The 114409-nt window shown below is 64.0% G+C and carries 111 protein-coding genes (2 of these 111 running past the window's edge); 43 read left to right on the top strand and 68 right to left on the bottom strand.

The window, feature by feature from the left end; genetic code table 11:
• A protein-coding gene (locus N430_RS06825) for a 5-oxoprolinase subunit PxpA (RefSeq protein ID WP_110633925.1) crosses the window boundary here: on the bottom strand, positions 1-386 show its 5' portion. Its footprint begins 373 nt before the window's first position; the window shows 386 of its 759 coding nt (coding positions 1-386); it begins with the start codon at positions 384-386; its stop codon lies beyond the left edge, outside the window.
• 116 nt (positions 387-502) lie between these two features.
• Here N430_RS06825 and N430_RS06820 point away from each other — a divergent pair, with 116 nt between their 5' ends.
• A complete protein-coding gene (locus tag N430_RS06820; RefSeq protein WP_110633928.1) occupies positions 503-1420 on the top strand; it encodes a LysR family transcriptional regulator in 918 nt (305 codons plus the stop codon).
• A gap of 178 nt (positions 1421-1598) precedes the next feature.
• A complete protein-coding gene (yddG, locus tag N430_RS06815; RefSeq protein ID WP_110633931.1) occupies positions 1599-2495 on the top strand; it encodes an aromatic amino acid DMT transporter YddG in 897 nt (298 codons plus the stop codon).
• Between the two features lies 1 nt (position 2496).
• On the opposite strand, the gene N430_RS06810 is transcribed toward yddG, so the two are convergent.
• From N430_RS06810 to N430_RS06775, 8 genes are all read right to left on the bottom strand, one after another.
• On the bottom strand, positions 2497-3762 hold the full coding sequence (locus tag N430_RS06810; protein WP_110633934.1) for an OprD family porin: 1266 nt from the start codon (positions 3760-3762) through the stop codon (positions 2497-2499).
• Positions 3763-3841: 79 nt separating this feature from the next.
• Entirely contained in the window at positions 3842-5020 is a 1179-nt protein-coding gene (mhpT, locus tag N430_RS06805; protein WP_110633939.1) for a 3-(3-hydroxy-phenyl)propionate transporter MhpT, read from the bottom strand.
• Positions 5021-5105: 85 nt separating this feature from the next.
• Positions 5106-6116: a 4-hydroxy-2-oxovalerate aldolase gene (gene mhpE, locus N430_RS06800; protein ID WP_110633942.1), complete on the bottom strand. Its 1011-nt coding sequence runs from the start codon at positions 6114-6116 to the stop codon at positions 5106-5108.
• Positions 6113-7045, bottom strand: a complete 933-nt coding sequence (locus tag N430_RS06795; RefSeq protein WP_110633944.1) for an acetaldehyde dehydrogenase (acetylating) — start codon at positions 7043-7045, stop codon at positions 6113-6115. The genes mhpE and N430_RS06795 overlap by 4 nt, the downstream gene beginning before the upstream one ends.
• A gap of 11 nt (positions 7046-7056) precedes the next feature.
• A complete protein-coding gene (mhpD, locus tag N430_RS06790) occupies positions 7057-7851 on the bottom strand; it encodes a 2-keto-4-pentenoate hydratase (RefSeq protein WP_110633947.1) in 795 nt (264 codons plus the stop codon).
• A gap of 15 nt (positions 7852-7866) precedes the next feature.
• Complete coding sequence (locus N430_RS06785) at positions 7867-8730, bottom strand: alpha/beta fold hydrolase (protein WP_110633949.1); 864 nt, start codon at positions 8728-8730, stop codon at positions 7867-7869.
• 19 nt (positions 8731-8749) lie between these two features.
• Entirely contained in the window at positions 8750-9694 is a 945-nt protein-coding gene (gene mhpB / locus N430_RS06780; protein ID WP_110633952.1) for a 3-carboxyethylcatechol 2,3-dioxygenase, read from the bottom strand.
• A gap of 1 nt (position 9695) precedes the next feature.
• The gene (locus tag N430_RS06775) at positions 9696-11363 is read right to left on the bottom strand and encodes a bifunctional 3-(3-hydroxy-phenyl)propionate/3-hydroxycinnamic acid hydroxylase (protein WP_110633955.1); all 1668 of its coding nucleotides are present in this window, start codon (positions 11361-11363) and stop codon (positions 9696-9698) included.
• 316 nt (positions 11364-11679) lie between these two features.
• Here N430_RS06775 and N430_RS06770 point away from each other — a divergent pair, with 316 nt between their 5' ends.
• Positions 11680-12483, top strand: coding sequence for a DNA-binding transcriptional regulator (locus N430_RS06770; RefSeq protein WP_110633958.1), 804 nt, complete (start codon positions 11680-11682; stop codon positions 12481-12483).
• Between the two features lie 95 nt (positions 12484-12578).
• Here the strand turns inward: N430_RS06770 and N430_RS06765 are convergent, their stop codons facing one another.
• The 5 genes from N430_RS06765 to gtdA all read right to left on the bottom strand — a co-directional run bounded on the left by N430_RS06765 (position 12579) and on the right by gtdA (position 17670).
• Complete coding sequence (locus N430_RS06765) at positions 12579-13772, bottom strand: 3-hydroxybenzoate 6-monooxygenase (protein ID WP_110633961.1); 1194 nt, start codon at positions 13770-13772, stop codon at positions 12579-12581.
• Between the two features lie 37 nt (positions 13773-13809).
• Entirely contained in the window at positions 13810-14451 is a 642-nt protein-coding gene (gene maiA, locus N430_RS06760) for a maleylacetoacetate isomerase (protein WP_110633964.1), read from the bottom strand.
• A gap of 18 nt (positions 14452-14469) precedes the next feature.
• Complete coding sequence (locus N430_RS06755) at positions 14470-15816, bottom strand: aromatic acid/H+ symport family MFS transporter (RefSeq protein WP_110633968.1); 1347 nt, start codon at positions 15814-15816, stop codon at positions 14470-14472.
• Between the two features lie 82 nt (positions 15817-15898).
• On the bottom strand, positions 15899-16597 hold the full coding sequence (locus tag N430_RS06750) for a fumarylacetoacetate hydrolase family protein (RefSeq protein WP_110633972.1): 699 nt from the start codon (positions 16595-16597) through the stop codon (positions 15899-15901).
• 17 nt (positions 16598-16614) lie between these two features.
• Complete coding sequence (gene gtdA / locus N430_RS06745; RefSeq protein WP_110633975.1) at positions 16615-17670, bottom strand: gentisate 1,2-dioxygenase; 1056 nt, start codon at positions 17668-17670, stop codon at positions 16615-16617.
• Positions 17671-17810: 140 nt separating this feature from the next.
• On the opposite strand from gtdA, the gene N430_RS06740 reads away from it, so the two are divergent.
• From N430_RS06740 to N430_RS06715, 5 genes are all read left to right on the top strand, one after another.
• Positions 17811-18737, top strand: coding sequence for a LysR substrate-binding domain-containing protein (locus N430_RS06740; RefSeq protein ID WP_110633978.1), 927 nt, complete (start codon positions 17811-17813; stop codon positions 18735-18737).
• Between the two features lie 182 nt (positions 18738-18919).
• Positions 18920-20986, top strand: coding sequence for a maltose alpha-D-glucosyltransferase (treS, locus tag N430_RS06735; RefSeq protein ID WP_110633981.1), 2067 nt, complete (start codon positions 18920-18922; stop codon positions 20984-20986).
• Positions 20987-21076: 90 nt separating this feature from the next.
• Complete coding sequence (locus tag N430_RS06730; protein WP_110633985.1) at positions 21077-24061, top strand: autotransporter domain-containing protein; 2985 nt, start codon at positions 21077-21079, stop codon at positions 24059-24061.
• A 224-nt stretch (positions 24062-24285) separates the two neighbouring features.
• Positions 24286-24912: a riboflavin synthase subunit alpha gene (locus tag N430_RS06720; RefSeq protein WP_110633991.1), complete on the top strand. Its 627-nt coding sequence runs from the start codon at positions 24286-24288 to the stop codon at positions 24910-24912.
• 9 nt (positions 24913-24921) lie between these two features.
• On the top strand, positions 24922-25623 hold the full coding sequence (locus N430_RS06715) for a YoaK family protein (RefSeq protein ID WP_110633994.1): 702 nt from the start codon (positions 24922-24924) through the stop codon (positions 25621-25623).
• A 3-nt stretch (positions 25624-25626) separates the two neighbouring features.
• Here the strand turns inward: N430_RS06715 and proP are convergent, their stop codons facing one another.
• On the bottom strand, positions 25627-27129 hold the full coding sequence (gene proP, locus N430_RS06710; protein ID WP_110633997.1) for a glycine betaine/L-proline transporter ProP: 1503 nt from the start codon (positions 27127-27129) through the stop codon (positions 25627-25629).
• A 202-nt stretch (positions 27130-27331) separates the two neighbouring features.
• Between proP and N430_RS06705 the strand changes: the two genes are divergently transcribed.
• Both N430_RS06705 and N430_RS06700 read left to right on the top strand, forming a co-directional pair.
• Complete coding sequence (locus N430_RS06705; RefSeq protein ID WP_110634000.1) at positions 27332-28651, top strand: FAD-binding oxidoreductase; 1320 nt, start codon at positions 27332-27334, stop codon at positions 28649-28651.
• A gap of 64 nt (positions 28652-28715) precedes the next feature.
• Entirely contained in the window at positions 28716-30050 is a 1335-nt protein-coding gene (locus N430_RS06700; RefSeq protein WP_110634003.1) for an MFS transporter, read from the top strand.
• Positions 30051-30371: 321 nt separating this feature from the next.
• Here N430_RS06700 and hemB read toward each other — a convergent pair whose 3' ends face one another.
• From hemB to N430_RS06650, 7 genes are all read right to left on the bottom strand, one after another.
• Entirely contained in the window at positions 30372-31346 is a 975-nt protein-coding gene (gene hemB / locus N430_RS06685; protein ID WP_027916845.1) for a porphobilinogen synthase, read from the bottom strand.
• A 224-nt stretch (positions 31347-31570) separates the two neighbouring features.
• Positions 31571-32404 (bottom strand): ABC transporter substrate-binding protein, encoded by an 834-nt coding sequence (locus N430_RS06675; RefSeq protein ID WP_110634006.1) that lies wholly within the window; start codon positions 32402-32404, stop codon positions 31571-31573.
• A gap of 49 nt (positions 32405-32453) precedes the next feature.
• Entirely contained in the window at positions 32454-33122 is a 669-nt protein-coding gene (locus N430_RS06670) for an amino acid ABC transporter permease (protein WP_110634009.1), read from the bottom strand.
• Positions 33119-33760, bottom strand: a complete 642-nt coding sequence (locus N430_RS06665; protein WP_110634012.1) for an amino acid ABC transporter permease — start codon at positions 33758-33760, stop codon at positions 33119-33121. The genes N430_RS06670 and N430_RS06665 overlap by 4 nt, the downstream gene beginning before the upstream one ends.
• Positions 33760-34551, bottom strand: coding sequence for an amino acid ABC transporter ATP-binding protein (locus N430_RS06660; RefSeq protein WP_158288784.1), 792 nt, complete (start codon positions 34549-34551; stop codon positions 33760-33762). The genes N430_RS06665 and N430_RS06660 overlap by 1 nt, the downstream gene beginning before the upstream one ends.
• A gap of 24 nt (positions 34552-34575) precedes the next feature.
• Entirely contained in the window at positions 34576-35868 is a 1293-nt protein-coding gene (locus tag N430_RS06655; protein ID WP_110634019.1) for a Xaa-Pro peptidase family protein, read from the bottom strand.
• 104 nt (positions 35869-35972) lie between these two features.
• Positions 35973-38009, bottom strand: a complete 2037-nt coding sequence (locus N430_RS06650) for an NADH:flavin oxidoreductase (RefSeq protein WP_110634022.1) — start codon at positions 38007-38009, stop codon at positions 35973-35975.
• 126 nt (positions 38010-38135) lie between these two features.
• Here N430_RS06650 and N430_RS06645 point away from each other — a divergent pair, with 126 nt between their 5' ends.
• Positions 38136-38777, top strand: a complete 642-nt coding sequence (locus N430_RS06645) for a TetR/AcrR family transcriptional regulator (RefSeq protein ID WP_110634025.1) — start codon at positions 38136-38138, stop codon at positions 38775-38777.
• A gap of 112 nt (positions 38778-38889) precedes the next feature.
• Here N430_RS06645 and N430_RS06640 read toward each other — a convergent pair whose 3' ends face one another.
• From N430_RS06640 to N430_RS06630, 3 genes are all read right to left on the bottom strand, one after another.
• Entirely contained in the window at positions 38890-39648 is a 759-nt protein-coding gene (locus N430_RS06640) for a hypothetical protein (RefSeq protein ID WP_110634028.1), read from the bottom strand.
• Positions 39649-40127: 479 nt separating this feature from the next.
• Positions 40128-41021, bottom strand: coding sequence for a PA4780 family RIO1-like protein kinase (locus tag N430_RS06635; RefSeq protein WP_110634612.1), 894 nt, complete (start codon positions 41019-41021; stop codon positions 40128-40130).
• Between the two features lie 109 nt (positions 41022-41130).
• Positions 41131-42036 (bottom strand): LysR family transcriptional regulator, encoded by a 906-nt coding sequence (locus N430_RS06630; protein ID WP_110634031.1) that lies wholly within the window; start codon positions 42034-42036, stop codon positions 41131-41133.
• Positions 42037-42141: 105 nt separating this feature from the next.
• Here N430_RS06630 and N430_RS06625 point away from each other — a divergent pair, with 105 nt between their 5' ends.
• Both N430_RS06625 and N430_RS06620 read left to right on the top strand, forming a co-directional pair.
• On the top strand, positions 42142-43881 hold the full coding sequence (locus tag N430_RS06625) for an amidohydrolase (RefSeq protein ID WP_110634034.1): 1740 nt from the start codon (positions 42142-42144) through the stop codon (positions 43879-43881).
• 81 nt (positions 43882-43962) lie between these two features.
• A complete protein-coding gene (locus N430_RS06620) occupies positions 43963-44709 on the top strand; it encodes a TorF family putative porin (protein ID WP_110634615.1) in 747 nt (248 codons plus the stop codon).
• 4 nt (positions 44710-44713) lie between these two features.
• On the opposite strand, the gene N430_RS06615 is transcribed toward N430_RS06620, so the two are convergent.
• The 5 genes from N430_RS06615 to N430_RS06595 all read right to left on the bottom strand — a co-directional run bounded on the left by N430_RS06615 (position 44714) and on the right by N430_RS06595 (position 49588).
• Complete coding sequence (locus N430_RS06615; protein WP_110634037.1) at positions 44714-45145, bottom strand: multidrug/biocide efflux PACE transporter; 432 nt, start codon at positions 45143-45145, stop codon at positions 44714-44716.
• 181 nt (positions 45146-45326) lie between these two features.
• Positions 45327-46850 (bottom strand): histidine ammonia-lyase, encoded by a 1524-nt coding sequence (gene hutH, locus N430_RS06610; protein ID WP_110634039.1) that lies wholly within the window; start codon positions 46848-46850, stop codon positions 45327-45329.
• A 12-nt stretch (positions 46851-46862) separates the two neighbouring features.
• Positions 46863-47681, bottom strand: a complete 819-nt coding sequence (locus tag N430_RS06605; protein ID WP_371922764.1) for a glycine betaine/L-proline ABC transporter ATP-binding protein — start codon at positions 47679-47681, stop codon at positions 46863-46865.
• A gap of 11 nt (positions 47682-47692) precedes the next feature.
• Positions 47693-48544, bottom strand: a complete 852-nt coding sequence (locus tag N430_RS06600) for a proline/glycine betaine ABC transporter permease (RefSeq protein WP_103446979.1) — start codon at positions 48542-48544, stop codon at positions 47693-47695.
• Between the two features lie 75 nt (positions 48545-48619).
• Entirely contained in the window at positions 48620-49588 is a 969-nt protein-coding gene (locus tag N430_RS06595) for an ABC transporter substrate-binding protein (protein WP_110634045.1), read from the bottom strand.
• Between the two features lie 100 nt (positions 49589-49688).
• On the opposite strand from N430_RS06595, the gene N430_RS06590 reads away from it, so the two are divergent.
• The 3 genes from N430_RS06590 (at position 49689) to N430_RS06580 (ending at position 52150) form a co-directional block, all read left to right on the top strand.
• On the top strand, positions 49689-50603 hold the full coding sequence (locus tag N430_RS06590; RefSeq protein WP_110634048.1) for a LysR family transcriptional regulator: 915 nt from the start codon (positions 49689-49691) through the stop codon (positions 50601-50603).
• Between the two features lie 201 nt (positions 50604-50804).
• Positions 50805-51500, top strand: coding sequence for a 3-oxoacid CoA-transferase subunit A (locus N430_RS06585; protein ID WP_110634050.1), 696 nt, complete (start codon positions 50805-50807; stop codon positions 51498-51500).
• Positions 51501-51508: 8 nt separating this feature from the next.
• On the top strand, positions 51509-52150 hold the full coding sequence (locus tag N430_RS06580; protein ID WP_103446975.1) for a 3-oxoacid CoA-transferase subunit B: 642 nt from the start codon (positions 51509-51511) through the stop codon (positions 52148-52150).
• A 67-nt stretch (positions 52151-52217) separates the two neighbouring features.
• Here the strand turns inward: N430_RS06580 and N430_RS06575 are convergent, their stop codons facing one another.
• The 11 genes from N430_RS06575 to N430_RS06525 all read right to left on the bottom strand — a co-directional run bounded on the left by N430_RS06575 (position 52218) and on the right by N430_RS06525 (position 60737).
• On the bottom strand, positions 52218-52757 hold the full coding sequence (locus N430_RS06575; protein ID WP_110634618.1) for a cytochrome b: 540 nt from the start codon (positions 52755-52757) through the stop codon (positions 52218-52220).
• A 134-nt stretch (positions 52758-52891) separates the two neighbouring features.
• On the bottom strand, positions 52892-54256 hold the full coding sequence (locus tag N430_RS06570) for an ATP-binding protein (protein WP_110634053.1): 1365 nt from the start codon (positions 54254-54256) through the stop codon (positions 52892-52894).
• Entirely contained in the window at positions 54253-54915 is a 663-nt protein-coding gene (locus tag N430_RS06565) for a response regulator (RefSeq protein ID WP_110634056.1), read from the bottom strand. Before N430_RS06565 ends, N430_RS06570 begins: the two co-directional genes overlap by 4 nt.
• Before the next feature lie 2 nt (positions 54916-54917).
• Entirely contained in the window at positions 54918-55559 is a 642-nt protein-coding gene (locus N430_RS06560) for a hypothetical protein (protein ID WP_110634059.1), read from the bottom strand.
• On the bottom strand, positions 55556-56362 hold the full coding sequence (locus tag N430_RS06555) for an SDR family oxidoreductase (protein WP_060497652.1): 807 nt from the start codon (positions 56360-56362) through the stop codon (positions 55556-55558). The genes N430_RS06560 and N430_RS06555 overlap by 4 nt, the downstream gene beginning before the upstream one ends.
• On the bottom strand, positions 56349-57029 hold the full coding sequence (locus N430_RS06550) for a TenA family transcriptional regulator (protein ID WP_110634062.1): 681 nt from the start codon (positions 57027-57029) through the stop codon (positions 56349-56351). Before N430_RS06550 ends, N430_RS06555 begins: the two co-directional genes overlap by 14 nt.
• An 8-nt stretch (positions 57030-57037) precedes the next feature.
• Positions 57038-58507, bottom strand: a complete 1470-nt coding sequence (locus N430_RS06545) for an AMP-binding protein (protein ID WP_110634065.1) — start codon at positions 58505-58507, stop codon at positions 57038-57040.
• Positions 58497-59174 carry a thermostable hemolysin gene (locus N430_RS06540; RefSeq protein WP_110634068.1) on the bottom strand — a complete coding sequence of 226 codons (678 nt, stop codon included), beginning with the start codon at positions 59172-59174 and terminating at the stop codon, positions 58497-58499. The genes N430_RS06545 and N430_RS06540 overlap by 11 nt, the downstream gene beginning before the upstream one ends.
• A gap of 130 nt (positions 59175-59304) precedes the next feature.
• Positions 59305-59733, bottom strand: a complete 429-nt coding sequence (locus N430_RS06535) for a DUF6691 family protein (protein ID WP_110634071.1) — start codon at positions 59731-59733, stop codon at positions 59305-59307.
• 1 nt (position 59734) lies between these two features.
• A complete protein-coding gene (locus N430_RS06530; RefSeq protein ID WP_110634074.1) occupies positions 59735-60172 on the bottom strand; it encodes a YeeE/YedE family protein in 438 nt (145 codons plus the stop codon).
• Between the two features lie 73 nt (positions 60173-60245).
• Positions 60246-60737 (bottom strand): universal stress protein, encoded by a 492-nt coding sequence (locus tag N430_RS06525; RefSeq protein WP_256592098.1) that lies wholly within the window; start codon positions 60735-60737, stop codon positions 60246-60248.
• Between the two features lie 162 nt (positions 60738-60899).
• On the opposite strand from N430_RS06525, the gene N430_RS06520 reads away from it, so the two are divergent.
• The gene (locus N430_RS06520; protein WP_110634621.1) at positions 60900-61796 is read left to right on the top strand and encodes a universal stress protein; all 897 of its coding nucleotides are present in this window, start codon (positions 60900-60902) and stop codon (positions 61794-61796) included.
• 116 nt (positions 61797-61912) lie between these two features.
• Here the strand turns inward: N430_RS06520 and N430_RS06515 are convergent, their stop codons facing one another.
• Positions 61913-62167: an outer membrane lipoprotein OprI gene (locus N430_RS06515; protein ID WP_110634624.1), complete on the bottom strand. Its 255-nt coding sequence runs from the start codon at positions 62165-62167 to the stop codon at positions 61913-61915.
• Positions 62168-62319: 152 nt separating this feature from the next.
• Between N430_RS06515 and N430_RS06510 the strand changes: the two genes are divergently transcribed.
• The 4 genes from N430_RS06510 to N430_RS06495 all read left to right on the top strand — a co-directional run bounded on the left by N430_RS06510 (position 62320) and on the right by N430_RS06495 (position 65629).
• Positions 62320-62529, top strand: a complete 210-nt coding sequence (locus N430_RS06510) for a BON domain-containing protein (protein WP_110634077.1) — start codon at positions 62320-62322, stop codon at positions 62527-62529.
• A gap of 26 nt (positions 62530-62555) precedes the next feature.
• Positions 62556-64397: an ATP-dependent zinc metalloprotease FtsH gene (gene ftsH, locus N430_RS06505; protein ID WP_110634080.1), complete on the top strand. Its 1842-nt coding sequence runs from the start codon at positions 62556-62558 to the stop codon at positions 64395-64397.
• Positions 64398-64425: 28 nt separating this feature from the next.
• Complete coding sequence (locus tag N430_RS06500) at positions 64426-64851, top strand: potassium channel family protein (protein WP_110634083.1); 426 nt, start codon at positions 64426-64428, stop codon at positions 64849-64851.
• Positions 64852-65047: 196 nt separating this feature from the next.
• A complete protein-coding gene (locus N430_RS06495; RefSeq protein ID WP_110634086.1) occupies positions 65048-65629 on the top strand; it encodes a GNAT family N-acetyltransferase in 582 nt (193 codons plus the stop codon).
• 94 nt (positions 65630-65723) lie between these two features.
• Here N430_RS06495 and N430_RS06490 read toward each other — a convergent pair whose 3' ends face one another.
• The 3 genes from N430_RS06490 to N430_RS06480 are packed head-to-tail and all read right to left on the bottom strand — an operon-like array spanning position 65724 to position 68673.
• Positions 65724-66368: a hypothetical protein gene (locus tag N430_RS06490; RefSeq protein WP_256592097.1), complete on the bottom strand. Its 645-nt coding sequence runs from the start codon at positions 66366-66368 to the stop codon at positions 65724-65726.
• A 20-nt stretch (positions 66369-66388) separates the two neighbouring features.
• Complete coding sequence (locus N430_RS06485) at positions 66389-67756, bottom strand: MBL fold metallo-hydrolase RNA specificity domain-containing protein (protein WP_110634092.1); 1368 nt, start codon at positions 67754-67756, stop codon at positions 66389-66391.
• Between the two features lie 2 nt (positions 67757-67758).
• On the bottom strand, positions 67759-68673 hold the full coding sequence (locus tag N430_RS06480) for a universal stress protein (RefSeq protein WP_110634095.1): 915 nt from the start codon (positions 68671-68673) through the stop codon (positions 67759-67761).
• Between the two features lie 184 nt (positions 68674-68857).
• Here N430_RS06480 and N430_RS06475 point away from each other — a divergent pair, with 184 nt between their 5' ends.
• Positions 68858-69406 carry a GNAT family N-acetyltransferase gene (locus N430_RS06475; RefSeq protein WP_110634098.1) on the top strand — a complete coding sequence of 183 codons (549 nt, stop codon included), beginning with the start codon at positions 68858-68860 and terminating at the stop codon, positions 69404-69406.
• A gap of 29 nt (positions 69407-69435) precedes the next feature.
• Here the strand turns inward: N430_RS06475 and N430_RS06470 are convergent, their stop codons facing one another.
• On the bottom strand, positions 69436-70362 hold the full coding sequence (locus N430_RS06470) for a universal stress protein (RefSeq protein ID WP_110634100.1): 927 nt from the start codon (positions 70360-70362) through the stop codon (positions 69436-69438).
• A gap of 218 nt (positions 70363-70580) precedes the next feature.
• Between N430_RS06470 and N430_RS29680 the strand changes: the two genes are divergently transcribed.
• Together N430_RS29680 and N430_RS06460 are read left to right on the top strand one after the other, a co-directional pair.
• On the top strand, positions 70581-70712 hold the full coding sequence (locus N430_RS29680) for a hypothetical protein (protein ID WP_256592096.1): 132 nt from the start codon (positions 70581-70583) through the stop codon (positions 70710-70712).
• 2 nt (positions 70713-70714) lie between these two features.
• A complete protein-coding gene (locus N430_RS06460) occupies positions 70715-71512 on the top strand; it encodes a helix-turn-helix domain-containing protein (RefSeq protein ID WP_110634106.1) in 798 nt (265 codons plus the stop codon).
• 77 nt (positions 71513-71589) lie between these two features.
• Here the strand turns inward: N430_RS06460 and chrA are convergent, their stop codons facing one another.
• Positions 71590-72795, bottom strand: coding sequence for a chromate efflux transporter (chrA, locus tag N430_RS06455; RefSeq protein ID WP_110634627.1), 1206 nt, complete (start codon positions 72793-72795; stop codon positions 71590-71592).
• 59 nt (positions 72796-72854) lie between these two features.
• Here chrA and N430_RS29420 point away from each other — a divergent pair, with 59 nt between their 5' ends.
• The 3 genes from N430_RS29420 (at position 72855) to N430_RS06440 (ending at position 75496) form a co-directional block, all read left to right on the top strand.
• Positions 72855-73019 carry a hypothetical protein gene (locus tag N430_RS29420; RefSeq protein ID WP_158288778.1) on the top strand — a complete coding sequence of 55 codons (165 nt, stop codon included), beginning with the start codon at positions 72855-72857 and terminating at the stop codon, positions 73017-73019.
• Positions 73020-73053: 34 nt separating this feature from the next.
• On the top strand, positions 73054-74403 hold the full coding sequence (locus tag N430_RS06450; protein ID WP_110634109.1) for a D-serine ammonia-lyase: 1350 nt from the start codon (positions 73054-73056) through the stop codon (positions 74401-74403).
• Between the two features lie 238 nt (positions 74404-74641).
• Positions 74642-75496 carry a LysR family transcriptional regulator gene (locus N430_RS06440; protein ID WP_110634115.1) on the top strand — a complete coding sequence of 285 codons (855 nt, stop codon included), beginning with the start codon at positions 74642-74644 and terminating at the stop codon, positions 75494-75496.
• A 76-nt stretch (positions 75497-75572) separates the two neighbouring features.
• Here N430_RS06440 and N430_RS06435 read toward each other — a convergent pair whose 3' ends face one another.
• From N430_RS06435 to N430_RS06395, 9 genes are all read right to left on the bottom strand, one after another.
• Positions 75573-76925 (bottom strand): ATP-binding protein, encoded by a 1353-nt coding sequence (locus tag N430_RS06435; protein WP_110634118.1) that lies wholly within the window; start codon positions 76923-76925, stop codon positions 75573-75575.
• Positions 76901-77566: a response regulator gene (locus N430_RS06430; protein ID WP_110634120.1), complete on the bottom strand. Its 666-nt coding sequence runs from the start codon at positions 77564-77566 to the stop codon at positions 76901-76903. The genes N430_RS06435 and N430_RS06430 overlap by 25 nt, the downstream gene beginning before the upstream one ends.
• Positions 77567-77633: 67 nt before the next feature.
• Entirely contained in the window at positions 77634-78044 is a 411-nt protein-coding gene (locus N430_RS06425) for a hypothetical protein (protein WP_110634123.1), read from the bottom strand.
• A gap of 17 nt (positions 78045-78061) precedes the next feature.
• On the bottom strand, positions 78062-78826 hold the full coding sequence (locus N430_RS06420) for a hypothetical protein (RefSeq protein ID WP_110634127.1): 765 nt from the start codon (positions 78824-78826) through the stop codon (positions 78062-78064).
• Between the two features lie 228 nt (positions 78827-79054).
• Positions 79055-80296 carry a cytosine deaminase gene (gene codA, locus N430_RS06415; RefSeq protein WP_110634130.1) on the bottom strand — a complete coding sequence of 414 codons (1242 nt, stop codon included), beginning with the start codon at positions 80294-80296 and terminating at the stop codon, positions 79055-79057.
• Positions 80297-80300: 4 nt separating this feature from the next.
• Complete coding sequence (locus N430_RS06410) at positions 80301-81518, bottom strand: PucR family transcriptional regulator (RefSeq protein WP_110634132.1); 1218 nt, start codon at positions 81516-81518, stop codon at positions 80301-80303.
• The gene (gene codB, locus N430_RS06405) at positions 81515-82780 is read right to left on the bottom strand and encodes a cytosine permease (protein ID WP_110634135.1); all 1266 of its coding nucleotides are present in this window, start codon (positions 82778-82780) and stop codon (positions 81515-81517) included. The genes N430_RS06410 and codB overlap by 4 nt, the downstream gene beginning before the upstream one ends.
• Positions 82781-83028: 248 nt before the next feature.
• Entirely contained in the window at positions 83029-83925 is an 897-nt protein-coding gene (locus N430_RS06400; RefSeq protein ID WP_110634138.1) for a DUF2950 domain-containing protein, read from the bottom strand.
• On the bottom strand, positions 83922-85385 hold the full coding sequence (locus N430_RS06395) for a DUF3300 domain-containing protein (RefSeq protein ID WP_110634141.1): 1464 nt from the start codon (positions 85383-85385) through the stop codon (positions 83922-83924). The genes N430_RS06400 and N430_RS06395 overlap by 4 nt, the downstream gene beginning before the upstream one ends.
• A gap of 439 nt (positions 85386-85824) precedes the next feature.
• On the opposite strand from N430_RS06395, the gene N430_RS06390 reads away from it, so the two are divergent.
• The 5 genes from N430_RS06390 to N430_RS06370 all read left to right on the top strand — a co-directional run bounded on the left by N430_RS06390 (position 85825) and on the right by N430_RS06370 (position 91653).
• Positions 85825-89022 carry a T6SS effector BTH_I2691 family protein gene (locus N430_RS06390; protein WP_110634144.1) on the top strand — a complete coding sequence of 1066 codons (3198 nt, stop codon included), beginning with the start codon at positions 85825-85827 and terminating at the stop codon, positions 89020-89022.
• Positions 89022-89822: a DUF6708 domain-containing protein gene (locus N430_RS29675; protein ID WP_256592095.1), complete on the top strand. Its 801-nt coding sequence runs from the start codon at positions 89022-89024 to the stop codon at positions 89820-89822. Before N430_RS06390 ends, N430_RS29675 begins: the two co-directional genes overlap by 1 nt.
• 292 nt (positions 89823-90114) lie before the next feature.
• On the top strand, positions 90115-90366 hold the full coding sequence (locus N430_RS06380; protein ID WP_110634147.1) for a hypothetical protein: 252 nt from the start codon (positions 90115-90117) through the stop codon (positions 90364-90366).
• 78 nt (positions 90367-90444) lie between these two features.
• Positions 90445-90828 (top strand): VOC family protein, encoded by a 384-nt coding sequence (locus N430_RS06375; RefSeq protein ID WP_110634151.1) that lies wholly within the window; start codon positions 90445-90447, stop codon positions 90826-90828.
• 105 nt (positions 90829-90933) lie between these two features.
• On the top strand, positions 90934-91653 hold the full coding sequence (locus N430_RS06370) for a TorF family putative porin (RefSeq protein WP_110634154.1): 720 nt from the start codon (positions 90934-90936) through the stop codon (positions 91651-91653).
• Here the strand turns inward: N430_RS06370 and N430_RS06365 are convergent.
• The gene (locus tag N430_RS06365; RefSeq protein ID WP_110634157.1) at positions 91650-92528 is read right to left on the bottom strand and encodes a DMT family transporter; all 879 of its coding nucleotides are present in this window, start codon (positions 92526-92528) and stop codon (positions 91650-91652) included. The two genes, N430_RS06370 and N430_RS06365, sit on opposite strands and share 4 nt — an antisense overlap.
• Before the next feature lie 224 nt (positions 92529-92752).
• On the opposite strand from N430_RS06365, the gene N430_RS06360 reads away from it, so the two are divergent.
• Complete coding sequence (locus N430_RS06360; protein ID WP_110634160.1) at positions 92753-93394, top strand: cupin domain-containing protein; 642 nt, start codon at positions 92753-92755, stop codon at positions 93392-93394.
• A 146-nt stretch (positions 93395-93540) separates the two neighbouring features.
• On the opposite strand, the gene N430_RS06355 is transcribed toward N430_RS06360, so the two are convergent.
• Positions 93541-94137: a TetR/AcrR family transcriptional regulator gene (locus N430_RS06355; RefSeq protein ID WP_110634163.1), complete on the bottom strand. Its 597-nt coding sequence runs from the start codon at positions 94135-94137 to the stop codon at positions 93541-93543.
• An 88-nt stretch (positions 94138-94225) separates the two neighbouring features.
• Entirely contained in the window at positions 94226-95569 is a 1344-nt protein-coding gene (locus tag N430_RS06350) for an OprD family porin (RefSeq protein ID WP_110634166.1), read from the bottom strand.
• 281 nt (positions 95570-95850) lie between these two features.
• On the opposite strand from N430_RS06350, the gene N430_RS06345 reads away from it, so the two are divergent.
• Positions 95851-96501, top strand: coding sequence for a TIGR04211 family SH3 domain-containing protein (locus N430_RS06345; protein WP_110634169.1), 651 nt, complete (start codon positions 95851-95853; stop codon positions 96499-96501).
• 93 nt (positions 96502-96594) lie between these two features.
• On the opposite strand, the gene N430_RS06340 is transcribed toward N430_RS06345, so the two are convergent.
• A complete protein-coding gene (locus N430_RS06340; protein WP_110634172.1) occupies positions 96595-96867 on the bottom strand; it encodes a hypothetical protein in 273 nt (90 codons plus the stop codon).
• A 188-nt stretch (positions 96868-97055) separates the two neighbouring features.
• Positions 97056-97937: a LysR family transcriptional regulator gene (locus N430_RS06335; protein WP_110634175.1), complete on the bottom strand. Its 882-nt coding sequence runs from the start codon at positions 97935-97937 to the stop codon at positions 97056-97058.
• 115 nt (positions 97938-98052) lie between these two features.
• Here N430_RS06335 and argC point away from each other — a divergent pair, with 115 nt between their 5' ends.
• Positions 98053-98988, top strand: coding sequence for an N-acetyl-gamma-glutamyl-phosphate reductase (gene argC / locus N430_RS06330; RefSeq protein ID WP_110634178.1), 936 nt, complete (start codon positions 98053-98055; stop codon positions 98986-98988).
• A 73-nt stretch (positions 98989-99061) separates the two neighbouring features.
• Entirely contained in the window at positions 99062-99748 is a 687-nt protein-coding gene (locus N430_RS06325; RefSeq protein WP_110634181.1) for a GNAT family N-acetyltransferase, read from the top strand.
• Positions 99749-99866: 118 nt separating this feature from the next.
• On the opposite strand, the gene N430_RS06320 is transcribed toward N430_RS06325, so the two are convergent.
• From N430_RS06320 to N430_RS06300, 5 genes are read right to left on the bottom strand one after another with little or no spacing between them, the layout of a single operon-like run.
• Complete coding sequence (locus tag N430_RS06320) at positions 99867-100622, bottom strand: ABC transporter permease (protein WP_110634184.1); 756 nt, start codon at positions 100620-100622, stop codon at positions 99867-99869.
• The gene (locus tag N430_RS06315) at positions 100622-101827 is read right to left on the bottom strand and encodes an ABC transporter substrate-binding protein (RefSeq protein WP_110634187.1); all 1206 of its coding nucleotides are present in this window, start codon (positions 101825-101827) and stop codon (positions 100622-100624) included. Before N430_RS06315 ends, N430_RS06320 begins: the two co-directional genes overlap by 1 nt.
• The gene (locus tag N430_RS06310) at positions 101814-102635 is read right to left on the bottom strand and encodes an ABC transporter ATP-binding protein (protein WP_110634190.1); all 822 of its coding nucleotides are present in this window, start codon (positions 102633-102635) and stop codon (positions 101814-101816) included. The genes N430_RS06315 and N430_RS06310 overlap by 14 nt, the downstream gene beginning before the upstream one ends.
• Positions 102632-103696 (bottom strand): acyl-CoA dehydrogenase family protein, encoded by a 1065-nt coding sequence (locus tag N430_RS06305; RefSeq protein WP_110634193.1) that lies wholly within the window; start codon positions 103694-103696, stop codon positions 102632-102634. Before N430_RS06305 ends, N430_RS06310 begins: the two co-directional genes overlap by 4 nt.
• 48 nt (positions 103697-103744) lie before the next feature.
• Positions 103745-104305, bottom strand: coding sequence for a carboxymuconolactone decarboxylase family protein (locus N430_RS06300; protein ID WP_110634196.1), 561 nt, complete (start codon positions 104303-104305; stop codon positions 103745-103747).
• Positions 104306-104408: 103 nt separating this feature from the next.
• Here N430_RS06300 and N430_RS06295 point away from each other — a divergent pair, with 103 nt between their 5' ends.
• On the top strand, positions 104409-105314 hold the full coding sequence (locus tag N430_RS06295) for an AraC family transcriptional regulator (protein ID WP_110634199.1): 906 nt from the start codon (positions 104409-104411) through the stop codon (positions 105312-105314).
• A gap of 100 nt (positions 105315-105414) precedes the next feature.
• Here N430_RS06295 and N430_RS06285 read toward each other — a convergent pair whose 3' ends face one another.
• Entirely contained in the window at positions 105415-105954 is a 540-nt protein-coding gene (locus N430_RS06285; protein WP_110634202.1) for an Rrf2 family transcriptional regulator, read from the bottom strand.
• Between the two features lie 268 nt (positions 105955-106222).
• Between N430_RS06285 and N430_RS06280 the strand changes: the two genes are divergently transcribed.
• Together N430_RS06280 and N430_RS06275 are read left to right on the top strand one after the other, a co-directional pair.
• Positions 106223-107425, top strand: coding sequence for an NAD(P)/FAD-dependent oxidoreductase (locus tag N430_RS06280; protein ID WP_110634205.1), 1203 nt, complete (start codon positions 106223-106225; stop codon positions 107423-107425).
• A gap of 234 nt (positions 107426-107659) precedes the next feature.
• Complete coding sequence (locus N430_RS06275; protein WP_110634208.1) at positions 107660-109285, top strand: methyl-accepting chemotaxis protein; 1626 nt, start codon at positions 107660-107662, stop codon at positions 109283-109285.
• 137 nt (positions 109286-109422) lie between these two features.
• Here N430_RS06275 and N430_RS06270 read toward each other — a convergent pair whose 3' ends face one another.
• Positions 109423-110829, bottom strand: a complete 1407-nt coding sequence (locus N430_RS06270; RefSeq protein ID WP_110634211.1) for a cytosine permease — start codon at positions 110827-110829, stop codon at positions 109423-109425.
• Between the two features lie 317 nt (positions 110830-111146).
• Between N430_RS06270 and N430_RS06265 the strand changes: the two genes are divergently transcribed.
• The 4 genes from N430_RS06265 to N430_RS06245 form a co-directional block, all read left to right on the top strand.
• Positions 111147-111632, top strand: coding sequence for a flavin reductase family protein (locus N430_RS06265; RefSeq protein WP_054885122.1), 486 nt, complete (start codon positions 111147-111149; stop codon positions 111630-111632).
• A gap of 75 nt (positions 111633-111707) precedes the next feature.
• The gene (locus N430_RS06260; RefSeq protein WP_110634214.1) at positions 111708-112748 is read left to right on the top strand and encodes an LLM class flavin-dependent oxidoreductase; all 1041 of its coding nucleotides are present in this window, start codon (positions 111708-111710) and stop codon (positions 112746-112748) included.
• A 323-nt stretch (positions 112749-113071) separates the two neighbouring features.
• On the top strand, positions 113072-113668 hold the full coding sequence (locus tag N430_RS06250) for an amino acid synthesis family protein (RefSeq protein ID WP_003256068.1): 597 nt from the start codon (positions 113072-113074) through the stop codon (positions 113666-113668).
• Between the two features lie 68 nt (positions 113669-113736).
• Positions 113737-114409: the 5' portion of an alpha/beta fold hydrolase gene (locus N430_RS06245; protein ID WP_110634217.1), read on the top strand. It continues 161 nt past the right edge of the window; 673 of the gene's 834 nt are visible here — the first part of the coding sequence; the start codon lies at positions 113737-113739; the stop codon falls past the right edge of the window.

Genomic DNA, 114409 nt, shown 5'->3' with positions numbered 1-114409 from the left:
CGCGCGGCCTCTTCGTCTCGGGCCAGGTGCATGTACAGCGCGCCGTGGGGCTTGATGTGCTGCAGCCGGACGCCCTGCGCCCAGGCAATCTCGCGCAGCGCACCGAGCTGGTAGAGGATGTCGTCGACCAGTTCCTGGGCCGGGGCGTTGATGTGGCGGCGGCCGAAGCCGACCAGGTCGCGGAAACCGGGGTGAGCCCCCACGCCCACGCCCAGCGCCTTGGCCCGCTCGACGGTGCGGCGCATGGTGCCGGGGTCGCCGGCATGAAAGCCAGTGGCGATGTTGGCCGAGCTGATGAAGGCCATCAGTTCGTGGTCGACGCCATCGCCGATGGTCCAGGGGCCGAAGCCCTCGCCCATGTCAGAGTTGAAATCCACTGCGCGCATCGCTGTTCTCCTGGCTTGTGACGGCATGCAAGCCACGTTAGATTCTCCCAACCCCCTTGGGAAGATCTATAAACAGATAGGGTGTCTTCTGAAAATCAGATACCCAGGAGCCCACTGTGTCACTGACCCTGCGCCAGGTTCGCTATTTTGTCGCCACCGCCGAGATCGGCCAGATCTCCCAGGCGGCGATTCACCTCAATATTTCCCAGTCGGCGGTGACCACCGCGATCAAGGAGCTGGAGGCGATGCTGGGGGTGCTGCTGTTCCAGCGCTCGGCCCAGGGCATGAGCCTGACCGAAGCCGGCCGGCACTTCCTCAACCGTGCCTATGTGATCCTGCGCAGCGTCGACGATGCCCTGAACAGCCCACTGCCAGACGTGCGCGCCAGCGGCCTGCTGCGCCTGGCGGCGAGCTACACGGTGATCGGCTACTTCCTGCCGCACCACTTGCAGCGCCTGGAGCACTGGCACCCGGACGTGACCCTGGAAGTGCATGAACAGGAGCGCAGCGCCATCGAGCAGGGGCTGCTGGAAGGCCGTTTCGACATGGCAGTGGTGCTCACCGCCAACCTCACCCACCCCGATATCTTCTCGGAAACCCTGTTCAACTCCGAGCGCCGGCTGTGGCTGCCCGGCCATCATCCGCTGTGCGAACGTTCGGCGGTGAGCCTGGCCGACGTGGCCCGGGAGCCGTACATCCTGCTCACCGTGGACGAAGCCGAACAGAGCGCCATGCGTTACTGGCAGCAAGCCGGGCAACGGCCGAACGTGCGCGTACGCACCAGCTCGGTGGAGGCCGTGCGCAGCATGGTCGCGAACGGCAGCGGCGTGGCGATCCTTTCCGACCTGGTGCACCGCCCCTGGTCGCTGGAAGGCAAGCGCATCGAAACGGTGACCATCACCGACCCGGTGACACCGATGAGCGTCGGCCTCGCCTGGCACCGCGAGCGCGCCTTCAGCCCGGCGATGCAGGCGCTGCGCACCTACTTCCACGATGCCTTCCTGGCACCTCAGCAACTCTCGGCCCGGCGCTAATACGCAAATCCCTGTAGGAGCGGCCTTGTGTCGCGAAAGGGCCGCAGAGCGGCCCCGGCAATTCATGCGGCGAAGCTGAAATCCTGGGGACGCTTCGCCTCCCTTTCGCGACTCAAGGCCGCTCCTACAAGCGCTCGGTGTTAGACTCGCCGGCCTTTTTTCAGATTGAGAGCCTGCAATGCGCATCACCAGCGGCCCTGCCGCCACCGCCTGCGGTCTGGCGGCGATCCTGCTGTGGAGCACGGCCAGCGGCCTGATTCGCAGTGTCAGCGAATACTTCGGGCCGATCGGCGGCGCTGCGCTGATCTACACCCTCGGCGCCACCCTGCTGGTGCTGCTGCTCGGCCGCCCTCGCCTGCGCCATGCCTCGCGGTTCTACCTGATCACCGGCTCCACGCTGTTCGTCGCCTATGAAGTCTGCCTGTGCCTGGCCTTGGGCTTTGCCGTCAGCCGTACCCAGGCCATCCAGCTGGGCGTGGTCAACTACCTGTGGCCGAGCCTGACGGTACTGCTGGCGATCTTCATGAACCGCCAGCCGGCGCGCTGGATCATCGTGCCCGGCACTGCGGTCGCCCTGCTGGGGATTCTCTGGGTGGTGAGCACCGATGGCCTGTCGCTGGACAGCATCGCCAGCAACGTCGCCTCCAACCCGTTGAGCTACAGCCTGGCCGCCGCCTGCGCGATCACCTTCGCGCTGTACTGCAACATCACCCGGCGCTATGCCAACGGGCAGAGCCATGTGGTGCTGTTCTTCCTGCTGACGGCGGCGGTGCTGTGGGTGAAGTACTGGATAAGCAGCGAAACGCTGCCGCCCTTCTCGCTGCGCCACAGCCTGGAGCTACTGGCTGCAGCGGTGGGCATGGCTGGCGGCTATGCCTTGTGGAACATTGGCATCCTGCGTGGCAACCTGACCTTGCTGGCGACCGCTTCCTATTCGGCGCCAGTGTTGTCGTCGGCCTTTGCCGCCGCCTGGCTCGGCGCGCACCTGGGGCTGCAGTTCTGGCAAGGTGCGTTGCTGGTGACGGTCGGCTCGCTGCTGTGCTGGCAGGCGACCCGCCAGCGCGCAGCTGGCTGACTCACCAGAGCCTGACGGTGTAGTCCAGGTTCACCCGCAATTCGTTGTCATCGCGGTGAGTCGCCCCCGCCGTGAAGTCATTGCGATACCAGGCATGGCGCAAGCGCAGCGTCACGCCTTTGAACGTACCCTGCTGCACAGCATACGACAGCTCGACATCCTTCTCGCTCTCGCTCAGCCCACTGCCGCCAAACTGCGTCAGCTCGATGTTGTCGCCGCGCACATAGCGCAGCATGCCCTTGAGCCCCGGCATACCGAACGGAGCGAAGTCCTGGTCGAACTTCACCTGCCAGCTGCGTTCCCTGGGGTTGAGGAACTCCGAGCTGAGCGTGCCCTCGGTGATCACCAGCGGCTCGGTGCCGTACAGGTAGGGCATGGCGGTGTCGCCATCCAGGCGCATGTAGCCCACGCCCAGGCTGTGGCTGGCCCAGGCGTAGGTCAGCATCAGCGCGGTGTTGCGGTTGTCGACCTGGCCGGCCTTGGCAGCGCCGTCCTCACCGGCGACGAACAGGCGGAAATCGCTCTTCAGGCGCCCCGCGCCGACCGCGCGGTCGTCGACGAAGCCGAAGTAGTCCTTGCGGTACAGCTGGTCCAGCTCGGCATGGTAGTAGCGCAAGGTCAGCGCGTCCGACCAGGCATAGTCACCGCCAAGGAAGGTGAAACGGTCGGAGGTGGCGGCGCCGTTGAAGCGGCCATTGGGCGCGCCGATGCTCATCTTCTGGTAGTCGGTGGAGTCGCGCAGGTTGATGCGGTCGAGCCAGCCGGCGTGCAGGCTGAAGCGGTCGATGTCGGTGGAGCGCAGGTAGGCGCCACGGAAGGTCTGCGGCAACAGCCGGGTCGGGCTGGCGAAGGCAATTGGCAGGAAGGTGCTGATGGTGCCGCCTTGCAGCTCGGTGTGCGAGATGCGCATCTTGCCGGTCAGGCCCAGTTCGGAATAGTCATCGGCGGGTTCACGGGTGGTCCGGTCGAACGGCAGCAGGCCGGTGCCGGCGCGGTCGGGCGAGGAATCGAACTTCACCCCGAGCATGCCCTTGGCGTCCAGGCCGAAGCCGACCGGCCCCTCGCTGAACCCGGAGCTGACATTGAGGATGAAACCCTGGGCCCACTCGCGGGCGGCGGCCTGTGGCGTGGTGCCCAGGTAGTTGCGGTCGAAGTAGTAGTTGCGCAGCACCAGCTCGGCGTGGCTGTCTTCGACGAAGCCGGCGGCATGGGCAGTGCTGCTGCAGAGCAGGCCAACGGCCAGGCAGGTTTTCGGGGCCTTGTGCATGGTCAGGTTACTTTCTTGTAGTTGTAGGAAGCCCTGCCGCAGGCGCAGCAGGGAGCACGCAAGATCGAACAATCCGAGGTCAGGCGGGGCGGCGGCCGATCAGGCGGAACAGCGCCAGCGCGGCAATCACCACACCCGGCGCCGAGGCCAGCAGCACGCCGGCGGAACCGGCGCCAAGGGCGAGCATCTGGCCCGCCACCAGCGGCCCGCTCATCGCCCCCAGGCGCCCGACGGCGACGGCCGCGCCGACGCCGGTGGCGCGTACGCGCACGGGGTAGAAATGCGGCGCCAGGGCATACAGCACACCCTGGCCACCGGTGGCGAAGAAGCCCGCACAGAAGCCGGCGACCAGCATGCCGGTCAGCTCGTTGGCCAACCCCAGGCCGGCCAGCGCGGCCAGAATGCCGAGGTAAACCAGCGCCGCCGTGGCCCAGGCTGGCAGGCGTTCGAGCAGCAGGCCAAGGGCCAGGGTGCCGATGGCGGCGCCGATCTGCAGGGCGAACATCACCCAGCTGGCGTCATGGCTGCTGAAGCCCTGCCCGACCAGCAGGCTCGGCAGCCAGTTGATCAGGATGTACACCACCATCAAGGTGAAGAAGTAGCTCAGCCACAGCAGCCAGGTCGCGCCCTGTCCAAACAGCTCGCGGCGCAGGTTCGGCGTGGCTTCGGCAGTGGCACGGAACTGGTTGGACTCGGGCAGGTAGCGCAGCAGCAACGGCAGGATCAGCAGCGGCCCGGCACCGCCGACATGGAATACCCGCTGCCAGTCGCCGCTGTAGCCGGCAATGCCGATACCCGCGGCCAGCGCCGCGCCAAGGGGCACGCCGCAGTACATCAGGCTTACGGCACTGCCGCGCAGGCGCTCACCGGCGGCCTCGGAGGTGAGCGCGATGAGGTTGGGCAGTGCCGCGCCCAGGCCCACACCCGTCAGCAGGCGCGCCATCAACAGGCTGGGCAGGCTCCAGGCGTGGGCAGTGGCCAGGGAGAACACGCCGAACAGCGCGACCGAGGCGATCAGCACCCGCTTGCGGCCAAAACGGTCGGCCAGCCAGCCGCCGACCAAGGCGCCAGGCAGCAGACCGAGGATACCGGCGCTGAACACCCAACCCATTTGCAGCTTGCCCAGTGCGAAGGCGCTGGCCATGCCCGGGGCGGCGATGCCGGCGGCTTGCAGGTCGAGGCCTTCGAGCAGCGCGACGAGGAAACACAGGCCGATGGTGATCGATACACGCGACGTGTCGATTGCAGGAGAAGTCATGGGATTACCCGTCTTGTTTTTGTATTGGGGTCGAGAGGGGGGCGCTGTGCGCCCCATTCGCGAGACAAGCCCGCTCCTACAGGGGTCAGCGCTTGAGCAGGTCCAGCGCCACATCGACGATCATGTCTTCCTGGCCGCCGACCATGCGCCGCTTGCCCAGTTCGACGAGGATGTCCACCGCCTTGATGCCATAGCGGGCAGCGGCCACTTCGGCATGGCGCAGGAAGCTCGAGTAGACCCCGGCATAGCCCAGGGCCAGGGTTTCCCGGTCGACCCGTACCGGGCGGTCCTGCAGCGGCCGCACCAGGTCGTCGGCGGCGTCCATCAGCGCGTACAGGTCAGTGCCGTGGTGCCAGCCCAGCTTGTCGGCGGCGGCGATGAACACTTCCAGCGGCGCGTTGCCCGCGCCTGCCCCCATGCCGGCGAGGCTGGCGTCGATGCGGTCGCAGCCCTCCTCCACCGCGGCGATGGAGTTGGCCACGCCGAGGCTGAGGTTGTGGTGGGCGTGGATGCCGGTCTCGGTCGCCGGGTCGAGCACCGTCTTGACCGCCCGGAAGCGCGCACGGATGTCGTCCATGTTCATCGCCCCGCCCGAGTCCACCACATAGATGCAGGTAGCGCCGTAGCCCTCCATCAGCTTCGCCTGCTGCGCCAGCCCTTCGGGCGTCTGCATGTGGCTCATCATCAGGAAGCCGACGGTGTCCATGCCCAGCCCACGGGCATATTCGATGTGCTGGCGCGAGACGTCCGCCTCGGTGCAGTGGGTGGCCACGCGGACGATGCGGGCACCGGCGTCGTAGGCGTTCTTCAGGTCATGGAGGGTGCCGATCCCTGGCAGCAGCAGCGTGGCGATTTTGGCGTGGCTCACCGCGTCGGCCGCTGCTTCGATCCATTCGAGGTCGGTGTGGGCACCGAAACCGTAGTTGAAACTGGAGCCCTGCAGGCCATCGCCATGGGCCACTTCGATCGAGTCGACCTTGGCCCGGTCGAGGGCGCCGGCGATGGCGCGCACGTCGTCCAGCGAATACTGATGGCGGATGGCGTGCATGCCATCGCGCAGGGTCACGTCACTGATATAGAGCTTTTTACCGTTCATGCCGGGGCTCCCATCGCCAGGGCCATGCGCTCGGCGGTGGCCAGCGCGGCGGAGGTCATGATGTCGAGGTTGCCGGCGTAGGCCGGCAGGTAGTGGGCGGCGCCTTCGACTTCGAGGAACACCGAGGTCTTGAGGCCGCTGAAGGTCCCCTGCCCTGGCAGCTTCAAGTCGCGCACCTGTTCGAACTGCACCTGCTGCTTGAGCCGGTAGCCCGGCACGTAGGCCTGCACCGCAGCGGCCATTTCTTCGATGCTCGCCGCCACCTGCTGCGGGTCGGCGGCTTCGCTGAGCACGTAGACGGTGTCGCGCATCATCAGCGGCGGTTCGGCCGGGTTCATGATGATGATCGCCTTGCCCTTGGCCGCACCGCCGATCACTTCGATGGCCTTGCTGGTGGTCTCGGTGAATTCGTCGATGTTGGCGCGGGTGCCGGGGCCGGCGGATTTGCTGGCGATCGAGGCGACGATCTCGGCGTAGTGCACCTTGGCCACCCGCGACACCGCTGCGACGATGGGGATGGTCGCCTGGCCACCGCAGGTGACCATGTTGACGTTGGTCGCCTGCAAGTGCTGCTCCAGGTTGACCACCGGCACGCAGTACGGGCCGATGGCGGCCGGGGTCAGGTCGATCATGCGCAGGTCGGCCTTGTGTTGGCGCAGGAAGGCGTCGTTCTTCACGTGGGCACCGGCGCTGGTGGCGTCGAAGACGAAATCGATGTCCTTGAACACCGGCAGGCGGGTCAGGCCCTCCACCCCTTCGTGGGTGGTGGCCACGCCCAGGCGGGCGGCGCGGGCCAGGCCGTCGGAGGCCGGGTCGATGCCGACCATCGCGGCCATCTCCAGGTGCTTGGCGTTGCGCAGGATCTTGATCATCAGGTCGGTGCCGATGTTGCCGGAACCGATGATGGCGGCTTTGCGTTTGTGGCTCATGGAGGTCTCCGTCATTCGCCGCTGAAGGTCACGCCGACGCGGCCCAGGCCGTCGATCTCGGCTTCGAAATGGTCGCCCGGCGCCACCGCCACCATCGGCCCGAGGGCACCGGTGAGGATGATGTCGCCCGCCCGCAGCGGTTCGCCCAGCCGGGCCATGGTGCGGGCCAGCCACACCGCAGCATTGAGCGGGTGGCCGAGGCATTCGGCGCCGCTGCCGCTGGACACCAGCTCGCCGTTGCGGGTCATGCGCATGGCCGCGCCGCGCAGGTCGAGGCCGTGCAGCTGGCGGGCCGGGCCGCCGAGCACGAAGCAGCCGCTGGAGGCGTTGTCGGCCACGGTGTCGGCAAAGCGGATGTTCCAGCCCTGGATGCGGCTGCCGACGACTTCCAGTGCCGGCAAGGCATAGGCCGTGGCGCCGATCACATCGGCGAAGGTGGTCTGGGCACTGGGCAGGTCATGGGCCAGTACCAGGGCGATCTCGGCCTCGATCTTTGGCTGCATCACGCTCGCAAAAGGCACGGCTTCGTTGTCGCCGTAGCACATGTCGGCGAACAGGCTGCCGAAGTCCGGCTGGTCGACACCCAGCTGGGCCTGCACCTTGGGGTTGGTCAGGCCGATCTTGCGCCCGACCAGGCGGCGGCCAGCGGCCAGGGCATGGGCCACGTTCAGGCGCTGGATGGCATAGGCGGCCTCGGAGTTTTCCGCGCCGATGGCGTCGCGCAGCGGGGCGATGGCTTCACCCTGCTGTTGCGCGCGCCGCAGGTCGGCGGCCAGGCGTTCGAGGGTTGGCGAATCGATGGTCATGGGGTGTACCTCAAATCAGTGCTGGAGAAAGTCCAGTACCAGGCGGTTGAAGGTGTCGGCGTGTTCCCACTGGGCCCAGTGGCCGCAGTTGTTGAACACGTGCAGTTCGGCGTCGGCGATGCCGGCGATCAGGCGCAGGCCGACGTCCATCGGCACGAAGCGGTCGTTGCGGCCCCAGATCACCAGGGTGCGGGCCTTGATCTCGCCCAGGCGTGCGCCGAAGTCGGGGAACTGCTTGGGGTTGGCGGCCAGGCTGGCGACGAAGTTGTCGAGGTGGTCGCGGCGGGCGAGCATGTTGTCCAGGCGGGTCTGGAACAGCGCCTCGGTGAGGTCGCTGGGGTCGTAGACGAAGACGTTCATCATCTTCTTCAGGTTGTCGATGGTCGGCTCGCGGTACAACGCGTTGATCAGCTTGATGCCCTCGGTGGGCATCGGCACGAACGGGCTGGCACCACCAGTGCCACCGCCCATCAGCACCAGTTTGCCGACCCGCTGCGGGTAGCGCAGGGCGAAGGCCACGGCGCTGTGGCCGCCCATGGAGTTGCCAAGGATGTGCACGCGCTCAAGGCCGAGCACATCGAGCAAGCCCTTGAGCGCGGTGGCGTTGAGGTCCGAGCGCGAACCACGGCAGACGATCGGGTCGCTCTTGCTCCAGCCGGGGCAGTCCAGCAGCACCACACGGTAGCCGGCGACCAGCAGCGGTTGGATGTTGCGGTTGAAGTTGGCCCAGCCACTGGCACCCGGGCCGGAGCCGTGCAGCATGACCACGGTCTCGGCGCCTTCGCCGAGGTCGTTGTAGTGCACCTGCAGGTCGAGTTCGCCTTCGCGGATATGGGCGAAACGGCTGCTGTCGGCTTCGTTGATGGCGATGCGGGTCATGAAGGGTGTCCTCCGTTGATCAGGTAAGGGAATGGGCGCTGAGCGAGCCGAAACCGGCGATCCATTCGGGGATCGGCCGGTAGTAGCGCGCGCTGGCCTGGTAGTCACCGAACGCGGCCAGCGCGGCAAAGGCGGCTACCCAGGTCTTGACCTCGTGGGTCGACTTGCCGGCCAGTGCCGACAGCTCGGCATTGGCCATGCCATCGAGTTCGGCAAAGCGGCGTTGCTCCAGCAGGTCGAGGAAGTGGTTGTCCCAGGCCGGGTTGAGCGGGTGCAGGCTGTGCTGGTCACGCACGAAACCTTCGGCCGCGCTGATCACCCGTTGCTGGCGGGCCTGGCGCTCGTTGGCCGGCAGGTCGCGGCCACTGCCCATCAGGCGGTCGGCCATGCGTGCATCGACATGGGCCAGTTCCGGTACCGGCGGCTGGTGCGACAAGCCACCGGAGCCGAGGAACAGCACGCGCTTGCCGGTACTGCGGGCGAAACGGCCGATGGCCTCGCCGAGCAGACGGGCACGGGCAAAGCTCGGCAGCGGTACCGCCACGCTGTTGATGAAGACCGGGATCACCGGTTTCTGCGCCAGGCCGCCAAGCAGCAACTCCAACGGCTGGGCAAAACCATGATCGACCTGCATGCGGTAGGACACGGCGGCGTCCACGCCCGCCTGCAGTACCGCATCGGCGCAGGCCTCGGCGATGTCACGCGGCACATCCAGCGGGCCGGCGGCACTGTTGAAATCGCCAATGGCAGTGGCGCCCATGCCAATACAGAAGGCCGGCATCACGTCGTAGAAAAAACCGTTGTAGTGGTCCGGGGCAAACAGGAACACCAGCTCCGGGTCGAACGCGGCGATGCGGGCGCGGGCTGCGGCGACCACCTCCTCCACTTCCGCCAGCACCGCTTGCGCCGGGTCGACGTAGCCCACCAGCGGGGTATGTGACAGGCAATGCACATAGGCGCTCATCTCAGGCCACCTTGGACGCCAACGGCGTCTGGCAGGGGACTTGAGGCGTGGCAGCCAGCGCCTGCAACAGCGCGTCGCTGGCCTGGCCGACGGTTTGCGGAATGGCCACCGCGCCGACGAAGCGGTCCGGGCGCAGCAGCGCAATGGACACCGGGTGGCGACCGAACCATTCCTTGAGGCGGCCACTGCAGTCGCCCACGCGAATCACCCCGTCCGGGACCTCGCGCCCAGCCTTGAGCTGCACCTGGGGCAGTACCTGGATGAAGCACGCACCCAATGCACGCCAGGCCTGCACCTGCTCGGCACTCAGACCCCACAGTGGGTTGTTGCCCCAGGCGATAAAGGCGAAGTTGCTGCCGATCACATCGTCCAGCAGGCGTGTCTCGCCCGCTTCGGTGACCACCTTGGGCTGGATGAACATGCGCCCGACCGGCGTGGCCTTGTTGTTCGGTTCCGCCACCAGTGCGCCCTTGGCGTATTGCGGCATGGGCTTGAAGCGCATTTCGAGGAAGTAGCGCTTGACCGCCGGCAGGTAGTTCAACGCCCACGACACGCCATCACGCAGGGTGCCCTGCCAGCGCTTGGGCGGCGCCAGCACATGGCCGGCGAGCACCGACAGGTCGATCATCGCCTTGGCATGGTCGCGCCGTTCCTGCTCGTAGGTGTCGAGCAGCGCCTCGCCGGCCAGGCCCTTGGCCACCAGCGCCAGCTTCCAGCCGAGGTTGCTGGCATCGCGCATGCCGCTGTTGTAACCCTGGCCCTGCCACACCGGCATGATGTGCGCGGCATCCCCGGCCAGCAGCACCCGCTTGACCCGGAACTGGCCCGCCAGGCGGGCGTTGTGGGTGTAGACGCGCTTGCGGATCAGCTCGACCCGGTCCGGGTCCGGCAGCACCTTGGCCAGCAGCTTGCGCAGGTTCTCCGGCTGGCTCAGCTGCGCCTCGGTCTCGCCGGGCATCACCATGAACTCGAAACGCCGCACGCCGTGGGGCAACGCGGCTGATACGTAGGGGCGCACCGGGTCGCAGCACAGGTACACGTTCGGCGTGCCCAGCGGGTCGTTGGCAATGTCGATGACGATCCACTGGTTGGGCGCGGTCTTGCCTTCGAAGGCAATATCCAGGGTGCGGCGGATCAGGCTGTTGCCGCCGTCACAAGCCACCAGGTAGCGGGCGCGCACCGTCTCCTGCCGCCCTTCGGGGCCGTTCATGCGCAGGCTGACGCCCTGCTGGTCCTGCTGGAATTCGACCACATCGCGGGAGAACAGCGTGCGCACATTGGCAAAGCGCGCCAGGCCCTGGTACAGCACCGCATCGACCTGCGGCTGGATGAAGGCATTGCGCCGCGACCAGCCGAACTCGTCGGTCATCGGCTGGATGTCGGCGAAGCAGCGGCCCTTGGGCGTCAGGAAGCGCATGGCGTGCCACGGCGTGGTGTGCGGCAGCACCTGCTCGACCAGGCCGAGGGCCTGCACGGTGCGCAGCGACTCGTCGTCGATGCCGATGGCGCGGGGGTAGTCGATCAGTTGGTCGAGCTTCTCGATCTGCAGCACCTGTACGCCGGCCTGGCCCAGGTAATTGGCGATCGCCAGCCCGACCGGGCCGGCACCGATGACCACCACATCAGCGCTGTAGTCGGCCTGAAAGTGATCTGGATGGGATGTATTCATTGTTGTAATCCTCGACACGGCCCGACGGCGCTCCCGGTATTTCCAGGCAAGCCGCTACCGCCCTCGCGCAGGCAGGCGCAAGGCAGTTGAATGGGCGTTTTGGCTGGTACGGGTATTAGCGGCGCGGCGCTACGCTTGGGTAAGGCAAGGCGCAGGCAACGGGTAAGGACGGCAGGCAGGCATGGCGCATGGTGTATTCCCCTGTCAGGGCATTTGTAGTTGTTGTGGCGAGTATAGGAATGCTGCGGATTGCCCTACAATGAAAAACCGCCCTGCTGTGCACTTAGTGCACATCATTGTTTTATAAGGATTTTTCGTGAACATCGACCGAGACTCCGAGTACAAGAGCGTGCGCGGGCTGAGCCGTGGCCTGGCCTTGCTCAATGCCCTCAACCGCCTGGACGGCGGCGCCAGCCCGACCCGCCTGGCTGAACTCACCGGCCTGCACCGCACCACTGTGCGGCGCCTACTGGAGACCCTGCAGGAGGACGGCTACGTGCGCCGCAGCGAGTCCGACGACAGCTTCCGCCTGGCCCTCAAGGTGCGTGAATTGAGCGAAGGGTTTCGCGATGAGCAGTGGATCAGCGCCACGGCGGCGCCGTTGCTCGCCGAGCTGTTGCAGGAAGTGGTGTGGCCGACCGACATCAGCACCCTGGATGTGGATGCCATGGTGGTGCGTGAAACCACCCACCGCTTCAGCCGGCTGTCGTTCCACCGCTCCATGGTCGGGCGCCGCCTGCCGCTGCTGGAGACGGCCACCGGGCAAGCCTACCTGGCGTTCTGCGACGACGCCGAACGCGAGCAGATCATCGCCCTGCTGGCCAGCCGTGAAGGGCCCGAATACCGCTTGGCGCGTGACCCGGTGACGCTCGACAACCTGCTGCGCAAGGTGCGCCACCGGGGCTATGCGGAGAATTTCATGGCCTGGAACCAGGAGGAGAAGATCGCCTCGATCGCCGTGCCGTTGCGCGCTGGCGGGCGGCTGCTGGGGTGCTTGAACCTGGTGTATGTGGCCAAGGCGATGAGTATCGAGCAGGCGGTGGTGAAGTACCTGCCGGCGCTGCAGCGGTTTGCCGGTCGGATTGACCAGCTGTTGAGTGAGAACTCGGTAGAGAGTTGATTGCAGGCTCGGCCTCTTCGCGGGCACGCCCGCTCCCACAAGGGTATGCATTACCTGTGGGAGCGGGCGTGCCCGCGAAGAGGCCGGGCCTGGAATCAGCGCTTCAGGCAGTTCTCGACATGCCAGCCATACAACCACTGCACCGCATCCTGGAACTGCTCCTGCGAGCGCCCCTCCCACAGCTGGTTGCGCACCAACCGCTCGACGCCCTTGGCATGGTACAGCCGGCCCATCTCCCGCGCCGACCACAGCACCCGCGCCGTGCGCGGAATGCGGATCGACTCGTAAAGGCGGAACGCCGCCTGCAGGTCGTGCTCGCAGGCCTTGACCGCCTGCCCCAGCACCACCGCATCCTCCAGCGCCATGCAGGCACCCTGGGCCAGGTACTGAGTCATCGGGTGGGCGGCGTCGCCCAGCAGGGTCGCACGGCCTTCGCCCCACTGCTCCACCGGGTCGCGGTCGGCGGTGGCCCAGCGGCGCCACGAGGTCGGGCGGTCAAGCATCTGCCGCGGGCGCTCATGGATGCCTTCGAAGTACGACAGCACCTCTTCCTTGCTGCCATCAGTCACGCCCCACTGCTCCTCGTTGCGGCTGTGGAAGGTCACCACCAGGTTGTACTGCTGGCCGCCGCGCAGCGGGTAATGCACCAAGTGGCAACGCGGGCCGGCCCACAGCATCGGGGCATTGACGCGCAGGTCCTCGGGCATGTTCTCGACGTCCACCACGGCGCGGTACACCACGTGGCCGGTGACGCGTGCCGGGTCGCCGACCATGCGCTCGCGGATCACCGACTTGACGCCGTCGCAGCCGATCACGGCATCGGCCTGGTAACGGTTGCCCTGGCTGTCGGTCAGGGTCACGCCGTGGTCGTCCATCTCCATGCCGGCGATGTGCGTGGAAGTCTGGAAGCGGATCAGCGGGTTCTCGCGCACCGCTTCGAGGATCGACAGGTGGATGTCGGCGCGGTGGATCACGCCATAGGGGTTGCCGAAGCGCTGGCGGAACCCTTCGCCCACTTCGATGCGCCCCACTTCGTGGGCATCGATGGCGTCCATCATGATCAGGTGGTCGGTGAACACCGAGCGGTTGCGCGCAGCGTTGCCCACGCCCAGGGCGTCCAGCGCCGCGTAGGCGTTGGGGCCGAGCTGGATGCCGGCACCGATCTCGCCGATGTGCTCGGCCTGCTCCAGCAGCAGCACCTGGATACCTTGCGCGGTCAGGGCCTGGGCAGCGGCGAGGCCGCCGATGCCACCACCGACGATGATGATTTTTTGTTGTCTGGCAGTCATGGTTCGGGTCTCCGTGCAGGTGCGGGGCCTGCGTTTCTTATTGAATGAAGTCGGGTTGGCGGCCGGGGGCGGCACGCTGGAAGGCCGGCTGGGCCTGGCAGTGCTCGTACACCGCCATCACCCGGGGGTAGGCCTGCAGGTCGCAGCCCACGCGCTCGGCATTGGCCACCTGCGGCACCAGGCAGCAATCGGCCAGGGTCGCCTGCGCGCCGAAGCAGTACGGGCCAGAGCCGTAGCGTTGCAGCAAGGCTTCGAGTGCGGCCAGGCCTTCGGCGACCCAGTAGGCGTACCAGCTGTCCTTGGCCTCGGCGCTGACCTTCAGCTCGCGCTGCAGGTAGCCGAGTACGCGCACGTTGTTCAGCGGGTGGATGTCGCAGGCGATCAGCTGCGCGACCTCCAGCACCCGCGCCCGCAGCAGGGGTTCGCTGGGCAGCAGTGGCGCCTGGGGGTAGAGCGCGTCGAGGTAGTCGATGATGGCCAGCGACTGGGTCAGGCTGACGCCATCGTCGCCTACCAGCACCGGCACGCCGGCGATCGGGCTCAGTTCGCGGTGCTGCGCCTGGCGCTGTTCGCCAGCACGCAGGTTGACGCCGTGGTAGTCCACCTCCAGGCCCTTGAGTGCCAGGGCGATGCGCACCCGGTACGAGGTGGAGCTGTTGAAGAAGCTGTAAAGCTGCATGGCAATGGTCCTGCTCGATCAGAGTGTGATGTGGGTATTGGCGGGCAGCGCGGCGGCCGGCCGCACGCCTTTGAAGAAAATCGCCGCCGCGGCCAGCACGGCCGGCAGCATCAGCACGCCGAACAGCGCTTCGAAGGACAGCCCGGCGTCCATCAGCCAGGCGCCGCCGAAGGTGCCGCACACCGAGCCGATGCGCCCTACCCCGTGCGCCCAACTGACGCCCGTGGCGCGGCTGCTGGTGGGGTAGAAGGCAGCGGCCAGGGCGTTGGCGCCGACCTGCGAGCCGCTGATGCAGAAGCCCATGCCGGCCACGCTCAGGCCCAGCAGCGCGTAGTTGCCATGGCACTGGCCGATGGCGAACAGGCAACCGGCGCCACCGAGCAAGGCCAGCACCAGCACCTGGTGAGAATCGAAGCGGTCCATGGCTGCGCCCAGGCACAGCGCACCGAGGGTGCCGCCGATCTGGAACAGCGCGCTGACCAGCGCCGCCTGGCTCAGGCTCAGGCCGGTGTCCCTGACCAGCAGCGGTAGCCAGTTGGTCATGCCGTAAATGATCAGCAGGCTCATGAAGAACGCCAGCCACAGTGCCAGGGTGCCGCGGCGCAGCGGTGCCGCGAGAATCTGCCGCACCGGCGAGTGACCTTCGGCCACCTCGTCGATGCGCAGGCCCTGGCAGCCCGCCGGCAGTGCACCGATGCGCTGCAGGATGGCCATCCCATCGCCCGGCCTGCTGCGTGCGAGGTAGCGTACCGACTCGGGCAACGCCAGCATCAGCACCGGCAGCAGTGCCAGCGGCAGCACGCCACCCAGGGCCAGCACGCTGCGCCAGCCGAACAGCGGCAACAGCTGCGCAGCCACCACCCCGCCCAAGGCCGAGCCGAGGGTGAAGCCGCAGAACATGCCGGTGACCATCAGCGAACGGCGCCGTTGCGGGCAGTATTCGGAGGTCAGGGTAATGGCATTGGGCATCGCCCCACCCAGGCCCAGGCCGGTGAGCAGGCGCAGCAGCGCCAGGCTTTGCAGGTCCTGGGCGAAGGCGGCGGCCAGGCTGAAGACGCCGAAACAGGCCACCGACCCCAGCAGCACGCGCTTGCGGCCGAAGCGGTCGGCCAGTGGCCCGGCCATGAACGCGCCCAGCATCAGGCCGATCAGCGCGGCGCCGAGCACCGGGCCGAGCTCGGCGGCGCCGATCTGCCAATGTTCACGCAGGGCGGGTGCGATGAAACCGATGGCGGCCGTGTCCAGGCCATCGATGGCCGTGACCAGGAAACACAGCAGCAGGATGCGCCACTGAACGCGGGCAACCGGCTGGCTGTCGATGATGGCTTGTACATCCACGGTGTTGTTTTTGTCGGTGGAAGACATGAGCGAAACCTCCGGGCCGGCGCACAGGCGCGGGCCACGTGTAAAACCGGGAGGAAGGGCCGACCGCGCCGGCCCAGGGCAATCAGATGACCCGCACGTGCAGCTCGCCCAGGCCATCCACGCCGCCGACCATCAGCTCGCCAGCGACCACCGGGCCGACGCCTTCAGGGGTGCCGGTCATGATCAGGTCACCGGGCTGCAGCTCGAAGAAGCGCGACAGGTAGGCGATGGTTTCCGGCACCGACCAGATCAGCTTGTCGATGTCGCTGCGCTGGCGGTCCTGGCCTTCGACCTGCAGCCACAGGCCGGCCTGTGTCGGGTGGCCAACCTGGCTGGCCGGGTACAGCGCGGCAATGGGCGCAGAGGCGTCGAAGGCCTTGCCGATTTCCCACGGGCGGCCCATTTCGCGCATCTTCATCTGCAGGTCGCGGCGGGTCATGTCCAGGCCTACGGCGTAGCCGAACACATGTTCGTCGGCCTGATCCAGCGGGATGTTGCGCCCGCCCTTGCCGATGGCGGCGACCAGCTCGATCTCGTAGTGGTAGTTGCTGGTTTCAGCCGGGTACGGCAGCTCCAGGGTCTGGCCGTCGGCCACCGGGACCACGGCATCGGCCGGCTTGCAGAAGAAGAACGGCGGCTCGCGGTCCGGGTCAAAGCCCATTTCGCGGGCGTGGGCGGCGTAGTTGCGGCCCACGCAGTACACCCGGCGCACCGGGAAGCGCTGGTCGCTGCCGGCAATCGGCAGGCTGGTGGTGGCGGCAGGTTCGAACAGGTAAGTCATGGCAGAGGCTCCTCGGATCAATGGTGTTCGCGGGCTTCGCGCAGCAGCCCGAGGGCCTCCTGCACCGGCCGGTCGGAATAGCTGAACAGCACGCACTCGTCGTCGGCCTGCAGGCTCAGCGGCGCCCAGCTCGGCACCACGAAGGTGTCCTTGGGCTCGAAGTGGAAGGCCTGCCCGCCGATGATGGCGCGGCCACGGCCCTCGACCACCGAGTACACGGTGGCGTCGGTGCAACGTGCGGTCTTGCCGACGAAGCCCCGTGGCAGCAGTTGCATGCAGGTGCCGATGGTCGGCATGGCCCAGCCGCCGGTGGCCGGGTTGACGTAGCGCAGCTTGACGCCGTCCCAGGCATCCACCTCGCCCTGGCGCTCAAGGGTGGCCAGCGCTTCGCGGGTGCGGGCGTAGGGGTAGCTGAAGATCGGCGACGTGCCGTCGTGCACTTCGTGCCGCACAGGCAGCATGTTGGCGCCATAGCGGGCCAGGCTGTTGCCCTCCGGGCGGCTGACCGGCTGCACGGCTTCGGGGTAGTTCTCGGCGAAACCGGCGCCGTAGAAACGCACGGTGGGGATGTCCAGGCCGTCGAGCCAGATCACCGGCTCACCGCCTTCGGCTTCGCTCGGGTTGCCGTGGTCGTGCCAGGTCCAGGACGGGGTGATGATGAAGTCGCCCGGGTGCATGGTGGTGCGCTCGCCATCCACGGCGGTATAGGCGCCCTTGCCTTCGACCACGAAGCGCAGCGCCGACTGGCTGTGGCGGTGGCTGGGGGCGATTTCGCCCGGCAGGATCAGTTGCAGGCCGGCGTACAGGCTCGGGGTGATCGAAGCCTGGCCACGGATGCCTGGGTTCTCCAGTACCAGCACCCGGCGCACGGCCTCTTCGGCGCTGATCAGTTGGCCGGCTTCCATCAGGTACGGGCGCACCTCGCTGAAGCGCCACAGTGCTGGAACGCAGGCGGTGGTGGGCTGGGTCGGCACCAAATTGTGCAGCTGCTCCCACAGCGGGAACAAAGCCTGTGTGTCGATGCGTTGATAGAACTCGGCGCGGGCTGTGCCGATGTTGTCGTTGTTATTCATCGCTTCACCTGTGGTGGGCTGTTAAGGGGCCATGGCAGTGGCAGCGCCCCCGTGTCGAGTCGATTAAACGCCCGCTCGACATACAAAAAAAATGATATTTTCGTATGAAGCCATACCATAAAGATGATGGGAGATTCGCCATGCACTGGACCCGCCGCCTGCGCCCACGCCACCTGCAGCTGCTGGTGACGCTGGCCGAAACCGGCAACCTCAGCGACACCGCACGGCAGGCTTACACCACCCAACCTGGGCTGTCGAAGTTCCTCAAGGAACTCGAAGAAGACGCCGGCGCCCTGCTCTTCGAGCGCCACGCCCGCGGCTTGCGGCCGACCGCCGAAGGCACGCTGCTGGTGAACCACGCGCGGCGCATCCTCAGTGAGATGGAACGGGCGCAGAGCAACCTGGACGCCCTGCGCGAAGGCAACACGCCGAACGTGGCCATCGGCACCTCACCGGCCTCGGCGCCGAGCCTGGTGCCGGATGCCATCCTGTACTTCCTGGAAAAACACCCGAAAGCGCACGTATCACTGCAGGAAAGCACGATGAACGTGCTGCTCGAACGCCTGCAACTGGGGCAGCTGGACGTGGTGGTCGGGCGTGTCGACAACTACCAGCCGAGCCAGGCGCTGCACAGCGAAATGCTGTTTCGCGAACCGATGCAGGTGGTTGCCCGCCCCGACCACCCGCTGGCCGAGCGCAAAGGCCTGAGCTGGGATGACCTGTACCAGTACGACTGGCTGCTGTGGCCCCCGGCCACGCCGATCCGCAACCGCCTCGATACCGCCTTGAGCAACGCCGGTCGCAAGCCGCTGCCATGCCGGATCGAATCGTCCTCGCTGATGGCCAACCTGTGGTTGATGCAGAACAGCGACATGCTGTCGGTGGCTTCAGGGCGGGTGGCCGAGCATTTTCATGGGCGCGGGCTGCTGCGCCGGCTGGACTTCGAGCTGGAGGCGGAAGGCTCGATTGGCATGTGCTGGCGCGATGAGCCGCATATCGAGGGGGCGGTGCTGGATTTGCTGGAGAGTTTGCGCGAGGCGGCCCGCTCGCCCATTCGCAAGCCATGATCGGTGTTGGCTTCTTCGCGGGCTTGCCCGCCCCCACAGGGATCTCACCAGCCTTGAGTTTCGTAGAGTACCTGTGGGAGCGGGCGTGCCCGCGAAGAAGCCACCGCTATTCTCAAGCCGAACGATCCGCCGGCAATGCCGTCATAACTTGGGCCGGTGCCGCCACGCAAAGAGGACGCGAAATGACCCAGCCCGACCCGTCATACCTCAAATGGCTCGAAGATCGTTCGATGCTCAAGGCCTCGCAGGAGCGCGCCAGGCTGTACTCCGGCCAGTCACGCCTGTGGCAGAACCCCTACGCCGAAGCCCAGCCACGCCGCGCCACCGAGATCGCCTCGGTATGGCTGACCGTCTACCCTGACGCGATCATCGCCCCCGAAGGCTGCTCGGTACTGTCGGCCCTCGGTCACGAAGCGCTGTGGAAGCGCCTGTCGGAAATCGGCGTACAGGGCATACACACCGGCCCGATCAAGCAATCGGGCGGTGTGCGCGGGCGTGACTTCACCCCCAGCATCGACGGCAACTTCGACCGCATCAGCTTCGACATCGACCCGCTCTACGGCAACGAGCAGGAGCTGGTGCAGATGAGCCGCATGGCCGCCGCGCACAATGCCGTGACCATCGACGACCTGATCCCCTCGCACACCGGCAAGGGCGCCGACTTCCGCCTGGCCGAGCTGGCCCACGGTGCCTACCCTGGGCTCTACCACATGGTCGAGATCCGCGAAGAGGACTGGCCGCTGCTGCCCGACGTGCCCGAGGGCCGCGATGCGGTCAACCTGGCGCCGGCGCTATGCGACGAGCTCAAGCTGCGCCACTACATCGTCGGCCAGCTGCAGCGGGTGATCTTCTTCGAGCCTGGGGTCAAGGAAACCGACTGGAGCGTCACCGCGCCGATCACCGGGGTCGATGGCAAGACCCGGCGCTGGGTGTACCTGCACTACTTCAAAGAGGGCCAGCCGTCACTGAACTGGCTCGACCCCAGCTTCGCCGCCCAGCAGATGATCATCGGCGACGCCCTTCACGCGCTCGACTGCCTGGGCGCCCGCGGCCTGCGCCTGGATGCCAACGGCTTTCTCGGTGTGGAAACCCGCGCCAGCGGCAGCGCATGGTCCGAGAGCCACCCGCTGTCGATCGTCGGCAACCAGCTGATCGGCGGCATGATTCGCAAGGCCGGCGGCTTCAGCTTCCAGGAGCTGAACCTGACCCTCGACGACATCGCGCAAATGTCCAAGGGCGGTGCCGACCTGTCCTACGACTTCATCACCCGCCCCGCCTACCAGCATGCCCTGCTGACCGGCGACACCGAGTTCCTGCGCCTGATGCTCAAGGAGATGCACGCCTTCGGCATCGACCCGGCTTCGTTGATCCACGCCCTGCAGAACCACGATGAACTGACCGTCGAGCTGGTGCACTTCTGGACCCTGCACGCCCACGACATGTACCTGTACAAGGGCCAGACCCTGCCCGGCGGCATTCTGCGCGAGCACATCCGCGAGGAAATCTACGAACGCCTGTCGGGTGAGCACGCACCGTACAACCTGCGCTTCGTCACCAACGGCATCGCCTGCACCACCGCCAGCCTGATCACCGCGGCGCTGGGCATTCGCGACCTGGAACAGATCAGCCCGGCGGACATCGCGCTGATCCAGAAGGTGCACCTGCTGCTGGTGATGTACAACGCCATGCAACCGGGCGTGGTCGCGCTGTCCGGCTGGGACCTGGTCGGCGCCTTGCCGCTGCCGGCCGAGGCGGTGGCCGAGCGCATGGTTGACGGTGACACCCGCTGGATCCACCGCGGCGGCTACGACCTGGCCGGGCTCGACCCGCAGGCCGAAACCTCGGTGCGCGGCATGCCCCGCGCCCGCTCGCTGTACGGCAGCCTCGACAGCCAGCTGGACAACCCTGAGTCGTTCGCCAGCCAGGTGAAGAAGCTGCTGGCCGTGCGCCAGGCCTATGGCATCGCCACCAGCCGCCAGGTGCTGGTGCCCGAGGTCAGCAGCCCGGGCCTGCTGGTGATGGTGCATGAACTGCCGGCCGGGCGCGGCATCCAGATCAGTGCCTTGAACTTCGGCCATGAGGTGATTGCCGAGGAGCTGCAATTGACCGGCTTTACCCCAGGGCCAGTGGTGGACATGATCAACGAGACAGTCGAAGGCGACCTGACCGAGGATGGCCGGCTGATGGTCAACCTGGACCCTTATGAAGCGCTGTGCCTGAGGATCGTCAACAGCAGCGGGCATGTCTGAGGCCGGTACAGGAACTCCCGGGTATTCAATAAAAGTGTAATATCGAATGGCCATATTGGGCGCCCCTGAACAAGCACTCATGGACGCCCAATGCATTTCACGCCCAATCGCCTGGCCCTGTGCGTCGCACTGGCCTGTGCCGCCTTCGCCCCCGCCGCCTTTGCCAAGGATTACCTGATCGACAGCGCCAGCACCGATACCCTGGAGCTGAAGAAGGCCGACACCCTCAAGGTAACCGCCAATGGCAGCATCGTGGCCAGCGACGACGACGGCGTGATCCTGCCCAAGCACACCAGCGGCGCCACCCTCACCGTCGATAACGCTGGCATCATCCGCTCCACCGATGGCCGTGGCATCGACACCAAGGACGAGGGCGAAGACCTCAGCCACTATGTGATCAACAACCAGGCTGGCGCGCTGATCCAGGGCACCAACGATGGCCTGCGTTTCCAGACCAACCCTGCAGCGGGTGGCAGCCTGAGCATCGTCAACGCCGGCACCATCGAGTCCACCGTCGAAGGCCAGGCCATCGACCTGGAAACCCTGAACAACCCGGCCTTCACCACCACCCTGGTGAACCAGGCCAGCGGCGTGATCCATTCGGTGGGCAACGATGCGATCAAGACCGGCTCCAACGCCACTATCACCAACTACGGGCTGATCTACACCGACACCGCGCCGCAGGACGAAAATGGCCTGGACCAGAAGTGGGATGGCATCAAGATCGGCACCTCCACCGGCGTCACCGTGTACAACTACGGCACCATCAGCGCCGACCGCCATGGCATCGACCTGAAAAGCGACGCCACCCTGTACAACTACGCCGGTGCCAGCGTCACCGGGCGCAACGGCTCGGGCTTTGGCTCCGACGGCAGCGGCACGGTGTACAACTGGGGCACCATTACTGGCGCCATCGCCGACGGCAAGATCAACGGTGACGGCGACGGGGTCGACATCGACAACATCGGCTATGTGTACAACGCCGGCACCATCCAGGGCCTGGGCGCCAAGGGCGTGGACAGCGGTGGCCGGCCCAACGGCAGCGAAGGCATCGCCATGGGTGGCGGCACCGTGATCAACACCAGCACCGGGGTGATCCGCAGTGTCGATAACGGCATCCTGGTCGACGACGGCGCCGAAGGCTCCGGTGTGGCCGCGACCCACATTACCAACGCCGGCCGCATCGAGGGCGAAAACGGTTTCGGCATCAAGCTGATCGGCGACTTCGCCGACACCGTGATCAACAGCGGCACCATCAGCGGCGGCAATGGCCTGGCCCTGAGCATGGGCGCGGGCAACGATAGCCTGGTGGTGGAGACCGGCGGTGTGTTCAACGGCCGGGTCGACGGTGGCGACGGCGTCGACAGCGTGACCCTGAACGGCACCGGCAGCTTCGGCAACAGCGCCAACTTCGAAACGCTCAACGTCAGCGGTGGTAGCTGGACGCTGACCAGCCTCGACGACTTCAGCCAGGGCGGCGTGGTGACCGCTGGCGCCACCTTGATCAACCAGGGCAGCATCCTCGGTGAGATGCTCATCGAACAGGGCGCTACCTATGCCGGTGGCGGTTCGGTCGGTGGCCTGCACGTGAACGGCACCCTGCTGACCAATACCGGCCTGGGCGTGGCGACAATCGCGGGTGACCTGAGCTTTGGCCAAGGCTCGACCCTGGTCTACGGCGTCAACGCCGATGGCAGCAGCGCCCCGCTCAGCGTCAGTGGTACGGCCAGCCTCGACGGCGCCACCCTGCGCGTGCAGCCCAGCGCCGGCGAATACCCATGGCAGAGCCACTACACCGTGCTGACCGCAGGCGCGGTCGATGGCCGCTTCGGCCAGGTCACCAGCGACTATGCCTTCCTCACCCCAACCCTGAGCTACAGCAGCACGTCGGTAGGCCTGGACTACACCCGCAACGACGTGGCCTTCGAGCACTACGCGCAGTCCGGCAATGGCGCAGGTGCCGCACGCAGCCTGGCCAGCCTCGGGCAGAACAGCAACCTGTACAACGCCGTGCTCGGCACCACCACGGCCGGGGCCGGCAGCGCCATCGAGCAACTGTCCGGCAGCAACACCGCCAACCTGGCGGCTGCGACGATGGCCGGCGCCAGCCAGGTCGGCAGCACCATGCTCGGCGCCATGCAGGCCATGGGCAGCTCGGGCGCCCTGCTGGTGGGCATGAACGACGAGGACGGCCCTGCCCTGGCCGCCACCGGCGTACCACGCGAAGCGCGCAACCTCAACGACCCGAACGCTCAAGGGCGGGTCTGGGCGCAGGCGCTGGGCAGCTACGGCAAGGTCGATGGCAGCCATGGCGCCAGCGCTTTGGAACAACGCACCGGCGGTGGCGTGCTGGGGGTGGACTGGGCGCTCGGCGGCGACTGGCGCCTGGGCGTGCTGGGTGGCTATTCGCGTACGCGCCTGGACAGCACCGGCCTGGACGGCACCGTGCGCAGCTGGCACGCCGGCGTGTACGCCCAGCACCAGAGCGGCCCGCTGGCCGTGCGCCTGGGAGCGGCCTACAGCAGCCATGACGGCGACAGCAAGCGTGACGTGGCCTTCAGCGGCTTCAACGAACGCCTCAAGGGTGATTACGATGCCGACAGCCAGCAGGCCTTCGTCGAGCTGGGCTATGCCATGGGCAGCGGCCGCCTGAGCACCGAGCCGTTCGCCAACCTCGGCTACCAGCGCTACCACCGTGACAGCTACCGCGAGCAAGGCGGTGACGCGGCGCTGGCGGTGGATGCCGATACCCAGGACAACTTCAGCAGCACCTTCGGCGTGCGCCTGGCGCACCTGGGGCAGCTGGACAACGGCATGAGCCTGACACCACGGGCGACCCTCGGCTGGCGCCACACCTATGGCAGCATCGATACCCGCACGCGCCAGGCGTTCATCGCCGGGGGTGACGCGTTCAGTGTCGAAGGCAGCGCGATCGACCGCGACAGTTTGCTGGTCGAGGCCGGGCTGGACCTGGGGTTGAGTGCGCGGCAGAGCATTGGTGTGGGGTATAGCGGGGAGCTGGGCAGCAACAGCCGTAACCATGCGGTTGTCGGGCAGTGGCAGTTGAAGTTCTGATTGGCTGCACGCGATCTCTGTAGGAGCGGCCTTGTGTCGCGAAAGGGCCGCAGAGCGGCCCCGGCAGTTTCAGCTGCGAAGCTGAAAACCTGGGGCCGCTGCGCGACCCTTTCGCGACACAAGGCCGCTCCTACAAAAGTCCGTGCTGCTTCGCCAGCCTTGCTTTTACTGCTCCACGGGCATAGCTTCCTGATGTTTTCCTATCTGTGCCCAGGAGCAACCCCATGTACACCGGCATCGTCCAGGCCGTCCGCCCTCTGCTTGATGTGACCACCTACCCGGGCCACAACCAGTTCACCATCGACCTCACCCCGGAACTGCTCGACGAGCTGAAGATTGGTGCCAGCGTCAGTGTCGAGGGCACCTGCCTGTCGGTTACCGAAATCGACGGCACCCAGGTGAAGTTCGACGCCATGACCGCCACCCTCGAACGCACCAACCTGCACAGCTTCAAGGCTGGCCAGGGGGTGAACATCGAGCGCTCGGCGAAAATGAACGCCGAAGTCGGCGGCCACCTGATGGCCGGCCACATCGCCACCACCGCCGAGGTGGTCGAACTGTCGATCAAGGACACCGGCGCCTTCATCACCTTCCGCATGCCCCCGCAATGGGGCAAGTACGTGTTCCCACGGGGCTTTATCGGGGTCAACGGCTGCAGCCTGACCGTCGCCGATGTCGAGGACAACGTGGTGACCATCAACCTGATCCCGGAAACCCTGCGCCAGACCACCTTCGCCCGCTACCAGGCCGGCGAGTTGCTGAACATCGAGGTGGACCACCAGACCATGGTGCTGGTGGACGTGGTGGAGCGCACGATCAAGAGCACCCTCGCCCGCGAAATGCCGCGCTAAGGCCCACCCATGCTGCCCAACGCCCTGCCCGCGCGCAGCGCCAGGCGCCTGCGCCTGCAAGTGCTGCGTGGCCGCGTCGGCCTTGGCCTGGTGGCCGGGTTGTCGGTGCTGGCCGGCATGACCGATGCCATCGGCCTGCTGGCGCTGGGCGATTTCGTCTCGTTCATGAGCGGCAACACCACGCGCCTGGCCGTGGCCATCAGTGAGGCAGACCTGGCCATGGTGCTGCGCCTGAGCGGCGCCGTACTCGGCTTCGTCGCCGGTAACGCGCTAGGCGTGCTGCTGGCCCGGGGTTTCCGGCGCCGGGCCTGGCCAGTGTTGCTGGTGGTCGCGGCACTGCTTGCCTGCGCCGCGTTGTGGCCGTTTGCAGCGACGTTCCCGGCGCTGCTGGCCGCCACCCTGGCCATGGGCATGATCAATGCGGTGGTGGAGCAGGTGAACGGCCTGCCCATCGGCCTGACCTACGTCACCGGCGCCCTGTCGCGCTTCGGCCGCGGCCTGGGCCGCTGGTTGCTGGGCGAGCGGCGTAACGGTTGGCGGGTGCAGCTGGTGCCCTGGGCCGGCATGCTGCTGGGCGCCGCCCTCGGTGCCTGGCTGCAACAGCACCTGGGGTTGCAGGCGATGGCTGGCAGTGCTGCGCTGGCCTGCCTGCTGGCGCTGGTGTCGCGGTTCATTCCACGGTCGTGGCAGCGCGGCTACATGCCGCGCTGAGCCTCAGTCGATGCGCGGGTGCTGCTGTGCCAGCAGTTGACGCTTGGCCTCGAGCTCGGCGATCTGCGCGTCGATGTCTTCGATCTTCTGCTCGATGTTGTCGTGGTGCTCTTGCAGCAGTTCGCGCGCTTCTTCGATGTCCGACGCCGCGGGTGCTGCCCCCCGTAGCGGCTTGTTGGCGGTTTCCTTCATGGTCAGGCCGGTGACCAGGCCGATCAGGGCAATCACCATCAGGTAATACGCCGGCATGTACAGGTTGCCGCTGCTTTCCACCAGCCAGGCGGCGAGGGTCGGGGTCAGGCCGGCGATCAGTACCGAGATGTTGAAGGCGCTGGCCAGGGCGCTGTAGCGGATGTGCGTGGGGAACATCGCCGGCAAGGTCGAGGCCATCACGCCGATGAAGAAGTTCAGCAGCACGGCGATGATCAGCAGGCCGGCGAAGATCAGCCCGAGCGCGCCGCTGTTGATCAGCATGAACGCCGGAATGGCCAGCGCGAACAGCCCGACGCTGCCGACCACGATGAACGGGCGGCGGCCGTACTTGTCGCTCAGCAGGCCGATGATCGGTTGCACGAACAGCATGCCGACCATGATCGCGATGATGATCAGCACGCCGTGGTCTTCGCTGTAGTGCAGGTTGTGGGACAGGTAGCTGGGCATGTAGGTGAGCAGCATGTAGTAGGTGACGTTGGTGGCGATCACCACGCCGATACAGGTCACCAGGCTGCGCCAGTGCTGGGTCGCAACCTCCTTGAACGACACCTTCGGCCCCGAAGCCAGGCCCTCGCGGTCACCCTGTTCGAGCTTGTCCACGTGCTGCTGGAACGCAGGGGTTTCCTCCAGCGCATGGCGCAGGTAGAGGCCGATGATACCCAGCGGCAAGGCCAGGAAGAACGGCAGGCGCCAGCCCCATTCGAGGAACTTCTCTTCGCCAACGACGGTGTTGATCAGCACCACCACACCCGCCCCCAGCACGAAGCCGGCAATCGAGCCGAAGTCCAGCCAGCTGCCGAGGAAGCCGCGCTTGCGGTCCGGGGCGTACTCGGCGACGAAGATCGATGCCCCGGTGTACTCCCCGCCCACCGAGAAGCCCTGGGCCATCTTCGCCAGCAATAGGAGGATCGGTGCCCAGATGCCGATCGAGGCATAGGACGGTATCAAGCCGATGGCGAAGGTGCTCAGCGACATGATCACGATGGTCGCGGCGAGGATCTTCTGCCGCCCGAAGCGGTCGCCCAGGGCGCCGAAGAACAGCCCGCCCAGCGGGCGGATCAGGAACGGCACCGAGAAGGTGGCCAGCGCCGCGATCATCTGCACGCTGGGGTCGGCGTTGGGGAAGAACACCTTGCCCAGGGCGAAGGCGACGAAGCCGTACACGCCGAAGTCGAACCACTCCATGGCGTTACCCAGTGCGGCGGCAGTGATCGCCTTACGCATCTTGGCGTCGTCGACGATGGTGATGTCCTTGAGGCCGATCGGCTGGACGCTTTGCTTGCGAGATTTCATGCCCGTTTCCCTGTCGCTGAAGGCTCTAAGGGATCAGATACAACGGGACGCTAAATAATTCAGCACTGACTGTTTTTTTCTCGACATGAAGAATCGACAGCCGGAAAAGCGAATAGTAGACAATTTGTATTATGTAGATAGACAATGACAAAATGTCGCACGCGGCATGCACGCGAGCCTGATCGTTAACCGGAGTATAAAAATGCAAAAAGTCACTTCGCTGCCTGGCGACGACGCCCGTCCGGGCTGGTACCACACCAGCCCCAAGCGTCAGCCACGTCCGGGCCATTCGGGTCGCAAGGAAGCGCGCTGGACCATCGTCGGCGCCGGCCTGACCGGTCTGGCAGCGGCGCGCCAGATGGCGTTGAACTTCCCCAATGAAGAGATCGTGCTGGTCGAGGCCCAGGAAGTCGGCTTCGGCTCTGCGGGCCGCAACGCCGGTTTCGCCATCGATGTGCCCCACGACATCGGGGCCAAGGACTACATCGGCGATGTCACTACCGCGACCAGGATCCTGCGCCTGAACACCCTTGGCCAGGATTACCTGCGCGACATCGTCGAGCGCAACGGCATCGACTGCCAGATGTCCGACTCCGGCAAGTACCAGGCGGCTGTCGGCGCCAAGGGGATCGCCATCCTCGAGGCCTACCGCAGCGGCCTGGAGAAGATCGGCTGCAGCTCCACCCTGATCGACGAGCAGGACCTGCCCGCGCACATCGGCACCTCGTACTACAAGAAGGCCCTGCACATCCCCGGCACCCTGCTGCTGCAGCCCTCGGCACTGGTCAAGGGCCTGGCCGACCACCTGCCGGCCAACGTCACCCTGTACGAAAACACCGCGATCACCTCGATCGACCAGGGCGAGCGCATCACCCTGGTGCATGCGCACGGCAGCATCGTCACCGACAAGCTGATCCTGGCCAACAACGGCTTCGCCTCGGCCTTCGGCTTCCTCAAGGGCCGCCTGCTGCCGACCTTCCTCTACGCCAGCCTCAGCCGCCAGCTGAGCGAGGAAGAACAGGCCCGCCTGGGCGGCCAGCCGGTGTGGGGGGTGATCCCGGCACACCCGTTCGGCAGCACCGTACGGCGCACCGCCGACAACCGCATCCTGATCCGCAACAGCTTCAACTTCTACCCGGACGGCCGCCCGCGTGCCAACGCGCTGCAGCGCCACCTGCCAACCCACCGCAAGTCGTTCGAGCGGCGCTTCCCGATGCTCGGCAACGTCGAGTTCGAATACTCCTGGAGCGGCGCCATCTGCCTGTCGGAAAACCACGAAGGCTTCTTCGGCCAGCTGGCTCCGAACGTTTACGGTGCACTGTGCTGCAACGGCCTGGGCATCACCCGTGGCACCGCCACCGGCAAGCTGCTGGCCGACTGGCTGGTGGGCGAGCGCAACGAGCACATCGACTTCCTGCTGTCCTCGCCCGGCCCGAACAAGACCCCGCCGCAACCGTTCCTGTCGATTGGCGTGAACTCGGTGCTCAAGTGGGGCCAGTTCCGCGCCGGCCTGGAAGTCTGACCCAAGCGGGCCGCCAGGCCCGCATCCACGCGTTCTTGCATCACCTACCGTTCAAGAGAGACTCATGCGTTCCACTGCCTCACCCGTCATGATCGACGACGTTGAAATCAATCGCTTCCATCAACTGCTCACCCTGCGTACCGGGCTGGGCTGGGTGATGGTCGGTTACATCCTCAGCATCATCGGCGTCGCCACCCTTCCCATGTCCGCAGCCTTGCAACTGGGCGGCTTCTGGCAAGGCATGGTCGCCGCCATGGCCCTGCTCGGCGTGTTCGCCGGCGGCTTCTTCGGTGGCTGGCTGACCGACCGCATGGGCCGGCAGACGCTGTTCTTCGTCGCCCCGGCCATCGTGCTGCTGTCGTCCATCGCCATGCTTTGGGTTCAGGACCCGCTGGCCCTGTCATTGCTGCGCCTGTGCTGCGGCCTGGCCGTCGGCATCGAATACACGGCCGCCGGCTCGCTGCTGACCGAGTTCATCCCGCAGAAATCCCGCGGCTCGCGCCTGTCGCTGCTGACCGTGCTGTGGTTCGTCGGCGCCGCGCTGGCCTATATCGCCGGCAACTTCATGCTGGCCGACGCCGGCCCCGAACAATGGCGCACGGTCATGGCCAGCCCGGCGATCATTGCCGGCCTGCTGTTGCTGGCCCGCCTGGGCACCCCGGAGTCGCCGCGCTGGCTGCTGAGCAAGGGCCGCCGTCAGGAAGCCGAACAGGTGATCCGCCAGGTCTACGGCCCTGAGTTTTCGCTGCGCAACATCAGCGATGACAGCGCCTCGGGCAAGGCTATGTCGTTCCTCGACGCGCTGCGCGCCGGCTACGGCAAGCGCATCTTCTTCGTGGTGATGTTCTGGGCCTGCGCGGTGATCCCGCTGTTCGCCGTGTACGCCTTCGTGCCCAAGCTGTTCCAGGCGCTGAAGCTGACCGGCAACCTGGCCGCCTACGGTTCGATGGGCATCACCCTGATCCTGGTGATCGGCTGCTGCGTCGCCACCTGGCTGATCAACTACCTGGGCCGGCGCACCATCATCATCCACAGCTTCCTGTGGTCGGGCCTGGCGCTGCTGGGCCTGGGGCTGTTCCCGGACGCCCAGGGCTGGGTGGTGCTGTCGCTGTTCGGCGCCTATGCACTGTTCATCGGCGGCGCCCAGGTGCTGGAGTTCGTCTACCCGAACGAGCTGTTCCCCACCGAGATCCGCGCCTTCGCGGTCGGCATGGGCGCCTCGCTGGCCGCCTTCAGCTCGGCCATCGGCACCTGGCTGGTACCGATTTCGCTGGAACAGTTCGGCATCGCCAACACGATGTTCGCGGCCACCGCGATCACCATGCTCGGCCTTGCAGTCTCGCTGGTGCTGGCACCGGAGACCCGGTCGATGAGCCTGCAGGAAGCGGCAGCTTTGTGAGTCGGGCTTGAGGGTTGTTTCGCGCTCGAGATCGAGCGCCGCCCGCGCGGCGCATCGCGGGCAAGCCCGCTCCCACATCTGTTTCGGGCCAGTCACTCCTGTGAAGCCAACAGGATCAGCCTTGTCGGCTTGGCGATACATCTCGGTGGGCGCTGATGCTGCTCCACCTGTCTCCAGTCATGCACCAGGGCGGTCCCTGTTGGCTTGATAGGAGTGACTGGCCCGAAACAGATGTGGGAGCGGGCTTGCCCGCGATGCGCCGCGCGGGCGGCGCTCGATCTCACAGGCGACAAACACCTAGAGGCGATCACCCCGAGCCAATCAGATCCCTTCGCGGGCCAGGTCCATGGCGAAGTAGGTCAGGATCAGGTCGGCACCGGCACGCTTGATCGCGCCGATGCTTTCACGCACCACCCGGCCTTCGTCGATGGCACCGGCCAGGCCGCCGAACTTGATCATCGCGTACTCACCGCTCACCTGGTATGCCGCCAGTGGCAGGCGCGAGGCGGCGCGGATGTCGGCGATCACGTCGAGGTAGGCACCGGCCGGCTTGACCATCAGCACATCGGCCCCTTCCTGCTCGTCGAGCAACGATTCGCGCACCGCTTCGCGGCGGTTCATCGGGTTCATCTGGTAGCTCTTGCGGTCGCCCTTGAGCGCTGTACCGCCTGCTTCACGGAACGGGCCATAGAGTGACGAGGCGAACTTGGTGGAATAGGCCATGATCGCGGTGTCGTGGAAGCCGGCGCCGTCCAGGGCGCTGCGGATGGCCTGCACCTGGCCGTCCATCGCCGCCGACGGGGCGATGAAGTCGGCACCGGCAGCGGCGGCGATGACCGCCTGCTTGCCCAGGTTGGCCAGGGTGGCGTCGTTGTCCACGCCGTGGTCGTGCAGCACGCCGCAGTGGCCGTGGCTGGTGTATTCGCAGAAGCAGGTGTCGGACATCACCACCATTTCCGGCACGGTGTCCTTGCAGATCCGCGACATGCGCGCGACCAGGCCGTTCTCGTTCCAGGTGTCGCTGCCGGTGGCGTCCAGGTTGTGCGACACGCCGAAGGTCATCACCGACTTGATGCCGGCGCGGGCATAGCGCTCGATTTCCTGGGCCAGCAGTTTTTCCGGGATGCGGTTGACACCCGGCATGCTGGTGATCGGCACGAAGTCATCGATGCCTTCCTCGACGAAGATCGGCAGGATCAGGTCTTCCAGGCGGAATTCGGTTTCCTGGAAGATCGTGCGCAGGGATTCGTTCTGGCGCAGGCGGCGGGGACGAACGGAAGGGAAACGGTTGGACATGACAGCTCCAGGGCATTTTTTAACGGCGTATACCTTATGCCTGTCGCGCGCCAGTGAAAAGGCCAGATGACGAGATTATGTCTTCCATCAAAGGCAACAAGCTTTTTTCCTGTGCCGGCCTCTTCGCGGGCTTGCCCGCTCCCACAGGGATTGCACAGGCCTTCAGGCCGGCGCCGTACCTGTGGGAGCGGGCAAGCCCGCGAAGAGGCCGGTACAGGAGAAACTCAATCCACCAGCCGCGGCGCCCCCACTTCAGCCGCCTGTCGATCCAGCCCATGGGCCTCGAGAATCCGCGCAATCTCGCCACTGCCATGCAACGCCTGGATGTTGGCATCCAGCGCCTTGCCCAGTTCGGCATTGCTCAGCATGTACGGAATCGCCGTCTGCCCCGGCTGCTCGGTGGCCTTCACCCGCGGATCGGGCGCCGACACCTTGATGCTCGCGCCTTGATAGGCCCCCTTCTGCTGCGACGCTACTGCCACCGCATGGCTGTCGATACCCGCCTCGATACGCCCGGACGCCAGGTCCTGGGCCATGGCCACCGGGTTGGGGTACAGCACCAGGTTATCGCCCAGCACCTTCTTCAGGTCGTTGACCCACAGGTAACCCTGCACGGTGCCGACCCGCTTGCCTTCCAGCTCGCCGACCGTGGCATAGCCCGGCTTGGAAATGATGCCCATCACATCCAGGTACAGCGGCGCCGACAGGCCCAGCACCTTGCCGCGCTCGACAGTGCGGTACCAGTCGCCGATCACCACGTCGGCACGGCGGGTGACCACCGACTGGATCGCCGCCGCCGGGTCGAGCACGCTGGCCTTGATGGTCAGGCATTCGCGGGCGGCGATCTGCCTGATGATCTCGCCGTCCACGCCGCCCAGCTCCTGGTTTGGCCCAGGGATCGAGTACGGCGGGAACACCCAGGCCGCCACCGTCAGCACACCGGGGGTCAAGGTGGTAAAGCTGTGGCCTGGCTTGCATTCGGCCAGGGCCTGGGCACTGCCGGCCACGGCGACACAGAGGGCCAGGCAACGGGTAATACGCTTGAATGTTTTCATCACGGGTACCTTTGCAATGTAAGGGGCAGGCAATGTAAGGGGCAGCCAGGGTTCAGGGCGTTGCGTGCTGGCCGGGCGCCAGTCTTCTTTCCAGAGCGGCGACGCCCAGGCTTGCCGGGGCGCAGACCGCTGCGTACATCAACCCGGCCAGCACCAGCACCGGCATGTACTGGAAGGTCGAGGAGCCGATGGCCGAGGCGCGGCTGACGATTTCGGGCAAGGCGATGGTGAAACACAGTGACGAGGCCTGGAACATCATGATCGAGAAGCCCAGCAGCGACGGCAGCGCCACCCGCAAGGCCTGGGGCAGGATCACGTAACGCAGCGCATCGACCCGGTCCAGGCCGATCACCTCAGCCGCTTCATGCTGACCACGGGCCACCGCTTCCAGGCCGCCACGGATGATCTCGCTGGTATAGGCCGCCGTGCAGTAGGCCAGCGCCAGCACGGCCGCCCAGAACGAGCTCAGGGTCAGGTTCACCGACGGCAGGCCGAAGTAGAAGTACTGCAACAGGATCAAGGCCGGTGCACCACGCCCCAGTTCCACGATCACCAGCGCCGGGTAGCGCACCGCCCAGCCCTTCGCGCTCACGCCCAGGGCCAGCAACAGGCCGAGGCACACGCCAAGTACCAGGCTGATGGCGGTCACCTGCAACGACAGCACAAAGCCCTTCCACAGCTCCGGGAGCCACTCGGCCCATTGGCTCAGCATCTCGTTCATTGGCTGATCCTCCGCTGCAGGCTCGACGACACCCAGCGTGAGGCCAGCGCCACCGGCACGCTGAGCACCAGGTACACCAGCGCGGCAGCGCTATACACACCCAATCCCTGGAAGGTCTGCTGCGACACCTGGTACGCCTGGAAGCTGATGTCTGCCACACCCAGGGTCGACGCCACCGCCGAGTCCTTGAGCAGGCCGATGGCATAGGTGGCCGCCGTCGGGATGGAGATGCGCGTCAGTTGCGGCAGCACCACATCGAAGAAGCGTTGCGGTGGCGACAGGTTGAGCACATGGGCCGCCTCGTACTGGCCATCCGGGATCGCCGCAAAGGCGCCGCGATACACCTCGGCCATCTGTGCGGCGGTGATCAGGCCCAGGCCCACCACTGCCGCGACGAAGGGCGACAGGGTGAGATAACCACCGCCAATGCCGAAGAAGATGAAGAACAGCCAGACGATCGGCGGGATCGAGCGCAAGGTCAGCACGATGGCCGCACCGAGCGCCGCCAGCCCGCGTGAGCGGGCCATGCGCAGTGCGCACAGCGGAAAACCCAGCACCACCCCGGTGGCGAACGCGCACAGGGTCACCCCCAGGGTCCACGGCACGCCCGTGAGCAAGATCGAGAGAATGTCGTTCATCAGCGGTCCCTCACGGCCTGGAGAAACTTCACCACCCGCTCATGCTGTGGCTGGCGCATCACCCGGGCACTGGGGCCCTGTTCGAGGATGCGCCCGTCGGCCATCACCACCACCCGGTCGGACACCGTCTCGGCAAAGTGCATCTCGTGGGTGACGACGATCATCGACATGCCCTCGGCAGCCAGCTCCTTCATGACCGCCAGCACTTCCAGGCCCAACTCCGGGTCCAGCGCCGAGGTCGGCTCGTCGAACAGCATCAGCTCGGGCTCCAGCGCCAGTGCCCGGGCGATGGCGATACGTTGCTGCTGGCCACCGGAGCAACGCGCCGGGTAATGCCCGGCCTTGTCGGCCAGGCCCACCCGCTCCAGCAACTGCAGCGAGCGCGCATCGGCCTCGCGCTGGCTGCGGCCAAGGGTGCGCACCTGCGCCAGGCTGACGTTGCGCAGCACGGTCATGTGCGGGAACAGGTTGAACGACTGGAACACCATGCCGATGCGCCGGCGCAGCTTCAGCAGGTCGGCGCGCGCCAGCGGCGTGGCGGCGTCGATGTCCAGCTCGTCGAGGCGGATGCGCCCGCGGGTCGGCGGCTCCAGCTGGTTGATGCAGCGCAGCAAGGTGCTCTTGCCCGAGCCGCTGGGGCCGATGATGGCCACCACCTCGCCCTTGCGCATCTCGAAATTGACATCGTGCAGCACCTCGTAGGGGCCGAACTGCTTATGGATCGACTCCAGGCGCAGGAAGGCCGGCTTGGGCTCAGGCATGGGTGGCACCTGGCGCAGCGGAACGCTCATCGGGTTCATGGGCAGGCCCTCCGCTCAAGACCGCTGGTCATCGACCAGGGGCGTGCTCGACAGCTTGACCGCGCCCTGGGCGGTGATCAGCACCTGTTCTTCCAGTTTCACGCCTTCACGCCCGCCGCGTTCGCCGATGTAGCTTTCCACCGAGACCACCATGTTTTCCTGGAACAGGCCGTCATAGCCCCACTCGGCGAAGTCCACGGCGTAGGCCACGCTGGGGTATTCGTCGACCAGGCCGACGCCGTGCAGCATCATCATGTAGCGGTTGTGCTCGAACTGACGCGGCACCGGCCAGCAGCGCTCGGCGAACTCGCGGAACGACAGGCCCGGGCGCAGCAGCTCGACGTTATGGCTGATCTGTTGGCTGGCAATATCGAGCAGTTCGCGCTGGGCCGCCGTCACAGGCTTGCCGGGGCAGACGAAACTGCGCGAGATGTCCGACAGGTAGCCACCGGGGCCGACCATGTCGGTGTCGAAGCAGACCATCTCGCCGGCCTCGATGACCTTGTCGGTAGCGTCCTGGAACCATGGGTTTGTGCGCGGGCCGGAGCTGAGCAGGCGGCTTTCGGCCCACTCGCCGCCCTGGGCCACGTTGGTGCCATGGAGAATGCTCCACAGCTGGTTTTCGGTAATGCCTGGCTGCAGGCTGGCGCGCATGCGGGCGATGGCCAGGTCGCAGACCGCCATCGACACCCGGTGACTGGCGACCTCTTCAACCGACTTGATCAGCCGCGCCTGCTCCATCAGCGGTTGCGCATCGAACAGCTCGATGCCCTTGGCCTTGAGCTTCTCGGCACCCCACGGGTCGCAGCGGTCCACGGCCAGGCGACGGTTGCCACCGCTGTGGCGGACCATCAGCTCGGCCACTTCGGCCGCCCACAACGCGGCTTTTTCGTCGACCCGCGGGCCGGCCAGGAAGTACAGCCAGGGCTGCGCCGGGCGGATCTCGTCGATGGTCTCGACGTGCTCGCTGTTGTGCCGGCTGCTGGTGAACTCGAACAGCACCACCGGGCCCTCGGTGGGCACGAACACATAGCGGCTGGGCGAATGCATGACCCACAGGCCGAGGTTATTGGTGTCGGTGGCGTAGCGGATGTTGATCGGGTCGGCGAGCAGAATGCCGCCGTAGTCATGGGCACGCAGCTGCTGGCGGATACGCTCCAGGCGATAGCGGCGCAGGGCCTTGCGGTCGATCGCGGCCTGGGCGGCAAGCAGCTCGCTGTCCACCGGGGCCAGGGCGTGGCCGGTTACATTGACGTCGTCACGAAACTGCAGGGATGGCGCGGGGCTCGGTCGGATACCGATGTGCATGGTTACACTCTCCACTGGATATCGTTGTCGTTGTTGGAGCCAGGGCAGTAACAAGGAAGCGTGAATCGGGTGCTGCTGTTCTTATGGTTGTTGTGGCGCGTGGCTCAGAGGTCCTTGACCAGGCGCAGGGCGTCGTAGATGGCGGCATGGGTGTTGCGCGAGGCCACCGCGTCGCCGATGCGGAACAGCTGGAAGCGGCCATCGTCGCGGCGGGCCACGGCCTGCGGGCGGCCAGCGATCAGGTCCATGTACTCCACCGCGCCTTCGTTGCTCGACAGCGGGCACAGCTGGAAGTACAGGTCGTCCAGCGGCCGGGTGCCGTGGTTGACCACTACCTGGTCGACGAGGCGAGTCTGGCGCAGCTCGCTGTAGTCGGTGCCGATGGTTGCCAGCAGGCCATCAGTGGTTCTAGTCACCGCTTTCAGCCGCCAGGTCACGGTGAAAGTGGTGTCCAGCTGCTGCAAGGCGCGCATGTAAGGCACCAGGTTCATGCCCATGACTTCGGGCGAGAAGGTACGGTCGGGGGTCATGATCTCGGTGCGCGCACCGCTCTGGGCGATGAACTCGGCGGCCTGCAACGCAGCGTGGTCGCCGGCATCGTCGTACACCAGCACATTGCGCCCGGGTTTGACGTCGCCCGAGATGATGTCCCAGCTCGACACCACCAGCTCATTGCCCTGCTCCAGCACCTCGGTGTGCGGCAGGCCACCGGTGGCGACGATGACCACGTCGGGGGCTTCGTCGAGGATGATCTGGCTGTCGACCCAGACGTTGTAGTGGAAGGTCACGCCCAGGCGTTCGCACTGGGCCAGGCGCCAGTCGATGATGCTGATCATCTCCTTGCGCCGCTCCGACTGCGCGGTCAGGCGGATCTGCCCGCCGGCCTTGTCGGCCACCTCGTACACCACCACTTCATGGCCCCGTTCGCCCGCCACCCGCGCAGCCTCCAGGCCTGCCGGGCCAGCCCCGACGATGACCACCTTGCGCTTGCGCTCGGCCTTGGGAATCTGGTGCGGCATGGTGGTTTCGCGGCCGGTGGCGGCGTTGTGGATGCAGTAGGCGGAACCGCCGTGGTAGATGCGGTCGAGGCAATAGTTGGCGCCGACGCAGGGGCGGATGTCGTCTTCGCGGCCTTCGATGATCTTGCGCACGATGTGCGGGTCGGTCATGTGCGCACGGGTCATGCCGACCATGTCCACCTTGCCGCTGGCGATGGCATGGCGGGCAGTGGCCACATCCGGGATCTTCGCCGCGTGGAAGGTCGGGAAACCGGTCAGCGAACGGATCTCGCCGGCGAAGTCCAGGTGCGGCGCGTTGCGCATGCCCTGGATCGGGATGATGTCGGTCAGGCCGGCGTCGGTGGCGATGTTGCCGCGGATCACGTTGAGGAAGTCGATCATGCCGCTGTTCTTCAGCAGCTGGGAAATCTGCAGGCCCTCCGCTTTCGTCAGCCCGCCAGCCAGCACTTCATCACCGGTGTAACGAATGCCGACGATGAACTCACTGCCAACCCGCTTGCGAATGGCCGTGAGCACTTCGAAGGTGAAGCGCAGGCGGTTTTCCAGCGAGCCACCGTAAACGTTCTGCAGTTCGTTGGTCAGCGGCGACCAGAACTGGTCCATCAGGTGGCCGTAGGCCTGCAACTCGATGCCGTCGAGCCCGGCGGCCTGCATGCGTTCGGCGGCATCGGCGTAATCCTTGACGATGCGCTCGATGTCCCAGATTTCCAAACGCTTGGGGAAGGCCCGATGCGCCGGCTCCTGGTTGTGCGACGGCGACACCACCGGCAGCCAGTCGCCCTTGTCCCAGCGGGTGCGACGGCCCAGGTGGGTGAGCTGGATCATCACCGCCGCACCGTGCTCGTGGCATTCGTCGGTGAGGTCCTTCATCCAGCCGACCACCTCGTCCTTGTAGGCCAGCACGTTGTTGAACACCGGCGGGCTGTCGCGGGAGATGGCAGCGGAACCGGCGGTCATGGTCATGGCCACGCCGGCCTTGGCGCGCTCGACGTGGTAGGCGCGGTACAGCTGCTTGGGCATGCCGTCTTCGGGGTAGGCGGGTTCGTGGGAGGTGGTGATGATGCGGTTGCGCAAGGTGAGGTGCTTGAGTTGGTACGGCTGAAGCAACGGATCATTGGACATGGTCGTTCTCGCGTTCAGGTCATCAGGCAAAATCGACATTAGACCCCATGTACACCAGTGTCAATAAATTAGACAGTGGTGTACATTGAGCTTGTCAGGCCCCCATGGATACGGAACAATGCGCCTATGAACATGACCTCGAACCACCCGGAAATCGCCACCCGCGGCTCGATCGAGAGCTGGCTCAATGCGGCCTTCGAAACCCTCAAGGAGTCGGGGGTGGATGCCGTGCGCGTGCTGCCGCTGGCCAAGAAGCTCAACCTCGCCCGCACCAGCTTCTACTGGTACTTTGAAGACCGCGAAGCCTTGCTCGCGGCGCTGATCGAGCAGTGGAAGAACAAGAACACCCGCAACCTGGTGAGCCAGGCCCAGGCCTACGCGGCGTCGATCACCGAAGCGATCCTCAACGTGTTCGACTGCTGGCTGAACAGCGAGCTGTTCGACTCGCAGTGCGAATTCGCCATGCGCAGCTGGGCGCTGCAGTCGGAGCAGGTAGCCGAGGAAATCAAGCAGGCCGACAACCTGCGCATGGCGGCGCTCAAGGAGATGTTCGACCGCTTCGGCTTCAGCGAAGACGCCGCCGCCACCCGCGCCCGCTCGATCTACCTGGCGCAGATCGGCTACATCAGCATGAAGACCGTCGAGCCGCTGGAATACCGCATGCGCTTCATACCGGAGTACCTGCGCATCTTTACCGGTGAGGAGCCGGCGGCACATGAGCTGGAGCGGTTCTACCAGCGCAATGACTTTGTGCCGCCCGGCGCGTGAGCTGCATCATGCTGCGACGGCAATGGTCGATTCCCAGCGCTGCGTGGGCACCTCGGCAAGCAGCTTTGTACTGGTTGCTTCCGGGGCGTCAGCCTCCTTGATCAACCACACATCACCCAGCTTTCTTGCTACTGACAAGAAAGGCTTCGATCGCACGCCTAACCTCGTGCCATTGCTCAAATTTTTCCGGCGACATCGTAACTTGCACCTTCAAAATTCCGTTCATTAGAAACATCATTTCACAAGCATAAAAATCGGGCTCCCGCGCCTGCCAATTGCAAATAGTGACAGAGGTAACCACCCCTCGCTCTTCCTTCCAGAAGATTCTTCTGTTTCGCCTCCCCCAAGAATAATCGTTTCCCACATCACGATAGAGACCTAGCTGACTGTCATATACAACAATCGGTGCCTCCCCAAATGAGCGCATCTCCAGCAATTGGTCTCGCCACTGCCGCAGGTCATTTCCACTGGTCACAATCGGAGTAACTGCAACCAACAAACCTCCCCTATCCAAAAGCCGCTCATGAATCCGATGATTCTCTGCCGGCTCCAGCCCTGGCCAACTCATCGCAATGAAAATTGACGCAATATTAATATCGCAGTCATTTTCCCTTACATAATATGAACGCTTTGAAGATCTTTCCTCGTACTCCGGCCAAAAAGGGAAATAAAGCCGGGAAAACTCATACACCTCGCCCGCCATTTTTCCGCAGACAACTGGAGGAGGCTCATAAAGTTTCGCTGGTTTTGTATACTCATAACAGATCAACCCAGCATATAGAACGGCCCGCATCGCCAATAACAAACCAGCACAGACCCTCAGCGTTTGCCAGGTAATAACATACAATCGACTCGCATGAATCTTCAGCATTCGTGAACCTCAAGAAAACAGCACTTAATGGCACACAACCTGGTTTAGCCAAGCCAACTGACATCCAGAGGCACATAGCCATTAAAGCTCCGCATGACCAGGCAGGCCAGGCCGCTGTCACTTGCGTGATGGTCAACAACTTCAGATAGATCGGACACCAGCCCACCCCATGAGCGACTTGAACAAGGGTAGATACTAACGCCTAAGAGTAGGATAACAGCCCTACACGAGCCAGACTTATCCTGTAGGAATACCCCGAGCAACAATCACTACTGTAGGAGTATTCCGAGAAAGTCAAATTAATGCGTAGGAATTTATTACCTACAAGGTGGGAATACATGCAGAAGCATTAGATTTGAAGCCTGTATTACAGGCGCTTACTTTATTTACATGCCAGTTCCTTCAGAGCCCCACCCTACCCAGATAATGGTGGAGCCCCGAAGAGCGAAATGCTCGGCAGAGCAAGTGCGCTCAGACCGTTATTGCATCCACGGCGGAGTCGGCTCTTCAGCCTTGGCCGGCCCATGCTCGGCCTCTTCCCGCGCCGCACGGCGGCGGGCTTCGTCGCGCAGGGTGGCATCGATCTCGCGCATCACCCCAGCCACGTCGGCGGCATGGTCGTCTTCCTCGAACTGCCCGCTCAACGGGCTGTCCGGGCGCAGCTCGCCGGCTTCGTACAACGCCCACATTTCGTCGGCGTAGCGGGTGGCCTTGAGCTCCGGGGCAAAGCGCCCGAAGTAATGCGCCATGTTCGCCACGTCACGGTGCAGCATGCTGAAGGCGTGGTTGTTACCCGCCGCATCCACCGCCTGCGGCAGGTCGATGATCACCGGGCCGTCCGGACCCAGCAGCACGTTGAATTCGGACAGGTCGCCATGCACCAGGCCGGCGCAGAGCATCAGCACGATCTGGCGGATGACGAAGGCATGGTATTCGCGGGCTTCTTCGGCCTCGAGGTGCACGTCGTTCAGGCGCGGGGCGGCATCGCCGTCGCCGTCGGTCACCAGTTCCATCAGCAGCACGCCGTCCTGGAAGTCGTACGGCTTGGGCACCCGCACGCCGGCACTGGCCAGGCGGAACAGCGCCGCCACTTCGGCGTTTTGCCAGGCGTCTTCGGCTTCTTTGCGGCCGTACTTGCTGCCTTTGGCCATGGCCCGAGCCTGGCGGCTGTTGCGGACCTTGCGGCCCTCCTGGTATTCGGCGGCCTGGCGGAAGCTGCGCTTGTTGGCCTCCTTGTAGACCTTGGCGCAGCGTACCTGGGCACCGCAGCGCACCACGTAGACGGCCGCTTCCTTGCCGCTCATCAGGGGCCTTAGTACTTCGTCGATCAGGCCGTCTTCGATCAGTGGTTCGATTCGTTTTGGTGTCTTCATCAGGCTGCGTTCGGGGGTCCTGGCTGGGGTGGTGGACATCCTCTCACAGGCAGCGGCGACTTGCTCGTTTGTCTGCAAGCGCCGATCGCCGATAGCCTCGGCGCAAACCTCACAGCCGCTGCAAGTAACCCTGCAGGTAATCGATGAACGCCAGCACCTTGCCACTGGCGCGGCGGTGGCTGGGGTAGACCGCGAGGATGTCTTCACCGAATGCATCCGGCTCGATCACGCAGTGCTCCATCACCCGCACCAGCCGCCCCTCCTGCAGGTAGCGGCGCACGCTCCACGCCGGGGTGTGCAGGATGCCGTGGCCGGCCAGCGCGTTGCGCAGCAGCAAGTCGTAGTTGTCGCTTTCCAGCCGCGCCTTCTGCGGATACGGCAGGCGCATGCGCACGCCGTCGCACTGCATCCACCAGAACTTGGCATCCAGCGCCGGGTGAATGTACTTGAGCCACTGGTGCTGGCCGATGCTGTGCGCCGTCACCGGCAGCGGGTTGCGTTCGAGGTAGTCGGGGCTGGCGCAGAGAAAGATGCGGTTGTTGCCGATGACCCGGGCTATCAGGCCCGGCAGGTCGCTGTGCCCTTCGCGCAGCGCCAGGTCATAATCGGCTTCGATCAGGTCGACGAAGGCGTCGGACAACTCCACCCGCAGCTGGATCTGCGGGTAGTCGCGCATGAAGCCGGCACAGGCGTCGGCCAGGAACGCCCGGCCAAATGCCAGCGGCGCGGTCAGGCGCAAGGAGCCGGACACCCCTTGCAGCTGGCTGATCTCTTCACCGGCCTCGTGCAGGCTCTTCAACACTTGCCGGGCGGTTTCCAGGTAAAGCCGGCCGGCTTCGGTGAGCACGATGCGCCGGGTACTGCGCTCGAACAGCTGGCTGCCCAGCTCACGCTCCAGGTGCGTGACCGCCTTGGTCAGGGCCGAAGGCGTCTTGCCCAACGCTTCGGCCGCGCGGCTGAAGCTGCCGTGCTCGGCCGTGGCGACGAACATCGAAATCGCACCCAAGGTGTCCATGCGGTTTTTCCTGAATGGCAAAAGGCTTTTTAGCGTTCTGGCGATTCTATGCCAAGCCCGGGCTGGGTAGGCTCGACGCACACCAATAAATACAAGAGGCTGCACATGTCGAGATGTCTACCTGGTTTGCTGGCGCTGGCCGTGGCTTTTGCCTCGGGGCACGTATTGGCCGCTGCCGACCTGGTGCTGGTCAATGGCAAGATCTTCACCGCCGACCGCAACAACCCGCAGGCGCAGGCCATCGCCGTCGAAGGCGGCAAGATTGTCGCCGTGGGCAGCGACGCCCAGGCGCGGGCACTCGCGGACCCACAGACCCAGGTCATCGACCTGCAAGGCAAGCGCGTCACCCCGGGCCTGATCGACACCCACTCCCACGCCATCTTCGGCGGCATGCAACTGAGTGGCGCCGATATGGGCGGCGAGGCGGTGCCACTGGATGAGTTCGAAACCCGCCTGCGCGCATGGCGGGATGACGGGCGTGCCCGCAATGGCGATGTGCTGCAGGTGCTGGGGGTCAGCTCGGCCTACTGGGCCCAGGCCAAGGCGCTGAACGAGCGCTTCGGCCAAGACGAGTGGGCCACGACGCCCATCGTGTTCATCGGCGAGGACTACCACACCGCCTGGGCCAACCCGGCCATGCTCAAGCGCGCCGGTATCGACAAGGCATTGCTGGCCACCCTGAGCAAGCAGGACAAAGACACCATCGGCACCTTCGAAGACGGCCAGCCCAGCGGCTTCCTGGTCGATGCTGGCTGGGACCGGGTCGCCAGCGTGCTGCCCAAGGCCGATGCCGCCACCCTGCTCAAGGGGGCACAGGCCGCCGTGCAGTTCAACAACAGCCTGGGCATCACCGCCTGGATGGACCCGGCCGCCAACAGCATGCCCGGCGAGGCGCTGTTCGATATCAAACCTACCGACCAGACAGTCGGCGTGCTGCCCGCCTACAAGGCCCTCGCCGAGCAGGGCGGACTGAATGCGCATGTCGCCGCGCTGCTGGTGGTCAACCCGAAAAGCACCCCCGCCGACCTGCAGACCATCGACAATGTGCGCAAGCAGTTTGCTGGCGTGCCGAACCTGACCCTGCCCGGCATCAAGGTGTTCGCCGACGGCGTGCTGGAGTACCCCGCGCAATCGGCCGCCCTGCTCAAGCCGTACCACAACACACACAAACCTGGTGAATTGCTGATCGACCCGAAACATTTTGGTGAACTGGTCAGCGCCGCCGACCGGCGTGGCTGGCTGGTGCACATCCACGCCATCGGCGACCGTGCAGTACGTGAATCACTCAACGGCATCGAACAGGCGCGCAAGGCCGGCAACAGCGGTATCCATCACTCGATCACCCACTTGCAGCTGGTCAACCCCCAGGACTTCGCCCGCTTCAAGCCCCTCGACGTGATTGCCTCGATGCAGCTGCTGTGGGCCGCCGGCGACGACTACACCGTCGACATGGTCAAACCCTACGTCGATGCCGCCGCGTTCCGTTACCAGTACCCGGCCCATTCGCTGCAGAAAAATGGCGCGACCATCGCCGGCGCCAGCGACTGGCCGGTGTCGTCACCCAGCCCCTGGCTGGCCATCGCCCAGGCGTCAACGCGCAAAGGCGCGCAAGGCGTGCTCAATGCCGATGAGCGCCTCGACCGCCAGACCATGCTCTATGCCTACACAGCCAACGCCGCCAAGGCCCTGGGCCTGGAGCAGCAGATCGGCTCGCTGGCCCCGGGCAAGCAGGCCGACTTCGTCATCCTCGACCGTGACGTGCTCGCGGTGAACGACCGGCAACTGGGCGAGACCCAGGTGCTGGCCACCTACTTCGGCGGCCAACAGGTCTACGCCCCCAAATAAGCCCTCGCACCTCGGCATGCCTGCACGGCATGCCGCCTTTTCTATCTGCCACAACAACCACAACACAAGATAGGGATGACCATGAAACACGCTACCCTGGCAGCCGTGTGCGCACTCGGCTGCGCCGCGCTCGCCCCCGCCGCCATCGCCTTGCCGATCAACGATGATTTCGCGCTCGACATCGACCTGGCCGCAGTCAGTGACTACCGCAGCCGCGGCATCTCGCAAACCCAGGGCGACCCGGCCGCACAGGCCGACGTCATGCTCAGCCATGCCAGTGGCCTGTACCTGGGCGCGTGGACCTCAAACGTCGATTTCGGCTTCGACAGCAAGACCCGCCAGGAGGTCGACTACTACGGTGGCTGGGCCTGGCAGATGAGTGAGCACGCCAACCTGGACCTGGGCTACCTGAAGTACACCTACCCCAAGGAAAGCCGGTACAACCAGTCAGAGCTGTACGCCATCCTGGATGTGCATGGCTTCAAGCTGGCGGCCTACTACTCCACGGATGCCACGACGCAGTACGGCAAGGATCAGGACAGCCTCTACACCTGGGTGGGCTACCACACGGTGCTGCCGCTGGAGATCGGCCTGGAACTGCGCTATGGCCGCGCCGACTTCAAGGACCCGAGCTACTGGTCACAGAGCGGCCAGTCACGCGATTCCTACCGTGAATGGGAAGCCAGGTTCACCCGCGACTTCCTCGGCCTCACCTGGCGCCTCAGCTATATGGATACCAACCTGTCGCAGGCCGAATGCGCCAGCAACTATGGTTTCGACGATGTCTGCAGCGCCACCGTGGTCGCCGCTGTCAGCAAGCACTTCTGAGGCCTCAGGCCACGGCCCGGCGCTGCTGGATGAAGTGCCGGGCCCGGTCGAACGCCCAGTTGTACAGCACGGTGTAGGGCAGGATGATCACGAAGAAGCCCAGCTCGACCATGAACGCCTGCAGCAGCGAGATCTCCAGCATCCAGGCCGCCACCGGCAGGCACCAGACCACCAACCCCGCCTCGAAGCCCAGGCCATGAGCGAAGCGCGTCAGCGCTTTCCAGTGGATGCGCGGGGTCGCAATGAAACGGTCGACCAGCGCGTTGTAGGCCATGTTCCAGATCATCGCGATCACCGACAGGGTGACCGCCAGGGTACCGGCCGTGGCCAGCGACTTGCCCATGATCCACGAGAGCAAGGGTGCACACAGCAGCACGGCAAAGATTTCATAGCCGACGGCATGGACCATGCGTTCGGTGAAAGAGACTTTTTTCATGGCAGATTCCATCATGTGATTGCGTTGTGGCTCACATTTTCTTTGATGGATTTGATATTTGCGACATGGAAGGTATCGGTTTTATCAATGGCACAAGGCGTATGTCGACAGGTTTGTAGCGCCTGTGAGATCGAGCGCCGCCCGCGCGGCGCTCGATCTGACAGGCGCAGACGATGTCATGTCATAACAACCCGGGAAACACATCACCCAACAGCCCAGGCTCCTTCAAAATCGCAGCACTACTGACAATATCCGGAGCCAGCCACCGATCCTGGGCATACGCCGGCACCCGCTCACGCAACAACCGCCAGGCAATCTCGGTCCCTGCACCAAAACGCTGCTCCTTGAGGAACTCGAACGCCTGGGCCGCCAACAGGTATTCGATGGCGAGGATCTGCGTACAGTTCTCCAGCGCGCGGTGCAGCTTCAACCCGGCATTGGTACCCATGCTCAAGTGATCCTCCTGCAGCCCGGAGGTGACGTAGTTGTCGATGACGGCCGGTTGCGCCAGCTGGCGGTTTTCCGCACACAGTGAAGCGGCCACGTACTGGACGATCATCATCCCCGAGTTCACCCCCGGCTGGCTGACCAGGAACGCCGGTAAGCCGCTGACCAACGGGTTGATCAGGCGATCGAGGCGGCGCTCGGCAATCGCCCCGATCTCGGCCACGGCGATGGCCAGCAAATCGGCCGCCATGGCCACGGACTGGCCGTGGGGATTGGCCTGGGAAACCACTCGATACGACTCAGGCGTACCCAGCAACATCGGGTTGTCGGTCGTGGAGTTGAGCTCGGTTTCGATCTGCCGTGCCGCGTGGGCAAGCTGATCACGCGCGGCGCCATGCACCTGCGGAATCGAGCGAATGCTCAAGGCGTCCTGGGTGCGAATGCCATGGCTGCTGGCAATGACTTCGCTGCCGTCGAGCAGGCGGCGCAAATTACTGCCCACACGCTGCATGCCGGGGTGCGGTTTCAGCGCGATGATCTCCGGGTCGAAGGCATCGAGCTGGCCACGCAGGGCCTCGAAGCTCATGGCGCCGATCACGTCCGCCCATTGGCTCAAGCGCGTGGCGTCGTCCAGGGACAGGCAGCTCAGGCCGGTCATGCACGGGGTGCCGTTGACCAGGCACAGGCCGTCCTTGGCACCCAGCTTGACCGGTGCCAGGCCAACCTCGTCCAAGGCTTGCTGCGCCGGCATGATCTGGCCCCGATAGCTGACCTGGCCGACCCCCAGCAAGCTGATGCTGATATGGGCCATGTGGGTCAGGTAACCCACCGACCCCTGTTTCGGCACTTGCGGCGTGATGTGCTGGTTGAGCAATGTCAGCAGCGCCTCGACCACCTTGCGCTGCAGGCCGGACCGGCCCTGGCTGAAATTGATCACCGCCGCGCAGATGATCGCCCGGGTCTGTTCATCCGACAGCGCGGCGCCCACGCCACAGGCATGGCTGAGCAAGGTGTTGCGCGACAGCTGGCTGAGTTGTTCGTCCTGCAGCGAGACATTGCACAAGGCGCCCAGCCCGGTGTTGACGCCATAGGCGCGCTCGCCACTGGCAACGATGCGCTGGACGATCGCCTGGGCGTTGTCGATCCGCGCCCAGGCCGATGGCGCCAGCTCGAGCTTTGCCCCGTGCCGCGCAACGGCCACCACGTCCTGCCAGCGCACGGGCGCATCGGCGATGATGATTTTTTCGGCAAACGACATACACGCGGTTCCTTAATGCGAAGCTACGCGGCGCTGCACGAAACGATCAACGTAGTCGTCCGCAGGCTGGTAGAGGATTTCCTTCGGCGTGCCGACCTGGATCAGGCGACCGTCCTTGAGGATGGCGATCCGGTTGCCGATGCGCACCGCTTCGTCCAGGTCGTGGGTGATGAACACGATGGTCTTGTGCAGGGTCTTTTGCAGTTCCAGCAACTGGTCCTGCATTTCGGCGCGGATCAGTGGGTCGAGCGCACTGAAGGCTTCGTCCATCAGGATGATGTCGGTGTCGGCCGCCAGGGCACGGGCCAGGCCGACGCGCTGGCGCATGCCGCCCGACAGCTGGTGCGGGTACGATTTTTCATAACCCTTGAGGCCCACGGTGGCGATCCAGTGCAAGGCACGCTCGGTGCAGGTGGCCTTGCTCTCGCCACGGACTTTCAGGCCATAGGCGACGTTGTCCAGCACGGTACGGTGGGGCAACAGGCCGAAGCTCTGGAACACCATGCTGATCTTGTGCCGGCGGAATTCGCGCAGGGCGTCCATGTCGTATTGCAGGATGTCCTCGCCATCGACCAGGATCTCGCCGCTGGTCGGGTCGATCAGGCGGTTGAAGTGCCGCACCAGGGTCGACTTGCCCGAACCCGACAGGCCCATGATCACGAAGATCTCACCGCTGCCGATGGACAACGACAGGTTGTTGACCCCGACCACGCAGCCGGTTTCGGCCAGCACCTGGTCCTTGGGTTTTTTCTGGCGGATCAGCGTCAGGGCATCCTCGGCGCGGGCCCCGAAAATCTTGTAGACGTTCTTCACTTCGATCTTGTTCATCATCTGCTTGGCGCTCATTTGCCCACCCCATGCCGTGGCCGGCCATAGGCCTGGGTAATGCGGTCGATCACAACCGCCAGAATCACAATGGCCAGGCCCGCTTCGAGGCCGCGGCCCACGTTCAGGGTCTGGATGCCGACCAGCACGTCTTCACCCAGGCCACGGGCACCGATCATCGAGGCGATGACCACCATCGACAGGGCCATCATGGTGGTCTGGTTGATACCGGCCATGATGCTCGGCAACGCCAGTGGCAGCTGCACGCCGAACAGTTGTTGCAGGCGATTGGCACCAAAGGCATTGATCGCCTCCATGACCTCGCCGTCCACCTGGCGAATGCCCAGGTCGGTCAGGCGGATCAGCGGCGGCGCGGCATAGATGACGGTGGCAAAGATCGCCGGCACCTTGCCCAGGCCGAACAGCATCAGCACCGGAATCAGGTACACGAAGCTGGGCATGGTCTGCATGATGTCGAGCAGCGGCATCAACACCGCCCGCAGGCGATCGTTGCGCGCCGACAGGATGCCCAGCGGAATGCCGACCAGCACCGATATCAGCGTGGCGACCAGCATCAGTGCCAGGGTCTGCATCAGCTTGTCCCAGAGCCCTACCGCCCCGACCAGGAACAGCAAACCGACGATCACCGCCGTGGGTACGATCTTGCGGGTGGCGTGCCAGGCAATACCACCGACGACAGCCAGCATCAGCCACCAGGGGGTTGCTCGCAGCAGGCCTTCGAGGTTGACGATGGCCCACAGCAAGGTGTCGGAAATGTGCCGGAACACGTCGCCGTAGTTGGTGACGAGCGCATCGACCCAGCCATTGACCCAGTCGGCAATGGAAAACGTGAAGTTCTTGGGAAACATGGAATTCTCTCGAGCAAGTGCTTGAAGCGGACTGCTGTATGGCGTGCCCGGCAGGCGCCGGACCCGCTCACACCCTCAGAGTGCCGCGTCTACCTTTTTGGCTGCGTCTTCGCTGACCCAGCTGTGCCAGACTTCGGGGTGCTCCTTGAGGAACAGCTTGGCCAGCTCCGGCGACTCGATACGCTCCTTGCTCATGCGCCCCAGGTTCTGGTTCAGCAGGTCGATCGGCAGGTTGACCTTTTCCAGCACCGCCACCAGCTCCGGCGCCTGCTCGTGGAAGGTCTTCGATACGCCCACCTTGATGGTCACGGACTTATCCACGCCGGGTTTCTCGTCCAGCTTGACCAGGTCGGCCTGGCCCATCAGCGGGGTTGGCGACCAGTAGTAGAAGAGGATCGGCTCGCCACGCTTGTAGCTCGACAGCACGGCGGCATCCAGTGCCGGGCCGGTGCCCGGGCGGAAGTTGGTGTAGGTGTTTTCCAGGCCGTAGCTCTTCAGCATCTCGCTGTTGTCCAGCTCACAGGTCCAGCCGGCCGGGCAGTTGTAGAAACGGCCCTTGTCCGGTTCTTCCGGGTCCTTGAACACCTGGGCGTATTGGCCCAGATCGGCGATGTTCCTGAGGTTCGGTGCCTTGGCTTCGAGCTTGCGCTTGGCATCGCCTTCGATCACATAACGCGGCACATACCAGCCTTCGACCGCGCCGACCACCGGCGAGCCGACGCCGACGACCTTGCCGGCGGCCGCGGCCTTGTTCCAGACCTCGCTGCGCCCTACCCACTCTTCGGCAAACACCTGGATATCATTACTGCTCAGGGCGTTTTCCATGGAAATGGAGTTGCCCGGCAGGCTGTCGGTATCGCAGCCATAGCCATTTTTCAGTACGAACTGCATCACATCCGTGAGCAGCATCCCGCTTTCCCAGTTCAAACCGGCGAATTTCACCGGCTTGCCAGACTCGCACCAACCGGCCGCCTGGCTGGCGCCAGCGGACGCCAGCAGCCCGATAGAAAGTGTTGTGGCAAGCAGAGCTTTTGTAGTTGTCATTGTGACGCTCCCGAACAAGAACATTTGCACGGGAGAAATATTTCACAACCACAAGAAAGGAAGAAATAATAAGTCCTGATGCATCACAACGGAAAAACCTATGAAGTTCACCCTGCGGCAACTGCGCTATGCACTCACAGCGGCCAAGCACGGCAACCTGACGGTTGCCGCCATGGAGCTTCATGTTTCACAACCCTCGATCTCGGCGGCGATCACCGAACTGGAGCAGGTGCTGGGGCAAGCGATCTTCATACGCCAACGGGGCCTGGGCATCTCGCTGACGCCATTCGGTCGTACCGTCATGGCCCAGGCCCGCCGCGTGCTGGCAGAGGCGCAGACCTTTGCCGAGATCAATGCCGATGCAGGCGAGTGTGTCGGAGAACTGGTGGTCGGCTGTTTCGAAGACCTGGCGCCCTATTGCCTGCCGCAGATCGTGCGGCGGATGCAGGAGTCCTGCCCAAGGGTCACGGTCGACATGCGCGATGGCAGCTTCGATTACGTGGGCAAGCGCCTCAGTGAAGGGGCGATCGAACTGGCAATCACCTACGACCTGGGTTTGCCGCCGAACACGCAAACCACCGAGCTGTGCCAGCTGACCGCTCAGGTACTTCTGGCGGCCGATCACCCGTTGGCCAAGGAGCCATGTGTCAGCCTCAAGGCACTGGCCGAATACACCCTGGTGGTCACCGACCAGGCGCAAAGCTGGCAGCATGTACTGGACCTGTTCAGCTTTTACGACCTTGTCCCCGCCGTTGTGCACCGTGTGCGCACCTTCGAACTGCAGCGCAGCCTGGTCGCCAATGGCTTTGGCGTGGCGCTGATCTACACCCGGCCGTTTGGTGACCGTAGCTACGATGGACAAGCACTGGTCTGTCGGCCGACCGAGGAAAAGCTGCCCGCTCACAGCATCGTCCTGGCCCATGACCAGCGCTATCCGCTGACGCCTTCGGCTGAAGCGTTCAAGGCGCTGGCGGTGGCCTGGTTCGCGGAACGACCGTCGTTTGCATCCGAGTGAACGCCCGTCATCCGGGCCGCTCAGAAATCGCACAATTGTTCGGTAACCGCACAAATTCCTCTCCACCCTCTCTACTGTTGCACCGTATTGCGGCACGCTATGGACACGTCAGCACACAACGCCAACGCGCTGAATGGCCCCACCGCGTCAACACGCGGCCAGGTCGACAATCCATACTCCAGGAAGAACCAGGAGCTCGCTGTGATCAATAAAACGTTTGAGTCCATCGCCAGCGCGGTGGAAGGGATTACCGACGGTTCGACCATCATGGTCGGTGGCTTCGGCACCGCCGGGATGCCGTCCGAACTCATCGATGGCCTGATCGCCACCGGTGCCCGCGACCTGACCATCATCAGCAACAACGCCGGCAACGGCGAGATCGGCCTGGCCGCTCTGCTGATGGCCGGCAGCGTGCGCAAGGTCATCTGTTCCTTCCCGCGCCAGTCTGACTCCTACGTCTTCGACGAACTGTACCGCGCCGGCAAGATCGAACTGGAAGTGGTACCACAAGGCAACCTGGCCGAACGTATCCGCGCTGCAGGTTCGGGCATCGGTGCATTCTTCTCGCCGACCGGCTACGGCACCCTGCTGGCCGAAGGCAAGGAAACCCGCGAGATCGACGGCCGCCAGTACGTGCTGGAAATGCCGCTGCACGCCGACTTCGCGCTGATCAAGGCGCACAAGGGCGACCGTTGGGGCAACCTGGTGTACCGCAAGGCCGCGCGCAACTTCGGCCCGATCATGGCCATGGCCGCCAAGACCGCCATCGCCCAGGTCGACCAGATCGTCGAGCTCGGTGAACTGGACCCGGAACACATCATCACCCCGGGTATCTTCGTCCAGCGCGTGGTTGCCGTTTCCGGCGCTACCGCTTCTTCGATCGCCACCGCTGTCTGAGGCCTGCCATGACCATCACCAAAAAGCTCTCCCGCACCGAGATGGCCCAGCGCGTGGCCGCAGACATCCAGGAAGGTGCCTACGTCAACCTGGGCATCGGCGCACCGACTCTGGTGGCCAACTACCTGGGCGACAAGGAAGTGTTCCTGCACAGCGAGAACGGCCTGCTGGGCATGGGCCCAAGCCCGGCGCCGGGCGAGGAAGACGATGACCTGATCAACGCTGGCAAGCAGCACGTGACCCTGCTCACCGGCGGTGCCTTCTTCCACCACGCCGACTCGTTCTCGATGATGCGTGGCGGCCACCTGGACATCGCCGTGCTGGGCGCCTTCCAGGTCTCGGTCAAGGGCGACCTGGCCAACTGGCACACCGGCGCCGAAGGTTCGATCCCCGCCGTGGGCGGCGCGATGGACCTGGCCACTGGCGCCCGCCAGGTGTTCGTGATGATGGACCACCTGACCAAGTCCGGCGAAAGCAAGCTGGTGCCCGAGTGCACCTACCCGCTGACCGGCATCGGTTGCGTCAGCCGCATCTACACCGACCTGGCCGTGCTGGAAGTGACCACCGATGGCCTGAAAGTGGTCGAGATCTGCGCGGACATCGACTTTGAAGAGCTGCAGAAGCTCAGTGGCGTGCCGCTGATCAAGTGAGCCACAACACCTGACCGTATGCGGCCGCAAGGCCGCAATCGGTACCCGCGCCAGTCCCCGAGCAAAATCACCCCGGCAACATACGCTTGAGGGTGTTGTCCTTGATCCAATAGTGATGCACCAGGCCTGCACAAGCATGCAGCCCGATCAGTGCATAGCCTGCATTGCCAACCAGCTCATGCCAGTCCTTCAGCGTCCTCGCCAGCGCGGGATCCACGGACAACGGCGAGGGCAGGCTGAAGCCCCAGTAAGGCAGGGGTTTGCCTGCAGCGGCCAGCATCAACCAAGCCAAAAGCGGCGTAGCGATCATCAAGCCATACAGCGCCAGGTGAGTGACGCTGGCCATCGCCGCCTGCCAGACAGGAGGCTTGGGCACAATGGGTGGTCGAGGGATGAGCCGCCCCAGCAGGCGCACCCAGACCAACACGAATACAGCAATCCCCAGCATGGCGTGGCCACCCAGCAGGGGGCCTTTGAGCACGTGCCCCTTGGGTAACGCCCCGCGCAGTTCGACACAGGCATAAATGCCGACAAAGAGAATGACCATGCTCCAATGCATGATGATGGACAGGCGACCATAGCGGTCAACTCTTGATGCGTGCTGCATATCCATGACCTCAGATAACTGAAAGAGATATCCGTTGCCACGAGACTTCAATGAGCAGGCCACTGCCGGCAACCGGACAGCGCCAAGTTGCCAACTCAAGCTTAAGGAAGTCTGAAGTGAGATAGACGGTTGCCTCAGGCCAGAGGCAACGACAAGGTAGCTGCCAATCCACCACTGACTCGGTTCTCGAGATGCACCCGCCCGCCAAGACGGTCAATGATGGTAGCCACGATGGACAGCCCCAGGCCGGCACCATTGGGGCTGTTACGGCTGTAGAAACGTTCGAATACGCGTGATAGCTCATCGGCTTCGATACCCGGCCCCTCGTCCTCGACAATCAGCTCGAAACGCGTTTCCAGGCGCCTGAGCAGCACCGTGATGCGCCCTCCCGGGGGCGAATGCTCTACCGCGTTGGAAACCAGGTTCTGCAGCGCAATCGTCAACGCACCGGCATCAATGGCCAGATGGTGGTCTCCCTCGCCAATGTCCAGCGAAGGCTCAAGGCCACGGTCGAGTATCCACGGAGTCAGTTCGGCCAAGGTGTCGGTGACGACCTGGGCCAGGTCGACCTGGACAGTAGCGCGTTGCCCCAGCCGAGGCTCGACACGGGCCAGTGTCAGCAGCTGATTGACCACCCGGGTCAGCCGATCGACGCCGCTGATCAGAAAACCCAGTGCCTTGTGGCGCTCGGCCTCGTGACTGGCTTCCAGCGCGTTCTGTGCATGCAATCGCAGCACTGCCAACGGTGTGCGCATCTCATGGGCGGCATCGGCAATGAAGCGATGCTCACGCCGCAGCAAGTCCTCGATCTGCGCCAACAGGCGGTTGATGGCCGCCTGCATGGGCTCAAGCTCGGATGGCAAAGGCACCAGCTGCAGTGGCTCCAGCGAATCGGCGTGCCGCCCGCGGATGACATTGGCCATGTTCTGCAACGGCCGCAGCCCCCAACCGATGGCCGCCCAGACCAACAACACCAAGGCCAGGCTACCGAGCAGGAACGGGAACAAGGTGTGGCGAACAATTCGGTCTATGAGGTCGTAACGCACATCGTCACGCTCGCCGACCCAGATCACCCAGTTTTTTTCCGGTACCGGCAAAACGAAACCGCGCCATTGCTTGTCGCCGCTTAAAAAGTCGTAGAAACCCGGGGTACTCGGCAATGGATCAAGCCTGGGTGCACTCGGTGTATGCACCAGCAACACACCACCCTGCCCCCAGACTTGAAATGCCAACTTGCTTTCGTAGGGGTGCCCGACCCGATGACGCCCCGCCTGCCCCAATGCTTCGTTGAAAGCCCGGTACATCGCGTCACGCGCGTCACCCTGCACAGGCATGCTCATGATGCCCTGCAGCAAACGCGCATTTTGCGCGAGGTGCGCGTCATACACCTCGTTAATTTCATGACGGCTGTCGTGGTAGTTGTAGAGCACCAGCAAACCCGTACCGACCAACAGCAACAGCATCACGCGCCAGAGCGTTCGTTGACGCAGCGAACTCATGCCTTGCCCTCGACCAGGTAGCCGATACCACGGACCGTGCGGATCAGGCCATTGAAGAGTTTCTTGCGCAGATGGTAGATGTTCACCTCCAGCGTATTGCTCTCGGGCTCCTCATCCCAGCCATACAACAGCTGGGTCAGGCGTTCCCGAGTGAAGACCTTGCCCGGTTGCGCCAACAACTCATGCAACAGCCGGTATTCCTTGGGGGTCAGAATGACTTCAAGGCCGTTGTAGTGCACTTGCTGCGTGGCAGGGTCAAGGCTGACACCGGCATGTTCGATCAGTACCGTCGCACGCCCGGCGCTGCGTCGCAGCAGGGCACGCAAACGGGCCTTCAACTCGTTGAGGTCGAACGGCTTCACCAGATAATCATCAGCGCCGGCATCCAGACCGCTGATGCGATCATCGAGTGCATCCCGCGCGGTGAGGATCAACACCGGCAGGCTGTTGCCCCCTGCCCTCACCCGCCGCAGCAGTTCGATGCCATCCATGCGCGGCAAGCCGAGATCGAGAATGGCCAGGTCGAACGCTTCATGCTGCAACGCATGCAAGCCACTCACGCCATCGCGCAGCCAGTCGAGCGTGTAGCCCGCCTGGCGCAAGCCGTCGCAGATGCCCTCACCCAAGGCGATATCGTCCTCAACCAGCAGTAGCCGCATGTTCAGTCCTGTTTGTCCTTGATCGCCTTGAGTAAAGCATCGATATCGGCGCGCCGGCCCTGGTCGGCCAGTTCGCGCCCCGGACGAGCCGGTGCCTGCTTGGCCTTCTGCAAGGCTGCGGTGGCTTCAGCGTAGCGTTTCTGCCGGTACAGATGGTCGGCCCAGAAATAGTTGCTGTCGATCCCGTTGGGGTTGATCTGCAGGGCTTTGCGCAGCAACTTGTCGGCCATTTCAGCGTCACCAAAACCGATCGGCCAGCCTGGCACCTGGTCGTAGAGCGTGCCCAAACTGGTGTAGGCCGACCCTTGCAGGGCGTTGGGGTCCAGCTTCATGGCCTGCTCCAGGCTGGCTTTGGCGGCCTTGACCTTGCCCAGCGCGCCAAGGCCACCCACGGCGCCGGCCCAACTGCTGTGGATGATGCCCTCCCAGATCAACGGCTCAGGCGAGCCGGGGTATTGATGAACGAAGGCAGTGGCATCGCCGGCCAGCTTTTCAAATGCATCGGCGCGTTTTTCCTTGGGTAACTGGTACTGGATCTGCGCCCAGCGCTGTTGCAGATCGCTCAAGTGTTGCGTGCCTGCCGTGTCCAGTGCCCAGCTGAGGGGGGCGAATGCCAGCAAGCTGGCGATCAACAGACGCTTCATTTGCTCGACTCCTTGGAATGGCTACCGATGTAGCGGCGAATAACAGGCAGTTGCTTGCGCAGCGCACGATCGACCACCCCCGGCAACATGCCGTTGATGCGCACGAACAGCTTTTCAGGCCAACCCAGGTACAGTTCGCTGCGCTCGGACTGCACGGCCACGAGTACGGCACGGGCGACATCGGCGGGATCGTCCATGCCGACTTTCAGCGCCTGATTGAGCGCCGTCGCGGCGCTGCTGTTCATGGCTGTGCGGGTGGCCCGCGGCGCGGCATACAGCACGTTGACCGTGGTGTCGGCCAACTCGCGCCGCAGCGCTTCGGAAAACCCCCGCAATGCAAATTTGCTGGCGCAGTAACTGGCGTAACCGGGGTAACCGATCGAGCCATAGGTGGACCCGACATTGACCACCAGCGCCTTGGGTTGCTCGCGCAGCAGCGGCAGGCAGGCGCGGGTCAGTTGCAGGGGGGCCTTGAGGTTGATGTCCAGCAACTCGTCCAGGGCGTGTTCGTCCAACTGGTCGAGCAAGGCGAACCGGTTCACGCCGGCGGCATTGATCAGCACATTGAACCCACCCATCTCACGGGCCCGGCTGACGACCTGCTCGCGACCTTGCGAGGTACGCAGGTCGGCGGTCTGCCAGCGCAGGCGGTCCGGATAACGGTTCATCAGGCCTGCCAGCTTGCCCAGGTGGCGGCTCACCGCCAGCACCCGGGCCCCGGCCGCGCACAGTTGCTCGGCCAGCTCCAGCCCGATGCCGCCACTGGCGCCCGTCAGCACCACGACCGACTCAGGCAAGCGCATGCTGCACCTCGGCCTGGCCCGCACGCGGCAAGCCTTCGAACATCTCGGTGTATAACCGGTAAACCACCTTGGCGGCCTGTATCACTGCCTGGTGATCATCGACCTCCTCCAGCCGGTCCATCAGCCGCTTGTAGGTGACCATGTGGTCCTGGTCCAGCGCACCATGGGAGCTGAGGTAGCTGAAGGCACTGTCCGGCAGCCCCAGGCTGCTCTGGATGGAACCGGCGGCATGGGTGGCCAGGGCGATGCTGGTGCCCTCAAGGACGTTGACCATGCCGAACAGCCCCACCGGGTTGCCCCGGGCAATGAGGTCATACAGGTACGCGACCATCAGCTCGATCGGCAACGCCGGTCGGCCGTCACGCACCGCCTCCCAGTCACCGCCACAGGCCTTGATATCGTTGAGGATCCACTGCTCGTGGCCGTACTCCTCCTCGATGTACTCGCAGACGGCGCCACGCAACCATTCCAGGCGCGAAGGCAAACGCGCGCCGCAGGCCATCATCAGCGGCACGGTGTGGCGCACGTGGTAGTAAGCCTGGGTCAGGAAGGCGATGTAGCTATCGCGGCTGACCTGGCCGGCCAAGGCTTCACGAATCACCGGCACCGCGAACAGGGCCTGGCGTTCGTGGGTGGTTTGCAACTGCAGGGTGTCGAAAAATGACATGACGGACCTCACAACAAAATTTCGGACAACAGGGTGTGATAACGCTGCAGGATCGCCTCACGTCGCGGGCGACCATTGGCAGTCAGGGTGCCTTCGCCAGGCGTCAGTGGGCCTGGCAGGCGCCGCCAGGCATGCACCCTGGCGTAGTCGGGCAAGGTGGCGTTGCTGCGCTGCACAGCCTGCTCGATGGCCTCGTCGGTGGCAGCGGGGTCAAGCGGCCAGAGCAAGGCCAGGTTGCGCGCAAGCCCTTCGCCGTGCACGAACGCCTGGGCGATCACACCGCTCTGGGTCAGCTCGGCTTCCACCCATTCGGGGTTGACGTTGCGCCCGAAGCTGGTGATGAACTGGTGTTTCTTGCGCCCGTTCAGATACAGGTAACCGTCGTCGTCGAAGTAACCGAGGTCCCCCGTGGCCCACCAGGCCGACGCCGACGAAGTGGGCAACTCCCCAAGGTAGCCAAGCAGCACGGAGCCGCTGACGAGCACTTCGCCATCGTCCGCGATACGCACCTGAACATGGGGCAATGGCCGGCCGACACTGCCCCGGCGCATCGCCCCCGGGCGGTTGAGTGCCACCACCGAGGCACACTCCGACAACCCATAGCCCTCGAAAACCGGCAAGCCGATGGCCTCGGCCCGCGCCAGCAGGCCGGGCGATACCCGTGCCCCACCGACCGCGACGAAGCGCAATGGGCCAACCCGCATCAGCCCCCGCTCGATCGCCGTGACCAGGCCCATCAACAGCTGCGGTACCAGGATCAGGCTCTGCGCGCCGCTCAAGGCAATGGCCCCGAGCAAGCGCTTGAAATCGGCCTGGCTGGCGCCGCCCATACCCAGTTGCGCCTGTGGGTAGAGCAACACGCTGGCTCCTGCCATGAGTGCGGCGTAAACGCCCAGGTTTTCCAGCAGTACGCCCAGCGGTAATACCGCCAGGTAGCGCTGGGGCTCGGTAGGCCGGCTGGCCAGCTCCAGTTCATGCGCGACGCGCAGCATGGCATCGGCGCCCAGGCAAACGCCCTTGGGCGTACCCGTGCTGCCAGAGGTATAGGTGACCTTGGCGGTGCCTTCAGGCAGCACCACCGGCGCTGCCAGATCGCGTGTCCAGAATGCCTCCTGCGGCACAAAGCCCAGCTGGCTGAACACGCCTTGCCAGGACGGCTGGCAAAGCACCAGGCGTGCGCCGCACTGTTCGATGCAGTGGCGCACCTGCGCCGTACTGAAGAACGTTGGCACGATTACGCAGGCTCGTTCCGAGACCAGTGCCGCCAGGTCCCAGAACAGCAATTCAGGGCCGTTATCCAGCGCCAGCGCCAATACGCCCGGAGGTTGCGCGCTCAAGGCCTTGGCGCGCAGCCAGACCTCGGCCAGCAATTGCTTGTAGGTGAACCGCTCATTGGCGCCCTCCACGGCCAGGGCATCGCCACGATCACGGCCAAGGGCAAGCAGCAACTGCTTGAAACGCTCCAGTTCATGCGGCATGGCCGGCCTCCTCGCTCAGCGCAGGCAGCCCCAGACGCCGGAATACACCTGCCGACTCCAGGCGCTCGAAGCCCTGGTGGATATTGCCAACGAACACCTGCGGATGCTGGTCGTAATAGTGCCCCCAATGCTGCAGCGACTCGTCCAGGCGGGCGGGGTCGGCCTGGGCCACCACCGTCGGCACCAGCCCAAGGCGTTGGAAACTGTTGATCAGTGTCGATGCGCCAGTGAACGCCACCCACTGCAACCCCCGTGTGGCGAGCAGCCAGGTCACGGTCGTGATCATGATCCGGGCGCTGCCGGCGCTCAGCGAGGCCAGGTTGCCAACTTCGACCATGCACTCGCGCCCCAACGGCACGCCCGCCACTCTGGAAATCGCGTTTTCCAGGGGTTCATCCAGATAGCGCTCGAGAAACAGCGGCCCGCTGCTGGCCGGACGCATCCCCGTTGCGGCGATCAACCGCCCATGGCTATCCCGCAGGGCCAACAATTCCGGCAGGTAATGGTGGACATCTGCATGGTGGACATTGGCAAAACACTGATGAATGAAATGTTCAAGTTCACCACGGTTCTCATCGTCATGAACGTGCAGGGACAAGTGGGCGTGGTGGTCAGCATGGGTGCCGATGGGCAATGGGAGCAGGCTGCTCCATAGGGCTTGAGTCATGAAGCTCCCCCCGAATGGGTTGGTCAGGGGGAGTATCCGTGGTGAATCTGAAGGGAATCTGAAGACGGATGCAAACAGGCGGGCCGCCTGAAGACGCGGTCGAAGCGATCAACATCAAACGCCGGCCGTTTTACGCCTGGCGGCTTTTGCCAGGCGCTTCCAAACCCTTGAACAACGCCATGCCAGCCAGCATCGCGGCCACGAACAGCCAGCCTTGCCAATAACCGCCGCCCAGCAACACCAGGGCAGGTCCCGGGCATACCCCGGCAAGCCCCCAGCCAACGCCGAAGGTCAGGCTGCCACCGACCAGCCGACGGTCAATGTCACGCCGGGCCGGCAACTGCATCGCGCCGCCGAACATGGCCACAGGGTGCCGACGCGCCCAGGCCATGGGCAGCAATGCCGCTCCGATGGCGCCCACCATGACCAGCGCCAGCGACGGGTCCCACTGCCCGGCGAGATCAAGAAATCCAAGTACTTTGGCGGGGTTCGCCATACCGGACAGCAACAACCCCATGCCGAACAGCAACCCCGCGATGAATGCGCTGATCCGGGTCATTTCATGCTCCTGGGAAAAGGTGGCGAACCACGAAGACGGTGGCAAAGCCGGCCGCCATGAAGCACAACGTCGCCACCGCCGAGCGTGGGGACAGGCGAGACAGGCCGCATACCCCGTGGCCACTGGTGCAGCCGCTGCCGTAGCGGGTGCCCAGGCCCACCAGAAGCCCCGCAACCATGAGCAACCAAGGGACCGTGCTGAAATGCACCGGGGGCATCGCCGAGAACGCTCGCCACAACAGTGGCGCGGCGATGATGCCCAGCAAGAAGAACAGTTTTTCGCCTCGCCCTTCTCCCGTGCGCTGCAACAGCGAGCCGAGCAGACCGCTGATTCCGGCAATGCGCCCGTTTGCCACCACGAACAGCCCGGCGGCCAGGCCGATCAGTCCCCCGCCTGCCAATGCCGACCACGGCGTGAAGGCAGCCATATCAACAATCATCTCAGTGCTCCCTATCTAAGTGCAGAAATGAACCGACTCTATCTTAGCGCTGTGCTTGCCGGTCGCTCGCCTGTCACACCTTCATTCTCGAAACATCCACCGCCACCAGCACGTTACCTGGCATGGCCGGGGCATTGGCCGGCACGAACATCAACGGCACCTCGCTCGCATGCAGCAGCACCTGGTCAAGCGAGGTCCGAGCCAATTGATCACTCAGCGAACAGCCCGGGCAGGCCTTGATCACCAGGTCAGGCGAGTAGCGGGCGATGCAAGCCGGCATCAGGCCGCGGGGATCGGCGGTTTCCACAGCCTCGAAACCTGGGCGCGCCCCCCTGGCAGGCTGTTCGTCGAGCAGCGCCTTGAGCTCGGTGCTGAAGTGCACGAAGGAAACGGAAGGTAGCGGGGTTGCCTGCAACTCGTGGCGCAGGCGCAGTTCGCCGGGTTCATGGATACCCAGCACCTGCAGGGCGGCACCAGACGCCGCTGCCAGGGCCATGGCCCGGGACAGCGCGGCATTGGTCTTGGCCTCGGTCATGATCAAGAGGATCCGGCGATACGGCTTCATCGGGCACCTCCCGGCGCGGCTGCAGGTATGCATATGCATGCCATTATCGGAGCCGGGGCTGGTTCGTTCCTGATAAAAATCAAGGCCCCCAGGTGCCATCGCGGCACCCTACGCCTGAGCCCGTATGCCTTCCCGGCGACGGCCATCGCTGCGGAGGCCATCATGAATGCTTTGACGCGACTGCTACTGATCTGCCATCCGGACCTGCACCCCTCGCCAGCCCTGGCGCGCGCGCAAGCGTTGGCCAAGGCCACAGGCTCCGCCTTGCACCTGGTGGTGCTGAGCCAACTACCGTCACGCCTGACCACCCTTGACCAGGTGCTGCGCAGCAGTGCCCGCAAGCAAGACGCCGAGCACCGCAAGGCATGGCTGAACGAACAGGCAAAGGCGCTTGGCGAGCAGGGCATTACCGCCTATGCCGAAACGCTGGATGACGATGACCCACTCAAGGACCTGATCCGACTGGCGCAGCTACACCGCGTGGAGATGCTGATCAAGGACATCCGCCACGAAACCGCCGTCAGCCGTGCCCTGCTCACGCCACTGGATTGGCAGTTGCTGCGCCGTTGCCCGATTCCATTACATCTGGTGGCCCAGGCTGACGCGGCACTGCCTGCGCAGGTGCTGGCGGCCGTCGATCTGCTCGAAGACGACGCCGCAGTGGACAAGTGCAACGACCGTATCCTGCAGGCTGCACAGGCGCTGGCGCGGCGCTGCAAGGCGCAACTGCATGTGCTCCAGGCCTATGAACCCAGCCCGAGCTTCGTCGCCTACGCCGCCGCACCCGTGGCGTGGCCCCCTGAAATGATCGAAGACTTGACGGGTAGAGCTCGGGAGCGCCTGACCCGATTCGCGGGCCACTACGGCATCAAGCCGGACCACTTGCACCTGATACGCGGGGCTGCCCGTAGTGCCATCAGCGAATACGCCAACCAGCATGGCTTCGATGTGGTCGTCATGGGCACGCTGTACCATGAAGGGTTGACCAAGGTCATCGGCAGTACCACCGAGCAGACCCTGTACAAAGTGCATTCGAGCATTCTGGCGATCCACGGTTGATTGGCCGCCGGGTTGCAACGCGCCGTGCCATGCAATCCGGCGGCCCGTCTCAATCGCGATGCCAATAATGGCTCATGATTGCCTCCAACGGTGGGCCGGCCTGATCACTCAGGTCGCTACTTGCGTCTGGCCTGCTGGCGCAGTTGCTGCACCTCGTCCTGAGCCTGGGTTGCCCGCCGTAGCGCCTCGTTGGCAGTCTGCTCGACCAGATCGATGCGGTAACACACCTGATCGGCGCGCAACCTCGCGGTGGCGGCGTTGTTCTCCGCCGATTCCAGGCGCGCATCGTATTCCTCGGCGCGCCACGCCGTGCAGCCTGAAACAGTAATCAGCAGCAGGCTTGCCCACCCGCAAAGCACATAACGTCGCATGTCCGTAGCCTCATGCATGCCCAAGACACGCTGAGTATCCAAGGCGGCGTGCGCCGCAGCCTGACATTTGTCAATTGCGTTGGCCGGCATAAGGGTAGAAACAAAGGCTCAGGGCACTTCAGCCCCTCCCCTGGCCGCTACCGGAGCCCATCATGAACGACCTGGACTTGCGAGACCTTGTGCTCGAAGCGCTGGAATTCAAACCCGATATCAACGCCGCCTGCATCCGCGTCACGGTCAACGGTGGCGTGGTCAAGCTGGAAGGCAAGGTGCATTTGTTGCGCGAGCGAGAAGTGGTCGAGCGTGCGGCCTGGTCGGAGCCGGGCGTCAGCAAGGTTGAAGATTATCTGCTGATCGCCTAGCGCCGCCGCGCCGAGGAGAGATGGCCATGAACAAGGATCAGCCCTGGAAGCTCTACTTCCTGGCAGTCGGCCTGGCGGTGCTCGCTGCCGTGCAGTTCGGCCTGTTCAACCAGCCGGCCGTGCAAGCCATCCCTTACAGCCAGTTCCTGCAATTGCTCGATCAGCAGAAGGTCAGCGACCTGCATATCGAGCACGACCGTATCCTCGGCAGGCTGCAGGAACCGATCGATGGCCACTCGGTGTTCTCCACCGTGCGCGTCGACCCGGCACTGAGCGAGCAGTTGGGGCGCTCTGGGGTGGCGTTCTCTGGCGTCGTCGAGGACAGCACGGTAGCGACCGTGGTCGGCGCGTTGATGCCGCTGCTGATGATGCTGGTGCTGTGGTACTTCCTGTTTCATGGCCTGGGGCAGAAACAAGGGCTGGGCGGGTTGATGGGGGTGGGCAAGTCACGGGCGCGGGTCTATGTCGAACATGACACCCAGGTGACCTTCGCCGACGTGGCCGGTATCGACGACGTCAAGGGCGAGCTGACCGAGATCGTGTCCTTCCTGAAAAACAAGGCGTGGTATGCGCGCCTTGGCGCCCATGTGCCCAAGGGCACGTTGCTGGTAGGCCCACCCGGCACCGGCAAGACCCTGGTCGCCAAGGCCATCGCCGGAGAAGCGGCGGTGCCGTTCTTCTCGATCTCCGGCTCGGAGTTCGTGGAGATGTTCGTCGGCGTGGGTGCCGCGCGGGTGCGTGACCTCTTCAACCAGGCCCGCCAGGCCGCACCTTGCATCATTTTCATCGACGAACTGGATGCCCTGGGCAAGATGCGCGGCGTCGGCAGCTTTGGCGGCAATGACGAGAAAGAACAAACCCTCAATCAGTTGCTCGCCGAGCTCGACGGCTTCGACCCGCGTGAAGGCGTGGTACTGCTGGCAGCGACCAATCGCCCGGAAGTGCTGGACCCGGCGCTGCTGCGTGCCGGGCGCTTCGACCGGCAGATTCTCATCGACCGGCCCGACCGCAAGGGCCGCCTGGCGATCCTGAAAGTCCACCTGCACAAGATCATCTACAAGAACGACCTGGACTGCGAGCGGATTGCCGAGATCACCCCGGGCCTAACGGGCGCCGACCTGGCCAACCTGGTCAACGAGGCGGCCATCGTCGCCACCCGACGCTCCAGCCAGTGGGTCGAGTTGCAGGATTTCACCACTGCGGTCGAGCGCCTGGTGGCAGGCGTCGAGCGCAAAGGCAGCGTGTTGCGCAGCGACGAGCGCCAGGTGGTGGCGTACCACGAAATGGGCCATGCCCTGGCCGCCAGCAGCCTGCCGGCGATGGACCCGGTACACAAGGTGTCGATCATTCCCCGCGCCGCGGGTTCACTGGGCTACACCCTGCAACGGCCAACCGATGACCGCTACCTGATCAGCACCCAGATGCTGCGCGACCGCCTGGTCGTGCTGATGGCCGGGCGCGCCGCCGAACACCTTGCGTTCGGGCAGGTCTCCACAGGAGCCGCCGATGACCTCGGTCGCGCCACCGACATCGCCCGCCAACTGGTCACCCGCTTCGGCATGAACCCGGTGTTAGGCCAGGCGGTACTGGAGCGCCAACAATCCGGGTTTCTGGGCGACTCGATACTGCGCCAGGAGCGCAAGGACTACTCGGAGCAAACCGCGCGCGAGATCGACCTCGCCATCCGCGGCTTGCTCGAAGAAGCCTATGGCCGCGCCCGGGCGTTACTGGAGCAGCGCCGCAACGACCTGGATGCAGGCGCGTGTCTGTTGCTGGCCAAAGAGACCATCACCCCCGAAGAGTTCCCGGCGTTGCTACCACAGGCCAAAGAGCCCGCCACCTACGTGTTGGTCAATGCCACGAAATGAACCACCGATCCTGGCCAGGGTACCTGCGATGCTCTCTGTCACGCTGATCAACATGATGGTGGTGATCCTGGTAGTGATCATTCATTACGAATGCCTGCTGCGCCTGAACGACTGGCTCCCTCGGCTCAAGCTCTGGAGCCGTTTTCGCATCGTGGCAGGCGTATTCGGCGCACTGCTGGCGCACGCTGTGGAAGTGTGGTGCTTTGCCCTGGCCTATTACCTGATGGCGCATGCCCCAGGCTGGGGCACGCTCAGCGGCAATTTCGACGGGAGCTTCCTGGACTGCGTGTATTTCTCCTTTACCACCTATACCACGATAGGCTTCGGCGACATCGCCCCCACCGGCCATCTCAAGTACCTCACCGGCCTGCAGGCCTTGACGGGCCTGGTGCTGATTACCTGGACCGCCTCGTTCCTGTTCCTCGAAATGCAGAAGTACTGGAAGGCCAAGTAGTGGTCGAGCGGCCAGGTGCCTGATGCGCAGCATCAGATTTTGCATGCGGGCATCTCACTAGCGGTCCCACTAAAGGAAGCGTTCTGTCCGACCAAGGGTCGGACGCACGAGTGAAGCCATTGACAACGGTCAAGTCAGCGCTGGGCTCGGTGCCGAAACTGGACTTCCTTGTTCATCCGACACGAAGGACATTGCCATGGCACCCACCGAGACTTCCCGAGTACACACAACGCTTTCGTTTCCCAAGCCTTCGGGTGAACACTGGATCGAAGCCCTTGAAAACGGCGTTCACGTATTGATCAGGCCCTTGCAAGCCAAAGACCGACAACGCGAAAAAGCCTTCATCGAACGGCTGTCGCCCGAGTCGCGGCATTTCCGCTTCTTGTGCCAGCTCAGGGAGCCCGGAGAGGCCATGCTCGATCAGCTGATGAAAATCGACCAGGATCGCCAGATGGCCTACGTCGCCCTCGCCCACGTGGATGGCGAGTTGCAGGAAGTGGGCATTTCCCGCTACGCCAGCGGCAGCGGCAGCGGCAGCGGCAAGGACGACTGCGAATGCGCCGTCACCGTCATGGACAGCTGGCAGCACCATGGCCTGGGTCGCCTGCTGCTCAAGCACCTGATCGACCATGCCCGGGCCAAGGGCTTGCGGCAGATGTATTCGATCGACGCAGCAGCCAACCAGGCGATGCGCGACCTGGCCAGGGCGGCAGGGTTCGACACGTCCGTTGACCCGGATGACCCCAGCCAGGTGATCCACCGGCTATCCCTGATCTGACCCTGGGCCGCCGCGCTCTGCGCCATCGTGGTCGTGGCGCGGCGGCCTGTCTTCAGGATTTGGCGATATTGCGCACTGTTGTGAGCCGTTTCCCTCACGGCGTGACTTCACTCCCCTCCCCGGGCACCAGGTCGAACTGCGCCAGGCAACGCTGCTCATCAGCGGGAGTCAACGCCTTCAGGCCGCTCACCTCCTGCAGAGGCGTCTCAAACAGTGCCAGGCGCAGCACCCCATTGCGCTTCAGGAAGGTCTGAGCCAGGCAGGTGCACACGGGTTTACCGACCAGCGCAGCGAGCTTGTCATGCTCAGGAACGTCCACCTGGCCCTGCAGGTTGGCCGTGCAATTTTCCACGATCTGCGCCACGGAGCGCCCCGCCAGCCACACGGTGCCAGCACCGAGCACGACCAGGAGCAGCAACCCGCTCATCAACCTGTTCGATTCGCGGGTGATTGAACGCAGCAACGCCAGCCTGGCCTGCCAACCCGTCTCCTGGCCATTGAAAATGGCCTTGCCGACCGTGCGCCTCACACCCCGCTGCACCGCCCACCCCAGTGCCACACTCAACGCCAGCAGACTCAGGAGCACTGCCGGATCGCGCATGGGCATGCGCCAGCTCGCGCTCAAGGCGCGATAGACGGACGCGGCGACGAGTAAAGCGACGATAGTCACGATCCAACCCAGGCTGCCCCTGGGCCTGTGCAACCAGGCCCGCAGTTTCGCCCTTGCTTGCGTACTCATGATTCACCTCCCGCACCCGGCTAGCGCACAGGGTCGATGGCTACGGTTTCCTGATACTCCGGCACGCAAACCTGCCAGCCAAGTTCGAGGCTGATGCGCCGTCGCAACGTGTCGGCAGCGTGCGGCTCGCCATGAATGACATAGGTCTGCCGCGGCGGCCGGGTAAAGCCACGCAACCACTCCATGATCTCGTCGGCGTCGGCATGCGCTGAAAGGTTCTCCATGGCATGCACTTGCGCCCTTATCGGCACATCTTCGCCTTGCAAGCGCACGCTGCGGGCACCGGCGACGATATCGGCACCCCGCGTGCCGCCAGCCTGAAAGCCCGAGAACAGGATGCTGTTGCGTGGGTTGGGGGCCAGCGCCTTGAGGTGGTGCAGCACCCGGCCACCCGTGGCCATGCCACTGGCAGCAATGATCACCGCAGGTTCGCGCAGCTGGTCCAGATGCCTGGACTCATCGACCGTTCGTACGATATGCGTGCCTTGGCACATCGCCGCGCACTCGACTTCTGACAGCCGATGTTCGCTACGAAACCGCTGGTAGAGTGCGGTGGCGTCGGTGGCCATCGGGCTGTTCAGGTAGACCGGAATATTCGGGATCAGCCGGTCGCGCTTGAGCGTATACAGGTAGTACATCAACAGCTGGGCGCGGCCGACGGCGAACGAGGGCACCAGGGTGATGCCATGGCGCAGCAGTGTTTCATTGATGACCTTGGCCAGGTACTGGGCGGTCGACTCGTCAGGGTGCTGGCGATCACCGTAAGTCGACTCGACCAGCAGTACATCCGTAGTCCTGACCAGTTCAGGCGCACGCATGATCGGGTCCTGAGGGCGGCCCAGATCACCTGAGAACAGTACGGTCTGGCCTTCGGCACTGATCTGCACCGTTGCCGCGCCCAGAATATGCCCGGCGGTACGCATCAGCAGTTCCATGCCTTCGGCAATCGGCAACGGGTGATGCAACTCCACAGGGTGCAACAGTGCCAGGGCCCGTTTCGCATCCTGCTCGGTGTAGAGCGGGCGCGCTGGCGTGTGCTTGGAGTAGCCGTGACGGTTGGCATGCTCGGCCTGCTCCTCCTGCAAACGCGCACTGTCCAACAGCAGGATCTCCGCCAGGGCACAGGTCGCCGGCGTAGCGTAGATCGGCCCACTGTAGCCCTCCCTCGCCAGCACCGGCAGATAACCGCTATGGTCGAGATGGGCGTGGGTCAGCACCACTGCATCGAGGGCGCGCAGGGCCGGTGGCAGCGGCTCCCAGTTGCGCAGGCGCAGTTGCTTGAAGCCCTGGAACAGCCCGCAGTCGACCAGCACCCGCGTGCTGTCGCGGGTCAACAGGAATTTGCTGCCGGTCACGGTGCCTGTACCGCCAAGAAAGGTCAGTTGCATGGCTAAGGCTCCCAGGTTGCGGCCACGTCAGGGTGCACCGCAAGCACGCTGCAGGGCGGGTGGCTGACGATGCGTTCGGTGGTATCGCCCAGCAGCTTGTCCAGCCCTTTGGGCTGCACGACGCCCATCACCAGCGCATCGATATCCAGTACGGCCACCTGTTCGCGGATCACCTGCACCGGCCCACCTTCCATGAAGTGCCGGCGCTCGGGCGCGACGCCCACGGTGTCAGCCAAGGCGTCGAATGGCTCCTGAAGCGCTTCGCGCATCTCGTCGATCCAGGCTTGGGACACGTTCATGTCCGCAGCGAACACGCCAGCCAGGTTGTAGGCCGACAACAGGTGCAACGGCGCATCACACTGCAGGGCCAGTGCCTGGGCGGCGCGGATGAGCCCACGGTTGAAGTGTTCTTGCACAGCAGGTGTTTCGCTGAATGCCGTATCCACGGCCACCAGTACGCGCCGGGGCAGCGTGACGGAGGATCTCGGCACAAACTGCGTGAAGCCCTTGAACCCCCGCATCAAGGCGCAGTCCAGCGGCGTACTGAACAGCCGTGCCAGGGCCGAGGCGGTTTCGCTGTCCTTGATGACCATGTCGGGCCGCAGTTCGCTGATGTAGTCGATGGCCATGCTGCGGATATCGTCTGCATTCAGGGTGTCGACCGTCAGCGTGATGCCGCTGCCGCGATGCCGTTCGACCAGGGTGCTCAGCGTTTCCCGATAGTGTTCGTACTGGCGCCTGATGTCGGCTTCATTGAGCCGTTCCTCACGCAGCAGGTGCGCCTCGCTCGGTTCGAACAGCCCCAGCACATGCACGCTGGCGCCACTGACGTGCGCCAGGGCCAGGGCCCTGCGCAGCGCCGCTGAATGCACATCGACCTCGGTGAGCAGCACCAGCAATTGTCGGTATTGACCCATGATGAACCTCCGGGCTTGCGCCGCTGGGGTGTGATACAGGCGATATTCCGCGCACCGCTTCAATGGCGCTTGATGCAGATCAGAAAACGGCCATCCGCCCTGAACTTGACCATTGTCAGAACCGAACGGGTTAGCCGCGTTACAACGGCTGCACCAGGCACAGGTCAGGTCACCGGGAGGCACCATGAACGGGCAGCACACTGAACAGGCGCAAGCCTGTGAGCACTGGGTCGAAACGCTTGACGACGGTTCAGCCGTGCTGATCCGCCCGCTGCGCGAGGAAGACCACGAACGGGACAAGCGCTTCCTGAGCACGATCGCCTACGAGGCCAGGCGCTTTCGCTTCATCGCCGGGCTCAGCGGCGCAATGCCCAGCCTCGACCCGCGGTGGATGCCGGTCGATCAGCATCAGCGCATGGCCTATGTCGCACTGGCGCATGTGGACGGCAGGCTGCAACAGATAGGCGTCAGTCGGTATGCCGGCACAACGGGCAGCTTGCGCTGCGAATGCGCAGTGGCGGTCAGCGAGGACTGGCAGCGCAAAGGCCTGGGCAAGCGCCTGTTGCAGCACCTGATCGTGTCGGCACGGCGCAATGGCTACCAGTGCATGGTCTCCCGGGACCTGGCGAACAACTACGCCATGCACCGGCTGACCAAGGCGCTAGGTTTCAGCTCACGCTACCTGGGCGGCGACGTCAGCGAAATTGTCCATGAACTGGACTTGAGCGCCTGAACGACAAGGCCCTCGCGGGCCTTGTGCATTTACCCCTGGGAATGCTCGGGCGAGATCACCAGCACGCTGTTGGACAACCGATGCAACACCCGCTCCGCGGTACTGCCGATGATCCAGCCGATGTCGTGGTGGTGATAACTGCCCATGACCAGCACATCGATGTCATTGTGATCCATGAACATTGCCAGGACCTTGGCCGGGTCGCCTATGCGCATGTGACGGTGTTCTACGGCTATCCCGTTTCGCTCGGCAAGCAGTTGGAAAGCGTCGCTCTGGGCTTCGTGAAGGGTCTGGGCGAGGTTCGACTCGAACAGGAACGAATGTTCCCGGCTGCCGCCCGCGTCCAGGTACATGGAACCCAGATCATAGGCATACAACAATTCGATCTGGGCATTGCACTGCAACGCCAGCTTCAGCGCTTCGCTGATGATCTGGTCGTTGAAACCTTCGAATTGATCTTCCGGCCTGGACAGGTCCACGGCCGCAAGAATTCGCCGTGGCAACGCATGGCTGGCCTTGTGCACCAGGTGCAAGGGAATTCGCGTTTCACGCAGCAACTGGATATCCAGCGAGGTGAACATGGCGCGCATCCACCAGGGCTCATGCTCGAATTCCTTGATCAGCATGGCGAACGGCTGCTCGCGCAGGTGTACCAGGATCTCGTTCAAGGGCTGTTGTACCCACACCACTTCAGTCGTGACCGTGACACCACTGCGCCGCATCGGCACTGCCTGGCTTTCCAGCCATTCACGGTGTTGCTGCACATAACCCTCGCGCATGACAGCCAGCGCCTGGTCATTGACCAGGCCTGCCGTGGCAAGCCCTTCCAGATAGTCGAAAGCCACGATATGCAGCGCCATCCCCTTGGCCTTGGCCAACGCCGCAGCACGGTCATAGACCGGAGTTCGGCGCATCAGGGGGGACGCGATCATCAGCAGTCTTGGCGCAATTTCCATGGCACACCTCTGCGGTTGTGATACGTAGCCAAAGCATCTGCCAACCACGTCTTGCAGATTTGATGTTTATCAACTGGAGGCCTCTGCAGACAAACGGCATCGTCGATGATGCAGGATCTTGATGCCGATCAATGTTTCGAGGCTTAGCCAGCGCACGCTGTGACGGCAGGGACGCCTTCATCGTGCAATGTTTGCCCTTACAGGCTGTGGAGGCTCTGATGAACGTCTTCATTGAGAAAAATAGCGAGCAGGATCGCTGGTGGGTCCGCATGGATGACTGGCGGGTGAGTTTCAATACCGCTGCCGAAGCCGAGGCCCACACCGATCGCCGATGCGTGAAGGAGGCCTGAAGATGTCCGGCCAACTGAAGGTCAGGCTGCTCGACCAGCCTGACGCGCCGCGTACGGCACATCCTGTTCACCTGAAACCGTTGGCAACCCTCTGCAGTGACTGCCGTGTCAGTGGCCTGTGCCTGCCCACCGGCCTGCCCATCCACGATGAAAGCTGCTTGGGCGCGTTGATAGGCCCACGCATGCGTATCCGCAAGGGCAGCGCACTGTTCAATGCCAACGATCCACTGACCACCCTCTATGCCGTGCGTTGTGGCAGTTTCAAGACCAGTCTGAACACCGCCGAGGGGCAAGGCGTGGTGATCAATTTCTGGATGCCGGGCAATGTGCTGGGCCTCGATGCCATAGCCACCGAACACCATGTCTGCGACGCCATTGCCCTGGAAGACAGCGAAGTCTGCCCCGTACCGTATCGCCGCCTGCAAGCCCTGGCGCGCAATTTTCCCGTCTTGCAACAAAGCCTGAACCGCTTGATGAGCCGCGAGATCGTACGTGAACATGAACGCGTGCTGATGCTGTGCAACCTGACCGCCGAACAGCGTCTGGCCAGTTTTCTGGTGGGGCTGTCCAGGCGCTTCGTCAGCCGCGGCTACTCTGCTCATGGCTTCCTGTTGCGCATGTCTCGCGAAGACATGGCCTCGTACCTGGGGTTGCGCCTGGAAACCGTGTGCCGATCCGTCGCCCGCCTGCGCGCACTGGGTATCCTCAACCTGCAGGGCAGACGGGTGGAAATTCTCGACATGCCTGCGCTGATGGCGCTCGAACAGGGGGGCGGAGAATGTGAGCACAAGGCCCCTTGAACGCAGCCTGCTCAGCTCCGTGTAGCCGGTCGGGGCGATGTGGCTGGGATGGCTGGCATAAAAATGCCAAGCCAGCGTCACGCTACAAGGCTAAGCAGCCAGCCCAGGCCCCCTGTACCAAACACCACCAGCCACGGAGGCAAACGCCAGAACATCAGGGCAGCCAGTGCCACAAGCGCCAGGCCAAAATCCTGCGGGGCGTGAATTGCACTCGTCCAAACGGGCTGATAGAGAGCCGCAAGCAACACACCGACCACAGCCGCATTGATACCCTGAAGTGCAGCTTGAGTACGCGTGTTACGGCGCAAGGACTCCCAAAACGGTAAAGCCCCCATCACCAGAAGAAACGAGGGCGCAAAGATCGACAGCAGGCAAATCAGCCCGCCGATCCAACCCGTGGGGACTTGACTCGACGAGGCCCCAAGAAAGGCCGCAAAGGTGAAGAGTGGTCCAGGCACTGCCTGCGCTACTCCGTATCCAGCCAGGAAGACGTCACTGTTGACCCACCCGGCAGGCACTACTGCTGCCTGGAGCAGCGGTAGCACAACATGACCGCCTCCGAATACCAGCGAGCCCGAACGGTAGAAGGCCTCTACCAAAGACAGCAACTGGCTGGGGAACAGCGCTTTCAGAAATGGCAGCCCCAGCAACAGCGCGAAGAACACAGCCAACCAAACCACGCCAGTTCGCCGCGACATCCCGACAGGCAGTGGATCATGGATTTGACCTTGCTGGGGCTTGAACAGCAAAAGCCCTGTCAATGCGGCGATCACGAGGGCGCCCACTTGCCCTGACAAGGAAGGTACGAGCAGCACAAAGCAGGTCGCCGCTATCATGATCGACACGCGTGGTTTATCGGGGCACAGGTTGCGAGCCATTCCCCAGACCGCCTGTGCAACCACTGCCACTGCTACTACCTTCAATCCGTGCAGCGCACCTGGAGGCAGGGCATCGCCATGGCTGGAGACGCTCAGCGCGAAGAGAATCAGGACAATCGCCGAGGGTAACGTGAACCCCATCCAAGCGGCCAGGGCACCGCTGTAGCCTGAGCGACAAAGGCCCAGCGCGATACCAACCTGACTACTGGCAGGGCCCGGTAAAAACTGGCACAGCGCAACAAGATCCGCATAACTACGCTCGCTCAACCACTTCCGCCGCACCACGAATTCGTCTCGAAAGTACCCCAGGTGAGCGATTGGGCCGCCAAAGGAGGTCAGTCCCAGTTGCAGAAAGATCAAGAAAACTGCCCAAGGATTTCGGTCAGTTCGAGGGGTATCGGTCACGATCTTCAGCTCGGTATTGGCAGATTCCACGAACAATAACTGAAAAATGCAGAAGGTACGTGACTTGGTCCGCCCTGCACCTGACCACTACTTCCCGAATGCTAATGCTGGTGGTGAAGGAGTACATCGGCCTGTCGCTGAGCGATGCGCTGAAGACCGCAGCGACCGTGCTGGCCTCGGTGATTGCCTTGTGCCTGACCCTGCTGCTTTCGAAAATTGTCTGATCTACTGTGCAAAGACTGCGCTACAGGTGAAATCATGATCCACGGAAAAACCTTGCAAGCCTGGCAACAAAGCCACCCGATCATTGCCAAGCTGGTCGCCCTGAAGGAAACCAGCTGGTTCAACCCTGGTATTGCCAAGGCGTCAGAGGCGTTGAACGACGTGGGCCTGACCGCTGCTGATGTGCAAGCCACGAGCGAGCGGCTGCGGCGGTTCGCGCCTTACCTCGCCACCGTATTCCCCGAAACAGCCGCTGCCGGTGGGGTTATCGAGTCGCACATCGCCCCACTGCCACAGCTTCGCCAGCAACTGATCGAAGAAGGATCACTGCAGAATGTGGGTAGCCTGTGGCTCAAGGCAGACAGCGACCTGCCCATCTCTGGCTCGATCAAGGCCCGGGGCGGCATTCATGAGGTGCTCAAGCACGCTGAGGACCTGGCCTTGGCCGCCGGCCTGATCACGCCCTCCGATGACTATTCCGTATTGGCCAGCGAGCAGGCGCGGGCGTTCTTCAGCCAGTACAAGATCGCCGTGGGTTCGACCGGTAACCTGGGTTTGTCGATCGGCATCATGAGCGCGAAGCTGGGCTTCCAGGTGAGCGTGCACATGTCGTCCGACGCCAGGCAGTGGAAGAAAGACAAGCTGCGCGCCAACGGCGTAACGGTGGTTGAACACGCTTCGGACTACAGCATTGCCGTCGAGCAAGGCCGCCAGCAGGCTGCGTCCGATCCCAGCTGCTATTTCGTTGACGACGAAAACTCCCCACAACTCTTTCTGGGCTATGCCGTAGCTGCCGAGCGCCTGGCGCGGCAATTCGAACAGGCCGGCATCCAGGTGGACGCCGATCACCCGCTGTTCGTCTACCTGCCTTGCGGCGTTGGCGGCGGCCCTGGCGGCGTCGCCTTCGGCTTGAAGCTGGTATTCGGCGATGCCGTGCACTGCGTATTCGCCGAGCCCACCCACTCGCCCTGCATGCTGCTGGGGGTGTACACCGGCCTGCACGATGAAACCAGCGTGCAAGACTTCGGCATCGACAACATCACCGCCGCCGACGGCCTGGCGGTCGGGCGACCGTCCGGGTTCGTCGGCAAAGCCATGCAGCGGCTGATCGATGGCTACTACACGGTGACCGACGAAGAACTGTACCGGCTGATGGTGATTGCCTTCGAACAGGACAAGGTCAAGCTGGAACCCTCGGCGCTGGCCGGCGTACCCGGCATGGTCCGGGTGCTGCAGGCGAGCGACTATCTGGCTCGCCTGGGCCTCTCCCCGGCCCAGCTGCAGCAGGCTACCCACCTGGTCTGGGGAACGGGTGGCAGCATGGTGCCGGACGATGAGTTCAATGCCTACCTGGCGAAAGGACGAAGCCTCCCGGCTACGGTGTAAATTGGGGCCGCTTTGCGGCCCTTCGCGGGCTTGCCCGCTCCCACATGTACAGCGCAGGACTCAGAAAATGCGCGGCTCCTGTGGGAGCGGGCGAGCCCGCGAAGGGCTGCAAAGCAGCCCCAATCAGACTGCCAAGTCCCAACAGCTCGGAGCTTGCACCAAACACGGTTCATGCTTGCTTGCCACTTTGATGGAGTCGATACTCAAGGCACATCCTCCATTGCTTTAACCGATACCCATGCGCTACTCCCCCGAAGCCCTCGTCGCCTTTGTCGAAGCCGCCGCCCTCGGTTCGTTCTCCGCGGCCGCGCGCAAGCTGCGCAAGAGCCAGTCGACCATCAGCATCGCCATCGCCAACTTCGAGGCCGACATCGGTTGCCCGCTGTTCGACCGCGCTGGCCGCCACCCCACGCTCAATGCCGCCGGCCATCAGGTGCTGAAGCACGTCGAGGCGATCCTCGATGCCAGCGCCAAACTGGATGCCTTGGCCGTGCGCCTGGCTGACCAGGTTGAACCGCTGGTGTCAGTGGTGATGTCCGACAGCTACAGCGTCACCTTCCAGGGCGCGGCGATGGGCCGCTTCGCCGAACACTACCCGCACACCGAGCTGCGCTGCGGCCCCTCCGAAGACGCCGACGTGATCGACCTGGTGCAGCAAGGCCTGGCGCACATCGGCATCCTCGCCGCCCAGGACCGTTACCCGGCGGATGTCAGCGTGGCGCGGCTGCCCGAGCAGGCGGAGTTCTGCCTCTATGTCAGCAGCGAACACCCGCTGGCGAAACTGCCGGCGTTGCAACCGCAGCACCTGGAAAACGAACGCCAGCTGTACATCAAGACCTATGCCCCGAGCCTGCCCCATGGCCACGGCCAGGCCTGGTCGGCGCCGGACTACCTGACCTTGCTGGAGTTCGCCGTGCGCGGTTTCGGCTGGGCCGAACTGCCCAAGGCGCTGGTGGCGCGCTTCGGCAGTGGCCTGGTGGAGCTGCCCATGGCCGGTTACCCACGGCGAGTGGCCATGGATGTGGCCTGGTCACGCCAGCGGGCACTGGGGCCTGCCGGGCAATGGCTGGTGGGGCAGCTACTGGGGCGCTAGGCGAGCGGGATATCTGAAGCGCCCAGGCCGTGGTAACGCCAACGAGTCAGCCCTTCAATACCTACAACTGCATGGCTCAAACGACAGCTACCTGCCAGTGCAAGCACACACGCCAGCCCAACCGGTTTGCGTCATCAGCGTAACCCACTGTCACCTCCCCGCCAGAGCGCTGGACGATGGTTCGCACGATCGACAGCCCAAGGCCGGAACCTTCACCGACCTGTTCATTACCCCGATAGAAAGGATCGAATACACGCTCCCAGGCTTGCGGAGAAATACCAGGGCCATCATCGAGCACACACAGCATGATTGCTTCAGCACTCTGCGTTGCTTGCAGGTCTACATGCCCTCCCTCCGGCGCGTGACGGATGGCATTCTCGACCAGGTTCTTGATGACGGTCCGCAGCTCGACCTCGCGCATGGGCAGGCGCGCATCGTCACCCTCCAGGCCAATGTCGAGCTGCTTCTGCTCCGCCAGCGGCATCAGGTCTTCCAGCACCAGGCGGCAGGTTTCATGCAATGACACCGAGCCTGACGGCGGCTCTGCAAGTTGCGCGCTGGCCAAGGCCAGCAACTGCTCGATCAACTTGCGGCTCCTGCCGATGCCGCGGCGCAGCATCGCCATCTGCGCCTGGGCACGGGCTGACATGGCCTCATGTTCGAGCCCTTCGGCCTGCAGCGACAGTGCGGTCAGCGGGGTGCGCAGTTCATGGGCCGCATCGGCGACAAAGCGCTTCTGGGCGTCGAGGGTCCGCGATACGCGCCCGAGCAGCCGGTTGATCGCCTGGACGAACGGGCGAATCTCGGTGGCCAGCAGGTGCTCGTCGATCGGGCGCAAGTCCTGATCGTCGCGGGTGTCGAGCATGGCCGCCAAGGTCGATACCGGCCTGAACAGCTCACGGATCAGGTTGGCCACCACCAGCAACAGGATGGGGAAAAGGATTGCAAAGGGCAGCAGCGCACGCCAGGCGCTGTTGCGCGCATCGCGGTTGCGGCTGTGGATCTCCTGCGCCACGGCAAAGCGCCGGCCGGCCGCGTCAGTCCTGACCAACACGCGAAAAGGCTCGTCGCCCACCACCACCGTCGACAGGCCGTCCGCCACCGAGCCCGGTATGGGCAATGGCAGCTGGCTGTCATCGGCGTGGCTGACCGACTGGCCGTCGGCCAGGTACTGGATGACGATACGGGTTTCTTCATCGTCCACGGACGCCGCGTGCGCGCTGTCCGGGTAGCGGAACGCCAGGCCCTGGCGCATGTACAACGCGGCCACCTGGTGCAGGCTGTTGTCTTGCAGGTCGAGCGCTTCATCATAGGCAGTGAGGTAGCTGAACGTCCCGCTCATGGTCGCCACCAGCAGGATCGCCACCGACAGCGCCACCGACAGGCGCAGTTGCAGCGACTGTTTCAGGCGTCCTTTGAGACCATCCATCCCAGCCCCCTGATATTGCGGATCACGTCCTTGCCCAGCTTGCGGCGCAGCGCATGGATGATGAACTCCACGGCGTTGCTTTCGACCTCGTTGCCCCAGCCGTAGATCCGGTCTTCCAGTTCACTGCGCGAGAGGATCGCGCCGGGGCGCACCAGCAAGGCCTGGAGCAAGGCAAACTCGCGGTTGGAAAGCTGCACGGGCGGCTGATCCAGAATACGTGCGCATTTGCTGACCGGGTCCAGGCTCAGCGTCCCATTGCCCAGTTCAGGCGCTGCGCGCCCGCCCTTGCGGCGCATGACCGCGCGCATCCGGGCGAGCAGTTCAGCCATCTCGAAAGGCTTTTGCAGAAAGTCGTCCGCACCGCCATCCAGCCCGCACACCCGGTCATCCAGCCCCGAGCGTGCGGTGATGATCAGCAACGGCACCGGGTTGTCGGCTGCACGCAGCGCCTGCAGCAACTGCAGGCCGTCCTGGCCGGGCAAACCCAGGTCGAGCAGCACCTGGTCGTAATGTTGTGTGCGCAAGGCGGCCTCGGCCAGCAGGCCATTGTCGACCCAGTCCACGGCGTACCCCGCCGCGCCCAGGGCGTCCTGCAGCGCCTGGGCGATCATGCCGTCATCCTCGACCAGTAACACCCGCATGGGCTTCCCCGCTATGAACCTGTGGCGCCAACGATAGCGCGACCGGCCGGTGGCCGACAGGCAATATTCAGCCCTGGCCCTGCAATGTGTCGAACGCTTTGAGCAGGTTGCTCATTGCGGCCTTGCACTCGCCCTGCTGTGGCTGGCTGGCCCGCAGCGCATCCAGTGCGTGGTCGATCGCCTTGTCCAGCACATGCCAGTCGCTGGCGGCACGCGGCTTGATCCCGGCCTCGGCGTCGTCCCAGGTCTTTTCCAGGTCCCTGATACGCGCCTTGGCGCCCGGCAGGTCCTGGGCATCCACCTTGGCAGCGACATCCACGGCAATGCTGCGGAATGCGCTGAGGTCACCCAGCTTGGTCGGGGCATGGATGCCTGCGGCCGGGGCCGGCTCATCCGGTTTGGAACAGCCTTGGGTTACCAGCAAGGCACTGGCGACACAGGCGATGGCCAGCGATTTGAGCAGAGCGTTGGAAATCATGGGTTGCAACCTCGCTATCAAGGGGTAATTCGTTTGGATTGGCCGGCGGCGAACTGGGCCACGCAGACCAGGATGAAAATGACGCAAAGGAAGATCGCGCTGGTCCAGGTGGCCCCCATGCCGAGGCCACCGTACTCATGGGATTGAGTCAGCAGGTCACCCAGGGAGGCGCCGAGCGGGCGTGTCAGGATGTAGGCCACCCAGAACACCAGCACCGTGCTGGCACCCAGGCTCCAGGCGAGCAGGCAGACCCCGATCAGCGCGGCGAAGATGACGCAGCCGACACTGAAACCAAGCCCCAGCGCCTCGGTCGCCAGGTCACCACCGGCAGTGCCCAGGGCGAAGGTGCACAGGACCGTGGCCCAGTAGAAGCCTTCGCGCCGGGCGCTGACGATCTCGCGAATGGACAGGTTGCGCTCGACCGCGTACCAGACGCCGAAATTGATCACCAGCAGCACCGAGAAGAACGCCGTGCTGGCGTACAGGCTGATGTCCAGTTCGTCGGTGAGGATGTCGGTGATCTGCGTGCCCAGGATGCTGACCAGCACTACACACAGCCAGTAGATCCAGGGTTCGCAGTTGCGCTTGCGCATTTGCAGGGTCAACGCGCCAGCCAGCAGCACGGCCATTACCGCACTGGTGATGGCAAGGCCCCAGCCGACGTCGACGGCGAGGAAGTCGGCGAATGTCTCGCCGACCGTGGTGGACATGATCTTGATGATCCAGAAGGACAGCGTCACTTCCGGAACCTTGTTGAGCCAACCGTTGCTGGCAGCCTTCATCGGGTGTACCTCCTTCAGTCCCGTCAGGGTGTCTGCAGCGGAGGTTACGGATGAAAACTTAGATGAGCCTGAGGGCTAATGCTGGTCAGCTAAGCCCATTGGGGCCGCTTTGCGGCCCTTCGCGGGCTTGCCCGCTCCCACATGTACGGCGCTGTATTCAGAAAGTGCGCAGTTCCTGTGGGAGCGGGCAAGCCCGCGAAGGGCTGCAAAGCAGCCCCGATCCAGCCGTCAGGCAAAGCGTTCGACCTGCGCCGGCGTGCGGCGCATCAGCACCTTGCCATTGCGCACCGACACCAGCGCATGGCCCTGGCTGCGGACCATCTCGTAGTCATCCGGCGCCGACAGCAGCAGCAGGTTGGCCGGCCGGCCGACCTCGATGCCATAACGCTCGCCAAGGTGGAGGGTGCGGGCACTGTTGTCGGTGATCAGGTCCAGGCTGCGTTGCAGGTCTTCGTAGCCGAGCATGTGGCAGATGTGCAGCCCGGCTTCGAGAATGCGCAGGATGTTGCCATTGCCCAGCGGGTACCACGGGTCGACGATGGAGTCCTGGCCGAAGCACACGTTCATCCCGGCACGGTCGATTTCGGCCACGCGGGTCAGCCCGCGGCGCTTGGGGTAGCTGTCGAAGCGCCCTTGCAGGTGGATGCTTTCGGTGGGGCACGAGACGAAGTTGATGCCCGACATCTTCAGCAGGCGGAACAGCTTGGAGCAGTAGGCATTGTCGTACGAGCCCATGGCCGTGGTATGGCTGGCGGTCACCCGCGCCCCCATCCCGCGCACCCGTGCCTCTTCGGCCAGCACTTCGAGGAAGCGCGACTGCGGGTCGTCGGTTTCATCGCAATGCACATCCACCAGGCAGCCGGTGCGCTCGGCCAGGTCCATCAGGAACTTGATCGACGACACACCCTGGTCGCGGGTGTTTTCGAAATGCGGAATGCCGCCAACCACGTCGGCCCCCATGGCCACCGCTTCGGTCATCAGCGCCCGGCCATTGGCATACGACTCGATGCCCTCCTGGGGGAAGGCGACGATCTGCAGGTCGATCAGATGGCGCACTTCCTCGCGCACCTCGACCATGGCCTTGAGCGCGGTGAGCTTGGGGTCGGTGACGTCGACATGGGTGCGCACGTGCTGGATGCCATGGTCCACCAGCATGCCGATGGTCTTCTTGGCGCGGCTCTTGATGTCGTCGTGGGTGGTGATTGCCTTGCGCTCGGCCCAGCGTTCGATGCCTTCGAACAGGGTGCCGCTCATGTTCCACTTCGGCTCGCCCGCCGTGAGGGTGGCGTCGAGGTGGATGTGCGGCTCGACGAAGGGCGCCACCACCAGGTTCTGCTGGGCGTCCAGGTCTTCCGGGCTGGCCGGCGCGGCCAGGTCGGCCTGTGGCGTGATGGCGGCGATGCGCTCGCCGTCCAGTTCGATGCGGAACAGGCCGTTCTTGCCACGCAGGCGGGCGTTGATGATGTTCATGGCGTTACTCCTTACCGTGGTCTTCGTTCATGCGCCACACAAGCATGGCGACAGAAGCGTTCATGCGAAACAGCGGGTCGTCGAGGGACTGCCCGCTCAGTTGTTCGATGCGTTGAATGCGCTGGTTGATGGTGTTGCGGTGCAGGCCCAGGCGCTGGGCGGCCTTGAGCCCGTTGCCGTTTTCCTTGAGCAGGGCATCCAGTGTATGCACCAGCACATGCGGCTGCTTGCGCCCTGGGGCGATCAGCGGGCCCAAGGTCTGGGCGACGAAGTCATCGATCAGTGACCGGTCGACGATCCCTTGCAGCAGGCGCAGCACACCCAACTCGCTGAAATCGCAGAAGCCGTTGAGCGGGCGCAGGTGCTGCGCCACTTCCAGTGCCTGGCGCGCCTCGCTGAGCGCCTGACGGTAGTGGGCACAATCGGCAGCCAGGCTCGACAGGCCCATGTACAGCGCCAGCTCCCCCACCACCGCGCTCAGTTGCCGGTGCAGTGTGGCCAGGGTCAGCGGCAGGTCGGCGGCTTCTGCCAGCAGCAGCACCTGCAGGTCGCCCGGCAACTGTGCGGTGACCGTCCCCGGTCGTTCGCGGCACCAGGCTTCGAGCTGGTCTTCCAGGGCCTGGCGGGTAGCCTGCCAGAGGCGCTCGCCCTCGGCCAGGCCATGGCGCTCGAACAACGGCTCAACGTGCAGCAAGCGCAGCGCCACCACGCGACGCGGCTCATCCAGTGCCAGTTCAAGGTGCGCCGCACGCTGGCGGGCAATGGCCAGGCTCGGATAGTCGCCGCTGAGCAACTGGCCGAGGATATCGTTGCGCGACCGGCGCACCTGGTTCATCTGCACCAGGGCCGTGCCGATCAGGTGGGTGACGATCACCATCTTCAGGGCATAGGGCTGCTCGATCAACGGCAGGCCCAGTTGCTCGGCACGGGCGATCACTGCCGGCGGGATGGTCTGGATGAAGGTGCCGCCCGTGAGGATCACCATCCCGGCAATGCCCACCGCCTCGCCGTCTTCGACCAGGCTCAGCAGGTTGGCCTCGCCACGCGGGTGGTTGATGCCGGTGACGAACACCAGTTCGCCGCCCATGACCCACTCGGCGATGCCTTCATTCTCTGCCACGTAGGGCCAGCGCACCCGCCGCTGCAAGTTGCGCGCACCGGCCCGTACGGTCATCTCCTGCAGGCCCGGCAGGTGCAGGATCTCGTCCAGCGCCAGGCTCACGGCTCGACGCCCGCCTGGCCTAGCGCCCGGCGCCGGCCGCTGATTTCAAGCAGGACGATATAGCACAGGGCCGAGGCGCCAATACCCACCAGCGGCGCGACCCACGGCGAGGCATAGGCCAGCACCGCACCCAGCGCATAGGAACCGAGACCCAAGAGGTTGTAGCGCGGCAGCTGCACCGAGGCCAGCGCCGGGTACTTGCCGCGGTGGCGGTACCAGAAGTCGGCCATGATCACTCCGCCCACGGGTGGAATGATCGAGCCCAGCAGCACCAGGAACGGAATCAGCATTTCATACATGCCGCCGATCGCCAGCACGATGCCCACCGCTGCCGCCACCAGCGTGGCGGTGCGCCGACGCTCGCTGCGCAGCAAGTGGCAGGCAGCCGCCGAGACGTTGTAGATGGTCGGCCCCTGGATGGTCCAGAGGTTCAGGCAGAGCATCACCACCGCTGCGAACGACAGGCCTTGCAGCATCATCACTTCGACGATGTCAGCCTGCTGATAGACCATCGCACACCAGGCCCCGGCCACGACCATCAGGCCGTTGCCGAGCAGGAAGGCAACGATGCTGGCCACCACCGCCACTCGCCCGCTGCGCGACAACCGGGTCCAGTTGGTGGCCTGGGTGGCACCGCTGGCGAAGGTGCCGAAGACCATGGTCACCGCTGCCGAGAAGGTCATGGTTTCATGGGGTACCACTGCGGCCAGGCCGGCAAAGCCCCCGGCATCGGCAGTGGCGATGTACATCGACACCAGCAGCAGCGCGAACATCAGCGGCACCGATACTCGCGACAGCAGGTCCAGGCCCTTGAAGCCGATGATCGCGGTAATGCTGAAGCCCAGGCCGAACAGCACCATCAGCGGCACGGTGAAACCACCCGCCAGGCCGAGCAACTTGACCAGCACGATCGCTACGGTGGCGGTGCCCCAGGCGTACCAGCCCAGTTCCGCGAAGCCCAGGATGAAGTCGGAAAGCCGGCTGCCTGCCTCGCCGAAACAGAACCGCCCCATCAGTACGGTGTTCAAGCCGCTGCGCGAGGCGATGAAGGCCAGTGCAGCGGCATACAGCGCCAGCAGCGTGTTGCCGATGGCGGCGACCCACAGCATGTCGACGAAGTTGAAGGCCATGCCCAGCTTGCCACCGGCGAACATGGTGCCGGTGAAGAAGGTAAAGCTGAACAGCACCATGGCAATGGGCAGCAGCCCCTTGCGCGAGGATGGCGGGGCTTCGCAAAGCGGGAATTCGGTAGGTGAGCTCATGGCACGGTGCTCCGGGTTGTCGTTGCGACGAGGGGAGCAATATGCGGGCCGCTTTTGCCAAGCGCGAAAAACCGGAAATTTGCGGGCAATCGGCACAACCTTCCCTGTTCACCCTGCACACTCTTTTGCCCAATTGACGAATAAAACCTGTGCGACAGGACCTGTTTTGAGGCGGGCGCGCACCAATGCGGAACAGCGCTGGGTAATTTTCACCCAGCCTGCCATTGCTGGTACGCGCGCGCAGTCCGTCATTCCCTGGCGTTGACGTCCACCTCTTTCCAGCTGTCATCCGGGTCGAAGCGCTTCATGGCCTTGGCAATCTTGTCGCCCTGCGGCCCCAGGTCCTTTTCGAACACCTGGCCGTCGTGGCTGATCATGAAGCTCATGACACCGCTATCGTTGTATTTCGCCGGCCAGGCGACCAGGGCGAAGCCGCGGCTCATCTGGTTGCCGATCAAATAGCTGTAGGCGCCACCTGGTGCCGACGGGCCCTGGCCATCGAGGATGCGGAAGTGGTAGCCATACCAGGCATCACCCACCACATCCTTGCCGAACAGCGGCCCCAGCGGGCTAACTTCGCCGCCCTCTTCGTCTTCCCAGAACAGCCCGTCATGCTTGCCGGGCGTGCTGAAGATCTGCTGGGCATATTCCAGCGCACCGTTGCCGTTGCGGTCCTTCGCGGCATAGTCCATCTGTGCGTCGTGATAGGCGAGCACCGACTGCAAGGCGGCCAGTTCGTTGCGGCCGATGCGCCGGGCGCGGATTTCGGCGCTGCCGGCCTTGAGGTCGAAGCGCCAGCCGTTGCTGGCCTTGGTCAAGGGGATGGGCAAGGTCCAGTGATCAGGGCCCACGGCCAGGATGGCCTTGTTATCGCCCTGCTTGTCGATCTGATGCTCGGCCTTGTACTGCGCCAGGAAGGTATCGACATCACTGCGTTGCACACCGCCACGTGGAATGTAGGTGCGCCAGTCATCACCGAGCAACTGCCCCAGGCGCGCTTCGTCGGCATGCTCGACGCCCAGCGCCTGGACGAACGCTTCGACCGCTTTATCCGGGCTCGGGAAGGCTTCCTGCGCCGTGGCCTGGTTTGCCCAGGCCAGGCTCAGGCCGATCAGCAGCGCGGCAATCGTTGTCTTGTTGTTCATCGACGGCCACCTCCACCACCGCGACGCACCGGCGCGCTGGGCCGGGATATCTGATGCCCCGCTGCGCGTGAGGCGTTAGGCCGCTGGGCGAACGACTGGCTGGTACGACCGCGGTTTGCCTGGGCCATGGTGCGCGACGGTGAACGGACCCCGTCGAAGGCATTGTTGCGGGCCCTGCCTGCACTGTTGCCCGAGCGGTTCTGCACGGCCTGCCTGGCCTGGCCTTCACCCTGGCGGCGCTGCTCGAGCTGGTTGCGCGCCTGCTGGTTGTCACGGGTATTGCGCGGTTCTGTGCGGCGATCGGCGGGACGCGCGTTGTTCGCGCCGCCTTGCATGCGGTTGCCCACGCCGCCTTCGGCCCGGGCTTCGCGCGCACGGTTGAGGGCTTCACGGTTACTGGTGGCCGGGCGCTCGATACCTGCGCGGTCCATCGAGGCCCTGGCGCGGTCACGGGCCTGGGTGCGCTGGGCATCATCGCCGCGGAACGCAGCACGCTGGGTGGCCCCGTCGAGCTGTCGGCCGAACTGCTGGCGGCTGCGGTTGTCGCGGTACGGCACGCCATCGCGGTGCACGGCATTGTGCTGCCACTTGTTCTGGTTGTTGGTGATGCGGTTGTTGGCGTTGATGTTGTTGTAGCGATTGACGTTGATATCAACGTCGCCGCGGCCCCAGTCGCAATCGCCCCACAGCGAGTTGACGATTGCCACGCCGGCGCCGAACGCCAGCCCGGCCATCAGCGCGGTGCCCGCGTAGTACATCGGCGACGGCGGGTAATACACCGGTGGCGAGGCCGGATAGGCCCAGGTGCCGTAGGTGGTGGTCGGGTTGTAGGTGGGCACGTACACCACCTGCGGGTCGGCCGGCTGAATGATGATGGTGCTGGTCGATGAGCTGCTGGCAGGTGCGGCCTGCGAACCGCCCGAGCTGGCTGGGGCTGGGGCCGCTGCGGGCGCGGCCTGCACCGTGACGTTCTGGTACTGGTTGCTGGTCAGGTTGCCAGCCGCCTGGGCTTGATGGCGCAAGCGCTGTACGCCGGCCATGACGTCATCGGGTTGCGCCAGGAAGGCATCGCCCAGGCGCTGGACCCAGACCGGGTCCTGGCCGAGCACCACCAGCACCTGCGGGAATGCCACCAGCGCCTGCACGCTCGGGTCCCAGGTCTGGTTGGCCACCTGCTTGACCGCGTCATCGCCCTGGGCCTTGGGGTTGGCCTTGGACCAGGCCACCGCCTCGGTCACCTCGCCCGGGTAGGTCGACGCCATCAGCACCTGAGCCAGCAGCGGATCGGGATACAGGGCAATCGGCGCGAGCATCTGGTCGAGCTGCTCCTGGTTGAACACCGCCTGCTTGGCTTCGGCAGGTGCCGGGTCAGGTGCCGGCGGGTCGTCGGCCAACGCCAGGCTGGTAACACCGTCAAGGCACAACACCAACGACAGGACGCATAACAATGGCAGGCGCATCGCAGTTCCCCATCTGGCCATACCGCGTTAAAAGAGTGGGTTGCAAACCGGGCAGTCTCTGCCGTGCGGTAAGGGTAGCAAAGGCGTCATTTTCAACCACTTTTGTATATTGGATTTCAACGCACTAATGGCAACTAGGCTTACTGCCTTTAAATCTAAATCAGCTATCGATCAGCTGATGTTCCTCCAGCCCGTCTCATCGGCGAGCAGCCGGGTCAGCAAGGCACGGCTGCGGGTCCAGGTCCGGCGGCAATTGATGAGGCGCGATGAAGGCGCATCACCGTGCGGTCATCGATTTGGAAAAGTTGCATCAACGGTTGCAGCAAAGGGCAAATATCTAGACGAAAATTCCTACAATGTTTTAGGAAGCGCTCAACTGCTCTGAGAATTGATTCCTCGTTAGTGTTCAGGCTCATCTTGATCGAGCCTGAAATCAACCATGAGTATCTCTCAAGACATCGCCAATGCAGTCGCCGAACTTGACTTCCTCCTGACCCCCTGCAAAGCCTGCCAACGCCAGGGCCTGCCCATCCTCCCCCTGCGCCACGCTGTGGTCCCCGACACTCGCCCTGGCAGCGACCCCGCCACACAAACCCGGATGGGATTGCGCACCTTGCGCAGCGGATACCTCTATGTGCTGCTCGACCAGCGCATCTGGCATGCCTACGAAGTCACCGCGCAAGGCCACCTGCGCCGCTTCAACCCCTACGAACCTAATCCAGGACCGCCACCGTCCCTTCCCGAGCACTGTGTACATGAGGATCACGACATCCCCTCGTCCTTCCTCAACATCGACACCGACACCTACGGTTCGGCCTGGCTGGCCTTCTCCAGCGATCCCTGGCCGGGCAGCGTGCTGCAGGCCTACAAAACTGGCCAGGCGCCTGCGCATCGCTTCGAGGGCCTGGACCTGATCCAAGCGCGCAAACACCCCGAACTGCTGGGCCTGGCCATGACTCCAGACAACCTTCAGGTCGAGCACCAGGTGTTCGAATATGCCCAGCAGTTGAACGGCCCATTCGACAGCGCCCATGGCTTCCACAGCCGCTTCCTGCGCAAGACCGCCCTGCGCGGTTACCTGAACAACGCCATGGCCAGGCACCAGCTGGAAAACGGCGTGCTGGCAGTAGTACTCGACGACACTGTCGGCCTGATCCAGGAGTACAACCACCAGCGCCTGAACTGGGTAGTCAAGCGCCAGGCTTGGCGCGAAGACCCGCTACGCGCCTACCAGCTGCAGACCTCGCAAATCCTGCAGATCATCCGCGCCACCCAGCGCGAATGGGCGGCGCACAAGATACCTGCGACGTTCGAGCCACAGACCGGTGACGGGCCACCGGTGTTTGTCGATCCTGCGGTAGAGCGCCAGCGCATGATCGAGATGGCCCAGTTAAAGAGCGATGAGAAACTCGAGGAACGCTATGACGAGCCCCGACGCGCGGCATTCCAGGCGGAGTATGAACAAGAGGAGGCCCGCTTCCAGGCTTTCATCGACCGGCATGCCGCCACTTACGCGAAACTCTGTGAGAGCGCGACCTTCGCCCTGATAGAACGGCACGACTACGACGGCCGGGACCGCGAATCGGGCATCGCCTACAGCAAGACCATGGCCGCTTGCCTGGCCGGCGGTATCACCGAAGCGCCTTCCACCGATCCCGAAGCAGCCCCACCAGCGCACGGAACCAGCGAAGCCTTGTGGCTGAAATGGCTGCAGGACCCAAACAGCCCACCCTACCGCGCTCTCTTGCTGCGCGATCAGACCCTGCTGGCCGCGCTACTGCCCAGCTTCTCGCCGACCGAGCCGACCAACTGGAACGACAGCGAAAAGCTCTACAGCACCTTGAGCAAATTCATCACCAGCGAAGACGCCGGCCTGAAGATGCGCGATTCGCTCAAGCAGGCCATCACCGAACTGCAGGGCGCGCTCAACGCCGCCAGTCTACGCCTGCAAGTGCGGCTCGACCCTGGTATCCAGCAGGCCGTTCGGCACCTGAACAGTGCCAGCCAGCGGATTTACAACGGTGTGCACCTGATCGAGTTGCAGGTGCAGATGAAGCTGGGTGAGTACTACGCCTTGCAGAGCGCGCACCTGCGTGAACTGCAAAACAGCGCCAGCCAGAAACTGGCCGAGGCGCGGGCGCAGATGATGCCGGACCTCGAAGACGTGAAGGCCGGTATTTTCAAACCGATAGCCAAGGTCAAGCCGATCATCCAGACCGGGCTGCTGAGCCTTGCGGTACTCGACCCTAAGATTGCACACCAGGTGATCCCGGTCAGCATCTGGGTCGAGGGTACGGCGTACGAGGTGCATGAGCGTTTGGCCAAGGAAGTGAAGCTTAATGTCAATCAGCTGAATGACGCCGCACAGATGGCGTTGGTGGAGATCAAGGTGGCAGCGGGAACGCTGGAGCTGGATGCCCGAAAGACACTGAATGGCATGAAGATCAGTGCGGGACAAGCATCGCAGTTGGTACGCGACAGCTTCAGCGGACTACGAGGAACGGGAAAAAGATGGGAACTGTTGCTTTCGTTGGGAGGGCTTTACTTGATGAGTGACAGCCTTGGCAAGAACCTGAAGAAAGCCGAAGAGGAGATTGGTTCGAAATCTCCCGAAGCCTTAGTGGCATTTTATAGCTCTAGCATTGGCATCGCTGGCAGTAGCATAGAATTAATCGGGCTTTTTATGCCGCACAAAGCGAGCACAAATAACAGCATCGCTGCTGGCCGCACTATCGCCAGATTCGGGGCCACGATCAGCGCTGCTGCGGGCATCTTCGAGTCTATTTATTTGATGATGGCTGCAAAACGCAAATATGGTGATGGTGATGATAAAGCTGCTTTTGGATACGGGTTCGCTGCAGCCCTTGCCATTGGCGGAGTCGCCAGTGGAATTCGAGCCGTATTCAGCCCATTATTAATTGGAGCAGTAGGCGCCACCATAATTATAAGCACAATCACATATATGATTATCAAATGGGCTGAGAAGAAGGAGTCAACGCGACTGGAGCAATGGGCCAAACGCTGCTATTTCGGAATCGCCAACGAGTCACCTCGCGTACATTGGAGTTCACCAAACCATGCTGACATAGCCTTTGCCGAGTTAAATGCAGCCACCTTGGAAATGGATGGCGGGCTAACATTTAAAGCTGAAAGAGCAGACCCGGCAACCAGTTCAAAAATAGGGGGACTTGTTAATTTAGAAACAAAACGCAGCCTGAAATTCAAATTCACACTCCCCTACTTCTCCGAAGTAACCTCCGGCTATCATTGGACACTCTTGGTTCATCGACATGGAGATGGCATGGCGCCCGACTACGTCGGTGGAGAGGTGATCGCAGATGATCGATTCTCCCCGCCACTCCTGAAAACTAGAACCTCTAGATTCTCCTCGATGACAACTTCAAAAATTTCCAGAACACCTGACTACCTAGCGGACACTTTGTCAGTTAACAAGAGCCACCGCAAAACCATTCAACACGGAGAGGAATACCATTTCGCGTATTTCAACGGGACAATAGAGCTCACATCAGACATCGGAAGGCACAATATCACCGCAGCCTCACTGCTAATAGCTTATTGGCCAGACCGAAACATACCGGATGCGTATGCCGAGATGGCAATTCAAGGAGAAGCATAATGAGCGAACCACATCGTGCCATTGGCTGGAAATATGACCTACCCGCCATTCATGCTCCTAGCCTCGTGAAACCAGGCATGGCCGATCTGGATCCACCGCCGAACCATGTCGACGAAATTGCCATTGAAATACCCAGACCCCCTCTGAAACTCAGAGGCCTCTCCTTGATAACAGGAACCATAACATTAATAGCAACAACAAGCATAACTGCCGCAGCAATATATTATAATTTTTTCTTAGCAACCAGAGCCGACCTGGAATTCATAGCGCTATTTTTGGGCGCCAACATAATGGCCATCTTGCTTTTAGCCCCTTACATCCGCATGGATATCGAACAACCTCGCGATGAGCCGATACGCTTCAACAGGCAACGCCGAAAAGTCTATTTCTACCAATATAAAACTGACTTATTTCATCCATTCAGCATCAAGCGCTGGGGCATCAAACCCGTTGTTTACGACTGGGATGACCTTACCGCTGAAGCGTACCGTCTTTATGCACCCATGGGATATGGTGGATTAATGGAGAAAGTCATGATATCAATTTGCAAGCCGGGAACTAACGAAGTAATAGATCGCGTGCTCTTCGCTGATAGTATAGAAACAGGTGAGCAATATTGGGCAATCGTGAGGCTATTCATGCAGCAGGGGCCCGAAGCACTCCCCGACTTCGTCCACTCACCTTGGGACTGGAACGAGGGCGTTCATTCCAACCCTTTCGATCAACGTGCACCCAAAGTCCAATGGCCCGCCGAAATGGATCTGGAGTCCCGCACAGCCCCCCCTGAAGAACATCGGTAAAACCTCAGGTACCTGTCGGCCATCCCCGCACTCGCCCAATCCACGGCAAAAGCGCCGTGGAAGCTGGCACCCCATATGGATAGGGCCGCTACCGGCCCATCCCCACGGCAAGCCATTCCCTTTAGGCTTCTCGCAAGCTTCGGCATCCAAGAAATCCGTGAGAAATCATCCAGCCGGAGCACTTGCAGCAACCTCGATAGTCACTATCGACACCACCAATTTCTACCGATCGCCAGCAATCAATAACCTAGCCCCATCGATTCCCACCGCCCGAATCCTGGAGCTTCCCCCGATGAACACCACGGCCCGCCTGCTGCTCGCTGCCCTCACCGCCACCACCATCGCAGTGCTCACCGGTTGCGCCAGCCACCCCGAACTGCGCCCCTACACCGCCGAAGAAACCCGCCAGCTGCAACTCGAGTCCATCCAGCGCCAGAGCCTGTCGCTGGATGAATACGAACTGCGCAAGCGCGTCATCGAGCGCTCCACCAGCCCGCAGGTGGTCACCGAGGTCGCCGAAGCTCAGCCTGCAATCAAAGGCTGAGTTGAAAGACCGGCTCAGCGCACTATCATGGCCCTGCCCGGACTGATCGCCTTCAGTCCCTGTCACCGAGGCTGGCCAATGATCGATCACCTGGACCATCTGGTCCTCACCACCACCGATGTCGAAGCCTGCACCGATTTCTACACGCGCGTGTTGGGCATGCAGCTGGAGACCTTCGGCAATAACCGCCTGGCGCTGCGCTACGGCAACCAGAAAATCAACGTCCATGTCCGCGGCCATGAGTTCGAGCCCAAGGCGCATCTGCCGGTACCCGGCGCTCTGGATCTGTGCTTCATCAGCAAGGTCGGCCTGGAACAGGTGATCGCTCACCTGCAGAAGGTGCAATGGCCAATCATCGAAGGTCCCGTTGCCCGCACTGGCGCAACCGGCCCGATCCGCTCGGTGTACGTACGTGACCCTGACCTGAACCTGATCGAAATCGCCGAACCACTCGGGGCATGAACCGCCCTCGACCAATGGTCGAGTAACCGCCACCTTCGGTAGCCACGTGGCAACCAACGCAGGTATCCTCGCCCGCTCAAGAGCAAGCCTTCCAGGACGGTGACCATGATCAGGCCCCTTCTGTTGCTGACTGTGGCCCTCCTCTCAAGCCCGGCACTGCACGCGCAACAGATCCAGCGCCAATTGGGCGACTTCGACTTCAAGCTCGGCACCATGCCCTCGCGCAGCATGGCCCAGGGGCTGATCTCGCCGAGTGCGGTGGGCGCCTTCCACGGCGGCCTCGACCTCAGCCACTCCAGCGGCTGGTACCTCGGCCAGTACGCGCCGAGCATGGGCGTGACGCCCGATTCCACCCTGCGCCTGGACAGCTACACCGGCTACAAGCACCACTTCGACAGCACCCTGGGTTATGAAGTGGGCCTGATCCACTACAGCCAGCCGAATATCGCCGGCGCCGACAGCTTTGCCTTGTACGGCGGCATATCGGTGCTGGGCAGCCGTTTTGGCGGTGCCTGGCGCGACAATCCGGACAACCGCACCGGCACGCTGTTCGCCGACTTCGGCCAGTTGCCGCTGTTCGATGTCGATCTCACCGTGAAACTCGCCCACCACCGCCTGGGCACGCCCTTCACCATCGGTGACGGCAGCCAGATCAACGGGTTTTCCGACTGGTCGCTGGAACTGTCGCGGCCATGGCTGGGCATCGATCTCAACCTGATCTACAGCAACTCCGACCTCAGCGGCAGCGGCTGCGACGCCTATGCCGGCATCAACGCCTACTGCGAAAGCATGGTCACCCTCAAAGCCCAGCGCAGCTTCTTCTAATGTGCCCTGACTGGCAGCAATGCCAGCGCCACGCCGCCGAGCACCACCAGCGAGGCAAGCAGCAGGCGCAGCGACATCGGCTCGCCGATCAGCACCACCCCGCCCAGTGCGGCGATGACCGGCACACTGAGTTGCATCGTCGCCGCCTGCTGGGCACTGACCTGCTTCACCACCCCGTACCACACCGCATAGCCCGCGCCGGAGGCCAGCACCCCCGAAGCCAGGGCATACAGCAACCCTGCTGGGCTGACATGAGTGCGTGCCAGCACCAGCATGACCACGCCAAGCACTAGTAGCAGGGGCAGACTGCGGACGAAGTTGCCGGCGGTGTCGGCCAGCGGATTGGGCGAACCTTTACCCAGCAGCGAATAGGCGCCCCAGGCCACGCCGGATGCCGCCATCACCAGGGCACTGAGCAGCGGGGGCGCTTCAGCACCGGGCAACAGCAGCAGGACCAGGCCGGCGAACGCGATCAGCATGCCCAGCAAGGTGCGTGCGCTGAGGCGTTCGCCCCTGAGCCAGGCGACGGCGAACATGGTGATCTGCACGGCACCGAACAGCACCAAGGCACCGACGCCGGCACCCAACTGCAGGTAGGCCACGGAAAACAGGTAGGCATAGAGGTACAACGCCAGCCCGCCCTTCCAGCTGCCCCCCAGGGCCATGCCCGGCTTGCGCAGGCGCATCAGCAGGAGCAGAAACACCGCCCCACTGGCCAGCCGCACCATGGTGAACGACTCGGCATCGATCGCCCCGTCGCGCAGGGCCAGGCGGCAGAAGATCGAGTTGGCGGCGAAGGCCACCAGGCTGAACAGCGCTGGCCAGAGCCAGGATTTGTTGCCTTGACCGGCGATGGCGGTAGTGCGGGCACTCATGGTGTGGTCACCTCTGAGATGGAATTTCTTGTTTGTGGGTGTTTTAAAGCCTTTATCGAGATCCCACAACACCGGATCATAGATGGGTGCCTGTACTGGCCCTTTCGCGGGCACGCCCGCTCCCACAGGACTCCACCGAGCTCGAATCTTGCGCTGTACCTGTGGGAGCGGGCGTGCCCGCGAAAGGGCCGCTACAGCCAACCATCGATGCCAGGAAAACCGCCATGCTCCCAGACCGCCTGAACGCCGACCTCACCCTGCCCGCCATCATGCACGGTGCCGACCTGCCCTGGCTGGCCAGCCCGTTGCCTGGTGTCGAACGTCGCCCGCTGTTTCGCATCGGCGGTGAAAAGGCTCGCGCCACCAGCCTGGTGCGCTATGCCCCCGGCAGCCACTTCAGCGCTCACCAGCACCCGGGTGGCGAAGAATTCGTGGTGCTGGAAGGCGTGTTCGAGGATGAGCGCGGCCGTTATCCGGTTGGCAGCTACGTACGCAATCCGCCAGGCAGCGCTCATGCGCCGAAGTCGAGCGAAGGCTGCACGATCTTTGTTCGCCTGCAGCAGTTTCATCGTGAAGATGGCCAACAGCTGGTCGCAACGTTATCGGCGCTGGGCGATCATCTGCTGTTCTCGAACGCCCATGAACAGGTGTATCTGAAGCACGTGCAACCCGGCGCCCCTGTCCATCTGGACAACTCGCGTGGACTGGAATGTCTGCTTCTGCAGGGCAACCTGGCCGGCGCGGACTTCAGCCTTCAGCCGCTGAGCTGGATGCGCCTGCCGGCAGGCACGCCCTTGCAGGCACGCGCCGGCGCTCAGGGTGCTCGTTTCTGGATCAAGGACGCAGCACTCACGCTGGGCCTCTGATCTTGCGCTGTACGCCTCGCCACCCTTGCTCTTGCTCTTGCTCTGCTTTTGCTTCTAAGCGCGTCGCCTGAACTATCGCGCGCTGAGAAGTAAAAGCAGAGCATGAGGTTGAGTGACTGGCTCGGCTGTCGATGCCAGCGTTACCTTCACGCAATCGCCTGGATCAACGCCAGGATGTCGGCCCGGCTGACCGTGGTCTTGCTCAGGGCATTGTGGATGGTAAAGCCTTCGATCAGCGCATCGAGGGCCCGTGCGGTCTTCTCGTCGAAATGGAACTGCAGGGCCTGGCGCGAACGTGCCATCCAGTCATCCATCACGTAGGTGTACTCGGGGTTGCGCGAGACGAAGGTGTACAGCTCGAAAATCAGCAGCATCTGCCCCGAAGCCTTCCACAAGTCGCCGCAGATCAGGTCGGCGACCAGTTCACGGGCGTGGGCGGTATCACGGGCTTCGCCGAGTTGGCGGAAATACTGGTCGGCAATGCCATTGCTCATTTTCACAAAAGCTGCGGCGACGATTTCGTTGATGTTGGCGAAGTGGTAAGTCATGGTCCCGGGCGAAACGCCAGCCTCGGCGGCGATGCGTCGGTAAGTGGCGCAACCGGCACCTTCCTGGCGGATGACCTGCAACGCGGCATCGATGATCACGGCCTTGCTGTCTGCGGTGGTGAGGTCGTGTTTCTTCGGTCTGGGCATGCTCGGCTCGCTGCGGTGAATGCCGGCGAGGATAGCAAGGTTGAGCATGGGGCAAAAATCAAAAAAAGGCGCCCCACGCGGGGCGCCAAACCATCCACCTTTTACCAAAGGAGCTTGAACGCTTCCAAAGGTGAATTCACAGCACAGACAGCGGGTACTCGACGATCAGCCGTACTTCGTCCAGGTCCGACTCGAACGCCGTGGCCCGCGTTGTTGCCTGGCGCACGCGCAACGACAGGTCCTTGGCCGCGCCGCTTTGCACCACATACTTGACCTCGACATCCCGCTCCCAGCGCTTCTGGTCGGTCAATGGATTGCCGTCGGCGTCGCGGCGCATGTAGAAGGCGTTGGCGTTGGAATAGTCGGCATCGGTACCTTTTGCGTAACGGGTCATGAACGACAGCCCCGGCACCCCGTAGGTCGCCATGTCCAGGTCGTAGCGCAGCATCCACGAGCGCTCCTTGGGCGAATTGAAGTCGCTGTACTGGATGGAGTTGTCGAGGAAGATCGAGTCGGACTGGCGCAGGTAGTCGAAATCATCGTCGCCATTGTTGCGCTGGTGGCTCAGCGCCACGGTATGCGCGCCGAAGCGCACCCCGAGTTTCGCGCTCCAGATATCGTTGTCGAACGCGCCCAGGCGCTGCTGGCCTTCATCGACGGCCTTGTAGTAATTCAGGCCACCGATCAGTGCGACGTCTTCAGCAAGTGGCCAGCTGGCACTGGTACCGGCGTAGTACTGGTTCCACACATCCTTGAGCCGGCTGCTGAACAGGCTGACGCTGATGTGCTCGTTAAGGTCGTAGTCGCCACCGCCATAAGCGATCCAGGGCGAGTCCACGGGGCCGCCATAGAAGGTCACGAAGTTCTCGCGCATGTCGCTGGAGACCGGCTGGCTCATCGCATGCAGGCGGCCGGCCTGCAGGGTCAGGTCCTTGAGGCTGGTGTTCTCCACGGTCACCCCGCGAAAGCTCTCTGGCAACAGGCGCGAATCGCCCGCGGCCACCACCGGGTTGGCCGGGAACACATCGCCCACCTTGAGCACGGTATCGAACAGGCGCACCTTGGCGGCTCCACCCAGCTTGCTGTAGTCATCGCGCGCCTGGCCGTCGTGGTCCACCGGCAGCACATCGAACGAACTGCGCCCACCGTTGCGCCCACCGCCGGTGTCCAGCTTGAGCCCGAGCATGGCGAAGGCGTCCAGGCCGAAACCCACCGTGCCTTGGGTGAAGCCGGATTCGTAACGGGCGATGATGGCGTGCGCCCAGGCTTCGGAATAACCATTGCTGGCCGGCTTGGTAGCGTTGTGCACCGGGGCCGGCCCGTCGCGGTTGTCGCGGTTGAAGTAGAGGTTGCGATTGAGCACGTTGAGCGTGCTGCCCTCGATGAAGCCTTCGGCTGCTTCTTGGGCGGCGCTTGCCGATGTACTGACGCCAGACAGCGCCAGGCATGCAGCCAGGGACAGGGGTGCGGTTCGGGTCATCCGAAGCTCCTTGGGGACGTTTTTGTTGTGTCGGCGGAGTCGGAGAGTGGGGCCTGGTGGATAACGCCAAGGTGATCGCAGCATTACAATCGTGTCATGGGCACGCAGCGCCTCTAGCCCGGCATTTGCAACATTCTGTAGGTAATTCCTACATTCAGCAGTGAACCTGCTTACAAAAATACGGTCTGTCCCTGACGGTCAATTCACCGACCGGTTCGCCGGCTCCGTCGCTGATCTACAGTTACCGGGCCTATTTTTTTCTGTTGCAGCGAAGACCCAAAATGCCTGAATCCCGCCCAGCCTCCCTTGCCCTCCCTGCCCTGCGCGGCAGCCTGCTCGCCGCCCTGGTGGCTCTTGCCGTCCCCGCGCATGCCGAAGAGCCGGCCAGCGATGCGCGCTGGGTCAGCGACAGCTTGAGCACCTACGTGCGCAGTGGCCCGACCGATGGCCACCGCATCGTCGGCACGCTCAAGTCCGGGCAGAAACTCACCCTGGTCGGCACCCAGGGCAACTACAGCCAGGTACGCGGGCAGAACGGCGACCTAGTGTGGATCCTCACCAACGACCTGCAGTCGGTGCCTGGCCAGAACGAGCGCCTGCCGCAACTCGACGCACAGGTAGCGGAGCTGTCCGGGCAGCTCAAGACCATCGATGACAGCTGGAAGAACCGCGTGCAGGGCATGCAGGAAACCCTCGACTCGCGCAAGAAGCTCATCGATGAACTGGAAGCGCGCAACCAGGCGCTTAACGAACAGCTCGACCAAAGCCAGTCGAGCCTGCGCGATACCCAGGCACGCCTGGGCGACGAGAACAAGCAGGTGATGATGCGCTACATGGTCTATGGCGGCAGCATCGCCGGGGCGGGCCTGCTGGCGGGGCTGCTCCTGCCGGCGCTGACCCGTGGCCGGAAGAAGAACGACCGCTGGTTCTGATGCTCGATCCGGTGGGGGCTTCGTGGGGCTGAAAGCCTGGCATGGCCGGCCTCTTCACGGGCATCGCCGCGAAGAAGCCGTACAGCCAGGTAACTATCTGCTGCGGGCCTTGTTGTAGATGGTCTTGGCTTGGTCAGCCGAGGCCTGGCATTGGGTATAGTCCCCCTTCGCCTGCGCGTCCTTGGCTGTTTTCAAGTGCTCTTTGAAGTCGTGTGCCATGCCACCATGCAGCCCCGGGCCATCGGCTTTATGGATACTTTCCAGTTCACTGATCTTGGCCGCGCAGTTGCTTTTAGGGTCGGCGTGGGCGGTAAAGCTCAACACAGAGGCAATCACCAGTAGAGGCACGAATTTCATGGATTTCATGGAGCGTTCTCCTGGGTAATCGGAATGGTCATCGAGAGACAATGGCTCGACGCAGAAAAGAGCATAGTCGGCGCAGGCCCCGTGTGTCGGTTCAGATCAGCGGTCGAGCGCCCTCGGCAAACAGGAAGTCGATGAACGCCCGTACCCGCAATGGCATGTGACGGGCCTGGGCGTGGGGCTTGCTGCCGCTACTGGCGCAAGCGCTCCAGCGCCTCCAGCACGAACCCTGTGGCCCGCTCTACCTGCCCCTCCCGGCAGGCGATCCCCAGCTGGCGCCACAACCCAGGCCGCAGCGGCCGGCGCGCTATGCGCCGGTCCAGTTCGGCGCCCTCACCTTCCTGCGGCAACAAGGTCGCGCCATAGCCGGCGCCCACCAGGCTCTTGATGGCGTCGTTGTAGTTCAGCTCGATGCGCGGCTCGGGATACAAACCCGCCGCCGCGAACCACTCCCCCGTCACCCGCGACAGCTGGGTGCTGTTGTCATTGAGAATCAACGCACGCTGCGCCAGCCAGGCGGGGGTGACCTTGGCGGGTGGCTGCCAGTCGGCCGGCACATACGCCAGGATCGGGTCACGCCGCCAGGGCGTGAGCCTGACGCCCTTGCCGGCCACCTGCGGCAGCGCCACCAGGCCGACATCCAGGGTGCCTTCGCGCAAGCGGGCCAGGGAAGCCTGGGAGGTCAGCACCTGAACCTGCACGTCGATACCGGGGTGCGCCACCCGCAGATGCTCAAGGGCCCTGGGTAGCAGATGAGCAATGGCACCCGTGGAGGCGCCCAGGCGCACCCGTCCGGTCAGCCCCTCGACCTGTCGGCGCACCTCGTCCAGGGCCAGGTCGGCATCGGCCAGCAAGCGACGAGCGCGTGTCAGCAAGGTCTCGCCGATAGTCGTGGGGCGCACCTGATTGCGGTTGCGGGTCAGCAGCGGCGCGCCGACCCGCGCCTCCAGCTCGGCCACGTGCAGGCTGATGGTGGGTGGCGCCAGGTTGAGCTGGCGGGCGGCTTCGGCAAAGGAGCCCAGGTCGGCGATCACCACCAGGGTGCGCAGGCGGTCGAGGCTGATTTCGCGCATGGGCGGCGATCCTTGATTCATGAAAACTGAACGTCAGCGTCATGATATTCAAATTTTCTTTGGCAACGCCACAGGCGAGCATAGGCCATCCCCTCCCCTGACCGGACTCCCGACCATGCACACCCCAGTTGTCTTCATCGACGGCGACCAAGGCACCACCGGCCTGCAGATCCACGCCCGCCTGCAAGGCCGTACCGACCTGCGCCTGCTGACCCTGCCCGAAGCCGAGCGCAAGGACCCGCAACGCCGCGCCGACGCCATCAACAGCGCCGACATCGCCTTGCTGTGCTTGCCCGACGACGCCGCCCGCGAGGCCGTGGCGGCCATCGAAAACCCGACCGTGCGGGTGATCGACGCCAGCTCCGCGCACCGCACCACTCCGGGCTGGATCTATGGTTTGCCAGAACTGGACGGGCAGCAGGCCGAGCGTATCGCCCAGGCCAAGCGTGTCAGCAACCCTGGCTGCTACCCCACTGGCGCCATCGCCCTGCTGCGTCCGCTGGTGAAGGCCGGTCTGCTGCCCGCCGACTACCCGCTGAGCATCCATGCCATCTCTGGCTATTCCGGCGGCGGCCGCGCAGCCGTCGAGCGGCACGAGGCAGCGGACGCAGAACACGCCCCGACCTTGCAGCTGTACGGCCTGGAACTGACGCACAAGCACGTGCCGGAGATCCAGCAGCACGCCGGGCTGTCGGCACGGCCGATGTTCCTGCCAGGTTACGCGGCCTATCGCCAGGGCATCGTCCTGAGCATCCCGCTGCAACTGCGCCTGCTGCCTGGCCAGCCTCGCGCCGAGCAGTTGCAGGCTTGCCTGGAACAGCACTACCAGGGCGCCCGCCATGTGCAGGTGATGCCCCTGCACCAGCAAGGCCCGGCCACCCCGCTCGACCCTGAAGCGCTGAACGACAGTAACGACCTGCGCCTGGCGCTGTATGCCAACCCCGAGCACGGCCAGGTGGTGCTGACGGCGGTGTTCGACAACCTCGGCAAGGGGGCCTCGGGCGCGGCGGTACAAAACCTCGACCTGATGCTCGCCGCGATGCGCGGCTAAAAAGGGTTTAGACTGTGCACCCCGCGCCAACCCGGTGCGGGGTGAGCCAACCGCAGCTGGAGCCCGTCCCCCGATGTTCATCCTGAGCCGCCTCGACAGCGTGCCGCCCGAATCCTTCCAGAACCAGATCCGCGAGCTGGTGATCCACAACGTCGGCGATCTGAGCAGTGTCGCCATTCGTGCCGAAAACCCTTTGTATCCGCTGTACCAGTACGGTGTCGGCATGGAGGTGCACCAGTACCTGCAGGCCATGGACGGCACCCGCGGCCTGGCGGTGCAGCTGACCCTGGCCCTGGATGCCGAGGCCCCGGACCAATTGCTCGGTTTCGCCCTGACCTTGCCGGCCCAGGACAACCCACAGGCCTGCGCCCTGGCGTTTCTGGCCGTGGCGCCCAGCCACCGCCGCCAAGGCATTGCCCGTGCCTTGCTGGGTGACGTGCAGGCGCGTTATGCCAGCGTCGAGCTGAATGCCTTTGCCAGCCAGGTGCCTTGGTTCGAGAGCATGGGCATGCAGGCGGTCGCCGCCAGCGGGCCGCAGGTGCTGATGAGCAGCACCGGCCAGGCCAGTGGTGCGCTGATCGGGCGGCTGGACATTGCACCGATCTACCAGACCGCCGAGGTGCTGCAGATTCACACTTACCTGCTCAATCAGCAGGGTGAGGATGCCATGCTCGATGCCGAGCAGCAGCGGGATGAATGGCTGGATGAGTTGACGGTGCAGGCTAAGGAATGTGTACGCCAGCGCAGGTCGGTGCATTGATGTTCTGGGGCTGCTTTGCAGCCCTTTCGCGACACAAGGCCGCTCCTACAAGGGACCGCAATCTCTTGTAGGAGCGGCCTTGTGTCGCGAAAGGGCCGCAAAGCGGCCCCGGCAATCTTCAGGCATGCACCCAACGCCGATGCAGCCCACGGGCCAGGGCATCGAGCATGAACCCGAGTATGCCGATCAGCAGCACCATCGCCATCAGCTCCGAATACGCCAGGCGGTCGCGGGTATCGAGAATGAAGTACCCCAGCCCCGCACTCACCCCGAGCATCTCGCACGGCACCAGCACGATCCACAAGATGCCGATGGCCAGGCGTACCCCGGTCAGCACATGGCCGATGACCCCGGGGATAATCACCTTGCACAGGGTTTCCCAACGCGTGGCACTCAGGCTGCGGCTCAGTTGCAGCCAGCGCGGGTCGAGCTGACGCACGCCAGCGGCAGTGTTGAGCAGGATCGGCCACAGTGCGGCAAAGGCCAACAGGAAGTAGATCGGCTGGTCGCCCACCCCCATCAGCATCACCACCACCGGCATCCACGACAGTGGCGAGATCATCCGCAGGAACTGGAACGCCGGCGTGGTCGCCGCCTCCAGGTGCCGGTAGCTGCCGACCAGCAACCCCAGCGGCACGCCAATCAGCAGCGCCAGGAGCAAGCCGACCAGAATGCGCTTGAGGCTGACCCAGACATGCCCGTAGACCTCGCCCTGGCCCAGCAACTCGACCAGGCTGGCCAGGGTCGCCTGGGGCGAGAAGCGTGCCGACAGACCATCAGCCTCGCCGAACAAGCGCACACCCGCCCACCACAGCACCAGCAACCCCAGCAGGCCGGCCAGACCCAGGCCGGCATGTACGACGTGCTTGCGCATCAGACCGCGAACTCCTCGCTACGCTGGAAGTTCTCGGCAATGCCGAACACCGAAGGGCCACCGACGGCGGCAATGGCATTGCGCACAAAGCGATCGTCGACCAGGTCACGAGCGGTCTGCGCCGGGTCCAGGCCGGCGAGGAAGTTGCTCTCACCTTCGATCAGGGTGTCCTTGAGGCGCTTGACCAGTTCCTCGGTGTAGCTGGGGTATGGGTAGGGCTGGAAGTCGATGCGCTTTTCATCCCACTGCTGATGCTGAATCGCGCCACTGGCAATGTAGCTGGCACGGTCTTCGGCGGTCGGGGCCAGTACCTTGGTCAGCACTGCCGGTTCATGCGGGGTGTACTTGTTGGGGCCGGCCTTGGACAGCAACGCCGCCGCTTCGGCACGGTGGTCGCGGGTCCAGTGCTGGGCCTTGACGATGGCGTTGACCACCTTCTGCGACCATTCCGGGCGGTTGTTCAGGTCGTGCTCGTGCATGAACACCACGCAGCAGGCATGGTTGCGCCAGACATCGCCGGTAAAGCGCTGCACGCGGCCGACCTTGAGGTTCTCGGCCAGGGCATTGAACGGTTCGGCGACGATGTAGCCGGCGATGCGCTTGCTGGCCAGGGCCGGCGGCATGTCCGAGGGCGGCAGTACCAGCAGGTTGACTTCGTTGGTCGCCAGCTGGGCATTGGCAGGCTTCGACACCGGGGTCAGACCGTTGTCGTTGAGCATCTGCTGCAGCACCACGTTGTGGATCGAGTACCAGAACGGGATGGCCACGGTTTTGCCGCCCAGCTGCTTCATGTCGCTGATGTCCGGTGCCACGGTCAGGCCCGAACCGCCGACATGGTTCCAGGCCACCACCTTGGCCGGCACCTTGCTGCCGTAACGTGCCCACACGGTCATCGGCGACAGCAGGTGAATGACGTTGACCTGGCCGGAGATGAACGCCTCGATCACCTGCGCCCAGCTGCGCAGCAGCACCGGGCGCTCGGCCTTGATGCCTTCGGCCTCGAACAGGCCGTTGTTGTGCGCCACCAGCAGCGGCGTGGCGTCGGTGATCGGCAGGTAGCCGATGCGCACCGGCGCGTCGGGTTCGGCGGCGGCGCGGGCCTGCAGGCTGGACAGTAGCGGCACGGCCCCGGCTGCTGTGAGCATGGCGCTGAGTTTGAGGAAATCACGACGCGAAGTGGCGGAACAGCAGTCATCCATGCACATGTGCAGGCTCCGAAGGCAATGAGGTAGGGGAAGGTTCAGCCGTGCGGCTTGCCCGCCGAAGGGTTTTCAGGATTTCGATGCGCAGCGCGCCCAGCTCCTCGACCCGCTGCGTGCGCGGTTGTGGCAGGTCGATGTGCCATTGGCCCAGGATGTGCGCCGGGTGGTTGCCCAGTAGCAGCACCCGGTCGGACAACAACAGGGCTTCGTCGATGTCGTGGGTAATCAGCACCGCCGCCGTGTTGTGAGTGGCGATCAGTTGCAGCAGCAATTGCTGCATGTCGGCACGGGTCACTTCGTCGAGCGCGCCGAACGGCTCGTCGAGCAGCAGTACTTCGGGCTGGCGCGCCAGGCAGCGGGCCAGCGCGGTGCGCTGGGCCATGCCGCCGGACAACTGTGCCGGATACTGGTTGCGCGCATGGGCCAGGCCTACCGCGCTGATGGCATGATCGATGCGCGCCCGGCGCTCGACTGCAGCCAGCTTGGGCTGGCGGGCGAAATCCAGGCCGAAGGCAACATTCTTTTCCAGGCTCAGCCAAGGCAACAGGCTCGGGTCCTGGAAGGCCACTGCCAGGCGCGGGTGCGGCCCTTGCAGCGGCTCGCCGTGCAGGGTCACGCTGCCGCCGCGTGGTTGCTGCAGGCCGGCCAGCACCCGCAGCAGGCTGGACTTGCCGACGCCGCTGGGGCCGAGGATGGTCACCACCTCCCCTGGCCCCAGTTGCAGGTCGAAGCGCGCCAGCACTTCGTGCCAGCCGCCCTCGCGCGGGTAGCCCAGGCTGATCTCGCGGGCTTCGAGTAACGCTTGGCTCATGCGCTGGCGGCCTGGCGATGCAGCTCGGCGCGCAGTTGCACCAGGCTTGGAGTGACGATCGGCACGAACGCCGACTCGCGCCAGCGGCGGGCAAAGCCGGCACCGAACTCATCCAGGTAGGCCTTGCCGCCGCTGGCCTGCAGCTCCAGCTGCACGGCATCGGCCGCACTTTCGGCAAGGGTGATGCGCAGCTTGAACAGCGCCGCCGGCTGGCCCTGGAAGCGCCCTTCGAGCAGGCCTTGCTTGAGCTCGGCCACGGTGTTTTCGAGGCGTTCCTTGAGCACCTGGCGGTGTTCTTCGAGGAACGACAGGCGCCCGTGCAGGTGTTCGTGGACTTCGTGCAGCGACCGCCGCGCCAGGCCGATGGCCATGCCGCACTGCAGGGCGAGAAACGCCGGGCGCACCTTGGGCAGGAATTCGCGGGCGTTTTCATGCAGCAGCCAGTCGCGGCTCAACTCGACCTGATGGAACGCCAGTGCGGCCGTGTTGCTCGATTGCAGGCCCATCAGTTCCAGGTCGTCAGAACGCTCAAGGCCTTGGCTGGCGGAGGGAATGGCCATCACGAAAGGCGAGCCGCCGGCATCGTCCTCGATGGCCGCCGCCACGACGAAGCCGCTCTTGCGCAAGTTGGTCACCCAGTGCAGGCGACCCTCCAGCGTCCAGCCTGCCGCTTCGGGGCGGCCACGCACCTGCAGTGCTTCGATCCCGGAGAGGAATTTCATGGCGTTGGACAACCCGGTGGCACCGGCCAGCTCGCCGGTCAGCAGGCTGGGCAACAAACGCTCGCGCAAGGCCTGGTTGGGGCTTTGCAGCAGGTATTCGATGAATGCGCGCTGGCCCCAGCAGACAAAGGCTGCGGCCAGTGAGCGGCTGGCGATGGCGGCGATGGCTTCGACCGCATGGGTGACCGCACCACCGCTGCCGCCCAGTGCCGGGTCGACACCTATGCGCAGCAGTTGCGATTCGGCGATGTGCGCCAGCACCTGCTGCGGGTCGCATTGGCCCTGGTCGATTGCCTCGGCATTGGCATCCAGCCATTGACGAAATGCAGCATCAAGCATGTCCCTACTCCTTTTGAAATCGCAGGCGCCACCAGCGCCAGGCGTCGATTACGCAGTTGGCTGCCAGCGGTACTTGCTCAGCTCGTCGTTGAGCGGCGTCTGGGCGAACACATTAGCAAAGTTGCACAGGGTTGCGAGACTCACGCCAAGAATCACTTCCAGGGCGTTGCCCTCGGTGAAACCGGCTGCGCGGAAGGCCTGGTAGGTGGCTTCGCTGACATTGCCGCGGGTGGCAATGACTTCACGGGCGAATTCGGCCAGGGTCTCGTAGCGGTCATCCGGCAGTTCGCCACGGGCACGCAGGGCGTCGACCACCTCGGCGGGCAGCTTGGCCTTGTTCAGGGCCACGGCGGTATGGCCGGCGACGCAGAAGTCGCAACCGTGTTGGGTCGCGGCAATCAGTTGCACCACTTCACGCTCGGCCAGGGTCAGCTCGGATTTGCCATTCAGGGCCGAGACGGTGACGTAGGTTTCCAGCGCTGCCGGGGCGTTGGCCAGCACGCCGAGCAGGTTGGGAATGAAGCCGGAGTTCTTCTGGGCGTTTTCGAGGAATGGGCGGGCCGCTTCCGGGGCGCTCTGCAGAGTGTGTAGAGTAATGCGCGAGGACATGGAGTGGTCTCCTTTTGATGGGTGTCGCTACAGTCTGTTGGTTATAAGAATTACCCTCCATATTCATCAGTCGCCTTTCCTTGCTCCTGAGTCTTTGCATTAGATGATTTCATCCAGCCATCTTGTCGATTGGTTATTAGAAAGCCTCGAACTCGACGCCAGCCTGTTCCATGTCGGCCGCTACTGCGGTGGCTGGCATGCCAGCACCCAGGGCATGGGCCGCGCCAGCTTTCACCTGGTGGTGCAGGGCCAGTGCTGGTTGCACATCGATGGCCAGGCCGAGGCCGTGCGCCTGGCAGCCGGCGATGCCGTGTTCCTGCTGCGCGACCTGGGTTATCGGCTGTCCGGCGATCAGGACCCGATTGCGGCCTGTGCCCAACCGCGCCAACCGATGCAGGCACTGGATGCGACGGCGAGCGATGGGGTGGGCCTGGTCTGCGGGTTCTTCGACTTCCGCGCCGGGTTGTCGTCACTGATCGTCGAAGGGCTGGCCAATTGGATCGTGTTGCGCGCCGATGAGCCGGCTGGCCATGCGGCGCGGGCGTTGTTTGGGCTGATTCTGGAGGAGTGCCAGCGCTCGCCATCGCAAACGGTACTGGAGCGCCTGACCCACCTGCTATTTCTGTATGTACTACGCCAGCAGGTACACGGCGGGCAATCGCTGGGCGGACTGGTTGCCCTCGCCCGCCAGCCGGCGTTTGCCGGGTTGCTGGAGCAACTGATCGAGCAGCCTGGGCAGGCCTGGACGCTGGAGAGCATGGCAGCCTGCACCGGGTTGTCGCGTTCGGCGTTCTTCAAGCGTTTCAATGAACTGGCCGGGCAGTCGCCGGGGCAGGTGCTGCTGGCGCTGCGCATGCGCCATGCTTGCCGGTTGCTGCAGGCGGGCAATACCGTGGAACAGGTGGGGGTGCAGGCCGGGTATCAGTCGGTGGCGGCGTTTACCCGGGCGTTTGCCAAGGCCATGGGGGTGCAGCCGGGGGCCTATCGCCGGCAGCATGAACAGCGTTGACCTGTGCTGGCCCATTCGCGGGCACGCCCGCTCCCACAGGGGATTGCGTACCCCTGTGGGAGCGGGCGTGCCCGCGAAGAGGCCGGCACAGGCAGTGGATTCAGACCTGACTGACCGGGATGTCCCCTGCCCCTTTGCCCTCACGCCGCTCACACATCCACTCATTGACCTGCTGCCCGAACCCGGCCGGCGCCTTGCGCCCGAACCGCCGCGCCAGATCAAGAATGGTCTGCTGCGCCAACGCCTCTTCCATGCGCTTCTGCGCCCCCAACATCACCGCGTGAATCGCGCAGGTGCCCTCGGTCGCCCAGCCCGGCGCTGATCCTTCGAACAAGGTGCAACGCTCGCGGATCTCGCGGCAATCGAAGATCTTCTTCGGCCCGTCGATGGCGTTGACGATATCCAGCACGGTGATTTCGTCCGACGGCCGAGCCAGGCGAAAGCCGCCACGCACGCCTTCGGTGGCCGCCACCAGCTTGGCCCGGGCGAGCTTGGTGAAGACCTTGGCCAGGTATTCCTGCGGCACGCCCTGCAACTCCGCCAGGTCGCGCACGCTGGACTCACGGGTATCACCTCGTTCATCCACGAGGTACAGCAGGCAATGGATGCCGTATTCGACGCCAGCACTGTAGAGCGACATATCTATCTCCGACCAACTTTGTCGCAAATATTACGCTGATCACGTGCGCAGCGCAAAGCTGACCTTCGCCATTCGTCGCTATCTCAAGCCCATGCCTTCCCCTTTTAAGCCCTTAATCACAGGCATTTACCCGGCTTTAACCGCGCGTCGACCGCTACCCCTTCGAAAAAAACGCTTGCCGATTAAAACTACGATCAATACAGTCGTAGTTATTCGAGCAGCACAACCAACGCCCTCGAAGCCCTCTTCAACCTTGCGGAGCACTTCCATGAAATCGAACATCCTGATCATCGGTGCCGGCTTTGCCGGTGTCTGGAGCGCCCTGAGCGCCGCCCGCCTGCTCGACCAGGCCCAGCGCGACGACCTGAGCATCAGCGTGCTCGCCCCGCAACCGGAACTGCGTATCCGCCCGCGCTTCTACGAGGCTGACGTGCACAGCCTGAAGGCACCGGTCGGTGAACTGTTCGATGCAGTTGGCGTACGCTTCATCACCGGCAACGCCGAGGCCATCGATGCAGAAGGCCGCAGCGTCAGCTACACCGATGTCGATGGCCAGCGTCAGCAGATTGCCTACGACCGCCTGATCCTTGCCGCTGGCAGCCAGGTGGCGCGCCCGGCGATTCCAGGCCTGGCCGAACATGCCTTCGATGTCGACCAGATGGAGTCGGCGGTGAAGCTCGAGCAACACCTGCACAGCCTGGCCGCCCTGCCCGCCTCGCCGGCACGCAACACCGTGGTGGTCTGCGGCGGTGGCTTCACCGGCATCGAAACCGCCACGGAAATCCCGGTCCGCTTGCGCGCCATCCTCGGCAACGACACTGAAGTACGGGTACTGGTGATCGATCGTGGCACCCGTGTCGGAGCCGCACTCGGTGCCGGCATCACCCCGTCGATCGTCGCAGCCAGTGCACAGGCTGGCGCAGAGTGGCTGACCGGCACCTCGGTGGTGGCGGTGGATGCCGGCGGCGTGACCCTGGACAGCGGCGAGTACATCGCCAGCAAGACCGTGATCTGGACCGCCGGTGTCAAGGCCAGCCCGCTGACCGCCCAGGTCGCCGGCGAACGTGACAACTTCGGCCGCCTCAAGGTCGACGACCACCTCAAGGTGATCGGCCAGGACCACATCTATGCCACCGGCGATACCGCCTGGGCCGCCGTCGACGACCTCGGCAACCACGCCCTGATGACCTGCCAGCACGCGATCCCCATGGGCCGCCACTCCGGCAACAACGCCATGGCCGACCTGCTGGGCGTAGCGCCGGTGATCTACCGTCAACCCAAGTACGTCACCTGCCTGGACCTCGGCGAATGGGGCGCGGCTTTCAGTGAAGGCTGGGAGCGCGAGCTGAAGCTGCAGGGCCAGGAAGGCAAGGACCTGAAGCGCCAGATCAACGGGATGTGGATTTACCCACCGGCCGCCGATCGCGCCCTGGCGCTGGCCGCTGCCGACCCGCTCATCGCGATCGTTTAAACGCAAAATCCTGACAGATCCGTCAAAAAATGACGGATTTGTCGGAACTTGTCGTTACATTGAATGACTGGTCAATATTAATGGCCATATGGCATCATTCAACTAAAAAACAGATTCAAGAGGGTGAGGCACACACTTAAATTTGCAGCGCATCGAGAGCCTGGCACCATCCCCGGTGACCCGGCCAGCCGTCCATGCTCTTGACGCCTGCACGCCAACGTCAAGGAGCATTCCATGCAGTTACGGAATATGAAGATCGGCACCCGCGCTACCAGCGTATTTGCCCTGTTGGGCGCATTGGTCCTGGCCATGGGCCTTATCGCAATCTATGAAACCCGGCAGATGGATGCGGCCACGGACGAAATCCGTGTCACCTGGATGCCCGCCGTGGTTGCCCTCAGTGAAATCAGCACCAACCTCGGCCGCGCCCGCGCCGTCACCCTGCGCGCCGCGCTGGATGACAACACCGGCGAGCGTGCGCGCAACATCGACATGCTCAAGGGCATCAACGAGCAGCTCAGAAGTGGCCTCAAGGATTATGAGGACACCATCATCGCTGCTGATGACCGCGCCCTGTTCAACGCCTTCAACGCTGCCCACCAGCAATACCTCGACCTGCAGTCGCGCGTATTGCAGGACATTGCTGCCGGTCGAATGGACGAGGCCAAGCAGCAGATCGGCGGCCCGCTCAGCCAGTACGCCGACACCATGATGAAAGCCATGGCCGCACTCATTGCCTACAACGGCAAAGGCGCCGAGGATGCCTCGCAGCGCAGCAGCGATGTCGCTGATGAGGCCTTCACCGCGATCATCGCTTCGCTGGCGGTGATCATGCTCGCCCTGGCCGCCATCGCCACCGTGCTCACCCGCAGTATCGTGGTGCCGCTGGCCGATGCAGTCGCCGTGGCCGAGCGTGTGGCCACCGGTGACCTGACCCAGGACATCCGTGTCGTCGGCCGTGATGAACCGGCGCTGCTGCTGCGCGCCCTGAGCCGCATGCAGAACAGCCTGCGCGACACCATTCGCAAGATCGCCGCCTCCTCCGACCAGCTGGCCTCGGCCTCGGAAGAGCTGCACACCGTCACCGAAGACACCAGCCGCGGCCTGCACCAGCAGAGCGCGGAAATCGACCAGGCCGCCACCGCCGTCAACCAGATGACCGCCGCCGTGGAAGAAGTGGCGAACAATGCCGTGAGCACGGCCGACGCCTCGAAAGGTGCCGACCAGACCACCCGCGATGGCCGTGACCAGGTCAACCAGGCCTTGGCATCCATCCAGCATCTGGTCAATGACGTGACGGGCACCTCCACCGAGATCGAACAGCTGGCCAGCAATGCCAACGAGATCAGCCGCGTCCTGGATGTGATTGGCGCAATTGCCGGGCAGACCAACCTGCTGGCGCTCAACGCCGCCATTGAAGCCGCCCGCGCAGGTGAAGCAGGCCGCGGCTTTGCCGTAGTGGCCGATGAAGTGCGCGCCCTCGCCCACCGCACCCAGCAGTCGACAGCAGAGATCGAGCAGATGATCGCCGGGATCCAGAATGGTACCGAGCGGGCAGTGTCGGCGATGCACAGCAGCCGAGGCCGGGCCAACGGCACGCTGGAAGTGGCACAAGGTGCCGGTGAGGCGCTGGAGGTGATTGCCGAGGCGATCGCGTCGATCAATCAGCGCAACCTGGTGATTGCCAGTGCTTCCGAGGAGCAGGCGCAGGTGGCGCGGGAGGTGGATCGCAACCTGGTGAACATTCGCGACCTGGCGATGCAGACGTCGGCGGGGGCGAACCAGACCAGTGCGGCAGCGCAGGACCTGTCGCGGCTGGCCGTGGACCTGAATGGCATGGTGGCGCAGTTCAAGGTCTGATCTGAAACAGCTGGGGCCGCGTTGCGGCCCTTTCGCGACACAAGGCCGCTCCTACAGGAGTATGCGTTTCTCTGTAGGAGCGGCCTTGTGTCGCGAAAGGGCTGCAAAGCAGCCCCTATTACAGCAACAACAATCTATCAATCGTTAACGCTTACAACCCGCCCCGCCTGCTCGGCAGCTTTGCCACGCGTCGCCAGGCAGTAGTAAAGCGGCACCGTCACCAGCAAACCGAACAGCCACGACAAGTCTGCCCCTTCGACGATGTTCGAATACGGCCCCACATACAGCGACGTGTTGGCAAACGGCAGCTGCACCAGGATGCCGCAGGCATAGGCAATGATCGCGTGGTGATTGAAGCGGCCATAGATGCCACCGTCAGCACGGAAGATCGACGCAATGTCGTACTGGCCTTTCTTGATCAGGTAGAAGTCGATCAGGTTGATCGACGCCCATGGCACCAATACCAGCAGCAGCGCCAGGATCAGGCCGATGAACTGGCCGATGAAGCCCGCCGAAGCATTCAGCGCCACCATCCCGCAACCCACCAGGATCACCGTCGCCAGGATCACCCGCACCTTGATGCTCGGCGTCCACTCGGCAATGAAGGTCTGGATCGCAGTGACGATCGACAGCACCGCGCCATACAGGTTGAGCGCGTTGTGGCTGATGATGTTGAGCAGGAACAGCACCATCAGGATCGGGCCCAGCCAGCCGGTAGCCTGCTTGACCGCATCCATCGCGTCGGTGCCGTCCGGCACGCACAGTACCGCGATCGTGCCGAAGCTGAAGCACAGGATGGTGCCCAGGGTGGCGCCGAAGTAGGTGGCCCAGAACGGCTTGGCGATGCCCACTTCACGCGGCAGGTAGCGCGAGTAGTCGGAGGTGTACGGCGAGAAGCTGATCTGCCAGATGATGCCCAGCGACACGGTGGCGATGAAGCCCGACAGGTTGAACGCGCCGCGGCTGAAGAAGTCGGCCGGCAGCTCCTGGACGAACATCATGATGAAGCCGGCCAGCAGTGCCGAACCCATCACCCAGGTACCGATGCGGTTGAGGATGTGGATGAAGCGGTAGCCGATCACGCCGATGGCCGTCGCACTCAGCGCGCCGATCACGATCGCGCCTGGCATCGGCACGCTTGGGGCGATGCCGTGGATGGTCTTGCCCGCCAGGACGATGTTGGAAATGAAGAAGCCGACATAGATCAGCGCGGTGAAGAACACGATCAGCAAGGCGCCGTAACGGCCGAACTGGCCACGGCTCTGAACCATCTGCGGAATGCCCAGCTGCGGTCCCTGCGCAGAGGCCAGGGCAATGAACACGCCCCCGACAAGATGACCCAGCACGATTGCGATCAGCCCCCACAGCAGGTTCAGGTGGAATACCTGGACCACCATGGCGCCGGTGACGATAGGCAGTGGCGCGATGTTGGTACTGAACCAGAGGGTGAACAGGTCGCGCGCCTTCCCATGGCGCTCGGCAGGTGGAACGTAATCGACCGTGTGATTCTCGACAAACTGGTGTTGCGACGACGGTTGGGACATAGGATTTCAGCTCGAAAGGTCGTTTTTATCTTTGTAAGGAAACCGCATCTAGGCGGCCTCTCAGCTGCGGACCATATTATGGTATTCCAAACTTTTGACAACACTGATCCGCAGTAAAAAACGCCCGCTGATCTGCTCACACAACCCCTGCGACAAACCGCCTCAGCGCTCAACGCCACGGTTTACGTGGCCTTGAGCCGTTCATCGTGAAAAACCAGAGCTGAAAATTCCGCTTGCAAAATAGGTATTACGGTATACCATCAGACACATCAACGATAAAAACCGCGGACCACCGCAGCCCTTTAGAGGTACACCAGATGATCGACGCAAGCATCTACAAGAACGTCCTGGGCTCCTTCCCGTCCGGCGTGACCGTCATCACCACCCTGGACGACGACGGCTCGGTCGTCGGCCTGACCGCCAGCGCCTTCTCCTCCCTGTCGATGGACCCGCCGCTGGTGCTGTTCTGCCCCAACTACACCTCCGACTCCTACCCTGTCCTGATCAAGAACAAGCGCTTCGCCATTCATCTGCTCTCTGGTGGGCAGCAGGCCGAAGCCTACGCGTTCGCCAAGAAGGGCAAGGACAAGGCCGCCGGCATCGAGTGGACCCTGAGCGAACTGGGCAACCCGATCCTGGCCGGCGCCACCGCCGTCATCGAATGCGAACTGTGGCGTGAGTATGAAGGTGGCGACCACGCCATCATGGTCGGCAAGGTACACAACCTGATCGTCCCTGAAGACGCGCCACGACCAATGGTCTACTGCCGCGGCAAGATGGCCAGCCTGCCGGCCTTTGCCTGAAGCCTATTCTGAATCGAGACACCTGGCGCCTACCCTGCCCGGCGCCAGACACTTTCAAGCGTTGAGGAAAGCCCCATGAAATTTTCGTTGTTCGTGCACATGGAACGTTGGGATGAACAGGTCAGCCACCGCCAGCTGTTCGAAGACCTGACCGAACTGACCCTGATGGCCGAGCACGGCGGTTTCAGCACCGTGTGGATCGGCGAACACCACGCCATGGAATACACCATCTCGCCAAGCCCGATGCCGCTGCTGGCCTACCTCGCCGCGCGCACCGAGAAGATCCGCCTGGGTGCCGGCACCATCATCGCGCCGTTCTGGAACCCTATCCGCGTCGCCGGCGAATGCGCCCTGCTCGACGTGATCAGCAACGGCCGCATGGAAGTGGGCCTGGCCCGTGGCGCCTACCAGTTCGAATTCGACCGCATGGCGGGTGGCATGCCGGCCACCGACGGCGGCAAGGCCCTGCGCGAAATGGTCCCGGTGGTGCGCAAGCTGTGGGAAGGCGACTACGCCCATGACGGCGAAGTCTACAAGTTCCCGACCTCCACCAGCGTACCGAAGCCGTTCAACGCCACCCCGCCAATGTGGATCGCCGCCCGCGACCCGGACTCGCACAACTTTGCCGTGGCCAACGGCTGCAACGTCATGGTCACCCCGCTGATGAAGGGCGACGAGGAAGTGCTGGACCTGAAGAACAAGTTCCAGGCCGCCCTCGACAACAACCCGGACGTGCCGCGCCCGCAACTGATGGTGCTGCGCCACACCCACGTGCACAGCCCGTCGGAACCTGAAGGCTGGAAAATCGGCGCCCAGGCCATCTCGCGCTTCTACCGCACCTTCGATGCCTGGTTCGGCAACAAGACCACCCCGGTCAACGGCTTCCTCGAGCCGAGCCCTGAGTCGAAGTTCGCCGAAGTGCCGGCGTTCGCGCTGGAGAACATCCGCAAGAACACCATGATCGGCACCCCGGAAGAGATCATCGCCCGTATCAAGTACTACCAGGAACTCGGCGTCGACGAGTTCAGCTTCTGGTGCGACAACAGCCTGCCCCACGCCGAGAAGAAGAAATCGCTCGAGCTGTTCATCAAGGAAGTGGTGCCGGCGTTCGCCTGAATTCCCATTGCCTGAGTCATTGCGGGACACGCCCGCTCCCGTGGGCCCCCGAAGCCCGCGTGAGCGGGCTTTTTTTTGAAACCTGCACCGGCCTCTTCGCGGGCACGCCCGCTCCCACAGGTGTGGTGCAAACCTTGAGGGTTGCGCGGTCCCTGTGGGAGCGGGCTTGCCCGCGAAGAGGCCAGTACAGACAGCACAAGATTCAAGGGATCAGCCCACCTTTCGTCCCCCCGCAAGAGAAATTTCAAGCCACCTCTTGCACAACAAATATTATGGTATACCATCAGACAACAAGAGCTGATAACCCTCACCAGGAGCCACCCATGAGTTTCGAAATCCGCAAGATCGTCACCTACTCCGAAGAGACCCGCATCGAAGGCGGCAAGGCCACCGACAAGCCGGTGACCATGGTCGGCCTGGCCGTCGTGATCAAGAACCCATGGGCCGGTCGCGGTTTCGTTGAAGATCTGAAGCCGGAAATCCGCGCCAACTGCTCGGAGCTGGGTGCCCTGATGGTCGAGCGCCTGACCGCAGCCATCGGCGGTGCCGACAAGATCGAGGCCTACGGTAAGGCTGCAGTGGTCGGCGCCGACGGCGAAATCGAACACGCCTCGGCGGTGATCCACACCCTGCGCTTCGGCAACCACTACCGCGAAGCGGTACAGGCCAAGAGCTACCTGAGCTTCACCAACAAGCGCGGTGGCCCAGGCACCTCGATCCAGATCCCGATGATGCAGAAGGACGACGAAGGCCTGCGTTCGCACTACATCACCCTGGAAATGCAGATCGAAGACGCCCCGCGCGCCGATGAGATCGTCGTGGTCCTGGGCGCAGCCGACGGTGGCCGCCTGCACCCGCGCATCGGCAACCGCTACATCGACCTGGAAGAACTGGCTGCCGAAAAAGCCAACGCTCAATAACAACAACCAAGACGGGCCGGGGCGTGGCGTGCTTACCCGCCGCGCCCGACCTTCAAGGAGCGCCCTCCATGATTCAGCCTGTCGCTGAACGTACACCTGCCGGCACCAGCTACCTGTCCGTCGGCCAGGGTCAACCCGTGGTATTGATCCACGGCGTGGGCCTTAACAAGGAAATGTGGGGCGGGCAGATCGTTGGCCTGGCCAATGACTACCGCGTCATCACCTACGACATGCTCGGCCACGGCCAGAGCCGCGTACCGGCTGCAGACACCCCACTGGAAGGCTATGCCGACCAGCTCGCCGAACTGCTCGACCACCTGCAGATTCAACAAGCCACCGTGATCGGCTTCTCCATGGGTGGCCTGGTCGCCCGTGCATTCGCCCTCAACTACCCGCAGCGTCTGGCTGCACTGGTAGTGCTCAACAGCGTGTTCAACCGCACCCCCGAGCAGAGTGCCGGCGTCATCGCCCGCGCCGCCCAGGCTGCGGAGCTCGGCCCCGACGCCAACGTCGACGCCGCGCTCGACCGCTGGTTCAGCCGTGAATACAAGGCGGCCAACCCGGCCCAGGTCGCTGCGATTCGCCAGGTGCTGGCGAACAACGACCCACAGGGTTACCACACTACTTATGCGCTGTTCGCCACCCAGGACATGTACCGCGCCGGCGACCTGGGCAGCATCCAGGTGCCGACGCTGATCGCCACCGGCGAACTCGACTCGGGCTCCACCCCGGCCATGACCC

The organism is Pseudomonas sp. CC120222-01a (assembly GCF_003097235.1).
Lineage (GTDB): Bacteria > Pseudomonadota > Gammaproteobacteria > Pseudomonadales > Pseudomonadaceae > Aquipseudomonas.
Note: the sequence above shows the minus strand (reverse complement) of the source record. Positions and strands in the feature narration are given on the sequence as shown.

Coding starts and splice junctions, on each gene's coding strand:
- N430_RS06370 (WP_110634154.1), top strand. CDS start 90,934: ATGATCAGGCCCCTTCTGTTGCTGACTGTGGCCCTCCTCTCAAGCCCG.
- N430_RS06645 (WP_110634025.1), top strand. CDS start 38,136: ATGAACATGACCTCGAACCACCCGGAAATCGCCACCCGCGGCTCGATC.
- N430_RS06420 (WP_110634127.1), bottom strand. CDS start 78,826: ATGAAGGCTGCCAGCAACGGTTGGCTCAACAAGGTTCCGGAAGTGACG.
- N430_RS06600 (WP_103446979.1), bottom strand. CDS start 48,544: ATGTTTCCCAAGAACTTCACGTTTTCCATTGCCGACTGGGTCAATGGC.
- N430_RS06655 (WP_110634019.1), bottom strand. CDS start 35,868: ATGCACATCGGTATCCGACCGAGCCCCGCGCCATCCCTGCAGTTTCGT.
- N430_RS06480 (WP_110634095.1), bottom strand. CDS start 68,673: ATGGGTCAATACCGACAATTGCTGGTGCTGCTCACCGAGGTCGATGTG.
- yddG (WP_110633931.1), top strand. CDS start 1,599: ATGCGCATCACCAGCGGCCCTGCCGCCACCGCCTGCGGTCTGGCGGCG.
- N430_RS06750 (WP_110633972.1), bottom strand. CDS start 16,597: ATGACTTACCTGTTCGAACCTGCCGCCACCACCAGCCTGCCGATTGCC.
- N430_RS06260 (WP_110634214.1), top strand. CDS start 111,708: ATGAAATTTTCGTTGTTCGTGCACATGGAACGTTGGGATGAACAGGTC.
- ftsH (WP_110634080.1), top strand. CDS start 62,556: ATGAACAAGGATCAGCCCTGGAAGCTCTACTTCCTGGCAGTCGGCCTG.
- N430_RS06500 (WP_110634083.1), top strand. CDS start 64,426: ATGCTCTCTGTCACGCTGATCAACATGATGGTGGTGATCCTGGTAGTG.
- N430_RS29675 (WP_256592095.1), top strand. CDS start 89,022: ATGAGCGAACCACATCGTGCCATTGGCTGGAAATATGACCTACCCGCC.
- N430_RS06620 (WP_110634615.1), top strand. CDS start 43,963: ATGAAACACGCTACCCTGGCAGCCGTGTGCGCACTCGGCTGCGCCGCG.
- N430_RS06475 (WP_110634098.1), top strand. CDS start 68,858: ATGAACGGGCAGCACACTGAACAGGCGCAAGCCTGTGAGCACTGGGTC.
- N430_RS06700 (WP_110634003.1), top strand. CDS start 28,716: ATGCGTTCCACTGCCTCACCCGTCATGATCGACGACGTTGAAATCAAT.
- N430_RS06250 (WP_003256068.1), top strand. CDS start 113,072: ATGAGTTTCGAAATCCGCAAGATCGTCACCTACTCCGAAGAGACCCGC.
- N430_RS06305 (WP_110634193.1), bottom strand. CDS start 103,696: ATGCTTGATGCTGCATTTCGTCAATGGCTGGATGCCAATGCCGAGGCA.
- N430_RS06705 (WP_110634000.1), top strand. CDS start 27,332: ATGCAAAAAGTCACTTCGCTGCCTGGCGACGACGCCCGTCCGGGCTGG.
- N430_RS06795 (WP_110633944.1), bottom strand. CDS start 7,045: ATGAGCCACAAACGCAAAGCCGCCATCATCGGTTCCGGCAACATCGGC.
- N430_RS06630 (WP_110634031.1), bottom strand. CDS start 42,036: ATGGACACCTTGGGTGCGATTTCGATGTTCGTCGCCACGGCCGAGCAC.
- N430_RS06460 (WP_110634106.1), top strand. CDS start 70,715: ATGTCCGGCCAACTGAAGGTCAGGCTGCTCGACCAGCCTGACGCGCCG.
- N430_RS29680 (WP_256592096.1), top strand. CDS start 70,581: ATGAACGTCTTCATTGAGAAAAATAGCGAGCAGGATCGCTGGTGGGTC.
- N430_RS06660 (WP_158288784.1), bottom strand. CDS start 34,551: ATGAGCGTTCCGCTGCGCCAGGTGCCACCCATGCCTGAGCCCAAGCCG.
- N430_RS06510 (WP_110634077.1), top strand. CDS start 62,320: ATGAACGACCTGGACTTGCGAGACCTTGTGCTCGAAGCGCTGGAATTC.
- N430_RS06360 (WP_110634160.1), top strand. CDS start 92,753: ATGCTCCCAGACCGCCTGAACGCCGACCTCACCCTGCCCGCCATCATG.
- hemB (WP_027916845.1), bottom strand. CDS start 31,346: ATGTCCAACCGTTTCCCTTCCGTTCGTCCCCGCCGCCTGCGCCAGAAC.
- mhpE (WP_110633942.1), bottom strand. CDS start 6,116: ATGAACGGTAAAAAGCTCTATATCAGTGACGTGACCCTGCGCGATGGC.
- N430_RS06320 (WP_110634184.1), bottom strand. CDS start 100,622: ATGCGCAAGCACGTCGTACATGCCGGCCTGGGTCTGGCCGGCCTGCTG.
- N430_RS06300 (WP_110634196.1), bottom strand. CDS start 104,305: ATGTCCTCGCGCATTACTCTACACACTCTGCAGAGCGCCCCGGAAGCG.
- argC (WP_110634178.1), top strand. CDS start 98,053: ATGCACACCCCAGTTGTCTTCATCGACGGCGACCAAGGCACCACCGGC.
- N430_RS06525 (WP_256592098.1), bottom strand. CDS start 60,737: ATGAAGCCGTATCGCCGGATCCTCTTGATCATGACCGAGGCCAAGACC.
- hutH (WP_110634039.1), bottom strand. CDS start 46,850: ATGTCGTTTGCCGAAAAAATCATCATCGCCGATGCGCCCGTGCGCTGG.
- N430_RS06325 (WP_110634181.1), top strand. CDS start 99,062: ATGTTCATCCTGAGCCGCCTCGACAGCGTGCCGCCCGAATCCTTCCAG.
- N430_RS06535 (WP_110634071.1), bottom strand. CDS start 59,733: ATGACCCGGATCAGCGCATTCATCGCGGGGTTGCTGTTCGGCATGGGG.
- N430_RS06670 (WP_110634009.1), bottom strand. CDS start 33,122: ATGAACGAGATGCTGAGCCAATGGGCCGAGTGGCTCCCGGAGCTGTGG.
- N430_RS06450 (WP_110634109.1), top strand. CDS start 73,054: ATGATCCACGGAAAAACCTTGCAAGCCTGGCAACAAAGCCACCCGATC.
- N430_RS06545 (WP_110634065.1), bottom strand. CDS start 58,507: ATGCCGCATGAACTGGAGCGTTTCAAGCAGTTGCTGCTTGCCCTTGGC.
- N430_RS06640 (WP_110634028.1), bottom strand. CDS start 39,648: ATGCTGAAGATTCATGCGAGTCGATTGTATGTTATTACCTGGCAAACG.
- N430_RS06430 (WP_110634120.1), bottom strand. CDS start 77,566: ATGCGGGTGTTACTGGTCGAGGATGACGGCATGATCGCCCAGGCGCTG.
- N430_RS06515 (WP_110634624.1), bottom strand. CDS start 62,167: ATGCGACGTTATGTGCTTTGCGGGTGGGCAAGCCTGCTGCTGATTACT.
- N430_RS06425 (WP_110634123.1), bottom strand. CDS start 78,044: ATGATTTCCAACGCTCTGCTCAAATCGCTGGCCATCGCCTGTGTCGCC.
- gtdA (WP_110633975.1), bottom strand. CDS start 17,670: ATGAATAACAACGACAACATCGGCACAGCCCGCGCCGAGTTCTATCAA.
- N430_RS06375 (WP_110634151.1), top strand. CDS start 90,445: ATGATCGATCACCTGGACCATCTGGTCCTCACCACCACCGATGTCGAA.
- N430_RS06355 (WP_110634163.1), bottom strand. CDS start 94,137: ATGCTCAACCTTGCTATCCTCGCCGGCATTCACCGCAGCGAGCCGAGC.
- N430_RS06265 (WP_054885122.1), top strand. CDS start 111,147: ATGATCGACGCAAGCATCTACAAGAACGTCCTGGGCTCCTTCCCGTCC.
- N430_RS06395 (WP_110634141.1), bottom strand. CDS start 85,385: ATGCGCCTGCCATTGTTATGCGTCCTGTCGTTGGTGTTGTGCCTTGAC.
- N430_RS06665 (WP_110634012.1), bottom strand. CDS start 33,760: ATGAACGACATTCTCTCGATCTTGCTCACGGGCGTGCCGTGGACCCTG.
- N430_RS06275 (WP_110634208.1), top strand. CDS start 107,660: ATGCAGTTACGGAATATGAAGATCGGCACCCGCGCTACCAGCGTATTT.
- N430_RS06765 (WP_110633961.1), bottom strand. CDS start 13,772: ATGACTGCCAGACAACAAAAAATCATCATCGTCGGTGGTGGCATCGGC.
- treS (WP_110633981.1), top strand. CDS start 18,920: ATGACCCAGCCCGACCCGTCATACCTCAAATGGCTCGAAGATCGTTCG.
- N430_RS06390 (WP_110634144.1), top strand. CDS start 85,825: ATGAGTATCTCTCAAGACATCGCCAATGCAGTCGCCGAACTTGACTTC.
- N430_RS06785 (WP_110633949.1), bottom strand. CDS start 8,730: ATGACCCGCATCGCCATCAACGAAGCCGACAGCAGCCGTTTCGCCCAT.
- N430_RS06650 (WP_110634022.1), bottom strand. CDS start 38,009: ATGTCCAATGATCCGTTGCTTCAGCCGTACCAACTCAAGCACCTCACC.
- N430_RS06720 (WP_110633991.1), top strand. CDS start 24,286: ATGTACACCGGCATCGTCCAGGCCGTCCGCCCTCTGCTTGATGTGACC.
- N430_RS06285 (WP_110634202.1), bottom strand. CDS start 105,954: ATGTCGCTCTACAGTGCTGGCGTCGAATACGGCATCCATTGCCTGCTG.
- N430_RS06810 (WP_110633934.1), bottom strand. CDS start 3,762: ATGCACAAGGCCCCGAAAACCTGCCTGGCCGTTGGCCTGCTCTGCAGC.
- N430_RS06435 (WP_110634118.1), bottom strand. CDS start 76,925: ATGGATGGTCTCAAAGGACGCCTGAAACAGTCGCTGCAACTGCGCCTG.
- N430_RS06530 (WP_110634074.1), bottom strand. CDS start 60,172: ATGATTGTTGATATGGCTGCCTTCACGCCGTGGTCGGCATTGGCAGGC.
- N430_RS06730 (WP_110633985.1), top strand. CDS start 21,077: ATGCATTTCACGCCCAATCGCCTGGCCCTGTGCGTCGCACTGGCCTGT.
- N430_RS06595 (WP_110634045.1), bottom strand. CDS start 49,588: ATGACAACTACAAAAGCTCTGCTTGCCACAACACTTTCTATCGGGCTG.
- N430_RS06570 (WP_110634053.1), bottom strand. CDS start 54,256: ATGAGTTCGCTGCGTCAACGAACGCTCTGGCGCGTGATGCTGTTGCTG.
- N430_RS06555 (WP_060497652.1), bottom strand. CDS start 56,362: ATGCGCTTGCCTGAGTCGGTCGTGGTGCTGACGGGCGCCAGTGGCGGC.
- N430_RS06560 (WP_110634059.1), bottom strand. CDS start 55,559: ATGAAGCGTCTGTTGATCGCCAGCTTGCTGGCATTCGCCCCCCTCAGC.
- N430_RS06635 (WP_110634612.1), bottom strand. CDS start 41,021: ATGAAGACACCAAAACGAATCGAACCACTGATCGAAGACGGCCTGATC.
- N430_RS06340 (WP_110634172.1), bottom strand. CDS start 96,867: ATGAAATCCATGAAATTCGTGCCTCTACTGGTGATTGCCTCTGTGTTG.
- codA (WP_110634130.1), bottom strand. CDS start 80,296: ATGAACATCATCAACGCCCGCCTGCGTGGCAAGAACGGCCTGTTCCGC.
- N430_RS06270 (WP_110634211.1), bottom strand. CDS start 110,829: ATGTCCCAACCGTCGTCGCAACACCAGTTTGTCGAGAATCACACGGTC.
- N430_RS06315 (WP_110634187.1), bottom strand. CDS start 101,827: ATGTGCATGGATGACTGCTGTTCCGCCACTTCGCGTCGTGATTTCCTC.
- mhpD (WP_110633947.1), bottom strand. CDS start 7,851: ATGACCATCGATTCGCCAACCCTCGAACGCCTGGCCGCCGACCTGCGG.
- N430_RS06605 (WP_371922764.1), bottom strand. CDS start 47,681: ATGATGAACAAGATCGAAGTGAAGAACGTCTACAAGATTTTCGGGGCC.
- N430_RS06485 (WP_110634092.1), bottom strand. CDS start 67,756: ATGCAACTGACCTTTCTTGGCGGTACAGGCACCGTGACCGGCAGCAAA.
- N430_RS06350 (WP_110634166.1), bottom strand. CDS start 95,569: ATGACCCGAACCGCACCCCTGTCCCTGGCTGCATGCCTGGCGCTGTCT.
- N430_RS06365 (WP_110634157.1), bottom strand. CDS start 92,528: ATGAGTGCCCGCACTACCGCCATCGCCGGTCAAGGCAACAAATCCTGG.
- N430_RS06495 (WP_110634086.1), top strand. CDS start 65,048: ATGGCACCCACCGAGACTTCCCGAGTACACACAACGCTTTCGTTTCCC.
- N430_RS06470 (WP_110634100.1), bottom strand. CDS start 70,362: ATGGAAATTGCGCCAAGACTGCTGATGATCGCGTCCCCCCTGATGCGC.
- maiA (WP_110633964.1), bottom strand. CDS start 14,451: ATGCAGCTTTACAGCTTCTTCAACAGCTCCACCTCGTACCGGGTGCGC.
- N430_RS06550 (WP_110634062.1), bottom strand. CDS start 57,029: ATGTCATTTTTCGACACCCTGCAGTTGCAAACCACCCACGAACGCCAG.
- N430_RS06440 (WP_110634115.1), top strand. CDS start 74,642: ATGCGCTACTCCCCCGAAGCCCTCGTCGCCTTTGTCGAAGCCGCCGCC.
- N430_RS06580 (WP_103446975.1), top strand. CDS start 51,509: ATGACCATCACCAAAAAGCTCTCCCGCACCGAGATGGCCCAGCGCGTG.
- N430_RS06755 (WP_110633968.1), bottom strand. CDS start 15,816: ATGTCTTCCACCGACAAAAACAACACCGTGGATGTACAAGCCATCATC.
- N430_RS06400 (WP_110634138.1), bottom strand. CDS start 83,925: ATGAACAACAAGACAACGATTGCCGCGCTGCTGATCGGCCTGAGCCTG.
- N430_RS06625 (WP_110634034.1), top strand. CDS start 42,142: ATGTCGAGATGTCTACCTGGTTTGCTGGCGCTGGCCGTGGCTTTTGCC.
- N430_RS06565 (WP_110634056.1), bottom strand. CDS start 54,915: ATGCGGCTACTGCTGGTTGAGGACGATATCGCCTTGGGTGAGGGCATC.
- N430_RS06345 (WP_110634169.1), top strand. CDS start 95,851: ATGCCTGAATCCCGCCCAGCCTCCCTTGCCCTCCCTGCCCTGCGCGGC.
- N430_RS06540 (WP_110634068.1), bottom strand. CDS start 59,174: ATGACTCAAGCCCTATGGAGCAGCCTGCTCCCATTGCCCATCGGCACC.
- N430_RS06520 (WP_110634621.1), top strand. CDS start 60,900: ATGAATGCTTTGACGCGACTGCTACTGATCTGCCATCCGGACCTGCAC.
- N430_RS06740 (WP_110633978.1), top strand. CDS start 17,811: ATGCACTGGACCCGCCGCCTGCGCCCACGCCACCTGCAGCTGCTGGTG.
- N430_RS06295 (WP_110634199.1), top strand. CDS start 104,409: ATGATTTCATCCAGCCATCTTGTCGATTGGTTATTAGAAAGCCTCGAA.
- N430_RS06380 (WP_110634147.1), top strand. CDS start 90,115: ATGAACACCACGGCCCGCCTGCTGCTCGCTGCCCTCACCGCCACCACC.
- mhpT (WP_110633939.1), bottom strand. CDS start 5,020: ATGACTTCTCCTGCAATCGACACGTCGCGTGTATCGATCACCATCGGC.
- N430_RS06775 (WP_110633955.1), bottom strand. CDS start 11,363: ATGAATACATCCCATCCAGATCACTTTCAGGCCGACTACAGCGCTGAT.
- N430_RS06590 (WP_110634048.1), top strand. CDS start 49,689: ATGAAGTTCACCCTGCGGCAACTGCGCTATGCACTCACAGCGGCCAAG.
- N430_RS06335 (WP_110634175.1), bottom strand. CDS start 97,937: ATGCGCGAAATCAGCCTCGACCGCCTGCGCACCCTGGTGGTGATCGCC.
- N430_RS06715 (WP_110633994.1), top strand. CDS start 24,922: ATGCTGCCCAACGCCCTGCCCGCGCGCAGCGCCAGGCGCCTGCGCCTG.
- proP (WP_110633997.1), bottom strand. CDS start 27,129: ATGAAATCTCGCAAGCAAAGCGTCCAGCCGATCGGCCTCAAGGACATC.
- N430_RS06615 (WP_110634037.1), bottom strand. CDS start 45,145: ATGAAAAAAGTCTCTTTCACCGAACGCATGGTCCATGCCGTCGGCTAT.
- mhpB (WP_110633952.1), bottom strand. CDS start 9,694: ATGAGCGCCTATGTGCATTGCCTGTCACATACCCCGCTGGTGGGCTAC.
- N430_RS06280 (WP_110634205.1), top strand. CDS start 106,223: ATGAAATCGAACATCCTGATCATCGGTGCCGGCTTTGCCGGTGTCTGG.
- N430_RS06575 (WP_110634618.1), bottom strand. CDS start 52,757: ATGCAGCACGCATCAAGAGTTGACCGCTATGGTCGCCTGTCCATCATC.
- N430_RS06490 (WP_256592097.1), bottom strand. CDS start 66,368: ATGAGTACGCAAGCAAGGGCGAAACTGCGGGCCTGGTTGCACAGGCCC.
- codB (WP_110634135.1), bottom strand. CDS start 82,780: ATGAGCTCACCTACCGAATTCCCGCTTTGCGAAGCCCCGCCATCCTCG.
- N430_RS06310 (WP_110634190.1), bottom strand. CDS start 102,635: ATGAGCCAAGCGTTACTCGAAGCCCGCGAGATCAGCCTGGGCTACCCG.